This is a genomic window from Cupriavidus phytorum (assembly GCF_003254285.1).
In the GTDB taxonomy this organism is placed as follows: Bacteria; Pseudomonadota; Gammaproteobacteria; order Burkholderiales; family Burkholderiaceae; genus Cupriavidus; species Cupriavidus phytorum.
Genome location: NZ_QKZN01000004.1, coordinates 396279 through 507212, shown reverse-complemented (window position 1 = coordinate 507212; position 110934 = coordinate 396279). Strand labels below are relative to the sequence as shown.

Sequence of the window (110934 nt, the reverse complement as noted above, 5' to 3'; positions counted from 1 at the left end):
ATACCCCCCATCTGGTGGCGCCGCCCGGGTCTGCAGGATTGTCCACGAAACCTCCCTCATGCCCGAGCAGTGCATCGAATGCCTCGTCAAAGCTACTCATTGCGCTCCCTCCAAATCTTCCGCAGCGCCAGGAACAGTTGGGCCGCCGTATACAGAATCGACAGCACCAGCAGGATGCGCGGGAAATTGGCGTCGCCCCATGCAAAGGCGGTCACCACCCAAGGCGGCGCCGTCTTCGCCGCAGTCGCTGCAACGGCGCTGGCTGCGTTCTGGATTGGTTCGGACATGTGAGACCCCAGATGTGAAAATGCCCGCTCGGTGGCGGGCTAAAAAAAGCCCGCTAGATGCGGGCGTTGTGACGCAAACTTCTAGGCTCAGTGTCGAGGCTTTGTCATGTGCAAGCCTCTCACGCGGAAGTTCACAATGCCCGCGTACATGGCATAGAAGTCGTTAGCGAAATGCGACTGCGTGTGAGCCAACTGGTAGCGTGCCGGAACCTCCACGTTTGGGATGACCTCGAACTTCTTGGACGAAAAGGCCTGTGGAAATTCCTTGGATCTCCTGGCGATCCGCTCGTTCTGATGGTGCGCGTAGGGAAAATTCACGAAAAATCGCTTCGCGTTCGGCGCTACCCGCCACAGGTAGTGCCCGAAGTAGTCCCAGTATTGAACCGCCTGCTCCACCGGCAGAAAAGAGCGCTCGATCTCGAACTTCTCCTGTGCCGCGTCCTCGCCATTCGAGTTGAAGAAGACGGACAGCCCATCGTGCTCCTTGCTGAGCTGCAGCCGCGAGCATAGGTCAATGAAGTTGTCCGTAATGATCAGGTCGACTCCGTGCCTGATGGCCTCGAAGAAGCCCTCGCCATTTGGTAGTAAATGCTTGCCAAGCGTGGCCTGCTGATACTGATTCTTCACGTACATCATGTTGTCGCTCGATAAGTTGAGCGACTCCATGTAGGAGAGCGGAATCTCCTGGCGCAGCTTCTTGATGTAGGTATCAACGAAGCGATCGATCCGATTGTGGTAGCTGGAGCTGACGACCTCACCTCCAAACAAATCGACATAGCTCTCTGCGATATACCTGGACAGGCAAGAGCCGAACGTAAGTATCCTCACCGGGCGCTCCCCAAAAGTTCGCCAAAAATGCGCATTATAGGCCGAAGTGAGGATGGGGTAATCGACAAGACGACTAGAACATCAGGTTCGCACCAAGTATGAGCCAGAGAAAAAGAATGAGAGGTTGCTTGTGCTGCCCGCAACGTGGCGGAAGGTGAGCCGTTTGTTCGTTGAGTCCCCGTAAATTGCGCCCCCGTCTTTTATCGTGCTGGAATTGGACGAGTATGTCCCGGCAGCTTGACGCGTTGCGATGAGGTTACTTGCAACTGGTAGGCTCATACCAATTTCCGTCAGGCCAGTCGCTGTCGGGTCAATATTCACTTGGCCGCTGAAGGTTATGACATTGCCGACGCGCGAATACTGGCACTCAAATGCTGTAACAGCGTCTACATTAGTCAGTGCCGTCACTGTCGGCGTCCAGAGGCCTGAGTAGATGTTATCTAGGAATGTCGCACGACCACCAACTGACGAATCCGAGAACTTCACGCCAGACGGTGTGACGCCAGCCATCCACTCGACAGTACCGAGATTCAGCGTGCCTACCCCCGCATTCTCGACTATAGCCCCGGTTATGTTGCTGGATACAACACCGTCCACGGAAGTGCCGAGCCCCTCGTTCTTGATGACAACTGCGCCGCCAGAAAGGTGAGACACCCCGTTGATGACCGTCCCGCGCGCCGTGTCTTTCACAAAGACGGCTCGGGGTGCTCCCTTCACGTTGTTGGATTCAGAATAGAGACCGGTGATCGTCGTGTTGTCTGCATCGGCAATAACGACGACGCCGTCGGCGCCGCCAGATTGCTGGACGACAACGCCGCGGAAGCTATTACCACGGCTCACGCGTGTCGAGGTTGGGTGCGCCCCAACCTGTAGGGACTGCTCGGCGCATCCGGTCACATACAAGCCGCTGACGTTGTTTTGATTGGCGTCAACGGCGAAGATTGCGCCCCGCTTATTCCCTTCGTAGGAAGTGAAGTTCCGAATATCGTTGCACCAGCTATAGCACTCCAATGCCCATCCGTTACCAACGAAATCAACAGCTACATCGTGCAACGAGCAATCCTTGCTGGCATCGGTCCAAGCCGAGCCATTTTCGTTCACCGTGCTCAAGACAATGCCGCGCGTAGTCGCCGCGTTGCCAAAGAACGTCAGCCCCCGCATTCCAGCCTGCGGCGTCGCGCCATTCGACACAGTTGGATCGCCAAAATATGCCAGCGGCTTGTCGTTGGTGGTGTTCCTGATCATGCCGCGCAGCCGGCAGTTCGTGAACAGAATTTGCCCGGCGAACTTCGGGCCGATTTCGTCTGTGATCCGGTAGAAGGAATTTGGCTTAGGGAAATAAACGCTCTTTCCAGTGGCGATTGCCGCCCTGATGGCGGCGGTGTCGTCATTGCTTCCGTCGCCAACAGCGCCAAAATCCTGTGGCGTAACGGGGAGGTCAAATAGCTTAGCGAGGATAGTTCGCGCGATGGCGCCGACCCCTGTCTGCGTGAACGCGAGGAACGTACCGAGCACCCACGTTCCAATCGCCGTCAGCGTGGTCTTGAGCACGCCAGAGCCGCGGCTGACGGTGGCGTACTCCGCTCCGGTGAGGGGACCGGCATCGGGGTTGCTCGCATCTGCGATCTGCTGGACGCCATCACCCTTCCAAAACGGCAGCAACTGCGTCGGATACTTAGCCATGGGTGATGTCCTTGATCACGTTGATGTACTCGGTATTGCTTGAGAATGGGCGCCCGCTCAGGTCGATGATCTGAACGTCGAGCGATAGCCGGCCGGTCGGCCAGCCAGTCGTGCCGGCGCTCTCGATGCTGTAGAGCCCTTGCGTGGCATCAATCCACGTTGCCGCGAGTTGCTCCACCAGGCAGCCGCTTGAATTCCGCACTTGGGATGAGATGCTCCAGCCAGCGAAGCTCTGCACGCTCCCATCCGGGGCAAAGAACTGCCCCCCCCACTCGAAGTGGTCACCGCGTTTGATGGGGATCATTAGGAGAACTCGTCAAGAATCATGATGCCGGCGGCCCCATTGCCTCCGGTCGCCGTGCCGCCCGCCTGATTGACTACAGTGCCGCTGCCGCCAGCGCCATATCCGAACCCCGGGTTGCCATTGCTATTGATGCCCACGCTCCGGCCGCCTGGACCGAAAACAGAGTGACCGCCGGCGCCTCCAATGCCGATGTTTGCGCTGATCGCTTGGCTGAAGTTTTCGGCCAGCCCTTGAGAACTGAGAGCGGCGCCAGTAGCGGCGGCGGTCACATTGCCGTTGCCGACCACGGTCGGGGCGGCCGTGTTGTTGACCGGGGCGCCCCCACCTTTGCCTCCGGGAACGCTAAACAACGTACCCATCGAGGTCGCGCCGCCGTCCGCACCAGCCGCGTTGGACGCGCCAGCACCACCCGCGCCAATCGTGACTGGCTTGGACGCTCCAACCTGCGCAGCCGTGACAGTGCCCTCGGCATAGGCGCCATTTGTGCCCGGCGCACCCGCGCTCACATTGCCGGCGCCAGCGCCCCCGCAGCCGGCGCCGCCGCCACCACCGCCTTGAGCACGCCATTTGGCAACACTCATCCCTGGCGCGGGGACGTATGTGCCGCTTGCGAGGAAAGTCTGTGTTCCGAGATACCGGCCGGTCGTGGGGTACTCCGTATTGACCGCAACGTTGTCCCGATCCCAGATCAGCACGTCGTTGGCGTCCTTCAGCACCAGTCGATAGTTGCCGGTGCCGTAGACGGTGCACTCGCCGCGGGCGTCCAGCACGATGGGGTTCGTGTTCGCCGTCGAACCTCCGCGATCCTGATAGGTCGTCTTCGGCGTCGACGTGCCGGCGTCGTAGGTGTACAGTTTCCCGCCGACCAGCGGGCTGCCGGTGCTGTCGGTAAACGCCTGCTTGGCGGGCACCACGAGGTATTGGGTCATTCGGGCCTCAGAAATGAAAACGCCCGCTCAGTGGCGGGCGACGTGCTATGCTGATTTGATGGACTACATCGACTGGATGCTGATCAAGCTGGTGGTAGTGATGGCTGTTGCCTTCATCGCTGGCCTCCTTGGATACCTTGACTAGGTAGAATCGGGGCCGCCCTCCGCAGGCTTTCCGTCAGCAGGTTCGGCGCTGCGTTTTCCAACATGGCGTTTCCAGTCGGACGCAACAGGGCATTACGCACCGGCTCGGCGTTCAGAAGCATGTTCGTGGCACGCCCTGCAACAGCGGTGCCAGCCAATCCAGGCAACCCCAGCGTCCCACCCAGCCCCAGCGCTGCCACCCCGCGCTGCATCGCGCCATGCTGGCCCTCACGGGCCTTCACGAACTGCGCCGCGATGTCTGCCAATTCCTGAAGATCTCTGTTGTTGATGTTCTTCATGTTGGCGAGTCTGGCAATCGACACCCCGCCCTCCGCGCCGTTCTGCGCCAGGTTCTCCAGCGCGAGCATGTTTCCGTACTGCTGGCGCGTCGTGGCAAATGCCTTGGCGGCATCCGGCCCGAGCGAACGGTCTAGCGCCTCCATCAGCGCGCCCTTGATCTGGCGAGCCTGGTATGCCTCCGGCGTGGCGCGCTTCCCGATCCGATCTAGCGTGCGCTTGATGTTGTAGGCGGCCTGCCCGTCGATCTGGCCGCTTGCGCCTTTGTTCAACAGTTCATCAATCTGGTTCTCGATGATCCGAAGTCCATCGGAGCCAAGTTCCTTCTTTGCGGAGTCGACAATCTCTGCGAGCTTGGTCAGGAGCCCATCGTCCACCGCGACCGAGTTGTTCTTCAGCACGTCATCAAACTTCGCGCCCAGTTCATCGCTTGCCTTGCGCAGTGCCTGTGTAACATTGTCGGAATCCTGGCCGAATGTCCGCGACAACGCGCGGTTCATCTGGCTTTCCATGCCGGCCTCAGTAGCCGCGCGGCCGCTGAACGGGACGTAGTTCAAGCCGGATGCCAAGGCGTTGAGCGGCTTGCTGTTGACAATGCGATCGGCGGGGATGTTGATGCCGAGATCCGCAGCGCGCTTGGCAAGGGCAGCAACCTCAGACGAGGCGCCCTCACCCACCGCCAGTCTGCGCAAGGCGTTGCCACCCATGCCTGCTACCTTCGCGCCAGCGGGCAAGGCGGCGCCAATTACTGCGCCAGCACCTGCCGACTCCGGATCGGTCAAGCCAGCGGAAATCTCCCCGACCGCCGCGCCACCAGCTCCGCGGATGGCGAGTTGCGCCAGTGGATTGGATACCCCCGGGCCGATCCGGAATCCACCAGTCTCCAAGGACTTGGACAGCGCATTGACCGCAGGCGCAGCGCGAGTGCCCGCCACCGCAGGGGCCGCGGCACCAACCGCCTTACCCAGCACCCCGCCGACTGGCACCGTGCCGACGATGTTGCCGCCGACCTCGCCGACGGTATTGGTTATGGGATTTGCCTCCGCATACGGCCGGTTCTCGGCCGCCAGCTTGGCAATACCTTGATCTGCATCGCGAACCAGCCAGTCAGCAGCACGCGCGCCTGGCGTTCCTTCGCTGGAGATGGCGCCCAGCCCCTTGCCAAGGTATCGTTGAGCATTGAGGGCAACAGTCCCGAGCCCCTTACCGAGGCCAGCCCCAAGGCTTACCAATTTGCCGGGGCCGTCATTGGCTGGCATATCCGATGCCGGGGCAGCCAGCGACGCGGGCAAGTCGTCCGCAGGGACTGCCTTGCTGGCGGCGTTGGCGTTGCCAGAAACCGAGCTGAGGCCGGCATCCACGGCAGCCATCACGGGCGATTGTTTCCCCATGGCGCCCCGAACCTTTCCGACATACGCCGAAGTCTCAGGGTTGCCCCACTTGGACTGATCCCATCCGCCGTTGTACGCCATCAGCGCCTTAGATGGATCTTTGAACTTCGCCAGATTCTCGCGCATGACTTCGCGGTGGATGGCGACAGCATCTTCCGGGTTGTACGGGTCGAGTTCGCGGCCGAGGCGAGACGAAATGGCCTTCAGCGTGTCTGGCATGACTTGCGCCAGGCCCATCGCGCCAGCCTTTGACACGGCGCGCGGGTTCATGCCGGATTCCACCCTGATCTGCGCCGCAGACAGGCCGGAGGGAAGCCCAAGCGCTTTGTCAGTCTCCGCCAGCGCGGCGGTCAGGTCGAAGCCGGGAAGATCGTCTGCAGGTACGGCGCGCCCCATTATTGGTACTCCCACTGTCCATTACGGAACACAATCGGCTTGCCGCTCTTGGATTTGCTGGTGGCGCCATCCTTCGGGGCGCCAGATGCGGCCGGCGTCTGCGTGCCAGTCGGCGCCCCATAGTCCTTGCCAGTCAGGCGCTTGTAGCCGGCATTCATCACACCACGCAAATCATTCAGCGCCGTTAGGAATTCGGCGTCGCTCTGCGCAGTGTCGAGGCGTGCAATGGCGTCCGTGGCCTTCTTGCCCTCCACTTCCGTGATCTGGCCGCCGCCGCGCAGGTTTTGATACGCCTGCATGAAGGCTTGGCCCTTGATCTGGTCGAGCACAACGCGGAAGTTCTTGGCGTCAGTTCCCGGCACGTAGTTGCGCGGGTCAAGGGTGCCGCTCACGCCGGAGGCAGCCTCGCGGCCCGGGTGCTTGATCGCCTTGTCCACCACGCTGAGAGCATCCTCGGCGTTGGCAATAGCCGCCTTCTTGGCGTTGTCCTTCTCTTGCAGCTTCTCCTGCTTCTCCTGAAGCTGGAGTTGCTTCAGGTCGCCTTGCAGCGCATTTGCCTCGCGGGATCGTGCGTCAGTCAGATCCTGACCTCGGCGCGCGGTCGCGGCAGTCATCTCTTGGCCGCGGACCGTATTTGCCTCGGTTGCTAGGTTGTGCCGCTGCGTCTCGCCGAAGGTCAGGCGCTTGTATTCCTGCTCCATTCGGTCTTTCACCGTCATGGCCTGCATCACGTTGCGCTTGATCGCCTCGGGATCGTAGACGGCTGGGATCTTCGCCGCGGCCTCTGGGCCAAGAATGCCAGCGGCCTGCTGGCGCGCGAGGTCATAGCTTGCCTGATCGGTCACGCCGCCCATCAGTTGCCCCATCGCCTCAAACTGCTTCAGGCCAGCTTCGAGCTGCGCCTTGCGGGTTTCGATCTGGGCCTTGTCCTGTGCCGCAAACTGCGTCTGCATCGCAGGGATCCTCGAGCCGAGTCCAGCGCTCGCAGCGCCGGTCAACAGCTTGGCGCGGTCGATGGTGCCGTCAGCACCCACCGCACCGCGATAGAGGGAATCAAGGGCGTTGGCTTGCCCGATCTCGCGCTGCTTCTCCGAGAAAAGGAGATCCTGCAGGCGGTTCTGCCGAGCAGAGTCGAAAGCGTTTTGCGTAGCCTGAAAGCCCTTCTGAAAGGCAAGTGGATCAATTTCGGCCATGGGTTACCTTATTGCAGATAGGCAGTGGGCTGCGGGTTGCTCATGTCGACGGCGGAGCCCGTCGCAGAGTAGGTGCCATATGGGTTCGCATACGTCGGCCGACTGTAGTTCACCAGCGCGTTCGTCGCGGATCCAAGGCTGGCACCGATAGCGTTCGCGCCGGTGCCGTAGGCGCTCGCGCGAGCCGTGCCGGAGTACAGCGCGTTCTGGCTGGCCTGGTTCGCATAGTTCTGACCAGCTTGCTGCGTCGCATTCGTCGCCGTCTGGCCAACGCCAGCCAGGCTTGCCAGCCGGTTAAACGTGTTCGTCTGGTTCTGGTTGTACCGGTTGTAGGCGTTCTGGTACTCGTTCGACGCGAAATTCTGGTTGTACTGGCTCAGCGCCTTGGCCGCAGCACCGGAAAGAAGGCCCCCACGTGCGGCCGCCGATGCCTCTAGCGCCTTCTGGCCCTCGCCGAGCCGGAACTCATAGCCCGGGTCTTTCTGGAAATCCTCGGCGCTGAAATTCTTCGTCAGCGAGCCATACAGCGGATTGTTCTGCGCCGTGGCAAATTTCCGCCCCTCAGCCTTCCCGTATTGCAGGTAGTGCGTGAGGGGGTCCATACCTGACGCCGCTACATCCGGATTGGCGTCAAGGTAGCCTTGCGTGTCGAAGGTTCCCGCCGCGGCATTACGCTGCGCGTCAGCGTTGTAGGTGTACTGTCGCCCCTCATTCGCGCCATAGGTGGTGTAGTGCACCCATGGGTCAATGCCGGCCGCGGCGACGTCAGGGTTCGCAGCGAGATAGGTTTGCGGGTCAAAATTCTCCTGCGTCTGCGCCTGTGCGTCTTCCAGACTGACGCCGCTAGTGGGCGTGCTGATATAGCCAGGCACGCCCATGCGAAGCGCGAGTTGGTTCAGGGCGTTACCGCCAACGGTCCGCCATGGCGCTTGGTCTTCGCGCGTCTGGTCGTATTGCTCCCGCTGAAGCTGGGTAGCCTGATCCGACGCCTTTTCGGAGGCCTTGGCCGCCTTATTTGCCGCCGCATTGCTGGCAACACCGCCGATCACCGCAGCGCCGACGACTGCCGTTGCGATACCTGACATATCAATCCTTCTTGATTTGGAGACGCAGCGCGTCGCGGTAGTTGATCGTGATTTCCTCGCCGAACTGGCCGCCAGCACAGCCCTTGATCTGGCGCAACGCCACCAAGTCGATGTCTCCGCCTTCGCGCATGACCATGACGGCGTTTGGCGCGGCGGAATGGTTCGTATAGCGTCCGGCAGGCGTGCGCTTCCCGCCGATGCGGGCCGGCGCAATCACCTCGCCCGCATCGATCGCAGCCGTTGCGAACAGTCCTTTGCCCTCGATGGGGGACGGCGCCACGGCAACCTTGTAGGATCCCAGCGGAAACGGCGTCTGATCAGCCTCGTTCTCAGCCTGAGCGCGGGCAACCTCTTCCGTGAAGCCGAATTCCGTCAGGACGCTGGCGTAATCCGACCGGTCAGACTCGAACGGCAGCAGCGGGACCGCGTTTGCCGCGGCGTGCGCCTTCCATCCGTCGCTCTTGTCCAGAAACATCGCCTCCAGCTTGGCGACATCGGTTTCAGTCGTGGCGTAGACGTTCTGCCACACCATGTCCTCCACGACATAGCCAACTTTCCGCCCGGGTTTCCCGACGAAGGTCATCGGCGCCACCAGCTCTGAGCGCGAGCCGTCTTCGTTGATGACAATCACGCGCCCCTTCAGGAACACATTCAGGTGCTCGAAACGCTGGGCGTGGCCGATCGCATAGGCGCCGGCCGGCACCGTTACTTCCCGGATGTAGATCCCCGGGCCGAACCGGTGCACAACAGGGCAATCCACCTGCGGCAGCTTCAGGAACTCGCGCTCGAGCAAGTCAACCTTCTTGGCGCTCGCCAGGCTGAAAGTGACCTTCGGCGTCACCCGTTGGATTCCGCTCACGCGTGCTCCGCCCCGCTGATGGTCAGCGACACATCCAGACCCTTCGCGTAGATCTTTCCGCCGTTCGCCAGCTTGTGGTCGATCAGTTCCGGCACCGACGCGCTTGCGCCGGCCGCCACGTTCTTCTTGACCACCGTCGTTGGGTCGCCGGCACTGCCGCCGCTCGGCACGAGGTAAATGAACACGTCCACCGCCGCAGCAGTCTTGTTGTACAGCGACGCCTGCGTGATCGTGGCTGTCACATTCGAGCCGGTCGCCGTGTAGTACAGATCAGCCGTGGCCGTCAACAGCGTGCCCGCAACGAGGGGCTTCCAAATGATGCTCATCCGATCACCTGCATTTCGAGTTCATCCCGCAGTTCATCCAACATGGCGCGCGTCACCTGCTCTTTCGAGGTGCTCGTCGCGAGTTCAATGCGCAATTGGTCGACCTCGTTCGCAAGGTCGAGCGATAGGGCCGCAAGGGCGATGTTGATCGCCACAATGTCCGTCTCGGCCGCGTTGAGCCGTGCATTCACCGAGGAAAGGTCGACGCCAGACGCGCCCCCCATCGACACCGAGAGCGCGCTGAAGTAGTCCACCCATGGTTTGAGTAGATTCCCGTTCGCGTCGGTAATCTGCCGGGAGCGCTGAAGCGGTGCGGCGAGGTTCATGACGTCCCCGCCGCTGCTTCAGCAAATGCGCCCTGGAATGCGACCTTGGCCTTAGCCGCGGTGTAGACGCGCCAGACACGATCCCGAGCGGCGCCGAGCCGATTGGCCCTCGCCCGGGTCTGGTACGCGCCAACCCGGCCCAGCGACATCTGGATCGGATTCGACCAGCTATTGCCGCCGTCATCAGACCAGCTCAGCAGGATCTGCGGGTCTTCATCGTTGGGATTGCCGACTGCCACTTCGCAATCCAGCGTGAAGCGGCTGAAGAATTGCTTGCGGCCCTCGGTGACGATGTGCGGAAAATCCTTCTGGCGGGCAATCGGCGCGCCGTCGTCGGAATACACATCGAGGTCGAGGCGGTAAATGCGCCCGTCCTCGAAGTCGCCAACCAGATTCTCCCCGCCGAAGAACACAGCGCAGTTGCCGCGGTGCCGGATCAGGTCATTGCCTGCTGTGCGATATGCCCGTTCGTGCCATTGGCCCGTCAGAACGTCATACACCCACGTCTTGCTGGCAGACGGGAAGGTCAGCACGTAGAACGGATGGCCGTCCTGCTGGTAGGCCCAGGCGATCGCGTCGTCCACCCGGTCGTACTTGGCGAATTCCTCGGAGATGGCCGGCGTGGAGATCGCCTGCGGCTGGTAGTTCTGTGCGCGCAGCACCATCCGGCCGCCGTTCTTGTTCTTGCCGAGCCAGTAGATGGTGTTGTCGAGCGCGGCAATCGAATACTTGGCCTCGCACCCGTAGTGGTTGAAGCCGGCCGGGTAGCGCACGAACGGCAGTGTTGCATCGCCAGACGACGAATACACTTCCATCGTCTCTTCGCCAAGGAACCACAGTTCCCGGTGGTCGGCGATCATGCTGACAATCGGATCGGGCATCCCTTCGGCGCTGGCAAAGTCCAGCGGGTCGATGGCAAGCGACAGCAGGCCGGTCCAGAAGTACTTCTGCGTGCCAGGCTGGAAGAACACCAGGCGCTCGTCGACGAACCAGACAAAGGCTGAACCGAGCCAGCCGTCGCCCGACATGGCGCCCACAGCGTAGTTGCCGAGGTTCACGGTAGGCGCGGTCAGCGTGCCGTCCACGAACACTGCGCTGTTGCCATTGTCCGCGGCGTTCACCGGGCCGGTGGAGGTCGCCATACCGGCGAGATCGATCCACGACCCCAATCCATCGTAGCGATACAGGCGCATGCCCTGCACGGCGAACAGCACGCCATTGCTCGCGCGATACAGGCAGCGCACAGGACCGCTTCCCGGCAGCGTCGACCAGACTTCGGTACCGGGCGTGCCGTAGAACGTCACAGGCGCCGGCGCGTCGGCAGGGTTGGCCTCTGGGTACAGGTTGACGCAGCGCTGGGCCGACGCCTTCAGGCTGCGCGCGACGTAGGAGGCGGTCGTTAGGGGCAGGCGAGCCATTCGCAGGCCTCCACGTTCCAATAGTACCGGCGCGGAAGAACAGCACACGGCATCTTCAATTCGGGGATCGTCAGATAGAAGCGCTTTAGCTTCTTGAGCGTGGTAGCGGCGAGCGATCCAATGTCGGGGCGCAGCGGCGACGCGAACGCCGCGGCCAGATGGACGGCCAGGTTGTAGCGCATCGGCATTTCGAACTCTGCCGGCAACTGCAAATCGGCCGAGGCGGCGGCATAGGCGGGAAAGGTGAAGCCATCGAAGCCATCCAACTGCCACAGCGCCATCATCCCGTTCAACGTCTTCAGCGCCGTGTCTGTGGTGGCCGCATTGGGCGTCTCGCCCTCCGCGATTACCTGCGCGTCGGCGAGTGCCAACTTGATGATGTCGATCGCAGCGGTCATTGCTCAATCACCTTTGCGGGTCGGCCGCGCTTCTTTTCTGCTTGAGGCTCGCCGACCATGCGGAAGCCCTGCTTGCGCTTCTCTGCTTCCTGCTCGGCGTCGAACACGATGTACACCTCGCGCTCATGGTCGCCGTCAGGGTGCAGAGCCTTTGGGTACTCTTGGAACATTCGCAAGCCTCAAATAGAAAAGCCCCTCCGGAGAGGGGCGATGGATCAGTTGCTCAGGATTCGAGCGGCCAGTTGCGCGCGCAGCGTCTTGTAGCCGTACAGCACATCGAGACGGCAAGGGAACTTGTCGTTGTTGATGTCGTAGGCGCGGACGATACGCATCGAGATGCCGTCGTAGTTCTCGCGTGCCGAGAAGTCCACGCCCTGCGGCATGACCAGGTCAGCCGACACGAAGGCGAAGGCGTCCTTGTGGAACGCCAGCGACGGCTTGTAGACGGCCGATGCGCCGCCGACCTTGGTGATGCTGGCGCCGTTGGCCATGCCAGCCGCCACGACGTTCTGCGCGCCGCCCGAGGTGTAGATCGCCGGGGCGAACGACAGCGAGCCAGCGCCACCAGCGTAGTCCGCGGTCACCACGAACTGCTGCAGCGTGCCGGTATCGGCCTTGGTTTCGGGGTGCACTCGGTTGCAACCGGCCACGGTGAAGACGTCACCCTTCTTGAAGGTGGTCGCGCCGGTGGCGACGGTGACCGAGGACGAGCCGTTGGCAGTCACGGCGCCGTTGACCGTGTAGGTCGTGGCGGACAGCGCGGTACCGGTGGCTTGCGACGGCAGCAGCGTGTTTTCGTAGATGGTGCCGAAGCCTGCGGTGCGGCCGACCTTACCCTCGCGGTACTGCTTCGAGATCTCGGTCGAGTCTTGGAACAGGCCCTTCAGCGCGTCGACCAGGTCGAGGTTGTCCTGGGTGTTCAGGATCAGGGTGCGGGCATCGCCGGGCGCCAGGTTGTCGACAAGCTTCTTGCGGGCCTGCAGCGCCTTGTTCAGCGTGATGGCCGAGCCGATGTTGTCGACGGCGTTGTACACGTCCAGCGCCATGCTGAAGGCGTCGGCCTCGATGTTGGCGGCCAGCACCGACATAGCCGGCTCCAGGATGCGCGACTTGAAGTCGTCCAGCGACAGGGTCAGGTCGACCGAGGTGAAGTTCAGGTCGACGCCCTTCTGGGTCGCCATCTGCAGCGTGACGCTGTTCTCGTTGGTGTCTTGCGCCGACAGGGTCGCGCCGGTGCGTACGGTGTACTGGTTGGGCAGGCGGATCTTCAGCGAGTCGCCGATCTTCGCACCCGATTGGGCGAACGAATCGTCATACTGACGGTTGATCGAGCCGATGAAGTTCAGCTTCTGATGCAGGATCGCGAGCGCGGCGCGCGTGACGGCGGTCGGGGTAAGCAGTGCGTTTGCCATTTGTCAGGCTCCAGAAATGAAAAAACCCGCCGAAGCGGGTAATGGATTGGTGAAGCGCCGGGCTACTTGCGCTGGTTGTGGCGACGCATCCATTCATCGATGGGGAGGTCGTCGCTCAGGCCAGTGCTAGTCGCGCCCCCGGTGCCAACAGGCTTGATCGGGGCCGGTGCCTTAGAGACAGGTTTGACGGCGGGTTGGCTCAGCTTGAATTCAAGCCGGGTCAGTTCTCGCGCCATCTGGATCGGAGGCAGCACCATGATCCGAGCCGCTTCATCGAGATCCGTGCCAAGGTGGTGGAGGAGCTTGTGCCCCGCATCAGAGGTCGTAGCCAGTTCCAAGAAATCCCGGTTGGCGCCCACCATCTGAAGATTCGACACGGCCTGATCGAAGTCCTGAAACTCCGACTTGCCGGTCGCGTAGACCTTGTTGCACGCATCGTTGAATCGCTGCTCGGCGAGCTTCTGGTTCGCCTTCTTCTCCGCCAGTGCTTCGACGTCGAATTCCGGCTCCGTCCGCTCTCCCTGCTGACCTTGCGCAAGAGCCTGGCGATACCGCTCAGCCTCCGCCCGCGCCTCGTCAGCAGCGCGCTTTGCCTCGTACTTCTCGCGGGTCAACTCGCCGATTCGCTTCTGGAACCACGGCTCCTTCTTCTGCGCCTGTTCCTGCTGCTGATCGGTTTGCTGCTCCGCTTCCTGCTCTGCGGTCGCTTCAGAGCCTGCTTGGTTTTCGACCTCCGCGCCCGTTTCGGTCGGGATGACTTCCGTCGGCGTCACGTCCTGCAGTTCTTCGCTCATGGTTTCCCAAGTGATTTAGCCCGGTGATACGCGCCGGTACGGCCCTACAAAATCAAAAACCCCGCACTAGGCGGGGCTTCGGGTGATGCTTCTTGCGATACGGGAGGCGCCATCTGCGGTTGCATTGGCACGCCCGGGTAAATGTCTGGCGAATCCACCATCTGCCGCGCCGCGACAGCGGCAAGATACGAGGCGGACTCAGGCGGCAGGTACGGGGCAAGCTTGACCGCGCGATCGGTTTCGGCCTGGAACGCGGCGATCCGGTTCTTCTCGCGATCTGTTTCCTTGTCCTCGTGCAGCTTGTTGTACTCCTGCCCAAGCGTCTGTAGTTGCGCCTGCAATTCCTGCATCTGCTGCTTGAGGGCAGCGGCTTCCGGCGATTCCTTGTCATCCTTAACGCCAGGCGGCAGGAACTTCTCCAGTCGCTCGGCAAGCTCATCAGCCATCGGGAAGTCTGCGGCCTTCATGATCAGATCGCCGGCCTGCTGTAGTAGCTGCGGGTTGCCCTGCGCCATCTGCGTCATGGCGTCGAAGGCTTCCTGCCGGCGCGTGGTGTAGCTCGGCCCAACCCGCACAGTCACGTCATAGCGACCTACGCCCGGGTTGTAGATCGTCTGGATTTCGCCCGCGAGGTCCTTGCTCTCAACCACCGATTGCTTCTGCGTCGGATCGATCTGAACCGTGTCCTCGCTGCCGTCTTCGCCCAGGATGCGCACAACCCGCGGCGTGTCGTAAATCTTCGGGATCAGGTCCACCAGGATCATCCCGGTGTACTTGATGGCGCGCGCCACATTGTCCACAAAGTGGAACGTCGCGGTGTCGCCCTCGCGCTGGCGGGCCATGATCGCTCGGCCGCTCGTCTCGTTGGATTTGGCCCCCATCGAGGCGTCATACTGGCCGCTCGCCATCTTCAACTCTTCCGCGGCGGTCTGCATACCTTGGATGTAGGCCGCAGCCATCACAGGCGGCTGCTGCCGTTGCGGCGGCGGGATGACGCCACCAGTCTCATCCAGATGGTTGTACGGCAGGTACGAGTGATTCGCCGTGTTGGCGGTGTCCCAGTATCGTTCGTACCCCTCGCGTGCCTCGGCCGGCCCAACCCACGGCGTTTTGCCCTGCAGCGCGACGAACTCGACCGCCGAACTGGTCCAGTAGTTGTACATGCGCGCCGGGTCTTTCAGGTAGCGCGTATGCCCCTTGCGCTCCGTCTTGCCGTCGATGTCCACTTCCTCGCCCACGACGCGCACGATGGGGATGTAGCGGCCGGGCCAGTCGTTGTACTCGATCTCTTGGTCACCAGCGATCAGACACCACTTCACCGTGCGGCGCTTCACCTTGCGGGTGCGCTGCTTCGGCATGGCCTCGATCATCGCCTTGTCTTCGGGCCTCACCTCAGACATGCGAATCACGTTGCCCTGCTCGTCGGCAATCAGCGTGTCCTCGACGTCCACCACGTGGAAGTACTCGGCCAAGCGGATCTTGTCCTTGCTCAGCCAGTCGGAACCGCCTTCCATCGGCCAGCCGACAGCATCAAAGCCCGGATAGCGTGCCTCGAATTCTTCCTTCAGCAGGTCTTCAAAGACGAAGCCGAACTTGGCATCTGACCCATCCGCCTCTTGGATGTCAGGGTCCAGATACACGTTCATCGGGTTCTTGACCCGCTTGATGTAGATTTCCTGCTCGAAACTGTCGTCACTAGCGTAGTCCGTGATCACGCGCCAGTAGCCGATCCCGCCGTCCACAGCAAACTCTGCCGCGGTGTCATAGGCTGTGTCCGCGCTCGAATTGGCCTCGATATGCCGGATGATGCCGTTGATGATCTCGGCCGTCTTCTTGTCCGCGCCACCATCTACCGGCGACACGCGAACGCTCGGCTTGTTCTGCCGCGCATCGTTGGTGATCTGGCGGTTGTGCTGCTTGGTCTTGTTGACCGTCAGGCGTGGCCGGCGCTCAGCTTCGCGCGACTTCCACACCTCCTCGGGCCACTGCCAACCGTTGTCCGAGTCGCCATTCACAAAGCGCAGGTCGTCCAAGAACAGATTGCGAAACTCGCTCTCCGCCTCTTGGCAGCGCGCGAAACGCTTGTGCGCTTCCTTCACGCGCTTGTTGTCGTCCTTGCTCTCTGCCATGGTTAGCTCATCCAGGCGCCTGCGGTTGCAGCCGGCGTCGATTTCGGTTTCGGTTTCTCTTTGTTGCGTCGGTCGCTGACAATCCCCGGGAACAACTCTGTGAGCGCCCAGATTGCAGCGTCAGCCCGGTTTGGTGACCGCGGCCCGGTGTAGCCAATCGTGGAGAACGCAGCGAATTCGTCTTCCATCTCGCGGAAGTAGCCAACGTGGCGCACCTTCCCTTGCTCATACAGCGCAGAGAACGGCTCAGCCCGCACCGCCTTGCCGCGGGAGGCGGTCACCTGCTTGTACGGCGTGCGCGGCCGGGCGGTCTGAATTACATGCTTGACCATCGCGCCGCCATAGTTGATTTCGCCAACAATCACGTCAGCCTGGTGGCGGTCGTATGCGTCTGCGGCCACCTTGCCCCACGTCGCCGGCCCAGCCTGCACCGTGCAGTCTTCGAGGATGTAGCCGTTGCCGTCAGTGCCTAGCCCAGCCACCACAATGCCGATCGCGTCATTGTCCGCGTCCACCTCGTCGTCAGAGCCGGATGGGTCAACAGCCACCACGATGCGCACCATGTCTGGCACTACACCATCCAGCACGCGCCACTTCTCGATGTTCTCGTCGGGGAACAGCGCATTCGGGTTGGCGTCTGCAAACTCACCATCCAGAAAGCGCTTGCGCAGGCGCGCGCTCATGTTCTTCAGCGTGTCCAGATACCCGTCGGACAGGTTTTCCTTGTTCGCGTCTGGGTTGATCTGGAAATGCGCGTAGTCGTCTGGGCTCCGGACCTGCTCACCCGAGTCCGGGTCGCGCTTCTGCACAAACAGCTTGTACGACCAGTGCGCCTTGTTCGGCGGGTTGCAGTCGTAATACATGCGCGGCTTGAGCTGCACGGACTCACGGCCCCGAATCACCTGAAACGCCTTTTGCGCCAGGCGCGTGACCGCGATACCAACCGAGCCGTACGGAATCTGGCTCGCCTCGTTCAGGTAGATCGTGGCGAACTCCATACCGAGAATCTTCTCGGTTCGCTCCTTGTCATCCAAGCCGCCAAACCAGATCTGCGAGCCATTCGGCAGTTCCGCATACCAGTCCGTCTTGCTCAGGACGTACTCAACGCCCGGGAAGCAGATCTTCATCACCTTCGGGAAGGTGTCCAGCACCACGGAGTTCTTCACGTGGTTAAAGCGAAACCGCAGAATGCAATGCCGGCTGTTCGGCGCCTTCATGGCGCGCATCACCACATTGCGGGTCAACAGGAACGTCTTGCCGCTCCGGCTGCCACCAAACAGCATGATGTGCGTGGCATCGCCAGCCAGAATGACCTGCGCCTCGGCCTGCTTCGGGTTTAGCTTCACAGCTTCTCGTCAAGATCCGAGGCCGCGATGACGACCGGGCCGCCCTCCTTGCCGGTCAGTTCGACGCCCTGCATGGCTTTGCCGTACCCGCGGTCAAGCAGTTCCTTCGCCGCAGCAATCTTCGCCTGGTCGCTCTCAGCAGTCGTCAGGATCGTCGCCAGGATCGTGATAGCGGTCGCGCCATGCTCTTGAGCCAGCGCCTTGATGTCCGCCGTGATCTTGTTCGGCGTTCCCTTTTTGCGGCCCGCACCTTCAGGCCGTGGAGTGCCTTTAGGCCATGCCATGTGAACTTACTCCAACTTATTTTGCATTCAGCACAAAGAAATTGCGCCCCGCCGACCGAAGCCAGCGAGGCGCCAATGGTCCGAAGACCCGGGAGGAGAGACAGCGATGAAACAGGTTGAGGGGCCGGGCATTCTCCGGCTCGCGGTCCATTGGCCTGTCAGGCGGCAGTGTCTTGGGCTCATCCAAGCATCCCTCACGACTGCCTCCTGGGGAGGTCTTCCCGGCCGGCTAGCACGGCTCACAGGGGGCATGCGTGAAGGGGCTCCGTTTCGTGGAGCCCGTCGTCAACCGTCGTTGTTAGGCCACATCGTGCAGTTGCTGCTTGAGCGCGTAGCCCATCAGCGGCCAGATCTTGTTGACCGCATTCTGGCGCGCGATCTTGCGGCCGATCTCTGCGTCGAAGTTCTCCGGGCTGGCGCAGGCGGACTCGCCGGTCACGGTGAAGCCGTTGCCCAGAACCAGCACGCAGAAGGTCAGCAGGCGCAGCGGAGCCATACCGGTCTTGCCGAGATCAGGATCGTCCGACATAGGCGCCACTTCGAGAGGCGCGGTCGGCTCGCTCGCTCGCAGCACCGCAATGTTGTGGCCGTCCACGCCATCGGCCGCCGTGAAATAGTGCTCACTGGCGATGTTCGCCTCGATTTCAGCCGGCGTGACGCGCGGCGCGGTCTTGCCCTTGGCCTGGATCTCCTGCTCGATGGCGTTGTCGTCGGTGCGCGGCGACTGGATGTTGTGCATGCCCTTTTCCCTCTCGTGTTATGCGACCCTCTGGCCGCGAAAGTACGCCTTTCCGTCATCCCGCACAGCGCAGAACTCCGGATACAGCAATTCCCCATCCCGCCACGTCAGCACCGCGAAGCCGGATTGCCAGTTCGCGTTGCGGCCGGTCAGGTAGTGGAATTCGTCCTGCTCGGGGTCGGCCAGCATGCCGGTTTCGATCCCGTACCGCAGCTTTCCGAAGCCGCGGAACTGGACGGCCTGCAAGCGGTGCGTGTGGCCTGTCACCACATGGAAGCCAGAGCCCTTCACCACGTTGTTGTAGGCGGCGTGCATGCCGTTCGCCACCGCATGAATGATGACCGTGTCGGCGTTCACGTCGATGCGGTAGCTGTCCTTCCATGCCGGCAAATGGTCAGCCAGCGCGAAACCGGGGATGCCCTCGTACTCCGGGGCCATCGCAGCTAGCTTGGTATCGAAGCGCACACAATGATTGCCGGTAGTGCGCAGCAGCTTCATGCCCTTGGCGGCCTTCTCGATCTCGCCCATGCGCTCCTGCACCGCCTCCAGCTCATCCTTCACGCTGTGCGTCTTCTGCCAGCCAATGCGGCCATGCCGGCTGATCCTGCCACCATCGAGGATGTCGCCGTTCAGGATTACCGCCTTCAGGTCGCCGGCGTATTCCGCGATCACGTTGCAGAACGCCTTGTGCGCGGTCGTCACCAGCCCCGGCGAGTAGTGCGCGTCAGACCCGATCACCACCGAGCCATTGCGGATCGCCAGATTGTTGACCGTCTTGCGCTCGGACAGCGTCACCTGCACCGACTCACCGCGGCCCAGCCTCTCCCGTAGCGTCGTTTCTGCCAGCCCCATAGCCCGCGCCGCAGCACGTACAGAGCCGTACTGCTGGATCAGGTCGTCTCGGGTCATGTCAGGAGTTGAGGCGAGGCATGAAGAAGCCGCACCAGTCGGACGGCTCAACCATCGGGAACAGGCTCATATGCCCGCCGTCGGACAAATCCGTCACCATCGTGGGCGGGTTGGCGCGGCACTCGTTGTGCGATGCGCCGGGCTTGAAATAGCGGCAGTGCTCGCAGGTCAATGTCGGCGTTTCCGCCTCAGCCTTGCGCTTCCTTGTCGCCATCGCTCGCCCCTAAAAGCAAAAAGCCCCGCGAGTGGCGGAGCATCGAACGCATTAACCTCAGCGTTGCACAAAGTGTAGGATAAAGCCGGTTTTAGTGCGGGACTAAATTGCGCGGGAAAATCCGCACTAGTCCGCCTCCACCGGCTCGCGCTTCTCAACCGCCGTATGCGCAAGGTGAACCGCTTTAATCCTCGCTGCCATCTTGTGGGCGCGGCGACTAAAGCGGTCCATCCTGTCGTAGAACGTGCGGGTGCCGATGTTGAGCGCGGCAGCCATGGCCTTCACAGGGCGGAAGCCGTGGAAGTAGTACAGGCTGAAGCAGATCGCGCCTTCCTGGTCCTCTTCTGCCATACCATGAATTGCCATGTTAAAGAATGCCATATCAGCATCCAGCGGGCCGTCCGGCTCCTTGGGCGCCCGTGCCCGCGGCTGGAGCTGCGCCAGGATGTTCTGCGGCACCGGTGGCGCGAAGTAGCGCTTGGAGAAGCACCAGTAGCCCCATTGGTTGCAGTGCGCCTTAAGTTCTTGGTCAGTCATGCGATCCCCCTATCGCGTTACCCATCCGAACACCTTTTCGCATATCCCCTCGGTGACTTGATCGAGCAGATATGCCACAGCCCCAACCATCAGCACCGGCAGCAAGAACGGCAGCACCACCGCAAACTTCACATACTTCCGCAGGTCTTTCATCCCTCTTCCCTCCTTTCCTGTTTCCCACCACCCATTACGATGCGCAAGAACAGCGCCCAGCACATCCATGGGTTCCACCCGTTGCTTAGCATCAGATAAGCCCCTCCCTCGCCAGAATCCTGATCGACCGGATGTGCCCGGTCAGCCAGTCCAGATCAACCTCTTCCTTCGTCATCCCTGCCGGCCGCGGCCTCTGCCCGTCGTACACCGCATCACAGGCAGTGCAGGCATAGGCGCCGCAGATGTCGTCAGACTTGATCGCGCCACCCTTGCCGCCTGCCTCGCCGCGGTAGTGGCTCCAGATCGTCGTTGCGGGGTCGAATGTGCAGACGCCGGGGATGCGAACTTGGCAGTCCTTGTCGCGGGCGCTTTTGCGGATCTTGCTCATGCTGCACCCGCCTCAGTCGCCGCGAAGCCCATACTCCGAAGCGCCTCTGCATAGTTGCCACCACGGCGCATCGCCCGCGATCTGAGCGCGCCTCTACTTATCCCCAGCTCAGCACACAGGAAATGCACCTCACGGACGACGCCACCGAACACGACCTTGACGGTCCTAGATGTATTGAGCGCCTGTTGCAATCGCGTCGCCCACCTGCAATTGCCCGGCTCATAACCACCCTTGTTGTTCACCCTGTCGAGGCTCATCCCATCCGGTGGATTACCCATATCCTCGAAGAAATTCTCAAACTTGTGCCACCTCTCGCATACACGGATGCCCTTTGCGCCGTAGTCCGCAAAAGACCTAGCATTCCCGCCCCACTCGCAGCGGTCCATCATGTTTGCCCAGATTCGATATGCCCTTGTGCGCCGCTTAGGACCAGCCTGGCCATGTGTGACTGTCCTTGCAGCGCGACGGCGCAGGCCTTCGCAACCGCATGAAATAGTCATCCCGCGAATCAGTGACTGCCCCATTACCGTCTTGACGGTCCCACAGGCACAGCGGACTCTCCACTTCGAATAATCGCTATCGTCTGGCACGAACTCCAGGACCGTCAGCAGGCTAAACACCTTGCCCGTCAGGTCGTTCTTAAACGTTCTCGGCATAGCGAGCCTCCCCGGTCCAATTCACATCACGGTCAGCGCCCCACGCATACAGGTACTCGATGAACTCTGAAGCGTGCTTCTTGCTGAATCTGCGCGTCTGGATTCCGAGCTGCACAAAGCCGGAACCATCAAGGCTGGGTATGATTTGGCCTTGCCCCTTGATCGGATCGCCCTCTGCCGCCTTCACCCGCGCGAATGCATCGACCAGCAGGCGCTTCCACGTCTCAGCATCGCGCTTCTCGCCCATGAAAGTGCAGCATCTGGCGACATCCGCGAACATGGCGTGATACTTGGCCTCTTGGTCGCGGCTCTTGGTCGGCTCGGACACGGTCACGATGTAGCCGTCCGGTGCGTTCGTGATCGCTAGTTGCGCGCCGGCCCGCGCCTGCCGATGCACCAGCCGGTAGATCTGCTTACTCATGCCTTCACCCCGGTAAAGATGCGGATGAAGCGGCGATGCAGTGGCGGCTTGGGTTCCCACAGGGCCAGTCCACCCAACGTCTGGCATCTTCCGCCGAACTTCAGCTCCGTGTCGCAGTAGTAGCCAGTGCGCGCGCAACGCCTGAATTCCCCGCCAAGCAGGCTTCCCTTGCTGTGCCCGCAGGTTTTGCAATTGCGCTCGTCGCTCATTTCCACTCCTTCGTATGGCTCGGCACGCTGGACGCGAGACTGGTCATTGGCGGCTGATCCTTCGCTGCCTTGGCCTGCGCCAGCTTCGTTGCCAGATCCAGCTTCAGCGGCACGTAGGGTGCGCTCGGGCACACGGTTTTCTTGGGCTTCATGCTTGCTCCTTGCGTGCGATGGCGGCGCTCACAGACTCGTAGGCCGCGTTGTATTCCGGGAACCGATTGGACGCATGGGCCAGCGCCATCACTGCGTCTATGCAAGCCGCCCGCAGTGCATCTCTCTCTGCTTCCAGCGCCTCAACCTGAGCCGTCAGCATGGCGTTTGCGGCGCGCTGCGAGTTCAGTTCCTCGAAAGACGTGCTTGCGGCAATTCGGCCAGCCTCATCCAGTGCCTGCTTGCCAAGCCGGTACATTTCGGCACCAGCCTTCTTCGCGGCATCCATGCCCATCTGGGCCGATGCTGCCTGCTTGCGCAGCATCTCCTGAAATTCGGCGTCCAGTCGCTGCTCCGTCTGGCATACCGGGCAGAGTCCCGGGCCACCGCAACGTGCCTTCAACCCGTCCGGCCTCGGCACCACGTGCCCATGTCCTTTGTTATTGCTCATGCGATCCTCGCAATCCGCACCTTGAAGCGCGGGCAGTTGGACAGGGTGTGGTCAGTGCCGCCACATTTCGTGCATCCCATCATTCATCTCCCATAACAGCGCGCAGAGCTTCCTCCACGCTTTCCACTACATCCGCATGACCGCGCCATTCCGCGTGCCACTTGCGCTCGTCGTCGGTCAGTTGCCGGGCGCTGGGCGGCTTGGCCCCATCCTTGATTTCGAGCAGCAGGGTCATGCCGCGCCATCCAACGGCCAGATCTGGGAACCCGCCTCCTACCCCTGCCGTGGACGTGACCGTCGCGCCAATCTTGCGCAGCGCCTTGACGATCTCGGAATGGTTCGCGTCAACCCTTGCTGCTCGCCTCATACCCGCCCTTATTTCACGTTGATGAAAGGAACCGGAGTGCCGGCGCCGATGTACTGGGGCAGCTTGCCGTCCCACTTCTCGACGGCCATCTGCTGCAGCATCTGCTGGTTCTCGCGGAGCGCCTTGGCCTTGATCTCCAGCGCCTGGGCCTCGCCTTGCGCCTTGGCTACCTCCTTCTTTGCGTCAGCCTCTGCAGCGCGCAGTTCGTTCTCCTTCTGCTGTGCAACCTGCGTCGCGGCGATCTTGGCGTTGATCGACTGCAGCACTTGCGGCGGAAGGCGCATCTCGTTGACGAAGTAGATGTTCTCCACCGTCACGCCCACCGACGCTGCTTGGCGCTTCACCTCAGATTCGACTTTTTCCTGCAGCGCGGCCTTGCCCTTGCCGTAGACATCCTCAACCGCCATGCCAGCGCCGGCGAGGTTCAAGGCATCGCGCACCATGGCACGCAGGTAGGTACCGGTAATCTCGTCCACGCCCTTGCGGTACTTCTGGAAGACGCCCGCAACCTTGTCGGTCGGGATGAAGTAGCTGATGCCGATGTCAGTGTTGACAGACATCCCTTCCACGGTCTGGAAGGTGAACGACTCGTCGCCATCCTTCTTGTCCCAGACGTAGTTCTGCGTGAACGACGGGAACAGGAACATGTCGGTGTTCGGGCCATTGAAGTAGCGGCCCGGACCTTTCACCTCGATGTTGACGCCGCGGTCACCGCCGTACTTATCGACCTGTACGCCGACAAAGCCGGCCGGCACGTTATCGCAGCCGGTCAGCATGAGCACGAACGGCAGCACCAGAAGTGCGAAGAGTTTTTTCATTGCTTGCTTCCTTTGAAGTAGATGAACTTGATGACGCCGGCAAACGCCAGCCACAGGAACGGCACCGCAGCCATCGTCAGCGAGCTACGCTGGTTGATGAGCCACGGCGTTACAACAGACAACAGGAAAACGAAGGTCATGGCGAGTACCAGACCGATAAATGCGTGTTTCATACGATGCTCTCCTGAACCCACTTGATGCCCGCGATCACCTTCTTCAGCGCCCACGACAGCAGGGCCAGCGGAATGAGCACCAGCGTCGTCAGGCCGTAGAACATGAAGAAGCCGAGCGCGGTGAGTAGCGCGATTACGTTGACCATGATTACTCTCCGGTTGGCGCCATTCGTCGCCGCTCATCGGCACCAGCGGCATGCCGGTCAGCAGCCCCGACGCGTACCGGAACATCCTGCCGTCCCACTGCGCCATGAACTCGATGGTCTGGCTCTTGTCGCGGTAGCGCACAAGTCCGACTGTCTGCGGCGGGGTGGTGTAGGGGTGCCAGGTTTGCATCGTCAGATCCCCGGCGTGTACGGCAGCACATCGCTGCGCATCGTCTGAGCCATCCAGTGGCCCATGTAGTCGGGCTCAGGCACAGCGCAGAACAGCAGCGACAGCCAGCCGGCTATGATTTGGTTTATGGGGTACATCAGGCGGCCTCCAGTTCATCGCGAATCCAAATCTCATGCTTGTGCGAGAGGGGCAGCGGAATGTCTGCGACTTGCACGCCCCATACGTCCATCAGCGCCGTGAACTGGTGAGCAGGAACCTCCTTGCGCACGATCGGCTTGACCTGCTTCGGCACGTAAGCAGCAATCCCAGCCGGGTCAACGCACGTCCACGCAACCTGGCTGCCCCCCCTGCCCTCCGGCCGGATTCGCACGCCCTTGATCCAGCCGCGCTTGCTCAGCCGCTTGAGTGCATCGGTCACGCCCTGACGCGAAACACCCAGCGCCGCCGCAAAGTGGCTGGCGATTACCGTCTCGCCGCGCAGGAATGCGGCCTTCAGTGGCTCGCCTACCTTGTTCTCGTTGTGGATCTCGCTCATCTCGCTCTCCCCTTTGCTTCGTCCGCCGTGTCATACGGCCCGCTGTGCACCTTGTCGCCGTGCCAGAGTAGGTATCTGGCCTTGCCCATCACGTACGCCTTGCTTATCCGCCATGGACCGGATCTGATGGCGTATTCACTGATCCGCTCCCACTTCAATGCCGCCCCTCGAAGTAGCAATGGAGCGCGCGAATGATCGGTATCGTCGTGTCCTCTTCGTTGGCGTCCTCGCCGGTCTTCAGGCACTTCCAACCAGGGATGCGGATCACGCGCCAGCCCATCTCAAGCAATTCCGCGTCGCGCTTCGCATCCTTCCCGGCGTCGTGGTATTGCGCGCCGTCGCACTCGATGGCGATCTTGATTACCGGGTTGCCGAAGTCCACGAAGAATCGGCTATGGCATAAGGGTCGCCATGCATCCAACTTTCCTCGCCAGCCGCGACCATGCGCGCGTGGTAGGCATAGGCGTCACGGATTTTGTTGAACCGCTCGCTAAGGCGCTCAGCCCCGGTGATGTATGCGGGCTTCATAGGTCATCCCTGAAGGTCTTGCGGGGAAGCGCCTTGGGCTCTGGCGGCGTGTAGCCTCGAGCCAGGTCGCCGAACAGGGTGAATTCGCCCTGATACGACAGCGGCACCATGCCGGTCTCGCCTTGGCGCTGCTTCTCGATCAGCACCTCGCAGATGCCCTTGGCCTGCGAGTCCGGGTTGTAGACCTCATCCCGGTAGAGAAACATGATGATGTCGGCGTCCTGCTCGATTTCCCCCGAGTCGCGCAGATCGCCCATCGTCGGCCGCTTGTTCGGGCGGCTCTCGAGCCCGCGGTTAAGCTGGGCCAGCGCGATGATCGGAATGTCGAGCTCTTTGGCGAGCGCCTTCAGCCCGCGCGAGTAGCTGCCGACTTCCTGATTGCGGTTTTCGCTGGGACCGCCAGTCATCAGGCCCAGGTAATCGACCACCAGCAGGTTGAGTCCATGGCGACGCTTCACGATGCGGGCCTTGCTGCGCACCTCGAGCAGCGTCAGGGCCGGCTGGTCGTCCATGAACAGGTTGAGCTCGGCAATCTTGGCGGTCGCCGCCGTCAGGTTGTTCCAGTGTTCGTCGGCCATGCTGTCCGGCTGGCGCAGGCGGCCGAGCGGGATCCTCCCGAGCATGGCGACGTTGCGCTGGTGCAGTTGCGCCTTCGGCATTTCCATCGACAGCACCAGAGAGGCGTAGTCTCGAGCGACGTTGTTCGAGACATTCAGTGCGAAAGCGGTCTTCCCCATGGCGGGCCGGCCAGCAACAATCACGAGCTCGCCGCCCCGCAACCCACCGCCCAGCTTTTCGTCGAGGTCGCGGAAGCCGGTGGGGATCGCCCTCACAGTGCCTTCAGCCTCGGCCTGCAACTGGTCGAAGTAGTTGCCAAGGTCATCGGCGGCGCGCACCGGCTCCGACTTCACGCGCTCTTGCGCCATGAGCTCGAGGCGAGACTGGACGCGATCGACTAGCACTCGAGCCTCGTCGGCGCCCATCACCATCGTCGGCACATCAGACGACAGCGTCAGCAGTTGGCGCTTGATTGCGCGGTCACGAATGATCGACGCATAGCGGCTGATATTTGCCGAGCTCGGGGTGCGGACAGCAAGGTCAGTCAGGTAGCCCAACCCGCCGATGTGTTCGGCCTGCCCCTTTGCTGCGAGACGCTCATAAACCGTGATCGAGTCCGCGCCCGCACCAGAGGCCACCAGTTCGATTATTTGATCGAACACTACCCCATGGTCAGCCCGGTAGAAATGAGCGCGCTGTAGGCCGTCTAGGCGGTCCACAGCGTCATTGTCGAGAAGCAAGCCACCTAGCACCGCCTGCTCGGCCTCAATGCTATGAGGCACAGTGAATTCGTCGCGCGCAGTCACGCCCCCTCCTTGTGATAACGACCCTCACGGATCTTTGCGAAGTTCTCGGCCTTCACGATCCAGTCCAGGCTGGCAGTGAACGGCGGCTTCCCGTTGTTGCCCTGCACGCGGCCAGTCAGAAACCGGCTTTCAGCGATGTAGGCGAACAACTTGCGCCAGTACTCGACGCTCTGGCGGCTCTTGTCTTCAGCCCAGCGCGTGCGCAGAGCCTTCTGCCTTGCCGGCGTCCATTCGCGGATAGACGGGCAAGCAGGTAGCAGTTCGTGATAGGCCGCGATGATTTCTTGATGCGGGCACGGCGAAGCCGACGACTGGGCGAACGGGTCGGCAGCATCGCTGTCGACGAGTAACTCTTTAGAGTTACTAGATTCCTGCTCCTGTTCTTGCTCTTGTTCCTGCTCTTGGCTTCCAAGGGCCATCGAAGGGGCTTGCAAGGGGCTTCCGGAATCGCGCTTTTTCGTGAGGTTGAAATCGACCGAATATTTGTCGAAAAACGGCCCCAGGAAAGGGTTTTCAGGCAGCGCGTTGTACTCGTTTTGCACCCCTGCACAGCGCTTGTCTGCCGGGCTCAGCCGCTCTGCGATCTGGTAGTGCGCCATCTCGTACACCCAGACCACCTCCGAAGCCTCGTCGTAACCGCAAAACTGTGCTTCGATGGCCCTTCGAAGCCCCTTCGAAGCCCCTTCCATGCCCAATCCTGTTTCGTGAGCGATGAACATTTCCGGCACGTAGTACAGGCCCAGCATGTTTGCGTGCGGGCTGGTCATCAGATACAGCGAGACCAGCTGCGCCTCGGGGCCACGCTTGCGAAGCTCTTTGCCAGTCTTGCCCATCCAGAACTGCGGGCTGACCTTGCCGTAGTCGCGCATTACTGCTTGCCCCCCGCTTGCTCGAGATATGCCGCAATCTCGCGCCTGAGCTCGGCGCACAGTTGCATCCGCACTTCGCGCGCTTCCGCGACAGTCATGCGATGCAGCAATTCGTTGATCCAGGCGCGCTGCGCTACTTGGGATGGGATGGGGGCGTTCATGCCGGCACCCCCAGCAATTCCTGGCGCTTCCCGGTTGCGATGTCACGGACGCTGCCGACCACAGCAAGCCGCTTGGCATCCAAAAGTTCACGCGCACGGCCGCACACGCTGGACAGCTTCAGATTGGTGCGGCGCGAGATTTCCTCGCGGGTCAGCTTCGCGCCGGTGTCAAAGCAGTCCATCACCATCTGCTGCTTGGCAGACAGTTGCTTGACCGTCAGAGAGTGATAGCTGTCGAATTGGGTGCCGGACACGCGCCGGCCCGTCGTGCTGAATACCTGTTCCATCTGAATACCCCCGGATTTCCGGTTAAGACTTCGAACAACTCCGCGGCGCATACGCGCTCTACGGTCAAGCGGCCTTGCGAGCGATGACTTCTTCCATCACCGTCAACTTCGCTTGCTGCATCAGCCACTGCTGCACACCCCAGTTGCCCACCACCGACGCCCACGCATTCAGCTTCCCGGCCGGCAGATCGCGGCGGCTCGGCTTGTCGTCGGCCGCCAGGTAGTCGGAAACGTGCGACGGGTAACACTCCGCCAGCTCGGCCAAAGTCCGCTGCGTCATGCCCTTGATCCGGCGATGCGCCCACGATGCGCGCACTGCTTCGCGGTACGTAGAGCAAGCAGCGACAACGTCTGCCGGCAGGAACGCAGGCCCGTTGACCACACCTCCAAACAGCTTCAGTTCTTCCATCTCTCGCTCCCCTTCCCTTGGCTCTTAGGCACAATCAATCACGTACATGGTTGAATAACCGGTTGGACGTGACCTCAAATAAAGGCGTCACTACGGACGCCTCATAAAGCAATGACCCGCTTACTTCTTCTTGATCGATCGATTCTTTGCGCCGGGCATTTCCGGCCAGATCAGCCACCAGTCATTCGGCCGCAGGTCTTGACGGCGGATGCGACCGTCGGTCGCCTTCTCCAAGCCGACGCAGTTTTTTTCGCTGGGGGAGCGGAAACCTGTCCGCCATTGGCGGATCTGAGCGTTACTCTTAACTTCGTACCCGAGCGCACTCATGCGGAGTCGAAGCTCCGTTACGCTCAGTGCGCCAGGTGAAGAGAGGTATTGGTCGATGTCCATGAAACGCATTCTAGGAGCATCTGCTACTACTGTCAACCGGAATCTAGCAGCACAAGCTACGAGTAGCACGCGCTACGCTTCTGATATGGACAAACTAGAACTACAGAAATGGCGCTTAGAGCGCCTTGAGGCTGCCCTAACGAAGCTCACAGAGGGCAACGTTTCCGCCTTTGGACGGTTACTTGGTTACAAGGACGGCGCATTTGTGCGCCAACTCCGTGCACAGACAAGGAGCATCAGCGAGGACACCGTAAGGGCGATTGAGGCGCTTCCTGGGATGGAGGGTTGGTTCGATGCACCTAGCAGCGGGGAAGTCAAGAATCAGATTCATCAGGGACAACCCCTAATCAAGAATGCCGGAGCCCATTCAGCCGGTGCTTACAATGTCCCTCACGCGGGGGAAAACTTCGACCTTGGCCCAGACATAAAACCAAGGCGATACCCCGAGATTTCTTGGATACAAGCGGGGATGTGGTCTGATCTGTGCGAGAACTTCCAGCCGGATGAACATACGATCTGGCATACCTGCCACATTGATCTTGGGCCTTGCGGCTTCGTGGTCACTGTGCGCGGCCCATCAATGACGGCGCCTGCGGGGGCGCAGTATTCTTTTCCGGAGGGGATGAAGCTGTTTGTTAGCCCAGACACTGAGGCGCTACCAGGCAAGTTCGTGATCGTCGCCCGCGAAAACATGGCGACATTCAAGAAGCTGACTCAGGTTGATGGCGAGCTGTACCTGGAGGCGCTCAATCCTGACTGGCCGGAGCGTTACCAGCGCCTGCAGAAAGGGGATCGGTACATCGGGGTGGTGCGCCACGCCGGGTTCGACCTCTAAAGAACAATATAGGAGAGGGGTTCATATGCGGTTGCTTATCGGCGCTGCCGCTGCGCTTGTACTGGCAGGGTGCGCTACTTCATCCAAGACATACGGGCCGAATGGCGAGGTCGCTCACTCCATCGGCTGCTCCGGTACCGCGCTCAGTTGGGGCATGTGCTATGAGAAGGCGGGCGAAATTTGCGGCGAGAAGGGCTACAACGTTATTTCCACGTCTGGGGACACCGGATCTATCGCGGCCGGCAGCGCCACCAGGCAGAACGCCAGCTTCGTCGGCGGCTCCACGATTAGCCGGTCGATGGTAATTGCATGCAAGCCCTAGCGTAACTCCCTTACGCAAAGCTAAAGCCCACCCTCTCGGTGGGTTTTTTGTTGCCCTTCTGCTACGTGGTAGCAGCACCCCTCTAAAAAAATCTCTCAACTAGAAGCAATTGCTACTTGCTTTGTCTGGTAGCACTTGCTACTATGCTTCCAACGACGAACGCACAACGGTGCGGACAACAGACGGGAGCAGAGAGATGAGCGCACAACGCAAAGCAGAACTGGAAACCTTCCTTCGCCAAACGCAGGCCGATCAGGGCGGAGAGGCTTCGTTCGAGGACTTCGTGGACGCTGTGGCTGATGACGAAGGTGAGTTCGGCCACGAAGAGGCGAAGGAATTCCTGGCTCTTGCCGCCTAACCACCCCGGCCCGCACCGGGCTGGATAGAGGGAGCGATCAATGCAAACCATCGAGATCACCGGCCACATCTACGCCCAGCGCAACGCGTGGGACAACAGCCTCAACTACACGTTCTTCACGTTCGACGGCATGGAGGAGCACGGCTACTTGTACGTGTGCCCGCACAAGATCGTCGCAGAGGTGCCGGACTCGTTCAATCCGGTTGCCGCAGAAGTTGCCGCGCTGGAGAAAGAGCGCGAGAACGTTCGGGCCGAACTCAACGCTCGCATCAAGCAGATCAACGACCGCATCGCCAATCTGACTTGCATCGAACACACCCCGGTGCAGGAGGCAGCATGACCACCGACCAAGCCGTAGCGCGCCAGGCGGCGCACGAGAATCTGGTGCACGAGCTGGTGGGAGCGCTGGAGAGCATCTACCAATACGGCGCAGACACGCTTTCTGGCCGCGCTGACGGTGGTGTCGATGATCGTGCATGGCAACGCGCCGCAGTGCTTGAAATGACAAAGCGCGCTTCGGCCGCGCTCGCCCGCGCCAAGGAGCAGCAATCATGAAACTCACCCTCACTTTCGACGACCGAGCCTTGGTCGTGACCGGCGAACACCACCGCGGCTACAGCGCAACGTGGACTGACCCAGGCGAGCCGGAATCGTTCGAGGTCTACACGATCACCGAGGCTGGTGTCGACATTACCGACATCGTGAGCAACGCCGCATTTTGCGAGATCGAGGCTCTTGCGCTGGAGGCTGTCGAAGGCGAACAGGAATACGCCCGCGAGCAGGCGGCGGAGTGGAAGCGCGAAGAGCGCATGTTGGAGCAACGGGTATGAGCAATACGGGCTGGGTCGACATGTCGCTGGACACAGTGCCGCCAGAGGGTGAAGTCGTCATGACGCGTGACAGCGGCGGCCATGAGCAGCCACTGAAGCGCATGGGCAATCTGTTCTTCTTTCCCGACATGAGCATGTACGTCTACTACGTGCCCCGCGCATGGAGAGAACTTACGGACGCTGAATGCGACGCCGAGATTACCAAGCTGGAGGCAAAGGCGGCTGCGGATGCCGAATCGTCGCGCCGCTCAATCGAGGCAATGCGCGCCACCAAGGAGCAGCAATGACCAACCTTCCGCAAATCGACCCGCAATTCCTGCGCCATCTCTCCCCGGACACGCGCGAGGAGATCGCCAGGCAGTTGGATGAGGAGCCGGGGCCAGTGTTCTGGTTCAGCTTGGCGCTGGTGGTGCTGTTGGCTACCTTCGTCGTGGCCTACCCGATCGTGATGGTGCTGCGATGAGCCAAGAACTAACGCCGTGGTTTCCGGAGGATGTGACTCCGGTGCGCGAAGGTGTGTACGAGGTTGAAACGGTCAATGGCACGGACTACGTTTTCTACTGCCACTTTGATGGGCGGTGGGGAACGTGCGGACGTTCGGTAGATGAAGCATTCGATAGACGAGATTGGCGCGGCTTGACGCAAGACAGAGCATGGCGCGGCCTCGCAAACAACCCGAAGGAGCAAGCATGACACCGACCAAGATGCAGGACATCAAGGCATGGAACACCGGCCTGAGCGGCGACGAGATCAAGCTGGCAGTGCTCGAATCGCGCCGCATGCAGCAGATCCGCGAGCTGGGCGACGCCTACTTGCTGCATCCGAAGAATGCGCCGAAGCGTGCCAGCTACAACCCGCTGACTGGCGCCTTGCTGGCGGTGTGACATGAAAGACGCCGACAACGAAGATGCGGCGGATTGTTTACAAGCATACGAGAGGCAGCGAGATGAGCGACTCAAACAACAGCAAGACGCACTGGAAGACGCTGATCAATCCGGACTACATCGGGGCATACGCCCTGCCGGACGGCGAAGACCTGACGGTGACGATCGACTATGTCCAGTCTGAGGAAGTCACCGGCAGCGGCGGCAAGAAGGAAGTCTGCACCGTGGCGCACCTGAAGGGCCACAAGCCGATGATCCTGAACGTGACCAACTCCAAGAGCGTCCACAAGCTCTACGGCCCGTACATCGAGGATTGGGCCGGCAAGGACATCACGCTCTACGCCAGCACCACGAAGCTGGCCGGCGAGATGGTCGAGTGCCTGCGCATCCGTCCGAACGTCACGGCCCGCAAGAAGCCGAAGATCGAGGCCGCCAGGTTCGCCAAGGCAATCGAAGCAGTCAAGGGCGGCACGTACCCGGCGCGCAAGCTGTCGGATCAGTTTGACCTGACGCCGGAGCAGCGCAAGGAACTGAAAGAGGCAACCAAGCAGAAGGAGGAAGCATGATCAAGTTTCGCGCATCTTCCATCGCCGAAATCATGACTGAGCCAAAAGGCAAGGGCGAAATCCTGTCGGTCGGCGCAAAGACGTTCATCGAGGACATGGCGAAGGAATTCGTCTACGGCTTCAAGGAGCAAATCTCCAGCAAGTATATGGAGAAGGGAACCCTAGTCGAGCAGGCATCTATCGACCTGCGCAATGACGTGTTCTTCACGGACTACAGCAAGAACACGGAGCGCCGCGAAAACGATTGGGTCACCGGCGAGTGCGACATCTTCACCGGCTCAGGAATCATCGACATCAAATCGTCGTGGTCCCTCGCAACGTTCCCGGCTACCCGCATCAAGGCGCTGAAGGACGCAGAGAAGGCCGGCTATGACTGGCAACTCCGCGCCTACATGTGGCTGTGGAACGTAGACGTAGCGGAGGTGAACTACTGCCTGGTCAACACGCCCGACGAACTGATCGGATACGAAGACCCGAACCTGCACTACGTCGACCACATCGACCCTTCCCTGCGCGTGACTGGCGTCTTTTTCGAGCGAGACAAGGCGCTGGAAGACAAGATCAAGGAGAAGGTCGAGGCCGCCCGCCTCTACTTCGATCTGGTCACGGAAATGATCGCGGAAGACCACTCCGCAGAACTGCAAGCAGCTTAACCACCAACGGAACCTACGGAACCATGACTCAATACGACGACACCAATCGCGGCGCCCTGTTCAAGAACGACCGCAAGGAATCGGACAACCATCCGGACTACAAGGGCAAGATCAACATCGACGGCGTGGACTACTGGCTGTCAGCCTGGATCAAGACCGACAAGAACGGCGCCAAGTACATGAGCCTGTCGCCTCAGCGCAAGGACGGCCAGCAGCAGCAACAGAAGACGCAGCAGCGCCAACAACAACGAAGCGGCGGTGATCCGTTCGACGGAGGCGACGATATACCGTTCGCTCCGCGCAGCTCGAAGCTGCCGATCTAATACTGCGACTTTGCGACGCGCTACCACCCCGGCCGGTGCGTTCGCTTTTTTTCGGATGTCTGGAGTTATAAGTGCAAGAGATCACGCAGGAATATTTGAAAGAACTCCTGTCCTATGACAAGGACACCGGAGAATTCAGGTGGAAGCCTCGCGGGTTTTGTTTATTCAAAACAGAGCACGCAGCGAAGATTTGGAACACGAGGTTCCCAGGAACGGCCGCGGGTAATGTGGACGTGAAGGGTTACCGCAAGATCGTAATACACCAGCGCTCATACAAAGCGCACAGACTTGCATGGTTGTACGTATATGGAGAGTGGCCGGGAGCCGATCTCCAAATCGACCATATCAACGGAATCAGATCCGATAACCGAATCGCCAATCTTAGAGCCGTCCCGCCAGTCGAAAACTCAAGGAACCTTAGGCCGGGCCGTGTGGGCCGAAGTGGGCTTTTTGGCGTGCACTGGGATGCCAAGTGGAATAGATGGAGGGCGAAAATTCATGAGAAAGGCGCCACAGTTGAACTCGGATCGTTTAAGACAAGAGAAGAGGCGATAGCGGCCAGGAAGGCTGCGGAAGTCCGATTGGGCTACCACGAGAATCACGGGAAAACCGTTGAGCAGATCCAGGAGCAAGCAGCATGAACCGATTTGACCCGAGCAACAAGCACGAGGATGGCATGGCTCCAAACGTAGACGGCGAATGGGTGCGCTACTCCGACCACGTAGATGCAATGAAGCGTGTTGCCAACCATTCCGCTGCTGCCGCCGAAATGGTGGCCAGCCAGAGCGCCGAGCCGGTGGCGCTGGACGGACACATTTGCGAGCACTGCGGCGAAGGTCACACGGTGGTTACCCTCGCGCATGGCGTTTTCTCCAGCAACTGCGATATGTGCAGTGCTGACTGCGACTACTTCATGGTCGAACGACTGAATCAGTTGATCGCCGCTACCGGGGCGAAGGGGCTGACGAGCCAGCGCGTTGAGGAAATCGCCAAAGCGTATTTCCATCAAGACGGCACTGAACTTGGCGACATGAAGACAGCAATCCGCGTTGCGGTGCGGGAAGCCCTCGCCCAATCCGCCCCGGCGGCAACTGCGCCGAGCGCATCGCCTGATTCCGATGACATCAACCCGGTGGAGTTGATCGGCGCGGAATTCCAGAAGTGCCACGCAAAGGAGGCTCACCCGCGAGACGTGGACGTGTTGCTGGACGCGCTGAATTGCACGCTGGCCGAGCACGGCTTCAAGGTTGTTGATCTGGAAGATGACGACGAGCCGAGCGCATCGCCTGAGACGATGGTGCATTACGGCGGAGGCGAGACGCCGATTTCGTTCGAGGATGGCGCATCGCCTGCAGCGCTGACGGATGAGCAGATTTTTGCGCTGTGGGATGAAGTTCATTTCCAAACCAGCCGACTGCCCATCTGGGCGAATCGGTATCGCCAGCAGACTATTAACTTTGCCCGCGCCCTGCTCGCCGCATCGCCTGTCGCCCCTATCTCAAAAGGAGAAATGAAATGCCTGAAGCAATCCAACGTTACGTTGCTGCCGAGCGTCGCGCCTATTACCTCGGACAAACCGAACTCGGAAGACGCATCGCACTGCACGTTTACCGGGCATGCGAATTCTACGGCTGGACGCGGAATCCATACTGAAGAAGGCGAGTCACAAAGCTATCGCACAAGTGACGGAATGCCGAAGGAGCGCGCCGTTTTGGAGCGGGAATGGCGTCAGATGCGGGATAGTCTCGCCGCCCAGCCGCCCGCTGCTGCCGAGGCGGATAAGGAGCCGGACATGCTGTGGGCTTACGACGACCCTGAGTCTCCGCCGTCGTCCACCGCACAGGATTTCGCGGAGAGCTTTGCTAGTCAAGGGATGATGGCTGGTGACGAGTCCATTGTTCGAGTGCAATGCGCCAAGAGCCTGCCTGACCGGAAGATGCTGATTCGCGTGTCGAAAGACCCCGAAGCGAAAAACTGGCTGCACTGGGAGTGGATCGACGCCGCCATGGGCAAGGAGGGATCGTGATGCTCGCCGCTCTGACCAACACATTCAAGGCAGCCGTCGCCGTAGCAATCAGCCCGGCAGCAGTCATTGCCGATCTGGCTACGTTGCCCAGCACCGCCTACGATGGCAAGCCCGCATTCGGAAAGACCGCTGCTGTCTTGTCGAAAGCTGGCGACGCAATGAACGCAGCCCTGCGCCCCACCGCACCGAATGGAGAGACGCGATGAGTGAGAAACTGAAACCGTGCCCGTTCTGCGGGCACAGCGCTGCGTTGGAATCGGTTGGTGCAGATCACTTCGTGATGTGCGATGGATGCTGCGCTGAAACGGCGCGCTTCCAATCACCTACTGGTGATGACCGGCGCGCTATCGAACACGCCATCGCCGCCTGGAACAAGCGCGCCCAGCACGCCGGGGAGGCGCGAGAGACAGTTGATCTGATCGGAAAACTGCGCGCCGCCTACGAGAAGGTAAGTGTGTATCCAGAGGATCGGATGAGGCCGGATGCTGTTGTGGAACTCGGCCCGGGATTCACGGATCTGCTGGAATTGCGAAATCTTGTGCCGCAGGCTATTGCCGCACTAGCCGCCGCACCCCAGCCAGCAGCGCTGCCGGAGGGGTGGCAGCCGATCACCGCGCCTGGTCAGGTATCCATTGGCGACAAGCTGAAATTCACCATCGGTGACAAGCAGTACACCGAGACGGTGAAGGATGTTCTTGACCCCGGAACAGACAGGGAAGAAATCATCTACAACATGCGCCGCAACTACTACCTGATCACGTCAATGTGCATGCAGAACAAAGGCAGCCAGAAGAACGTCAGTTTCCGGCCCGCCGCGCCCCAGCCTCGGGAGTGACAGGCCATAGCCTGTTATCACGATTTACAAGTTATCGCCTGTATGCAGCAGCAAATTGAACACGTATTGGCCACGACTAGACGGGCGTGGCTGGGAGATAAGGATGACTGACCGCGAATTGTTGGCACTGGCGGCGAAGGCGGCCGGCATCGGTGGATGTTGGCGGCGTGGGTACCATCCCTATGGGGACGAGTGGTATGAGGGAATCGACACCGGAGGGCGCGTTCTGTGGAACCCTCTGACCGACGACGGCGACGCGCTGCGGCTGGCGGTGAAGTTGCGCATGCTGGTGGATGTCCCGTCTTTGACGCAGAGCGCACAACGGATCGAAGTGGTTGCCAGCAAGGTCGGCTCCATTTACGAGCCATATGGGGATAACCTCGGCGCAGCCACCCGCCGCGCCATTGTGCGGGCTGCCGCGGAGATCGGGAGGTCGATGTGAGCGGGACGTTCCTGAGTGACGACGAACTGGCCGCACTGACCGGCCGCAAGGTCAAGAGCAAGCAGATCGACCAGCTCAAGAAAATGGGCGTACCCTTCTACGTCAACGCATCGGGCCGCGCCGTCGTGGTGCGGTCCGTTGTCGAAGGGCAAAAGGCGAAGGCAGAGCCAGCGCAGCGCGGCTGGATGCCTCGGGTAATTCCGGCGTGAGGCGATAATGGGGCGCAAGCCGACAGTCCACACAAATCTGCCGCAGAACATGCGCGCCCGCAAGCAGCGCAGCGGCAAGGTGTACTACTACTACGACAAGGGCGGCAGACCGCGGAAGGAAATCCCGCTCGGGCCTGACTTCATCCTGGCGGTGAAGAAATACGCCGAGTTGCATATCAATGCGCCGGCGCTGCCGTCCACCTTGTTCGTTGATGTGGCCAAGCGCTATCAGGTCGAGGAAATCACGAACAAGGCCAAGAGCACGCAGTCCGTGCAAATGTCGGACATAAAGCATCTGCTGGCCTTCTTCGGAGACCCGCCCGCCCCGCTTGAGTCAATCGAGCCGACGCACCTACGCATGTTCCTAACCAAGATGAAGGACAAGCCAACGACCGCCAACCGGTGCAAAAGGTTGTTCTCGCACATTTGGAACATGGCGCGCGAGTGGGGCTATACCAAGTTGCCGAACCCGGCAGACGGCATCAAGGGGCATTCGCTGGACAAGCGCGAGGTATATGTGGGCGACGACCTATACCGGCTCGTCTATGAGCACGCATCCCAGCCGCTCCGGGACGCCATGGATCTGATCTACCTGACCGGCCAGCGCCCGGGGGATGCGCTACAGATGGCTGCGACCGACATTTGGGACGGGCATCTGGTCATCAAGCAGTCGAAGACGAAGGCACCGCTACGGATCGCCGTCATCGGGGAGTTCTCCGCCCTGCTCGAGCGGATCGCAGCCCGCAAGGAAGAAATCGGCAGCGCGTCGGATTACCTGCTCGTCGGAGATGGCGGCAGGAAGATGACGCAGGCCGCGCTGCGTTGGCACTTCCAGAAGGCCAAGGAAGCCGCGACGAAAGAGCATAAGGATCGCAAGGAAGCCATCGCCAACTTCTGGCTCTATGACCTGCGGGCGAAGGCAGCAGACGACACTTCGGACAAGAAGGGGGACGCAGCGGCCGCCGATCTTTTGGGCCATGCTGACGTGCGCACGACCAAGCGGCACTACCTCCGGCGAGGCAAGCGTGTGGCGCCGACAAAATAATGGATTGCGGAGCAGGCGCAGGATTGCGGAGCATTGCGGTGCCGCCAAACCGTGCTAGAATCCGCTCCCAGTATGCCTTAGCGGGCGTCGTATAATGGCCATTACCTTAGCTTCCCAAGCTAAAGACGTGGGTTCGATTCCCATCGCCCGCTCCACTTCCAGTCGAGACAAGCCGCCTTTGCCACCGTTACGGTGATCCGCCCGGCGGCTTTTTTGTTGCCATGCTTCCCCAAGACCCCAGCACCGGGCCGGCCGACGACGCCGAGCCGGCAGACCGCGCCGCCGTGCCTGCGTCCGCCCCCTCTCCTGCCGATCCTGAAGGCGTTGCGCACCCGCGCCGCATCCGTTCGTTCGTGCGCCGCGCGGGCCGGACGTCGACCGGGCAGCAACGCGCCATCGACGAGGTCGGGCCGCGCATGATCGTGCCCTACGCGCCGCAGCCGCTGGACTGGGAGGCGACTTTTGGCCGCCAGGCGCCGTCGATCCTGGAGATCGGCTTCGGCATGGGCGAGACCACCGCGCATATCGCCGGACTCCGGCCGCAGGACAACTTCCTGGGCTGCGAGGTGCATGAGCCGGGCGTGGGCGCGCTGCTCAAGCTGATCGACGAGCGCGGCCTTTCCAATGTGCGGATCCTGCAGCACGACGCGGTGGAAGTGATCGCGCATATGCTGACCGACAACTGCCTCGACGGCGTGCACATCTACTTTCCGGACCCGTGGCACAAGAAGCGCCACAACAAGCGCCGGCTGGTGCAGTCGCCGCTGGTCAAGCTGCTGGCCGCGCGCCTGAAGCCGGGCGGCTATATCCATTGCGCCACCGACTGGGAAGAGTACGCGCACCAGATGGTGGAAGTGCTGTCGGCCGAGCCGCTGCTGGAGAACACCTCGTCGGCGCCGGACGGTTTTGCCGAGCGGCCGGATTACCGGCCCGTGACCAAGTTCGAGCGGCGCGGCGTGCGGCTCGGGCATGGCGTGTGGGACGTGGTGTTCCGCAAGCGCGCCTGAGCGCGGCGGGTCCGCAAACAAGAAAGCGTGGCATCTGCCACGCTTTTTTTATTGCCTGCGGTATGGCGCCTGCTCAGGCGTGCCAGGACACCAGCCCGGTGTACGCGGTCAGCAGCACCACGATGCCGAAGGCGATGCGGTACCACGCGAACGGCTTGAAGTCGTGCGTGGCGACGAAACGCAGCAGCCAGCGCACGCACAAGAAAGCCGACAGGAAGGCAAAGACGAAGCCGACCGCGAAGATGCCGAGGTCGTCGCCGTTCAGCAGCGCGCGCGCCTTGTACAGTTCGTAGACCGTCGCGCCGAAGATCACCGGGATCGCCAGGAAGAACGAGAACTCGGTGGCCACCTGCCGCGACAGCCCGAACAGCATGCCGCCGATGATGGTGGCGCCCGAGCGCGAGGTGCCCGGCACCAGCGCGAAGCACTGCGCCAGCCCCACCTTGAGCGCGTCGCGCCAGTTCAGGTCGTCGACCGACTCGATGCGCGGCGCGCCGGCCTTGGCGGCTTCCAGCAGCGCATTGCCCTGCGGATGCGAGACCGTGCCGCGGCGCGCATCGCGCCATTCGGCCAGCAGGATCACCACGCCGCCGACGATAAAGGCCAGCGCCACCGAGATCGGATTGAACAGGTGGGCCTTGATCCATTTGCCGAAGATAAACGCCAGCACGATCGCCGGCACCGACGCGATCACCACGTTGGCGGCAAAGCGCTGCGACAGCGGGTCGTCGCGCAGCCCGCGCACCACCTTGCCGATGCGCGCACGGAATTCCCAGCACACCGCCAGGATCGCGCCGAACTGGATCACGATCTCGAAGATCTTGCCCTTCTCGTCGTTGAAGTCGAGCAGCTGCCCGGCCAGGATCAGGTGGCCGGTGCTGGAAATAGGAAGAAACTCGGTCAGGCCTTCGACGATGCCGAGGATCACGGCCTTCAGCGCTAGTGCGATTTCCATGCGGAACGAAAGAGACGTAGTCACGGGCGTTGTCCGGCCTGGTGCCGGACCGCCCGCATTGTTGTTCGATGCGCCCCCCGGTCAGGGGCGGTTGATCTTGACGTTGATGCCGTCGGGCAAAACGGTGATTGTACCGGGCTCGACGTGCGTGCCGGCAAGGCGCAGCTGGTCTTCGCGGAAGGTATAGAGCGGATAGCCCTGCAGCAGCTGCTCAGCCAGGATGCCGCCCAGCGCATTGAGCTGGCGCGAGAACTGCGCGGGCATGCCCTGCACGTCGAAGCGTTTCACTTCCGGATCCTGCAGCACCACCGAACGCGTGGGCTCGTCGTAGCGCAGCCCGCTGTCCAGCGCGAAGCGGCCGCTCAGGGCCTGGCTGAAGAACAGCTTGTTGTCGATGGTGGCGTCGAACTGCACGTTGACGCGGTTGCGCACGGAGTCCAGCGTCAGCTGCGGGTTGGTCAGCTGGATGTCGAACAGCTCCATGTAGCGCTTGTTGAACGGGAACTTGCGCTCCAGCGCCGCCTGCAGCTGGCTTTGCGAAAACGTGTACTCGCTGCGGAAGGCGCCGCAGGCGGCCAGCCCCACGGCCAGGGTGGCCGCGGTGGCAGCGGCGAGCCAGCGCCGTCGGGAAGTCCGGATCATATTGCCTCCGATTGCGGGATGTCAGGAATGAATGCCGGGCGCCATGCCGCGCCGGGCCTTTCAGGCGTGCGCTCGCGGCGCGGTCAGGATCTCTAGCCGGGCCAGCCACTGCAGCGCCGCTTCGCGCGAATCGCCGCACATCTCGGCCGACGGCTTCAGGCCGCCGCAGAACGCGGGCCGGTCCGGGCTGCCGAACACCGCGCAACGCATATCCGGCAGCAGCTGCGCGCACGGCACGCCCGCCGGCTTGCCGTCCGGCATGCCGGGCAGCGGCGATGCGATCGACGGCGCGATACAGCAGGCGCCGCAGCCCGCGCGGCAGGAAAGGTCTGACCGGCAACTCATGACGATGGTTCGGGATCGGCAGCCGTTGAGGCTGCCAGCACAAAGCCGACATTGTGCCCGAAGGGCCGCGGGCCTCCTGTAAGAAAAGGAAAACGCCGTAAGCGCGGCATTAGGCCGCAGGCAAATTCGTGCCCCATCAATCACATGACGCGAATGGGTTTTTGTTGGACCCCGCTTGGTACATGCCCGCCCTTGACCCCCTGTGGGGCCTCATCTACATTACTGACCCACAAGTTATTAACTTTCCAACGCTCCCTCGTGCCCCGCAGTCTTCGCAAGCCCGCCGTGACCAAGCCACCCGCCGATCCGCACAAGGACGCCGACAGCCCGCGCTGGAGCCGGCGCAAGGCGGCGCGGCCGCAGGAGCTGGTGGCGGCGGCGCTGGACCTGTTCGTCGAGCGCGGCTATGCCGCCACGCGCCTCGAAGACGTGGCCGCGGCGGCCGGCGTGTCCAAGGGCACGGTCTACCTGTACTTCGCCAACAAGGAAGAGCTGTTCAAGTCGGTGGTGCGCGAGAACCTGGTGCCGGCACTGGCGCGCGGCGCCGACCTGGTCGATGCCTACCAGGGCAGCACGCCCGAGTTGTTGCGCGAACTGCTGCGCGGCTGGTGGGGACTGATCGGCGCCACGCCGGTGGCCGGGCTGACCAAGCTGATCATGGCGGAGTCGGCCAACTTCCCGGACATCGCCCGCTTCTATAACCAGGAAGTGATGGTGCCGGGCGACGAGCTGTTCGCCAAGGTACTGGCGCGCGGCGTGGCGCGCGGCGAGTTCCGCCCGCTGCCGGCCAACCCCACCACCACGCTGATCTGCGCGCCGCTGGTGTTTCTGATGATGTGGCAGCGCGCGCTGCGCGCCACCGCCGAGAAGGACATCGACCCCGAGGCCTTCCTCGACGGCCTGCTTGACACGCTGCTGTTCGGGCTGACCGCCGGCGAGGCCCGCGACCGCCCGCTGCCGCCGCAGCACGGCCCCTATATCTGGGAAGTGATCCGCGACGAGATGCTGGCGCAACGCGCCGCCGCGATGGCCACCGATGGCGATCCCGCCCCTGCCGCGCCGCGACCCGGCACCCCGACATGAAGCGCAAGACCCTGCTGATCACCGCCGCCTGCCTGGCCCTGGCGCTCAGCGCCACGGTTGCCGTGCGCAAGGCCGGCAGCGCGCGCCAGCCCCAGGCGGCAGCCGCTGCGGCCGCCAATATCGTCGAGTTCCTGCACACCGACCTGGTGCGCGTGGCGCGCCAGGACCTGCAGCTGTCGCTGCCGCTGTCGGGAAGCCTGCGCGCGCTCAACCAGGCCTCGGTCAAGGCCAAGGTCTCGGGCGAAGTGAAGCAGGTGCTGGTGCGCGAAGGCGAGCCGGTGCGCGCAGGCCAGGTTATCGTGCGCATCGACCCGGCCGAATACGAGGCCCGCGTCGCGCAGGCGCGCGGGCAGATGCTGGCCGCGCGCGGCCAGTTCGAGAACTCGCGCCAGACCTGGGAGCGCAACCGCGAGCTGGTCGACAAGGGCTTTATCTCGCAGACCGCCTTCGACAAGTACCAGTCCGACCTGGCGGTGGCGCGCGCCAACCTCGACGCCGCCCAGGGCGGGCTCGCGGTGGCGCAGAAGGCGCTGGCCGATACCGTGGTCGAGGCACCGCTCGACGGCATGGTGGCCGCGCGCGCGGTGCAGCCGGGCGAAAAGGTGTCGCCGGATACGCGCCTGGTCGACGTGGTCGACCTGCGCGTGCTGGAACTGGAAGCGCCGATCCCGATGGCCGACGTGGCGCGGGCCGCGGTGGGCCAGCCGGTGGCGCTGGAAGTGGAAGGCGCCGGCCGCTTTGCCGGCAAGCTGGTGCGCATCAACCCCGCGGTCAGCGAGGGCACGCGCAGCATCATGGTCTATGTCCGCGTCGACAATGCCGAGCAGGTATTGCGCGCGGGCATGTTCGCGCGCGGCGCCCTGGTGCTGGGCCAGCGCGCCGCGGTGGTGGCGGTGCCGGTGTCGGCGGTGCGCACCGAGGGCGAGCGCGCCTTCGTCTATGCCATCGAGCGCGACACGCTGGCGGAACGCCCGGTGCAGCTGGGCCTGCGCGACGAAGCCGGCGGCATGGTGGAAATCGTCTCCGGCCTCGACGCCGGCGCCGAGATCGTGCGCAACAACCTCGGCACGCTGCGCAGCAGCAGCCAGGTCAGGCGCGTCAAGGCCTGACGGTGTAGGGGACGCGCGCCATGTGGTTCACCCGCCTGTCGATCCGCAACCCGGTGCTGGCCACCATGATGATGATGGCCTTCATCGTCGTCGGGCTGTTCTCGTACCAGCGGCTGCCGGTCGACCAGTTTCCCGACATCACTTTCCCGGTGGTGGTGGTGCAGACCGAATACCCGGGCGCCGCGCCGGAGTCGGTCGAGTCCGACGTCACGCGCAAGGTCGAGGAGATCGTCAATACCATCTCCGGCATCGACGAGATCTTTTCGCACTCGTACCAGGGCACTTCGGTCGTCGTCATCAAGTTCGACCTGAGCGTCGATGTCGGCCAGGCGGCGCAGGACGTGCGCGACAAGATCGCGCTGATCCGCCCGCAGTTCCGCGACGAGGTCAAGGAACCGCGCGTGCTGCGCTACGACCCCTCGGACGCGCCGATCTTCTACCTGTCCGTCTCCAACGCGCCGGGCGCCAGCCGCAGCCAGCGCGAGCTGACCACCATTGCCGACCAGATCGTGCGCAAGCGGCTGGAAACCGTGCGCGGCGTCGGCGCCATCAACCTCGTCGGCGGCACCAGGCGCGAGGTCGAGATCCGCATCCGGCCGGCGCAGCTGGAGGCGCTGGGAATCGGCGTCGACCAGGTGATGAACGCGATCCGCAACGAGAACCAGGAGCTGCCCGCGGGCGAGCTGCGTTCCGCGGCGACGGAGACCGTGGTGCAGATCAAGGGCCGGGTGCCCACGCCGGATGCGTTCCGCCAGATCATCGTGGCGCGCCGCGCCGGCCAGCCGGTAACGCTGCGCGAGATCGCCGACGTGCGCGACGGCCAGGAAGAGCAGGAAAGCCTGGCGCTGCTCGACGGCAAGCGCGCGCTGTTCCTGTCGGTGGTGAAGGCGCAGGGCCAGAACACCGTCGATACCGTCGACGGCCTGGTGCGCATGACCGACGAGGTGCGCAAGCTGGTGCCGGCCGGCGTGCAGCTCACCGTGGTCAACGACACCGCGCGCGGCATCCGCAGCAGCGTGAAGGAGGTGCGCTCGACATTGCTGGAAGGCGCCTTCCTGACCGTGGCGATCGTGTTCCTGTTTCTGGGCTCGTGGCGCAGCACGGTGATTACCGGGCTGACGCTGCCGATCGCGCTGATCGGCACCTTCGGCGTGATGTACCTGTGCGGCTTCACCCTCAACGTGATCACGCTGATGGCGCTGTCGCTATGCGTGGGGCTGCTGATCGACGATGCCATCGTGGTGCGCGAGAACATCGTGCGCCACAACCTGATGGGCAAGGACCACCGCAGCGCGGCGCTGGACGGCACCAACGAGATCGGGCTGGCGGTGCTGGCCACCACCTTTTCGATCGTCGCGGTGTTCCTGCCGGTGGGCTTCATGGGCGGCATCATCGGGCGCTTCTTCCACCAGTTCGGCATCACCGTGGTGGCGGCGGTGCTGATCTCGATGTTCGTCTCGTTCACGCTGGACCCGATGCTGTCCTCGGTCTGGCATGACCCCGACCTGCACGGCACCGGCAACAAGCGCAGCTGGTACGGGCGCACCGTGGGGCGGCTGCTGGACTGGTTCTCGGCCAGCATGGACCGGCTTGGCGACGGCTATGCCGGCATGCTGGGCTGGGCGCTGAAGCACCGGCTGGCCACCGCGATCATCGCCGCCGCGACCTTCTTCGGCAGCTTTGCGCTGGTGCCGCTGATCGGCACCGAGTTCGTGCCCAATGCCGACCTCGGCGAGACCCAGGTCGGCTTCACCACGCCGGTCGGCACCTCGCTCGACATCACCGAGGCCAAGGTGCGGCAGGTGGAAGCCGCGCTGAAGAGCTTCCCCGAAGTCGCCTACACCTACGCCACCATCAACTCGGGCAACGCCTCGGGCCGCAACAACGCGCTGGTGTCGGTGCGCCTGACCGAGCGGCGCGCGCGCACTCTGACCACCGCGCAGCTCAACCCGCTGATCCGCCAGCGCCTGGCCGGCATCGCCGGCATCACGCTGACCATGGTCGGCATGCCTGACGGCGCCGGCGGGCAAAAGGCGATCCAGGTGTCGATCCAGGGTGACGACCTGGACGAGCTGCGGCGCTTGTCGCGCGACGCCGGCGCGCGCATGGCGGCGATTCCCGGCCTGACCGACCTGGATTCGAGCATGAAGGACGACCGCCCCACCATCGAGGTCCGCATCCGGCGCGAACTGGCCTCGGACCTGGGCGTGGGCGTGGCGCAGATCGGCAACGCGCTGCGGCCGTTGCTGGCCGGCGACGCCATCAGCTCCTGGCGCGGGCCGGACGACGAGAACTATGACGTGCGCGTGCGCCTGCCGAAGGACGCGCGCACCGGCATGGCCGACCTGAGCGCGCTGATGATCGCCAGCAGCCACGCCAATGCCGACGGCTCGCCGAAGATGGTGCCGTTGCGCCAGATTGCCGAACTGGTGCCCACCACCGGCGCCAACCAGATCAGCCGGCGCGACCTGAACCGCGAGGTCGAGCTGACCGCCAACGTGGCCGGGCGCTCGGCCGGCGAAGTCGCGCGCGACATCAAGGCCGCGCTGGACGGGGTGAACTGGCCGGCCGGCTACAAGTATCGCTTCGGCGGCTCGACCAAGTCGATGAACGAGTCGTTCGGCTACGCCGTGTCGGCGCTGGCGCTGGCGGTGATCTTCATCTACATGATCCTGGCCTCGCAGTTCGCCAGCTTTTTCCAGCCGATCGCCATCATGACCTCGCTGCCGCTGACGCTGGCCGGCGTGTTCGCGGCGCTGCTGCTGTTCGGCTCGACCCTGAACATGTTCTCGATCATCGGTTTCATCATGCTGATGGGGCTGGTGACCAAGAATGCGATCCTGCTGGTGGACTTTGCTAACCAGGCGCGGCAAGGGGTCGACGGCCGCGAGCCGCTGTCGCGCGAGGCCGCGCTGGTCGAAGCCGCGCGCGTGCGGCTGCGCCCGATCCTGATGACGACGCTGGCGATGATCTTCGGCATGGTGCCGCTGGCCTTCAGCCTGGGCGAAGGCGCCGAGCAGCGCGCGCCGATGGGACAGACCGTGATCGGCGGGATCATCACCTCGTCGATCCTGACGCTGGTGGTGGTGCCGGTGATCTATACGTATCTTGATGATTTCGGCGCGTGGCTGCACCGGCTGTGGCAAGGCAAGCCGCGTACCGCGCCGGCAGCGCCGGTCCAGGCTGGGACCGGCCGGCCCGCGGCGGCCGAGCACCCGGCCCCTGGCGGAGCCAGCGCGGAATGAGCCCGGAGGCGCCCGCAAGGTTAAAATAACGGGTTTGATAAGACTGTCCGGCCGTGGCACCGCGCGGCCGGCGCACAGACCGACAGCGGTTGGCATTGGTAAGGAATGGCAAGATGGATCTCGAAAAAGCCCGATTCAATATGATCGAACAGCAAATCCGCCCGTGGGACGTGCTGGACCAGGAAATCCTGGACCTGCTGGCGGTGGTCAAGCGGGAGCAGTTCGTCCCGTCCGCGTACGCCTCGCTGGCGTTCGTCGACATGGAGATTCCGCTGCCCGCCGGGCAGAACATGCTGGCGCCGCGCGTCGAAGCCCGCATCCTGCAGGACCTGGCCGTGCGCAAGCATGAGACCGTGCTGGAAATCGGCGCCGGCTCCGGCTACATGGCCGCGCTGCTGGCCAACCGCGCCCGCCACGTGCTGACGGTCGACATCGTGCCCGAGCTGGTCGAGCTGGCCCGCACCAACCTGGCCAACGCCGGCGTGACCAACGTCGAGGTCGCCGAAGGCAATGCCGCCGACGGCTGGGCCGCCGCCGCGCCCTACGACGTGATCTGCATTTCCGGCTCGCTGCCGGCGATCCCGCCGTCGATCCTGGCGCAGGTGAAGGTGGGCGGGCGCATCGCCGCCTTCGTCGGCGAACTGCCGGTGATGGAAGCGCGTCTGGTCACGCGCGTATCCGAGACCGAGTACCAGGTCGTCAACCTGTTCGAGACCGCGGTCAAGCCCCTGCAGGGCGCGGCCCGGCCCTCGCAATTTCAGTTCTGAGGACGTACGCCATGCAGGTCATCCAAGCGACCGAACTGGCCCAGTGGCTGGCCGACGCCAGCCGCGCCAGGCCGGTCCTGCTCGACGTGCGTGAAGGCTGGGAGGTGCAGACCTGCGCCCTGCCCGGCATCACCCACATCCCGATGCGCGACATCCCGGCGCGCGCTGCCGAACTCGACGAAGACGCCGACATCGTCTGCATCTGCCATCACGGCGCACGCAGCATGCAGGTGGCGGCCTACCTGGAGCGCCAGGGCTACGGCAAGGTCTACAACCTGACCGGCGGCGTCGACGCCTGGGCCAGCCAGGTCGACCCCGCCATGCCGAAATACTGACGCGGCAGGTCAGCGCAACAACACGAAGAAGAAACGACTGTCGGCCACGGCACCCGCCGGGCCCACCTGGAGGTGTCATGACGTTTGCGCCCAACGCCCAGCCCGGAGCGATCCGGACGCGCCTGGCGATCGCGGCTTCCCTGCTTGCCCCGCTGCTGGCGATGATGCCCGCGGCGCCGGCCGGCGCGGCCGACCTGCTGCAGGTCTATCGCGATGCGCAAGCCAATGACGCCCAGTTCGCCAGCGCGCGCGCGCAACTGCTGGCCACGCGCGAGAAGCTGCCGCAGGGCCGCGCGGGGCTGCTGCCGCAGGTGGTGGGCACCGCCGGCGCCAACCGCACCAAGCTCGACCAGACCGCGTCGCTGCCGATCGGCGGCGCACCCAGCGCCTCCGGCACGCGTTTCTTCAACAACAACAACTGGCAGCTGCAACTGAGCCAGCCGCTGTTCCGCTGGGACCGCTGGGAAACCTACAAGCAGGGCGAGCTGGCCGCGCAGGCGGGCGAAGTCACCTTCCACCAGGCCGAGCTCGACCTGATCACGCGCAGCGCGCAGGCCTACTTCGACGTGCTGGCCGCGCAGGACAACCTCTACCTGGCGCGCGCGCAGAAAAAGGCCATCGCCGAGCAGCTGGAACAGGCCAAGCGCAATTTCGAGGTCGGCACCGCCACCATCGTCGACGCCAACGACGCCCAGGCCCGCTTCGACCTGGCCACCTCGACCGAGATCGCCGCGCAGAGCGACCTGGAAATCAAGCGCGCCACGCTGCAGCAGATCACCGGCAAGCCGGTCGACGAACTGATGGGCCTGCGCGCCGAAGCGCCGATTCCCGGCCCCCAGCCGCCCGATGTCAACGCGTGGGCGGCGCAGGCCGAGACCAGCAACCTGCAGGTCAACCTGGCCAGCTACAACCTCGAGACCGCGCAACGCGAGACCAACAAGGCCAAGGCCGGGCACCTGCCGTCGGTGGACCTGGTGGCCTCGTACGGCTTCAACAACCAGACCGGCAGCGCCACGCAGGCGATTTCGACGCACTACAACGCGTCGCAGATCGGCGTGCAGCTGACCCTGCCGATCTTCGCCGGCGGCCAGATCCAGTCGCGCGTGCGCGAAACCCTGGCGCTGGCCGACAAGGCCGCCAGCGACCTCGAGTTCGCCCGCCGCACCGCCGCCCAGACCGCGCGCCAGACCTACTCCGGCGTCTCCAACGGCCTGGCTCAGGTCAAGGCGCTGGAGGCGGCCGAACGCTCGGCCACCAGCGCGGTGGAATCCAACCAGCTCGGCTATGAAGTGGGCGTGCGCATCAATATCGACGTGCTCAACGCCGAAGCCCAGCTGTTCTCCACCCGCCGCGACCTGGCCAAGGCGCGCTACGACACCATCATGAACGGCCTGCGGCTGAAGGCCTCCACCGGCGTGCTGCAGGAAGCGGACGTGGTGCAGATCAATACGCTGCTGACGTCGGTGCCGGGGTCGCTGTACAAGCTGCCGGTGCCGGCGCAGGCGCAGGCGCAGGCGGGCGCGAAGGCGCCGGCAAACCCGCGCGCGTCGTCGGCCGAGCGCCGCGGCACGCGGCGCGAAGCCACGCCCGCGGGCACGCCGCGCTCCTGACCTACCGCTTGCACCTGTAAAGGGAAACGGGCCGCAATCGCGGCCCGTTTTGCATGGAGGCGTTGCGCCCTACTTCGCCCGCGTACGCGACTCCACGTTGAGCAACTGCCAGCGGATCGCCGACGCATCCGCCGGCGGGTTCGGCACCTGGTATTCGCGCACGCGCAGCCGGTACGACACGCCCGGCTCGAAATCCAGCCCTTCGATCGGCCCGTACCAGAGTTGCCACGGCGCATCTGGCGACTCGCGCCAGCGGTAGCAGATCATCTTGCCCACGCCCGTGCATTCCACGCGCTGCGAGTCGATATAGACGGTCTTCTCCACGCCCGCGGCCTCCACGCGCGCGCCGCGCTTGCCCACGCCCTCGCGCTCGACGAACTGCAGCAGGTCGCCGTCCACGGTCTTCCAGATGATCTGCCGGCCGGTACTGGCCGCCGACGGCTGCGTGCCCACGGTGGCGAACGGCGTCTGCATCGCCTTCAGCAGCGCCGACTCCAGCTCCATGCGCGGCGGCGGGCAGGCCATGCGCGTGCCGGCGATGCGGTCGAAGCGGATGCCGGTCTCGGTCTTGCCATAGCTGCCGCTGAAACGATTGCAGCCGCTGGTGCCGCTGACCGTGCCCTGCGCGGCATCGATACCCTCGTTGAACTCGAAATTGATCGGCTCGCCATTGTCGCCGTGCGGAATCTCGCGCAGCGAGCCATCAGGCTGCTGCCAGCGCACCAGTTCCCAGCGGCTCGGGCCGGACGGCTGCGTCTGGTTCAGGTTGGTGCCGGCCGACGGAAGGTTGGGCGCGGTCGCGGTGGTGCAGGCACCGAGCACTGCGGCGACCAGCACGGCGGCCGCGCCGCGCCCGGCGAGCGCGAAGGGAATCAGGCGGTTTCGGCTATGCATAAGAACTCCTGTTGCAGGGCTGCCCCGGGGCGCCCATAGCGATGTCATGATGCATGTGACAAGCAGCATGCCGGAAAGTGCACCCCGGCCATAGACCTTCAGTTTAGCAAGCCGACCCGGCAAGGCTTCCGAAGCGCCTGGCCCTCCACATACATCCTGTAACGGGTAGTCACGCTCGCCCGGCTAGGATGCGGAACTCCTGGAAATGCCACCGTGGCCATCCGATATAATCGCTTCGCCTCGAGCCGCAATGCCGGCGCAGGGCACCGCTCCTCAGGAGACGGCGACAATAATAAGACGGACGGAACGGCACGCATCTCCCATGCAATCACCTTCCTCCGGAAACCTTTCTCCATGCTCTTGATGACGAGATTGCAAGGGTCCCTACCGTTGGGGATCGACAAAGCTCTGTACCTGAGCGCCTGTGTTGTCCTGGCTGCGTTTCCCGCGCTGATGTTCGTCAAGCCGTCGCTCAGCAACACCTGCTACGGGCTGTTGCTGGGGTGGAGCGTCATCGCCCTGGCTGCCGGCGGCCGCGCCGCCCTGGCCGAATATGGCTGCATCCTGCGCCGGTACTGGCCCTTCATGCTGGCCATGGCGGCGCTGCCGCTGGCGGTGCTGGTCCAGCAGCTGCTGACCGGGGCCGAAGATCCGCATGTCCCCTATCTTTACCTGCGTTTTGCGCTGTTCATCGTTCTGGTCCCGGGCATGCTGCGCCTGGGCCGACGCGGCATGCAGAGCATCCAGTGGGGCTTCGTCGCCTGTGCGCTGATATCCGCCTTGTGGCTGCACGAAGTCGCCGCGGCGGGACGTCCCAGCCATGTCGGTTTCTCCAACGTCATCCCCTTCGGCAACCTCGCCCTGCTGACCGGCATGCTCGCCGTGATCTCGATCGGCTGGAACCGCCCAGGCGATCACTGGCTGGCCGGCCTGAAACTGCTGGGCGGCTTCGGGGGCCTGTACGCCTCATACATGAGCGGCACCCGCGGCGGCTGGCTGGGGATTCCGGTGCTGGCGCTGATCGCGCTGGCGGCCTCGCGCAGGTTGACGCGGCTGCACAAGGCCGGAGTGCTGGTGGGGCTGGCCGGGCTGATGGCGCTGGGGTGGTTCAGCAGCGCGATGGTGCAGCAGAGGACGGCTGCCGTTGTATCGGAAGTGTCTCAATTTGTTCAGCATGTAACGTCGGACACTTCGGTCGGAGTTCGCCTTCAGCTCTGGCGCGCGTCGCTTGAACTGTTCCAGGCCCACCCCTGGACCGGCGTTGGGCCGGAACACTTCGAAACGACCCTGCAGACCCTAGCCACCCAGCACGTGATTACGCCGCTGGCGGCGACCATGCCGCATTCTCACAATGAACTGCTGCATGCCGCAGCCACGCTTGGCATTCCTGGATTGCTCGCGATCCTTGCGCTGTACCTCGTGCCCGCCGTCTTCTTCCTGCGCCACCTGCGCGGGACCGACCGCGGCACCAGAGTCGCCAGCGCGATGGGCCTGGCGCTGTGCTGCGGCTTCATGGTGTTCGGGCTGACCGAGGTCATGTTCGCCACGACGCTGGTCAACGCTTTCTACAGCCTGGTCATGGCGTTTTGCTTTGCCTACGTCGTCGCGCGCCAAAGCAAACTGCCGGCACCCGCAACGCCTTGAACCCGGACGCGCGGCGCCATATCTGCTTCCTGACCGGCACCCTGAATGCGATGGCCGGCGCGGAGCGGATGACCGCCACCATCGCCAACGCGCTGGCGGCACTGGGACACCGCGTCACCATCCTAAGCCTCTGGGACACGTCCAGCCAGTTTCCATTGCACCCCGAGGTGCGCCATGAAGCGGTGTTCCCGCAACGCCCCTCGTTCAAGTGCGCCTATTTCGCCACCATTGCCGGCATCCGCCGGCACTGCATCGCGCATCGCGTCGATGTGCTGGTGCAGGTGGACCCCATGCTGGAACTGTTCGTGCTGCCTGCCACGCTCGGCCTTGGCCTGCACCATATCGCCTGGGAGCATTGTCACTTCGACGAGGACCTCGGCAAGCCCGCACGCAAGCTGGCACGCCGGCTGGCGGCGCGCTTCTGCCGCCAGGTGGTGGTATTGACGGAGCGCGACCGCAGCCGCTGGCTGGAAGCGCTGCGGCCGCGCAGCGAGGTGGTCTGCCTGCCGAACCCGCTGCCGTTTGCGTTACCCGATGCGCCGGCGCCACGCACGCAAAGGACGGTGCTGGCGATGGGCCGGCTGGTCCCGGCCAAGGGCTTCGATGTGCTGCTGCGCGCCTGGAAAATAGTGTCGGCACAGGCGCCGCAATGGCAATTGGTGATCCATGGCGAAGGCGAGGAGCGCCCCGCCCTGGCGGCTTTGATACGCGAACTGAAACTGGAAGACAACACCAGCCTGCCCGGGATCTGCAATGACCCCGTGCAAACCTATGGCAACGCCTCGGTGTTCTGCCTGAGTTCGCGCTACGAGGGTTTCGGGCTGGTGTTGATCGAAGCGATGGCCTTCGGGCTGCCGATCGTAGCGACCGATTGCGAGACCGGACCGCGCGAATTGCTGGAACCGGGCCAGGACGCGCTGGTGGTTGCCACCGACGACGCCGATGCCTTGGCCCAGGCGCTGCTGGCAGTGATCCGCCAACCGGAACTGGCCGCAACACTGGGCGCCCGCGGCCGCCAGAAGGCCAGCCAGTTCGCGGTGGAACACATCGCGCAACAGTGGGATGCCCTGGTCAGGGCGCCGAGCTAGTCTCCAGTCAGCCTTCCAACGCCGGGGCGACGGCAGCCAAGGTGCGCACCGTGGCGCCCCGATGCAGGCCCGCGAAGGTCTGTGCATGCGCGCGCATCTCAGCCAGGCGTGTCGGATCGGCCAGCACGCTGGCCGCGGTACGCATCAGCACGTCGGCATTGTCGACACGCAGGCACGCGCCCGCGGCAATTGCATCCTCGGTCGCCTGCGCAAAGTTGAAGGTGTGCGGCCCGATCAGTACCGGCGTGCCGACGGCGCAGGCTTCGATCAGGTTCTGCCCCCCAAGCGGTAACAGGCTGCCGCCGATAAATGCCAGGTCCGACGCGGCAAAGTACATGGCCATCTCGCCCATCGAATCGCCCAGCACGATGTCGGCCGTCAACGGTGACCGCATGCGATCGAGATCCAGATTGCTGCGGCGTTCGACCGAAAACCCGGTACGCGCCGCCATCGCGGCCACTTCATCGAAGCGCTGCGGATGGCGCGGAATCAGCAGCAGCGCCGGCCGGGGCACGCCTGGCGCCAGGGATTCCCAGCGCGAGAAGGCGTCGAGCAGCATCGCCTCTTCGCCCTCCCGCGTACTCGCCGCCGCCAGCACCGCGCGCGCGCCGAAGGCCTGGCGCAGCTGCCCGCCCAGCGCCACGCCGGCCGCCGCCGGCTGCATGTCGAACTTGAGGTTGCCGGTGATCTGCACCGCCGGCACACCCAGTGCGCGAAAGCGCTCAGCGTCGCCCGCCGTCTGTGCCAGCACGCCGGCAAAGTCGCGGTACATCGCCGCCGCGGCGCGGCCGAAGCGGGCCGTGCGCCGGTAGCTGCGCGGCGACAGGCGGGCGTTGACGAGATACAGCGGCACGCCTGCCTTGCGCGCGCCATGCACCAGGTTCGGCCAGACCTCGGTCTCCATCAGCATGCCCACCTGCGGCCGGAAATACCGCATGAACCGCCGCACCAGCCACGGCAGGTCGTACGGCAGGTAGCACTGGACCACGCGCGGCTCGTTGCCAAACAGCTGCGCGCCGGTCTGGCGGCCGGTTGGCGTCATGTGCGTCAGCAGCAGGCGGTGATGCGGATGCGCGGCCAGCAGCGCCTCGACCAGCGGTTGCGCGGCGCGGGTCTCGCCCACCGACACGGCGTGGACCCATAGCCACGGCCCCGGCTTTGGCAGGCCACCATAGGCACCGAGGCGTTCGCCGACATGCTGCAGGTAGCCCGGCTCCTTGCGCGCGCGCCAGGCCAGGCGCAGCAGCGCCAGCGGCAGCACCGCCACCCACAACAAGCTGTACAGGAGACGCAACATCAGGCAGCCTCTCCGCGCACGCGGCAGGCCGCCTCGTAGACTTCATCGACCGACGGCACCACGCCGTCGTCGCCGACATTGGCAATGCGTTCCGACCAATAGCCTTCGGTCTTCCAGCGCCAGGTGGCGGTATAGATTTCCACGGTGGGCCGGCACAGCGCCGCGGCGATATGGACCAGCCCGGTATCGACGCCAATAACGACTTCGGCGCGATTGATCAGGCCAAAGCCCTGCATCACCGAGAAGCGCGGCAACACCCTGGCGCCCGGCACACCGGCAGCGATAGCTTGGGCAGCCTGGCGCTCCTTGTCATTGCCCCATGGCAACAGCATCACCAGGCCATCTTCAACCAGTCGCTTGCCCAGCGCGTGCCAGTTCTGCACCGCCCACTTCTTGCGCGCTCCCGCGGTCGCATGGAAGCACACGGCATAGCGTGCCGGCAAATCCGCCCATAGCGGATCGTCGACGGACAGCGTCCGACCACCCTCCCCGAAAAACAACGGCGGCTCCGCCGGCGCGGCCCCGGTCAGCGCCGCGCCCAGCAAGCGCGAGCGCCGCACCGAATGGGTCTGGCGCGGCACGGCCACGGGATCGGTATAGAGCAGCCGCGCCGCCGGTTCATAGCCCGAGCCCTGCGTGGCGTTGCCAAGCCCGATGATGGGCGCGCCCGGCGCGCGCGCGGCGACGCGTGCCACCACCGCCGTCTTGAGCAAGCCCTGGCTTTCGATCACGGCGTCATAGCGCTGCTGGCGCAAGGCATCGCGCACCACGCCGATCTCGCGCCAGGTGCCGCCCTGCATCAGACGCTTGCGCCAGCGCCGCAGCGCGAACGGGATCACGCGGCGCACCTCGGGCAACAGGCGCACCAGCTCCACGTAGCCTTCTTCGACGACCCAGTCGATCTCGGCGCCCGGCCAGCGCGCGCGCAAGTCGTGCACCAGCGGCATGTTGTGCACCACATCGCCAAGGGACGAAACCTTGACCAGCAGGATGCGCGGCCGCTCCGGCAGCGCAAAAGGCACCGCGGCCGGCATGGGCTGTGCCACACCGGCCGCGTCAGACGATGCCGCAGGCACCGTCGCGCCCTCAGAACGGGAGCTGAGCATCCGGCTTCTCGGCGAGGATCACGCGCTTGAACTCTGCCTGGATGCGCGCCAGCGCGGCGTCGTTGTCCGCTTCGAAACGCATCACCACCACCGGCGTGGTATTGGACGGACGCGCCAGGCCAAAGCCGTCGGCATATTCCACCCGCACGCCGTCGATGGTGATCACTTCGCGCGCGCCGTCGAACCTGGCGTTGGCGCGGATCTTGTCGAGCAGCGTGAAGGGCTCGCCCTCGGCGCACTTCAGCTGCAGTTCAGGGGTGTTGTTGGCGTTCGGCAGCGCGTTCAGCACCGCGCTGGGATCGGCATGGCGCGACAGGATTTCCAGCAGCCGCGCGCCGGTGTACAGGCCATCGTCAAAACCGTACCAGCGGTCCTTGAAGAAGACATGGCCGCTCATTTCGCCGGCGATCGGCGCTCCGGTTTCCTTCAGCTTGGCCTTCACCAGCGAATGCCCGGTCTTCCACATCAGCGGCTCACCGCCGTGCTGGCGGATCCACGGCGCCAGCTTGCCGGTGCACTTGACGTCGTAGATCACCTGCGCACCGGGATTGCGCGACAGGATTTCCTCGGCGAACAGCATCAGCTGGCGGTCCGGGAAAATCACCTGCCCGTCCTTGGTCACCACGCCCAGGCGGTCGCCGTCGCCATCGAAGGCCAGGCCCAGCTCGCAGTCGGTCTCGCGCAGGGTCTTCATCAGGTCCTGCAGGTTTTCGATATGCGCGGGATCGGGATGGTGGTTGGGGAAGTTGCCGTCGACCTCGCAGAACAGCTCGACCACTTCACACCCCAGGCCGCGGAACAGGTCGCCGACAAAGGCACCGGCCACGCCATTGCCGGCATCGAGTGCAATCTTCATCGGCCGGGACAGCTTGACGTCTCCCAGGATCCGATCGAGATACTTCGCGCGCACATCGACTTCCTTGTACGCGCCTGCGCCCTGGGTGAAAGCGCCGGCCTCGATGCGCTTGCGCAGGTCCTGGATCTGCTCGCCGTAGATGGCCCGGCCCGCCAGCACCATCTTGAAGCCGTTGTAGTCGGGCGGGTTATGGCTGCCGGTGACCATGATGCCCGAGGTGGGGCGCACGCCGTCGATCTCGATATTGGTTGCGAAATAGACCATCGGCGTCGCCACCATGCCCAGGTCCAGCACGTCCAGCCCGGTGGCGCGCAGGCCCTCGACCAGGCCACCGATCAGGTCCGGGCCGGACAGCCGGCCGTCACGGCCGACGGCGATGGAAGTCTCGCCGAGCTCCACGGCGGCGGAGCCGAACGACAAGCCGATCTGGCGCGCGACGTCGCGGGTGAGCGTTTTGCCCACGATGCCGCGAATGTCATAGGCTTTGAAGATGGAAGGATCGATTTGCATGTAGGGTCCTGAGTTGCTTGTCGTCCGCGCCACACCTTGCCAGCAGGCCGATGCGGCGCCCCAAAGGCAGCTATTTTGCCGGATTGCGGCGGGTCCGGGCGGTATAATCGCCGCATTATCACGGATGGACACAATTTTCGGAGTCTGTCCTACATCCGGCGGTGCCCTGCCCAGCGCTCAGGGGTATTTTGTCCTGCCGCGGCACCCGCGGCGGACCCGATCCGTCACGAAACGTACACAGCCTTGAAGCCATCCGCGCAACCGTCGTCCCGACCTCGCATTGCCTACCTGATCACCAATGCGGAGATCGGCGGCGCGCAGTCGCATGTCGCCGACCTGCTGCGGTCGACGGCCGGCAAGGCGGATACCGTGCTGCTGGCGGGCGGCGAAGGCCCCCTCTTCGAGATCGCCGCACGCACCGGCGCGCAGACCATCCGGCTGACACGGCTGGACAATGCCCTGTCGCCCTGGCGCGCCATCCATGCCTTGCGTGAACTGGTCGGGGCATTGAAACACGCCGCGCCGGACCTGATCCATGCCCACAGCGCCAAGGCAGGCGCCCTGGGCCGCATCGCCGGACTGTTACTCGGCATACCCGTGGTATATACCGTTCACGGCTTTGCCTTCAAGGCCGAAGCCCCACCCCGCCAGCGCCTGGCCGCGCGCGTGGCGGAATGGCTGCTGGCACCGCTGGCCGCGCGCGTAATCTGCGTCGCGCAAGCGGAACGACAACTGGCCCGCTCGCTTCCGCTTGCCGCCGAACGCATCTCGGTCATTCCCAACGGCATCCCCGATACACCCCATCGCGCCGACCCGCAAGCCCCCCTGCGAAGGATTGTGATGGTGGCGCGCTTTGCCGCGCCCAAACGCCAGGACGCGGCGATCCGCGCGTTCGCGCGCGCAGGGCTGGAGTCGTGCGTGCTGACTTTGGTCGGAGACGGCCCGCAGCGGCATGCCATGCAGCAACTGGCGCAACAGCTTGCACCGGGGCGCGTGGAGTTTCCCGGCAACGTCACGGAAGTGCCGGCGCTGCTAGCTTCGGCCCAGGCCTTTGTACTGGCGTCGGATCACGAAGGCTTTCCGCTGTCCGTGCTAGAGGCGATGCGGGCCGGACTGCCAGTGGTCGCCTCAAACCTGCCTGGCATTCGCGAGCAGCTCGAAGACAACCGGCACGGACTGCTGGTCGATCACGATGACGAGCATGCGTTCGCCGCAGCGCTGCGCCGCCTTGCCGACGACAGCGTCCTGCGCGCTGCGCTCGGCCAAGGCGCGCGCCAGCGGTGGGAGCAATGCTATGGCCTGGAACGCATGACCGACGCCACCTGGTCCGTCTACCGCGACGCCCTCGCCCAAACGCCCCGCACCGCGCGGGTGCCGACATCATGACCATCAAGGCCGACAGCATGCGGCACCGCGCCCTGCGCATGCGCACCGGCGGCTCGGAGACCGTGCGCCGCGTCAGCCGGATGGTGGCGTGGGCGGTGCTCGGCCTGGCACTGTTCGCGCTCAGCGCGGTCGGCGCCGAAATGGCGCACCGCGCCGGCATCGTGACCTACGTGTTCACGCGCACGCTGCTATGGTCGGTAGTGCCGTACCTGGTCGCGTTCATGCTGCTGCATCGCTCGCTGCACCTGCCGGCGATGGAGGGCAACAGCCTGGCCGGACTTGCCGCGACGCTGCCGTTCTGCGGCCTGCTCTTCGTGTTTGCCGCCTTCCATATCGAATACTCGCGCGGCGCGCTGCTGCTGTCCTACCTGATCACGCTGGCGTGGCTCTGGACCGGCTATCGACGCTTCGTGCAGAACTACGTGCCGCTGTTCGGCTATACCGATCCGGGCACGCTGGCGCAGCTGGACGCCATCCTTGCCATGCCCGGCGCCGCGGCGCCGGCCCGCATCCGCTTCGAACCGGTGGGCTCGCTGGAGGACGCCAGGCATTTCGACGGCCTGATGGTAGAGCGCAGCGCCACCGGGGACCCCGAACGCACGCGGCTGCTCGCGCACTACAAGATGAGCCATGTCCGCATGTACTCGGTCGAGCGCGTCGGCGAAATGCTGACCGGCCGCGTCGGCCTGGCGCATATCGACGAGAACTTCCTGGACGACTACGCCGCGCACTACCTCTATGGCTACCTGAAGCGCGCGATCGATATCGTGGCCGTCGCCTGCCTGGCGCCTGTGGCCGTGCCGCTGGGGCTGGCCGTTGCGCTGGCTATCCGACTCGAAACGCCCGGGGGCGCCATCTTCCGGCAAGAACGCGTAGGCCTGTTCGGCAAGGCTTTCGTCATGCTCAAGTTCCGCAGCATGGGGGTCGACGCCAACGCGCCCGCCCTGTTCGCGGCACGCCGCGATCCGCGCGTGACGCGGGTCGGACGCATTATCCGCAAGTACCGCCTGGACGAGATCCCGCAGCTGTGGAACGTGCTGCTCGGGCATATGAGCCTGATCGGCCCGCGGCCGGAGCAGGCGCCCATGGTCGACCGGTTTTCCGAAACCATCCCCTATTACCCGTACCGCCACCTGGTGCGGCCCGGCCTGTCCGGCTGGGCCCAGGTGCAACAGGGTTACGCCGGCAGCCACGAGGAAACCGTGACCAAGCTCAGCTATGACCTCTATTACGTCAAGCATTGTTCGCTGGCACTGGACCTGCTGATCGGGGTGAAGACGCTCAGGACCCTCGCAACCGGCTACGGAGCCCGCTGATGGGCAGCGTCGACGACACTGCCGCGCCGGCGCCATTGCGCATCCTTGTCATCACCACAGGCCTCAAGCTCGGCGGCGCCGAGCAGCAGATCGCGGCGCTGGCGCGCGCCTTCCTGGCACTGGGCAACGAGGTCGCCGTCCTCAGCCTGACGCAGGGGCACGAAATCGACTTGCCTGCAGCCATCCCCGTCACCGAACTGGACATGCGCAAGACTCCGCTGTCGATGTTGGCGGCGCAGCGCAAGGCCCGCCTGCTGGTGCGGCAGTGGCGCCCGGATGTCATCCACGCCCATATGGTCCACGCCAACCTGTTCGCACGGGTGCTGGCCAGAACGGGACGCATGCCGCCAGTCATCTGCTCGGCGCACAGCGCGCGCGAAGGCGGCCGCCTGCGCGCCCTCGCCTACCGCGTCACGGACCGCTGGTGCGCCCTGACGACCCATGTCAGCGACGCCGGCCGTATGGCGATGGTAGCCAGCGGCGCCGTGCCGGACGAGCGCGTGATCGTGATGCCCAACGGCATCGATACCAGCCGCTTTCACCCGGACCAGGCTTCGCGCGAACAGGCCCGACGCGACCTCGGCCTGGGCCCCGACGACGTGCTGGTCCTCAATGTCGGCAGGCTGGTACCGGAGAAGGACCAGGCCATGCTGATCGAGGCCTTCGCCGAAGTTTGCCGCGATCTGCCCAAGACGCGGCTCATGATTGCCGGAGATGGTCCGTTGCGCGATGAACTGGCGCAACAGGTCGCCAGGCACGGGCTGAATCATGTCGTACTGCTGGCCGGCGCCCGGAGCGACATACCGGAGCTGCTGCGCGCCGCCGATGTCTTCGTGCTGTCGTCGCGTATCGAAGGCATGCCGCTGGTCGTGGGTGAAGCGCTGGCCAGCGGTCTGCCGGTCGTGGCGACTGCCGCGGCAGGCGTCTCCGAACTGGCGGGAGACACCGCCACGCTGACGCCCACGGGCAATCCGCAAGCCCTGGCGAGCGCCTTGCGCAACGCCATCGCAGCTCTGCCCGGCACCGAAACCGAACGCGACCGTCGCCGCCAGCGCATCGTCGGCCATTTCGACGTGAACGGTGTGGCGCGGCAATGGCTGGCGCATTACCGCAGCCTGAGGAAACAACCCTGATGCGCCGCAAAGTCGCAGGCAACCTGCTCTGGATGCTGGCCGACCGTGGCTTGCAGGTGGTCGTGGGCATCGGCGTGGTGGCCATGCTGGCGCGGGCGCTGGGCACCGAGGGGTTCGCGCATTTTCAGTATGCGCAGTCGCTGGTGTTTATTGCGGCGTCGATACCGTTGATCTGTTCGGCGGAGGTGGTGGTGCCGCGGTTGGTGGCGGCCGCGACCACCGAGGATCGGCATACCTTGGTCGCCCATGCTTTCGTGATCCGGCTTGTCGCCGGCATTTCCGGCTACGCGCTCATGTGTGCCTGGCTTGCACTCACCCGGCAAACGGCTGACACGTGGATTCCGGCCATCCTGCTTGGCACCGCCATCATGCTGCGCGAACCGTTCGGCATCGTGATCGCGTGGATGCAGGCGCGCACGCATAACCGGCCCAATGTCGTTTTCAATTTATTCGCGCTGGCGCTAAAAACCGGATTGATAGCAATGCTTTTCATTGGCGGCGTGAAAGCGGTTCCGGCCTACGCGACCGCCTTTGCCTTCGAGCCACTGGTTGCGGCGTTGCTTTTGGCCTGGTACTACTTATACCGCTCGCCGCGCGCCATTCCATCGTACCAGCCACCGGTGGCGCGCGAACTGGTCCGCGACGGCGCGCTGTTCTGGATCAGCTTCATGCTGATGGTCGCAGCTCGCCGCTCCGATCAACTAATCCTCAAGCCGGTCGTGCCGCTTTCCGAGCTTGGCGCCTATGCGGCCACGATGCAGGTACTGGACAACTTCACCACCATCGCGACCATTCTGGCGGCTGGAGTGGCGCCGATCTATGTGTTTGCGCAGAAATCGGGGGCGGCCGCACGTCGCAACGTGCTTCGCGTCGCCATGGGCATGGCGGCAGTTGGGCTTTGCGGTGCGGGCCTTATCGCTATCTGCGCCGAGTGGATCGTCGGCCTGCTCTATGGCCATGCCTTTGCGCAGGCGGTTGTGCTGCTGCAACTTGCCGCATTGGCATCGGCGCTGATTTTTGCGGATGTCGGACTAGGGCTGCTGCCGGTCTACTTGCGCAAGCCGCGCTGGGTGGCGGCGAAATGGGCTCTGGTGCTCATCACCACCGTGGCTGTCAACCTAATTGCCGTGCCAAGCCTTGGCACAAGGGGCGCTATCCTGGGATACGCTGTGGGCAACGCAGTCGCCGTCATATTCGGTCTCGCAATGATTCTTGTCTCCGGGCGGAAACCGGTAGTCGCGACCTCTTCCGCCTGAGTTATACCGATAAGCAAAATATGCTTCCATTTGCGCTGATTCGCAAATATCTGGTCTGGTGCGTGCTGCTTTCTCTCGGGGCGATTTATGTCGGGAATACCTGGTCCCCATCGTCGTACGGAGTCGTGCTCGAACGCATCGGCGCCAAGGGCGAGGGGCTGCACTTTGGCAAGCCGCGCGCGATTCGCAGCGATGAGTGGTCGGTCGTCACGCCGCTCACCCAGGCCACCGTACGCAATGGCCTGCAACGATTCAATGCCACCTCTTTGTACCAGGAGGATCTGCGCATCAATTATGGTCTGCCGATAGCGGACTGGGGCCTAATATTCAAGCCAACCATGTGGCTGTATCCGCTGGTCAATGCCGCGTACGCTTTTTCGTTTCACTGGTTCGCCATTTTTGCGGTCTTTATCGTCGGCTACAGCAAGCTCTTCCGCGTTGCCGGAACCACGCCCCCACAATCGTACCTGCTTGCCCTAACGCTCTATTTCACCGGATTTTCACAATTCTGGTGGAATGAAAAAGGGCCGATCATTGCCTTGTTTGCCGGCGCGCTGGCCGTACTTTTCATCGAGGCCCCCATCGTAGTGCGCTTAGCTCTTTTCTATTGGCTGGCAACAAGCTGGCTGATGACTGATTTCTATCCGCCGCTATTCATATCTCTGGCCTTCGCAGGGGCCGTTTTCCTACTGTGCTACGGCAGGGAGTGGTGGCGACCGGCACGCCTTGCCAGGCTAGCCGGCACGTCGCTGCTGGCTGCCGCGACTGTGGTCCTTTACCTGAAGAACTATTTGCTAGGGACCATGCAGACGCTCTATCCGGGCCAGCGAAACTTCTCGGGCGGCGCGCTGCCGGTGGAGCGCTGGCTCTCGCAGTTCTTTCCCGCCAGTACCTTTGACCGGTCATACAACTCGCTGATCGGGGCGAACATCTCCGAGATCGGCGTCGTAGGAACGTGGTTCGTGGTGCTGTGCCTGTGCTTCCTCGACTACCGCAACCTGCGCAATGCACTGGCCGCCCGACGTCAGTGGGTGCCGGTGGCTGTCCTGTTCGCCGCACTTGTGCTGATGACGAGCTGGATGCTGCTGCCGGTTCCAGCGATGCTTGGCAAACCATTATTGTGGAATCACGTGCAGCCCGAGCGCATGGTTTTCGCTGCAGGCCTGCTGCTCACTTTGATTGCGCTGGCCTTGGTGCGGGTAATGGGCCTGGCATGGTCAACCCAACGGGCGCTGGTTTTCATTGGCGTCGCCATTGCCTCGTGGCTCTTGTTCAAGGCATCGAGATATGGCTTTCACCCGCGCTACTGGAACGATCTGTACGTGGTTCCGGCCGTGCTGCTGTGCATCCTCATCCGGAAAGTGCGCAGTCTGCAGCCGCTGACTTGCATTTCAGGGCTCGCCGCATTTAGCGGAGCCATGATGTTCTTCCCGTTCAATCCAGTGCAATCGGCCTGGCCCATATTCAACGTGCCCGATACCGTGATACTGCATCAGCTCACAAGGCAGGCGCAGGCCAATGATGGCGTTCTCGCCGCATACGGTTTTTCCGGAGCCACGCTGAACGGACTCGGTTATCGCTCCGTGTCACATGTCACGCCTGTGCCCTCTCTAACCATGTGGCGACAATGCTTCGCCGCGATTCCCGTAAGCCGGGTCGACAGCATATTTAACAGGTATTCGCACATCACTTTGATAGAATCGGACATGCCAACCCTGCTGGGCCCGGACAATGTAGGCGTGCCCCGACATCTATTCAGTTTCATCGGCAGCGGACCCGCGAAGTTTCCCATGCCCGCCAGACCCCAAGGTAGCTGTGTCGGTCGGGTGTAAGCCAGCAACGCCAAACATGGCGTGGAACGCAGCCTGGCCCGCGCCACGCCGCGCTCCAGGGTTCTGAAGCACTAAAATGGGCATGCGCCCTTTTTCGTTCTTTGGGCAACCTGATAGTAGCCGGATTTCCTGCCGGCCGGCATGATCTGGCGGCTTCCACGCACGCATACGTCGCATTAACTTGCCGATGCGCGCTATCGCGACACCGCGTGATGACCAGCGCCGCGACCAACACCCGGCAAGCCTCAGCCTCGACGTTGTTTCGTCAAAGTTTCTTTTGTTTCAAAAGCGCACATATAGCCGCCGGGGACCGTTGCATCAGTACCATGGCGGGTTAAGCGTTTGCTCACCAGCCGAGCCGGCGCGTTGGCTTTCCCCTTGGGCGACACCACCGCGAATACCGCGCTCTGTCGTTTACCGGGAGGTTGCCGTTAACGTCAGGAGCCATCAGACAGTATGCGATACTTCGATGTCCCAACAATCTGCCAAATGGCGCCCTAACAGCTATGTCGATTGTGATCTTCGGGGCCGGCGGCCTTGGTCGCGAGGTGCTTGCGACGCTGCAGCTCACCGGACATAACGTATTAGCATTCGTCGTCGAGCCGGGCTATGCGGCGCAGCCGATCCGTGGCGTACCAGTCTTCGACAACATCGAACCGTGGCTCGCCCGCGCAGACGTCTCCTTTGTCATCGCCGTGGGAGACTGCAGGGCGCGCAAACGCATTGCCAGTAAGTTGCATACCCGCCACTTCACCACATTGATGCATCCCGCAGTAATCAAGGGGCACGACGTGGTAATCGGAAAAGGAGCAATATTTCTCGGGCCGGCCAGCATGACCACGGACGTCGAAATCGGCGAACATGCCTTGATCAATCCTGGTTGTGTGATTTCGCATGATTGCAAGATCGGGGCGTTCGCAAATCTGGGACCCGGTGTATCCCTGGCTGGCGGGGTCACTGTAGGGGAAGGCGCGGATCTTGGCGTTGGTGCCGTGGTGGCGCCTCGCTGCACGATTGGCGCCGGCGCCATCGTAGGCGCAGGTGCCGTCGTCATCCGTGACGTGGATCCCGGCGCTACCGTGGTGGGCGTCCCGGCACGTCCGCTTGTGCGGCGTGCCGCATCGGCGGCAGCTTCTTAAATTCCGACGTGAGCGTTGCTCGCGTCATTCCTGACATTGTTCAGCTCCTTGCTTCATTCCATGGCTAATCATCTTCCCGCGTCGCAGGCCCCAATCAAAGTACTGGTTCCCCACTTGCCTGAAGTCGCAGCATTGCTGCCCTATCTGCGACGTATCGATGAGAACCGCAGCTACAGCAACTACGGCCCACTGTATCGCGAATTTGTTGCTCGGCTAAGCGAGCTGACCGGTGCAAAAGGAGTAACGATCACGAGTAACGGCACGACCGCCATCGAGCTTGCTTTGCGCTCGCGATCAACGCCGGGCCGGCGCTATTGCCTGATGCCTTCCTACACGTTTATTGCAAGCGCCCATGCCGTTTGCAATGCCGGGCTTACGCCTTATCTGCTTGAAGTTGATGCACACAGTCTCGCCCTTACGCCGGAAATCGCAGAAGCAGCGCTTGCCACGGTGCCCGAGCCGCCGGCGGCCGTGCTGGTGGTGAGCGCCTTCGGTGCGCCGCCTGATTTCAAGGCCTGGGCCGCATTCGAGGCGCGACATGCCATACCGGTGGTATTCGATGCCGCCGCCGCGGTTACCGCGATTTCCGACGTAGGCGCACAACCCGCGTGCGTAAGCCTCCATGCCACCAAGGTTCTCGGTATCGGAGAGGGTGGCGCCATTCTGACAGCCGACACCGAGCTGACGGCCCGGACGACGGCGATGACCGGTTTCGGCTTTATGGGTGTCGAGCGGCTGTCGAGCATCCGCGGCGGCAACTACCGGATCTCGGAATACAGTGCCGCGGTGGGCCTGGCTGCACTGGACGCCCTGCCGGAACGTCTGCGCGCGCTGCGCGATCTCACTGAAGCCTATCAGCACCGGCTCGAGGGCAAGGCAGCCGTGCTGCAGCGCGGCGTTGGCGAGAAGTGGGTGACCATGACGCTGAATGTGACAATTCCCGAGCAAGACGTGGCTGGCACCATAGAGCGGCTCGATGCCGCAGGCATCGAATGGCGTCGATGGTGGGGATTGGGCTGCCACCGTCATCCGGCATTTGCCGACGTGCCGCGCGCAGATCTGTCCGCCACCGACAAGCTGGCCGCCCGCGTGATTGGCTTGCCCTTCCATGACAACCTTTCCGACGCCGACCTCGACCGGATCACAGCATGCCTGAAATGAACGGCCAGCCGCTGCTTTCCTATATCGTCCTGTCATATAACTACGAAGAGTACATCGGTACGACACTGCGCTCCATCCTGGAACAGACGGTCCAGGACTTTGAGATCGTGGTGGTGGATGATTGCTCGCGTGACCGGTCGGTCGAGGTGGTCCGCAGCTTCAATGACCCCCGCATCCGGCTCATAGTCAACGAACACAATCTCGGCGGCGCAGGCAGCTACAACCGCGCGGTGGAAGCGGCCCGCGGAACATGGCTGGTCAACCTGGATGCCGATGACTGGATTGCGCCCAACAAGGCAGAAATTCAGTTGCGCGCCGCCCAGAAAGATCCTCGCCTCGACATCATTGGCACCCACGTCAAAATCCTGGATCACGAGGGCAAACCGCACCCCGATGCGCCCTCCCTCGAAGGTGGCATCAATCAGCCTCACGACCTCAACCTGGTACAAAATTGGGTTGGCATGAACTGGCTGTGCCGCTCATCGAGCATGGTACGCCGCGAAGCGCACCTTCGTATCGGCCTGGATGACCCGGCCATGGTACGCGCCCCCGACTACGAGCTGTGGACGCGCGCCCTGAGAATGGGCTGCAAATTCGCCGTCGTGCCTCAGCAATTGACCTTCATGCGGCTGCACAAGCGCGGCGTCACCCACGCCGACCCGCTCGGACAGTTCCTTGAACTCAGTTACGCCATGATGCGCAACCTGGTCCCGCTGGCCGAAGCGCGCGCCCTTCACCCCACCGTCGAGAGCATCATCGCGTGGGTAGCGCGCCACGGGGAGCTGTGCAAGCTAGAACCCAGGCACGCCTATCGGCTGCTCGGTATTGTCCTGGCAACACCTGAATTTCCTGACTTTACGGCTTTTCGCAGCGAGGTGCTGTCCGACGAACCGGACAATGTCCTGGTGCGCGCTGGACGGCGTGCGCTCACCACCTACCGGGAAGGTTCGCCAGGGTTCGCCTATGCCACTAAACTGGAGCGGGATATTGGCGAGTTCATCCATGCGCGGAATTACTGGCAAGCACAGGCCGAGCATTGGGAACGGGTCTATCACATGCGGCGGACCCGATACACCCCGCGGAGAATCGCCGCAGCCTTGCTGCGGCGGGCCAAGATTGCGCCTGAGTTATTGCGGAAACTTGATGGGTACCGATGACACAAAGTATTGAAGGCCAGAGCGGCGCTTTCCAATGCAATGTATGCGCCGACCGGCACTATTCTCATACTGCAAGGCGTGGCGACGGTAGACGGGTCCTGTTCTGCGCAAGTTGCGGCATGGGAATGATCGAGAACCCGCCCGCGGATACCAGTGTCTTTTATCAGGACGGCTATTACGGCGGCGAAGCTCACCTGGAAGTCGGCTACGCAGATTATGCCTTTACCGCTGAGCATGCTCTGTTATGGGCCAGGCTGTTGGTGCAGGCACTGATCGACAGCGGTCGCGTACTGGATGTGGGCTGTGCCGATGGCTTCATGCTACGCGGCCTGGGGCCCGCCTACGAGACTTACGGCATCGAGGTCAATGCGCACGCTGCCGAACGCGCGCGCCAAGGCGGCGTGACGATCATTGGTAATGATGTGCTGGCGGACCTGAGACACGGTCACTTCAGGCGGCACTTCGACGTGATCACGTCGATTGCAACGTTTGAGCATGTGCTGGACCTGCGTGGCGCCTTCCATGCCTGTCTGGAAGCGCTGAAGCCGGAAGGCGTGCTGATCTTCGAAATTCCGTTGATGTCGCAAACGCGCGACAACAAGGATTGGCTGGAAGGATCGTATGAGCATATCTACTATCCGACCATTCGAGGTATCGAAACCCTGCTCGGCAGCTTTCCCGGCTATACCTTCACCGGCTTTGAATCAGACATCAAAGGCTATAGCTCAACCTACATCGGTGCCCTCGCAGGTGATCCGGGGACTTTTGCCAGGGTCGAACATCTGTTCCGCTGCATGAGACAGGAAGCCCCGGCTGGACTGACTGAGCAGGAGAGCAATGTGAACGTGGCCTACCACGTAGTCCACTCGTTCCGCCCTAGCCCTGAACGCATCCTCGCCCTGCCTCCGCTCATCGAGAAAACCGGCAGCCCCAGACTGCTTACGCACCTGATGCAGCTGTGGTATGCGGATTGCACAGCTGCAACCAACGCAGAGTGGTACAAGACGCAGGCAGCTAACTGGAAGGCTTCGTTTGACAACTTGCAGGACGTGCACTCGAAGCAAACTCGATACTTGCAAGCATTAGAAGAAAGCAAAAAGAAAGATGAGTAATCCGAGAATCCTGGCTCTTCTTCCGTTTCTGGTTAAAGGAGCACTGTCTCTTCAGGTGTTACGTGAGATGCGCCACCGCAATTTCGACGTAACGGTGGCGTTTTGCTCCGACGCTTCGTCCGTCTACACGCCGGACGATATGGAGGACTTTCGCGCCGACAAGCGATTGCTTGACCTGAGCGCCGTGCCGCACCACGACACCCTTGATGTTGTCTGGCGAGAGATGCAGCGTCGGGCTACCGGCCTGGTGCTGCAGATCGGTGCGCCGCTGCTCTACCATCACCTTCCTTACTGGAAGGAGCGTAATCCGTCGCTACGCATTGTCGATACGCTGTATAACGAGATCGGCCATACCCTGAACCACTTTCTGTATGAGCAATGTTTCGACGGGGTGATCGTCGAAACCGAGCACATGAAGCGGTTCGTGGAACGGAATTCGGCAAAGGCGGACGCAAGGGTACGGATCGTTCGGAATGGCATCGACACCGATTGGCTGACACCTGCGGCTAAGCCTTCCTCCGAAAACGGGCTGGTGGTGGGCTACGTGGGGCGGATGTCGCCGGAAAAGAACCCGCTCGGCTTTATTGACCTGATAGAACGGATATATCCGCAATTGCCGGACGCCCGCTTTGTGCTTGCGGGCGACGGCGCCCAAACGGATGAGGTCCGGCGTCGGGTTCGAAATAGTCCGGCAGCCAGCCAGCTACAGTTTCGCGGCTACGCGGCTGATGTAAGAGCCGTACTACAGACCCTCGATGTACTGGTGTTACCGTCCAAGCTGGATGGGCGGCCCAATATTGTGATGGAAGCCAATGCCTGCGGCGTCCCCGTTATCGGGGCCCCGGTGGGCGGTGTTCCTGAACTGATTGCCGAGGGAGTGAATGGCTTCCTGGCACACCCTGCGGAGGCAGAGCGAATCCTGGGCATTCTCTCCGCGTGGCGCGAAAATCCGGCTGAACTGACACGATTCAAGCAAGGCTCTCGTCAGTATGCGGAGCGGCACTTCAGCCGCCAGCTGATGATGGACACCTATGATGATGTCTTTCGAGAGCTGGGCGAGAGAGCACCCCACTGATTGCACGGCGATGCCTGTTTGACCGGCACAACCGCTGCGGCACTTCACCATGCTCACCGCGTTACTAGCTCGGTTTGCGACGACGGCATGGCTGCTCGTCCGCTAGCCTCCCGAGTATGCCGGCAGGCTCGCGAGATGCTCCCGGAATGCTTCCAGGGAATGGTTTTCTTCGATCATGCTCAATGCGCGAGCCCGTTCATGCAAGAGGGTAGCTGGCGCCCTCAGAAACTGGCGAATACGGGCAACATAACCTTCGACGTCGTCGAAATGCTCCAGCAGGAAACCGCTGTCGGCAGGAATGACTTCGCCGATACCGCCGATGTCGGGGGCCAGTACCGGCAGGCCCGAAGCTTGAGCCTCCAGCACCACGTTGGGAAGGCCATCCCACTGCGTCGTATAGAGGAGTAGCGCATAGTTTTCTGCCGGCACGCTGTCGAAGCCTTCGTAAGCGCCCAAGACGGAAACATTGCGCATGCGCTTCAACGCCGCCAGCACGGTAAGAATCTCCGGCGGCGTGGACAGCGTGGGAGAACCGTAGACGTCGAAATGGCACTCCGGCAAGCGTTGGGCAATCTGCAGCAACAGGTCTGGCCGCTTCTCCCTGTCGAACCTACCTGCCCACAGAATTCGCGGTTTTTGCCGGGTATCGAACTCGAAGCGCGGACGGCTGGGCTGTGGATAACGGAAACGCTCGAACAAGTCCGGTGGCAGGCCGTACATCGAGATCAGACGCGCGACGAAAGCCTGGTTATCGGTCATCACCTTGGTCAGGTAACGGTACGATGCCTCAAGGGCGCCACCATAGCCATATGGCTCAAGCTCTTCGGTGTAATCAAAACCGAACAGCGAGGCATAGAGGCCGCTGTCCTCCGACAAGGCATTGCCATGACGCACGTACAGGTCCCACGCCGTCGCGCTGTTGACGTTGTGAACCACGCGAGGGCGTAGCTTCAACAATAGTCGAGACAACAGCAGCCGCTGCTCAATTGGCTGCAGGTGCGGCGCATGGGTGGTGCCGAACGGCAGCACGCGAACCTCCGGCGGCAGGCGCGACATCCAGGGCGACTCTGTATTCTCGGTGGTGATAACCAGGACCTGCGCCGAAAAATCACGCGCCAGGGCATGGATGTGATGCAGGGCCACCAAGTCCGCGCCGCCGCGCTTGAGCCACGGCAGCATGAAGACGTGGGTGACCGGCCCTGGCCCTACCACCTCCAGCATATCGCGATAGGCGTTTCCCACAGCCATGCTGGCGCGGAAGGTGCGGCGCCGTGCTTCCCTGAAGAACTGGCGGGACGGGAACAGTTGCAACTCATACGCGGCGAGCGCGTGCATCTCGTTGCGGATCCAGGCCGGCACTTCCGGAGCCTTGAGATCGCGGCCTTCCCGGTCGCCGAAGCGCAGCCAGTGATGCAGTCCGGACGCGATTCTTCCCTGAGTTACCGATGCCCGCACATCCTCGTTGGCATCCAGGTAAGCTTCTTCCGACCACGCCTTGACTGTGACGCGCTGCGCCGGAGTCGGGAGCAGGCGACCTTCCGCACGGCCGAACAGCCGCCAGTGGTCCTTGCCGGACTTCATGCTTCGCGCCCGCACAGCGTCCCTGACGTCGGGATGGACCTGAAGATAGGCTTCCTCGTCCCATTCAGCGTCGACGACACCCACGGCAAGCTGGTCCGGCGCTGATGCCGATTTGCCTTCCAGCCCCAGCAAATCCGCATGGTCAAACAGGGTTGAATGCCGGATGACCCGCGAGCGCTCGATCGCCGCTGCGTTACGGCTGCCCGAGGCCTTCAGCCGGATGAAGTGCGCCGTATCGGCGGCAACGACATGCATGAGGCCTGCGGCAATCGTGTCGCAGTTCCAATGCCAGTCTTCGTAACCGAACCCGGAGTGCGCCGGCGTGTCGCGATAAGGAATCGCCAAAAGCGTCTCGCGGCGCACCACACATAATGCGGTCCAGGCATTCTCGACCAGCAACTGTGACGCGCGAAAGCCGGTATCGCGCTGGTCCGGATGCCGCAGAATCCAGCGCTCGGCGCCGAAGTAGACGTTGTAGTCGGGATGGACAATATAGGCGGGGTTCTCGCGGGCTTGTCGCAGTGCAATGGCCAGCCAGTTCTCCGAGCAGAGGTCGTCCCCGTCAAGGATTGCAATGTACTCGCCGCGGGCATGTCGAGCGCCGTGGTTACGCGCAAGGCCCGGGTCGCCGAAGTCGGTCGACAGAATCCGCGCATCCGATGGGAGGTGCGGACTACGCTGCAGATAGCGCAGCGTTTCGCCGTCGGCTTGGTCCGCTACCAGTAGCAGTTCCGTACGCGCTCCGTTGGCAGCCGCAAAACGCATCGCACGCGCGATGCTGGCCAGGGTCTTGTGAGCAAGAATGCCTTCGTGGTGCAGCGTAACGATGCAAGAGATATCAACCGTCATACAGACATCTTGATCAATTTGATTCGGCCATGGCCCGGAGCGAGGCTAATGGTTGGCTTCGTAGACGGGCAAAACCTCCTCTACCGATCCGGCCATGCGGATCTTTCCGTGTTCCAGCCAGATTACCTTGTTGCACATCCTGCGAATGACTTCGTTCGAATGGATGGCCAGCACCACGATCTGGGCGCGATTATGCAGATCATGCAGGCGCGCGTTGGCCTTATCCTGGAACGATGCATCGCCAACGCCGATCACCTCATCAAGCAGCAGGATATCCGCGTCGACAGCTGTAGACACCGCAAAAGCCAGCCGCATGCGCATGCCGCTGGAGTAAGTGCGTAGCGGCAGGTCGAGCGAATCGCCGAGGTCGGTGAATTCGGCGATGTCTTTTTCCTTGGCGCGCAGTTCGGCGTCGCTCATGCCGAGCAGCAAGCCGCGCAAGCGGATGTTCTGGTAGCCCGTCGAGTTCTCGTCCATCCCGAGGCTGATGTCGAGCAGCGGCACCGCCTTGCCCTGACGGTCATAGCTTCCCGAGGTGGGCGCGTAGATACCCGCCAGCAGCCTGAGCAGAGTCGACTTGCCGGCACCATTGTGGCCGATCAGGCCAACGCGATCGCCTGGCTCGAGCCGGAGATCGATACCGTCAAGTGCCTTGACGACGACCACACCGGTAGCTTCTTCCGCGATCTGGTTACGCCGTCCGAGTCGCAGTACGCGCTTCTTCAGCGAACGGCCCTGGACGTCGTAAATCGGAAGCTCGAGGCGGACATTGCGAAGTTCTATATATGCCATGTTACTGAATTCGTTCACACCCAGTACGGAATGCGCTTGAGATAACGCCCGGTCAGCCACAGTGCGGCGGTCCAGCCCACCACAGCCATGCCCAGCGAAACCCCCCAGGTAAGCATTGACGGAAACTCGCCCACCAGCGGCGCGCGCACCAGATGCAGCAAATAAGAGAGCGGATTGTAGTCAACGATCCAGGAAAACCGGACCAGCGCATCTGGCCGGTACATGATCGGCGTGACATAGAAAGCCACCTGGAACAGCGACGAAATGATCTGCGGCAGATCGCGGAAGCGCGCAGACAACAAGCCCGAAATCATCGCCATCCACATTGCATTCAGCACATACAGCAGGAGCGCCGGAATAAACAATGGCAGCGTCGCCCAATTTTTCACGCCAAATATGATCAGCAGCGCCACCACAATAATGAAGTTATGGCCCAGGATAATCACGTTGCGCCACATCACCTGCAGCACGTATAGCAGTTTCGGAGTGGCGGCCTGCCGGATGAAGTGGGCATTATGGATATAGACGACCGCTCCCTCGTTCACGATCGTCGCGAGCAGGAACCACATCACCAGCCCGATGCTGAGGAATGGCAGGTACTCACGCAGTTCCTGGCCGAACAAGGTGCCGTACACGGCACCGATCGAAGCGATCATGATCGCCATGCTGATGGTCAGCCAGAACGGTCCAACCGCCGAGCGCGCGTAACGCTGGCGAATTTCTATCCAGCCAAGTAACGACCAAAGGCGCCAGGAGGCGACGCTCTCCCGGAGGTCATCGATTGCAGTCAAAAGCATAGGGAATACCAAGAAAGTACGATGCCGCGCCGGTTTCCCGGAGCGGTGAAGCGGAATCAACCAACGCGGCGACGAATTCGCCGGCGAGTTCTGTCTCGCCGCGAAAGGCGCCACGATACCATAAAGATTTTGACGTCAAGCCACCAAGGCAGCCCATGGGGCGACGGGCGCGGCGGCCCAGTGCGAGCCGCTCGACGCAGGTTCGGCACGCCCTCATGGCGCCGGCAGCCGCGGCTTGCGGCCCTTCAACATCCGGCGCCCAATCCGGATAAACCGCCATGCATTGCGGGTTACCATCAGATGCGCGCCCGTCACTGCAAGAAAGGCCAGGAACAAGGCCTGTTCCGAGACCCCCATTTTCCAACCGAGCACACCGACGAAACCCATCAGAGCGTTGCTCAGCACGATCAGCCACACGATAGTGCCGTGGCCAATATCCAGCCGCAGCAAAATATGGTGCAGATGGGTGCGGTCCGCCGCGAGCGGATTCTTGCCCTTCATCGCACGCCGCACTACCACTGCCAGCAAATCGATCAGCAGAAAACCGAGAATCCACAGCATCACCACGGGGGGAATCCGGGCCCCGCTGTTATAGACAGGCTGTGAAAGCTCCACTGCAAACCATACGATGCCGAAACCGAGCATCAGGCTGCCGGCGTCTCCCAAAAAGACCCGTCGCTTGCCGCGCAGCGGATTGCGAATGTTGAAAACCAGGAAACCCAGAATGGCGCCGCAGAAAATTACACAGATACGCTGAGCAGCGTTATTGCCCAACTCGCCCGCTACCACCGCGAGCCAGACAAAGATAAAAAACGCCAGGCCGCCTGCAAGGCCATCGAGCCCGTCGCTCATATTCATCGCGTTTACCACCGAGACCACCGCGAACAACGTCAGTGGGATGCCCCAGTTGAGCAACTCGATCTCGCGGCGCCCAAACAGATCGCCCAGCGAGGACAGGTAGACGCCGCCCCACGAAGTCATCAGGATCGCGGCAAACAACTGGACCACCAGCTTGGCTGCAGGCGACATGCCTTTCAGATCGTCGACCATGCCCACCAGCGCAAGAACTGACAAACCGGCGAGCAGTGCCACATAGTAGCCCTGCGTGCGCATGAACATCAGCGCGCCGATCCAGACGGCCAGCGTGATAGCGATGCCGCCCACTAGGGGCACTTCGCCCTGATGCCGCTTGCGCATATCGGGACGGTCCATCAACCCCATGATCGGGGCCAGCGGGCGCAGCGCCATGATGGCAAAGGCGCATACCAGGAATACAAAGCATGGCACCCAGAAGAAATCAAACATGCATGGCCCTCTTGTCGTGACCTGAAGCAAAGAACCGGAAGCGCCAGTAAGTGCCGGAAGCGAACAGCCGCAACAAGCTCCCTACATGCCAGCGCAAATATTGCCAGTTGCGCCTGCTAGCGCGCTGTGCATCGTGGATGATGACGGCATTCGGCACCCACGACACATAAGCGCCAGACAAATGGATCTTCAAGCAGATGTCGACGTCTTCGCAGTAAAGATGAAAGCGCTCGTCAAATCCGCCAACGCTGCGGTAGATATCTGCATGGAACACCATGCACATTCCCGCGAGCCAGTCGACCTGCTGGATCTTCTGCGAAACCGCATAGTCGGCTTCGCAACGCTTCTTCAGGGTCCTGCGCAAAAGTCGGATAACGGAAGGGACACGCCGGGCACTGTCTTCGACGCGTCCATCAGGCGCCAGCACGCGCGGGCCAGCCACCCCCGGCCATTGCGCAGCACAGTCGAGCAGCGGCAACAGGCTTTGCGGCTCCAGCCTCACATCGGGATTCATCACGCAGAAAAACGGCGCACGGCAATACGTGAATGCAGCATTGTGATTCTCGGCAAAGCCGATCGGCCCCGTATTGACGATCCACGTCAGCCGAAAATCCTCGGATTCCTCGACCGGAATAACCGGTTCCGGCAGATTCTGCGTGACAATGACCTGCATCCGCACCTGTCGCGAAGCATCACGCAACTGGTGCAGCAACGGCGCGAGCAGGCGACCCTGACCATGGCTCACGACCGACACGGTCAGCCGCGGCGTCCATGTGGTGGATGGATGCATGGCCGCGTCCTCAGAGATGAATGACATCTCGTACCATGCCGGCAAAGCCGTCGGCAAATCGGTGATAGCCCCGCGCCTTGTATTCGTGCAGGATGCTGGTCAGCCGCGACACCGGGCCGCGTCCGAAGCCGATACGCCGGACATAGTGGGCGATCGCCTCGTCGACCAGCGCAAGTTTGTCGGCCGCCCCAGGATTCGTTGCGACTAACCTCCCGCGCAGCGCCTGCAAGCGGCGCAATTTGTAGTGCAAGTGTTCGTTGCGAGGCGTTCGTGCCACCCGCATCGCATATGACGTAAGACGCGAGACGGTGCCGACGGGAATGCCGATCACGTTAGACCGATGCTGGCGGTACTGCGTAAGTTTGTCCGCGAGCATGGCTACCTTACCTTCGGATGCCGCGCACGCCGCCAGCCATTCGTCGTGGATCCAGTCCTCGGCGAACGGCAGGGCCACGTCCAGTAGTTGCCTGCGGAACCCGGCGGTCGTGCCCGTCACCAAGTTCCGCCGGCAATACACTTCGAAGAACTTGCCCTGCATCACCAGCGCCTGTTCCCGTTCCGACAGTCTCAGCGCGGCAAAAAGCGACTTGCCCAGATCGTTTCCCTGCTCATCGATCAGCTCCGCGTCTGAGTGCACCAGCAAGAGTTCCGGATCCGCCCCGAAACATGCGAGCAGCGTCCCGACCTTCCCAGGCGTCCAGACATCATCTTGGTCAGCGAGAAAGATGATGTCGGTATCCAGCGCCCGGATCGCCTGTTCAAAGTTCCGGGTCACGCCGAGGCGCGGATCGTTGCGCAGCAGCGTAACGCTGATACCGCGCTGTGCCTGGGTCGCTGCTGCCCAGGACTGCAGTACCGTCCAGGTGTCGTCGTCCGACCGATCATCGCTGATAACGATCTGATCCGGCACCACGGTCTGATTGACAATGGATTCGAGCTGCTGATGGATAAAGGCTCCTGCATTGCAGGTGCACATGGCAACCCCAGTGCTAAGGCTGCGGGCCGAATCGCGCTCGGCGTCAGTGGTTTGCGCGCTGGGGGAGCAGGGATACATGCAGGAACTTCGATTGAGGACCAAGGCGCTTACGCGGTAGTTCTGGCCGCCAGCGCAGGCGTGCCGGTCTGGCCGGGCGCAGGACGGTCGAGAAGCAGATCCAGTTCTTCGAAGCACGCGGCAAAGGCCGACTGCCAGTCCAGCGGCAGAATGCTGCGCTTGACGTTGGCCAACCGCTCCGATTCACTCATCTGCGACGCCTTCACCACGGCCTCGATCATCGCTTCCAAATCGGCCGGCACGCAAAGGATGTTCTCCGAATAGCTGCCAAGGCTATGTTTGGGTCCGTAGCGCGACGTCACAACGGCAGCACCGGCCAACGCCAGCTCAAGCGGCGGATAGCTGGGATGCGGCGCCATCATCAGCGACAACGCCACGTCGGTCTTCATCTTCAGCGCGTCGTATTCATCGAGCGTCAGCTTGCCCAGATTACGGATCACCACCCCGGACTCGAGCTGGATATTTGGCGCCGAACCTTCACCGGCCATTACCACGTCCCACTCTTCAGCGCGCAACAGGTTGCGCGAGAACACCTCGTTCAGGATGCGCAGGCCAAAATAGAACAGATTGCGCTCCACGCTCGGACGCCCATAGAAGAACAGCGTGCGCTTTGCGCGAGCCGTGCCCTGCGGCTGCGTCCTCGGCAGCCTGGCCACCATGGGCTCAAAATGTAGCACCGGCGTGTCCTTCGCCAGCTTTCCGCTTTCACTAATGCACTGCGCCATCAATACCGTATTGCAGACCGCGACAAAATTGCCGCTGGCGTAGCTCTGCTCAGCCAGCAATTTCTGATCGCTGTTGGCGTAAAAAATCGGCTCGTAGTCCTGCACCAGATAGATGAACTTGCGACGCAGCGGGAAGGCTGCGACCAGTGCGGCATCCCACCACGCGCTGACCACCAGTTGATCCTCGGGATGCAGGTCCAGGTAGCCATAGAAGTTATGGCGGCGCTCCGCCACGCTCAGGACTTCCACCGTTGCGGCGTTGACCGGGATGCCATATTTGTCGAACAACCCTTGCAGGCGGCTGGCTTCGCCGTTGACAACAGTCTGCACCACGCGCAGCGGCATGCCGCGCCGTTGGCTCAGCAATGCGGCAAATATCAGCGCCGTGGCAGCCCCGCCGAACAGCGATGAATTCGACAAGGTTGGCAGCAGCAGCACCACGGCCGGCTCGCGGCCCGCCCTGGGAAGCGCCGGCATGACCGGCGTGACAGCGGCGTTGGCGCCGTAATAGACCTCGGCAAATTGCCTTGCCTTCGCCACCATCCCGTCCCCTGCAACCACGGGTCGCGACTCGATCATGGCGCTCAGGCGATGCTCAGTATCCGAGGTCAGCTGATACAGGCGGTTGGTAGCCTTGCGACCAATAAAGACCAGGCGTCGGATGACACGTAGCAGGAAAATTCGTTGACTCATGTATGAGCGGCCTTGTATTTCGTCGGGACGAAGCGGTCCCCCCGTTTCGGGTCGTAACTTTCCAGATAAGACAGATACGAGCGGTAGAAGTCGTTGAACGGGATCGGCTTGTGCGCCCGTGACTGGCTTTCCTTGTGCAGGATGAAGCCGGAGTCGGCTCCTGCCAACACGGTCTGATAACCAAGCTTCTCGAGGCGGATGCACATGTCGACGTCACCACCGCAGATGATGAAGCCCTCGTCGAACCCCCCGATCTCGGCAAACTTTGATCGCTGCACCACGGTGACAGCGCCAGTTACGGCGCTAAGCCGTACGTCGCCACGAATATCCGGTTCGACGCGGCCGGCCTTGCAGTCTTCCAGTACGTCGGCCAATCGACGCCCGACATACAAATGATCGGCAAGCCCGCCGGATACCAGGAACACCCCGCCGTGCTGGATGGTCTTGGCATCGCCGTAAAGCAAAACGCACCCTACCGCGCCGACCTCGGGCGCGTGCGCACGCTCCACCATCGATTCCAGCAACCCGCGCGACTGCTCGACCAGTTCGGTATCGTTGTTCAGGAAGAGCAGGTCGCTTCCCTGCGACTGCGCTACGGCCCAGTTATTCAGCTTCTGGTAGTTGAAGGGCTGGTCGTAGATCAACACGCGCGCGTTGTCATACTTCGCCAAGCCTTGCTCGACCGCCTTCAACTCCGCTGCCGATGAATTGTTGCTGATCAGCAGGATTTCGCGGCACGCAGGGCCGAACCGGTACAAGGAGTCGACGCATTGCAAAGTCATCTCCGCCTTGTCTTTGAATGGAATAAGTACGGATAAGTCACTGTGCATGGGCACTCCTTCCTTCTGCCATACCGAACCGTCGCGCCTGCGTTCGCTCAGTCAAACAATTCAGCCTGGTTCAACAGACTGCCAGCCTCGTCCTTTTTCGCCAGCACGGGCGTTCCTGCGATCGGCCATTCGATGCCGATATCGGGATCGTTCCAGCGGATACTGCGTTCAAACTCCGGCGCGTAGTAATCCGTGGTCTTGTAGAGAAACTCTGCAGACTCCGACATCACAAGAAAGCCGTGGGCAAAACCCTCCGGAATCCATATCTGGCGCTTGTTCTCGGCAGACAGGCTAACCCCGACCCATTTGCCAAAATTAGGCGAGCTGCGCCGGATGTCGACCGCAACATCAAACACTTCGCCCGAGACGACTCGCACCAGCTTGCCCTGCGGGCGCTGGATCTGGTAATGCAGGCCCCTCAGCACACCTTGCGCGGAACGCGAATGGTTGTCCTGGACGAACTGCCGTTGCAGGCCCGTAACCTGCTCGAATTCTCTGGCATTGAAGCTTTCGAAGAAAAAACCGCGCTCGTCCCCAAATACCTTGGGCTCGATAATCAGTACTTCCGGCAGAGAAGTAGGAACAACTGTCACACTCATTTAATCGGCTCCGAAATAATTTGCTGGAGATACTTGCCATAGCCGTTCTTCAACAATGGCGTCGCCAGTTCGGCAACCTGCTCTGCAGAAATCCATTTGTTGCGGAAGGCGATCTCCTCGGGGCACGCCACCATCAGACCCTGCCTGCTTTGCAAGGTCGCGATAAAGCTTGCCGCCTCGAGCAGCGAATCGTGCGTACCGGTGTCGAGCCAGGCGTAGCCGCGCCCCATGATCTCCACGTCAAGCTTCGCCAGCTCGAGGTAGCGCTTGTTCACATCGGTGATCTCCAGCTCCCCGCGCGCCGAAGGCCGGATATCCGCGGCAATATCGCAGACCTGGCTATCGTAGAAATACAGGCCCGTCACCGCGTAGTTGGAGCGCGGCTTCACCGGTTTCTCTTCGAGCGACAGGGCGCGGAAATTCTCGTCGAACTCCACCACGCCGTAGCGTTCCGGATCGTGTACGTGATAGGCGAATACGGTAGCCCCGGTCTGCTGGGCCGAAGCGCGCTGCAACTGCGCCACCAGATCGTGACCGTGGAAAATGTTATCCCCCAGGATCAGCGTGCTCGGATCGCCGCCGACAAAGTCACGGCCGATAATGAACGCCTGGGCCAGTCCGTCCGGTGAGGGCTGCACAGCATATTGGAGATTGATACCCCACTTGCTGCCATCACCCAACATTTCGCTGAAACGCGGGGTATCCTCGGGCGTGGAAATAATCAAAATATCGCGAATGCCAGCCAGCATCAGCGTAGACAGCGGATAGTAAATCATCGGCTTGTCATATACCGGCAGCAACTGCTTGGACACCGATCTCGTGATCGGGTAGAGCCGGGTGCCGGAACCCCCAGCCAGGATAATGCCTTTACGCATGGTGTCTAGCTCAGGAGAAAATCTGGTCCAACAGGTAGTGCACGCCCTGCTGCCAGTCTGGAAGATGGATGCCGAAGGTCTGACGCAGCTTGCTCGTATCCAGGCGTGAGTTGGCCGGACGCGGTGCAGGCAACGGATACGCCGTCGCAGGGATCGCTTCGATGCGGGCCGGGTCTACCTTCAGTTCGATGCCTTTTGCGGCGGCGTAGCGCAGCACTTCGCTGGCGTACGCGTGCCAGGTAGTTTCGCCAGCCGCGGCAAGGTGGTAAATGCCGGAGGCGAACGATGTCCGGTCAGCCGACAGCCAATGTCGCGCCACCACCTGCGCGGTCACGTCGGCAATCAGCGCGGCTGTAGTCGGGGCCCCGAACTGGTCGGCAATCACGCGCAGGCTGTCGCGCTCGCGGCTCAGCTTCAGCATGGTCTTGGCAAAGTTGCTGCCATGCGCGCCGGCAACCCAGCAGGTGCGGAATACGAGATGGGCTGCGCCGGCCGCGGCAATGGCCTGCTCGCCCGCGAGTTTGCTTTTGCCGTACACCGATTGCGGGTTCACCGCATCGATTTCGACATAGGCGCCTGCCTTGGTGCCGTCAAAGACGTAGTCGGTGGAGTAGTGAACCAGCAGGCTTCCGAGCGCCTTTGCCTCTTCCGCCAGCACGCCCACAGCCGTGCCGTTGATGGCGTAAGCCAGCTCCGGCTCCGACTCCGCCTTGTCGACCGCCGTATAGGCGGCCGGATTGACGATGACATCGGGCTGGTTTTCGCGCACCGCGCGACGGATGTCGTCGGGCCGGCTCAAGTCACAGCTCGAACGATCGAGCGCTACGACCTTTCCCAGTGGCGCCAGGCTGCGGCGCAGTTCAAATCCGACCTGGCCGTTGCTGCCGGTTACAAGAAAAGTGGGAATGGCGGCGTTACGCTGCATATTGCTTCGCCACCCAGTTCCGATACTCCCCCGACATCACGTCCTGCACCCAAGCCTGGTTATCCAGGTACCACTGGACCGTCTTGCGCAGCCCGCTTTCAAAGGTCTCGGCTGGCTTCCAGCCCAGTTCGCGTTCCAGCTTGCGCGCATCAATCGCATAGCGGCGATCATGCCCCGGGCGATCCTTGACGAAGGTGATCTGGTCGCGGTACGAGCCGGTGGCCTTGGGCGACAGTTCGTCGAGCAGGTCGCACAGCGTGTGGACGACGTCGAGATTCGTCTTCTCGTTCCAGCCGCCCACGTTGTAGGTTTCGCCCAGGCGGCCGCGTGCCAGTACCTCGCGGATGGCCGAGCAGTGGTCGCGCACGTACAGCCAGTCCCGCACATTCAGGCCGTCGCCGTAAATCGGCAGCGGCTTGCCTGCCAGTGCATTGGCGATGATCAGCGGGATCAGCTTCTCGGGGAAATGGTAGGGACCGTAGTTGTTCGAGCAGTTCGTCGTCAGAACCGGCAAGCCATAGGTATGGTGATACGCGCGCACCAGGTGGTCCGATGCGGCCTTGGATGCCGAATACGGGCTGTTGGGCGCGTAGGCGGTCGTTTCCGAAAACTGCGGGTCGGTTTCGCTCAGCGAGCCGAACACCTCGTCGGTCGACACATGCAGGAAGCGGAATTCGGACCTGGCCGGTTCTTCCAGGCCGCTCCAATAGGCGCGCGCGGCTTCGAGCAGCGTAAAGGTGCCAACGATATTGGTCTGGATGAACTCGCCGGGCCCGTGGATGGAGCGGTCAACGTGGCTCTCGGCGGCAAAGTGCACCACGGCACGCGGCTTGTAGGTGGCGAAGAGCTGGTCCAGTCCGGCACGGTCGCAGATATCGGTTTGCGAAAACACGTGGCGGGGGTCGTCCTCGACCGATGCCAGGGTCTTTCGATTCCCCGCATAGGTGAGCTTGTCGACGTTCACCACACCGTCCGCGGACTTGTCGCTCAACCACGCGAGAACGAAATTGGCACCGATGAATCCGGCGCCCCCAGTGACCAGAATATGGGACAAAACTTGCTCCTTGCCTCGATATGTTTCGATGACCCGGCAAAAGCCGAGCGCCCACCTTGTCCTCTTTTTGGACGGCGGGGCCGTAAGTGCCTGCAGAAGTGGCGGTATTCTATCCGACGGAATGCCCCAGCCTACGTGGCGGCGGCGCCTTTTTGTAGCCTCATGTAACCGTGCCACGGTATATCGGTCACAAAACTACAAATAGAAGCGAATTTGTTCTCCCTGGACCAGATGCCCAACAATAAAGTTACACATTCAGCACTTTATGCCATCGGTGACCTGCAAGGTTGCGGACCTTCGCTGGACGCCCTGCTGGCCCGCATGCCGGCGCAGCCGGCCGTGCGCCTGGTTGGCGATCTCGTCAACCGTGGCCCCGCTTCTCTCCAAACCCTGCGCACCATCCGCGCCATGAGCGACCGTGCCGAAACCGTCCTCGGCAACCATGACATCCACCTGATGGCCGTAGCATCCGGTGTCCGCAAGAAGGGCCGCCACGACACCCTCGACGACATCCTCGCCGCCTCCGACCGTGAGGACCTGCTCACCTGGCTGCGCCACCGCCCCCTGGCCCTTCGGGAAAATAACTTCCTGCTGGTCCACGCCGGCGTCCTACCCCAATGGACCGCAGCCCAGGTCATCGACCTCGCCCGTGAAGTCGAAGAACAACTGCAAGGCCCCAACTGGCAGGGCTTCCTCGCCGACATCTTCGGCAACACCCCCGACCGCTGGCACGACGGCCTGCGCGGCATCGACCGCCTCCGCGTGGTGGTGAATGCCCTCACGCGCCTGCGCTACTGCACGACCGACGGGGTGATGGACTTCAAGACCAAGGATGGCCCGGGCAAGGCGCCGGAAGGGTTCATGCCATGGTTCGACGTACCGGGGCGGCGCACCGAGGCGGTGACGGTGGTCTGCGGGCACTGGTCGACGCTCGGCCTGGTCATGCGCCCGAACCTGATGGCGCTGGATACGGGTTGCGTCTGGGGTGGCAAGCTGACGGCGGCGCGCCTGGCGCAGGACCCGGCCGAGCGGACCGTGATCCAGGTGGATTGCCCGCAATATTGCGATCCGCTGGCGTGACCCGCTATCCCGCGTTGGCGGGGACGACAGGGCGGCTAGCCGATGGCAGCGGATGCCGGCTGTGCCGCCCCGCCCGGTTCTGAGGGCCGATTCAGCCGTTGCGCGGCCGTGGCGGCGTGTTCTGCGGCACCTTGGCTGAGATGGGCGACGACTTCCCTGGCGGAAGCCGCCAGTTCGCGGCGGTCGCCCGAGGCCGGCACCAGCGCCGGCCCCAGCACCAGCCGCGCCTTGATCCGCGGCGCGCGCAGGACCGCCTCCAGCGATTGCAGCAGCGTGGTGTCGCCGATATAGGCGGCGGCCAGCGTCGGCTGGCCGGTGGCGGCATCGAGGTAGTTCAGGCCCAATGGCTGCACCGGCAACCCGCCCGAAATCGGCGCCTGCATCAAATTGGCATGGAACGGCAGCACGCTGGTCCCGTCCGTGGTCGTCCCTTCCGGAAACACCCCGACCAGATCGCCCTGCAGCATCACATCCGTAATGTCATGCAGCACGCGATGCGCGTCCCGCTTGCGTGCCCGTTCGATGAAGATGGTGCCGGTCTTGTCGCACAGCCAGCCGATCAGCGGCCAGCTGCGGATTTCGGACTTGGCGACGAAGCGCATCGGCTGCCAGCTGTGGATGACGTAGATGTCCAGCCACGAGATGTGGTTGGACACCACCATCGCCCCCCGCCGCGCCGCGCCGGTATGCGCGGCGCCGGTCGCGTCGACCACCTCCACTTCCACCCCGCAGATCCGCAGCAGGCGCCGCGACCAGCGCCGGATATGCCATGCGCGCGAGCGTGCGCCCAGCCAGGGGAACAGCAAGGCGCAGGTCAGCAAGCCGCGCAGCAGGTGCAGGACCAGTGCGGTCTTGCGCAGCCAGATCATGCCTGGGCGTGGTTGCCGTAGACGACTTGCCCGCCGACCAGGGTCATGCGGACCTTGCCTTCCATTTCGTAGCCGAGCCACGGCGAGTTCTTGCCCTGGCTCTTGAGCGAGCGGCGCTCGACTTTCCACACCTGCTTCGGATCGAACACGCACACGTCGGCGGCGCTGCCGACAGCGAGCGTGCCGGCCTTGAGGCCGATGACGCGGGCGGGCTCGGCGGTGATGCGGGCCAGCGCCTGCGCCAGCGGGACCTTGTGCTCGCTGGCCCAGCGCAGCGTCAGCGGCAGCAGCAGCTCCAGGCCGGTTGCGCCCGGGGAAGCTTCGGCGAAGGGCAGCAGTTTCTCGTCGTCGTCGACCGGCGTGTGATCCGAGCACAGCGCGTCGATGGTGCCGTCGGCCAGCGCGGCGACGATGGCGTCGCGGTCGCGCGGGCTGCGCAGCGGCGGCGAGAAGCGCATCTGCGAATTGAAGTAGCCGATATCCATGTCGGTCAGCGAGACGTGGTGGATATTGACGTCGCAGGTCACCTTCAGGCCTTCGCGCTTGGCCTGGCGCACCAGTTCCAGCCCGGCGGCGGACGACAGCCGGCACAGGTGCACGCGCGCGCCGGTGCTGCGCATCAGCTCGAAGATGGTATGCAGGCGCACGGTCTCGGCAATGACCGACACGCCCGACAGGCCCAGGCGCGATGCCACCGCGCCGCTGGCGGCGACGCCGCCGCCCAGGAACGGGTCTTCCGGGCGCAGCCACACGGTAAAGCCGAAGGTCTGCGCGTATTGCAGCGCGCGCAGCAGCACCTGGGTGTTGCGCACCGGCGCCTCGGCCTGGCTGAAGCCGACGCAGCCGGCCTCGGTCAGCTGGCCCATCTCGGTCAGGGTCTCGCCCTTCAGGCCCAGCGTCAGCGCGCCCAGCGGGTAGACGTGGGTCTGGTTCAGGGTGCGCGCGCGGAACTTCAGCATTTCGACCAGGCCGGGCTCGTCCAGCACCGGGTCGGTGTCTGGCGGGCAGACCAGGCTGGTCACGCCGCCGGCGGTGGCGGCGGCGACCTCGGATTCGAGCGTGGCCTTGTATTCGTAGCCGGGCTCGCGCAGGCGCGCGGACAGGTCGACCAGGCCGGGGCACACGATCAGGCCCCTGGCGTCGATGACCTTGTTGGCGGTGAAGTCCGCCGGGGCGCTGCCGACGCCGACGATCTTGCCGGCGGCGATATAGAGGTCCTGCGCGGCGTCGGTGTTGCTGGCCGGATCGATCAGGCGGCCGCCCTGGATGTGAATCTTCATAGCTTGGCTTGTCGTGTCGCTGGGCTGGTTCGGTGTGTTCTGGCTGGCGTGCGAGGTGGGGCTGGCCGGCATCAGTCGTTGTTCCCGGCGACGATGCCCATCACCGCCATGCGCACGGCGATGCCGAAGGTCACCTGGTTCAGGATCACCGACTGGGAGCCATCGGCCACGGCGGAGTCGATCTCGACGCCGCGGTTCATCGGCCCCGGGTGCATCACGATGGCGTCGGGCCTGGCCAGCGCCAGGCGCTCCGGCGTGAGGCCGTAGGCCTTGAAGTATTCCTGCGCCGAGGGTAGCAGCGCGCCGCTCATGCGCTCGTTCTGCAGCCGCAGCATGATCACCACGTCGACGCCCTTGAGGCCCTCTTCCATGCTGTGGAACACGCGCACCCCCATCTGCTCCAGCCCGGACGGCAGCAGCGTGCGCGGGCCGATGGCGCGCACCTCGGGAACGCCCAGCGTGGTCAGCGCATGGATGTCGGAACGCGCCACGCGCGAGTGCAGGATGTCGCCGACGATGGCCACCGTCAGGTTGGTGAAGTCCTTCTTGAAATGCCGGATGGTGTACATGTCCAGCAGGCCCTGCGTCGGGTGCGCATGGCGGCCGTCGCCGGCGTTGATCACGTGCACGTGCGGGGCGACGTGCTCGGCGATCAGGTAAGGCGCGCCCGAGCTGGCATGGCGCACCACGAACATGTCGGCGGACATCGCCGACAGGTTGTTGATGGTGTCCAGCAGCGACTCGCCCTTGCTGGTCGACGAGGCGTTGATGTTCAGGTTCAGCACGTCCGCCGACAGCCGCTTGGCAGCAATCTCGAAGGTGGTGCGGGTGCGGGTGGAGTTCTCGAAGAACAGGTTGAACACGCTCTTGCCGCGCAGCAGCGGCACCTTCTTGACATCGCGGTCAGAGTCGGACAGCGAGACAAACTGGCTGGCGGTGTCGAGGATGTGCGTGATCATGTCACGCGACAACCCCTCGATCGACAGCAGGTGCTTCAGTTCGCCGTTCTTGGTGAGCTGCGGGTTGCGGAACGTCTTGGTCATGGCTGGTCGGGCGCGGGCAAAAAACGGGAGGTGGTCTGGTCTCGGGGCAGGCTTTCGGGCTTTCCGGCGTTCGGGCGCGCCGGGCGCGCCCCTCGGTGCCGGTTCAGCCGGTGGCGGAATCGGTGGGTTCGGTGGCGAAGGTGAATTGCGCGGCGGCGCCTTCGCCCTGGCGCGACAGCACCAGGGTCGTGCCGGGCGGCAGCGCCATCTCGGCCGCGCACAGGTCGGCGGCGATCGGCAGCTGGCGTCCGCCGCGGTCGACCAGCACGCCCAGCGCCACGCGCGCGGGGCGGCCGTAGTCGAACAGCTCGTTGACGGCGGCGCGGATGGTGCGGCCCGTGGCCAGCACGTCGTCGATCAGCAGGATGTTGCGCTCGTCCACGGCAAACGGCAGCGTGGTCGGCTGGGCCTGGCTGTGCAGGCCCTTCTTGGCATAGTCGTCGCGATGGAAGGCGACGTTGATCACGCCGTGCTCGGGCAACTGCAGGTCCGCCGCCAGCCGCGCGGCAATCCAGGCCCCGCCGGAATGGATGCCGGCCACCGACCAGCGCGCGCGCTCGGCCTGGGGGATCAGCGCCTGCGCCTGGTCCAGCAGCTTGCGGTACAGCGACTCGGCGTCGGGAACGGGAATCTGCGTCATAGCGGGAATTGGTCGAAGTACTGTTGCAGGATGATGCGCGCGGCCTCGGCATCGAGTTCGCCGCGGCGGGCGCCGGCCATCGACGCGGCGCGCGAGGTATAGCGCTCGTCCACCCATTCCACCGGCAGGCCGAAGCGGCCGTTGAGCTGGTTGCCGAAGCGCCGCGCCAGCTTCATCGACGGTTGCTCGCCGCCTTCGGGGTTGACCGGCATGCCGACGATCAGCTGCACCGGGTTCCACTCCTGGATCAGCGCGGCCACGGCCTCGAAGCGGCCTTCGACGGTGATATTGGGAACGATGGTCAGGGCACGCGCCTCGCGCGTGATGAAGTTGCCCAGCGCGACGCCGATCTTTTTCTCGCCGTAGTCGAATGCCAGGACCGTGCCGTCGCGGGGCAGTTCACGCCCCACGGCATCAGGCATGCCCGGCCTCGCCGGACAGCATGGTGAAGTCGATGCCCAGCAGCCGGATGGCGGCGGCAAAGCGCTCGTCGGGCGGCACGCTGAAGATGATCTCGGGATCGGCCTGGACCGTGAGCCAGCCGTTGCGGCTGAGTTCTTCCTCGAGCTGGCCGGCGCCCCAGCCGGAATATCCCAGCGTCAGCAGGAAACGGTGCGGGCCGCTGCCATTGGCCACGGCTTCCAGCACGTCCTTGGAGGTGGTCATCTCCAGCCCGCCGGGCACGGCCAGCGACGAGACATAGACGCCGACCGGGTCGTGCAGCACGAAACCGCGCTCGGTCTGCACCGGGCCGCCGAAGTAGACGGGCTGATGCGCCACGGGCTGGATCTCGAGCTTGAGGTCGATCTTGTCGAACAGCGTGGCCATGTCGATGTCGATGGGCCGGTTGATCACCAGCCCGAGCGCGCCACGCTCGTTGTGTTCGCAGATGTAGACGACGGAACCCGAAAAGGTCGGATCTGCCATGCCGGGCATGGCAATCAGGAACTGATTGGTCAGATTGATGGGTGCTTCGGGCTTCGCCATGCCTTGCATTTTATCAAATCGCCGGGGGTCTTCCGGAAAAGATTGGCGGACGTTCCAGTGCAGCAATGGGCGCTCCGCGAGGCGCCGCGAGCGCTGGCCGGCTTACGCCTTGCCGGTCAGCGCGGCCAGTTCCCCGGCCGTCAGCCAGCGCCATTCGCCTTCGGCCAGCGCCAGATCCAGCTGCAGGCCACCGATGGCGCTGCGATGCAGCGCGTCGACGTGGTTGCCCGCGGCCGCGACCATGCGCTTGACCTGATGGTACTTGCCTTGCACCAGCGTCAGCCGCAGGCTGCGTTCGCCGGTGATCTCGCAGGCTTCCGCCGCGATCGGCGCCGGTTCGTCCAGCAGCTGCACGCCGTTGCGCAGCGCCTCGGCCTGCTCCGGCGTGACCGGCTCGGCGGTGGTCACTTCATAGACCTTGGGCACCTTGCGCTTGGGCGAGGTTTGGGCGTGGATGAACTGGCCATCGTCGGTCAGCAGCAGCAGGCCGGTGGTGTCGTGGTCGAGCCGCCCCACCGCCTGCACCTCGCGCTGGCGCAGCGGCACCGGCAGCAGGTTGTAGACGCTGGGGTGATGGCGCGGGCGCTGCGAGCATTCGTAGCCGGCGGGCTTGTTCAGCATCAGGTAGGCCTTGGTGCAGGCCAGCCATTCCTCGCCGTCGACGGTCAGGCGCAGGCCGTCCACTTCGAACTGCGCGCGCGGGTCTTCGCACAGTTCGCCGTTGACCTCGACCAGCCCGGCGGCGATCAGGTCGCCGCAGTACCGGCGCGTGCCAAAGCCCTGGGATTGAAGAATACGGTCGAGAGTCATGAGCTTCTGTAGAGAATAGGGATGGCGGCCGGCGTGCCGGCTCTTGTACCGCTATGTTAGGGTATCGGCGCGATCGACCCGGCGTTCCGCAACAGTCCAGGCCCGGCAAACCCGTCAGACAGGCAAGCGAACATGCAGGCAACAGCCAACCCGGCTACGTCCCGGCCACCATACCGGATCGGCAAGACCTTTGCGCGCGGGCTGGTCTGGTTCCGGCGCGACCTGCGCGCCACCGACCACGCGGCGCTGCATTATGCCTTGCGGCACTGCGCGCAGGTGTGGTGCGTGTTCGTGTTCGACCGCGACATCCTCGACCCGCTGCTTGCGCGCGGGCTGCGGGCGGACCGGCGGGTCGAATTCATCCGTGAATCACTGATGGAACTCGCCGGGACACTGGCCGCGGCCGGCGGCGGCCTGATCGTGCTGCACGACCGCGCGCGGACCGCCATCCCCGCGCTGGCGCACACCCTGGAAGCCGAGGCGGTCTTCGCCAACCACGACTACGAGCCCGCCGCCAACGCCCGCGACGAAGCGGTGCGCCAGGCGCTGTCGGAACAGTCCTGCGCGCTCTTTACCTTCAAGGACCAGGCGGTGTTCGAGCGCGACGAGATCCTGAACGGCCAGGGCAAGCCGTTCTCGGTGTTCACGCCGTACAAGAACGCCTGGCTCAGGAGCGTGGAGCCGTTCGACTTGCGCCCCTATCCCGTCGACCCGTACTTGCAGGCGCTGGCCCCGGTGCCCGCCGCGTACCGCCAGCCGGTGCCGACGCTCGCGCAGCTCGGATTCGACGCCAGCAACCTCGCCGAGATCGCAATGCCCACCGGCGCATCCGGTGCGCAGGCCTTGTTCGAGGAATTCACCGAGCGCATGGGCGACTACGGCCGCCGCCGCGACTACCCTGCCCTGCGCGGCCCCAGCTACCTGTCGGTGCACCTGCGCTTCGGCACCATCTCGATCCGCACGCTGGCGCGCACGGCGCACGCAGCCGTGCTGCGCGGCGGCGCCGACAGCGCGGGCGCCGCGGTTTGGCTGTCGGAGCTGATCTGGCGCGATTTCTACTTCATGATCCTGCATCACCATCCGCGCGTCGCTGCCGGCGCGGCCTTCCACCCGGCCTATGACGCGATCCGCTGGCAGGATGGCGACACCGGCGAGCGCTATTTCCGCGCCTGGTGCGACGCCGCCACCGGCTATCCGCTGATCGACGCGGCGATGCTGCAGATCCGGCAAAGCGGCTATATGCACAACCGCCTGCGCATGGTCACAGCCAGCTTCCTGGTGAAGGACCTGGGCGTCGACTGGCGCCGCGGCGAGCAGTACTTTGCCGACCAGCTCAATGACTTCGACTTGGCCGCCAACAACGGCGGCTGGCAATGGGCCGCGTCCACCGGCTGCGACGCGCAGCCGTGGTTCCGCATCTTCAATCCGGTGACGCAATCGCAGAAGTTTGATCCGCAGGGCCGCTTTATCCGCAAATACCTGCCGCAACTGGCGGCGTTGCCGGACAAGTACCTGCATGCGCCGTGGACCGCGCCGGAAGCCGTGCTGGCCGAGGCCGGCGTGCGGCTGGGCGGCAACTACCCGCGCCCGCTGGTGCAGCACGACGTGGCGCGCCAGCAAACGCTGCGGCGCTATGAAGTGGTGAAGCAGGTGGAGAAGCAGAAGGTGACGGGGGCCGGCGCGGAGGACTGAACGCGCCGGCCCCCGTGCCGCTCAGGCGGCCAGCATCGCGCTTTCGCGATAGTGGCGCTGCGCGTCTTCGAAGCGCTCGGTTTCCTCGAACAGCCGCGCCAGCGCCAGGTGCGTACGCACGCGCAGGCGGCGCTGCTGGTCGGGGTCGGCATATTTGAGCGCGCGCTCGAAGCTGGACTGGGCCTTGCCCCACAGCTTCTCGCCCAGGCACAGCACCCCCAGCGTGTAATACAGGTCGGCGTCAGCGGGATGCGCGGCCAGCCATTTCTCGGCCTGCTGGATCTGCGGCAGCGCATGGCCGGGCACGGCGCAATCGGCATAGCGCAGCACCAGGCGGCTGTCCCAGTTGACCTTGAGCGCGTCTTCGATGATGCGGCGGGCTTCGTTCTGGCGGCCCAGTGCGGCAAAGTAGCGCGCGGCCGGTTCGGCGATGCGGGTGGCGCGGCGCTCGTCGGCGGACAGCGAGCGCCAGAACTCCGACAGCGCTTCGGCATCGTGGCGGCGCTCTTCCAGCATGGCTTCGACCGCCATCTGCTTGAGCCGCAGCGCCAGCACCGGATGCAGCGCGTTGCGCTTCTCCAGCGAGCGCGCCAGGCGCAGCACCTCGGACCAGTTCTTCAGGTGCTGGTGCGCGCGCAGCGCGATGCGCTGCACGTGGATCTGGCGCGCGCCCTGCGACTGCAGCTGGGCGATGGTTTCCAGCGCGCCGTCGGCGTCGCGGGCATCGACCAGCAGCTCGGCCATCGACACCAGCCGGGCCTGCTCGCGCTCGGGGTCGGTCACCTGCGCCATCCAGGCGTCGCGCCGCTCGGTTTCCTGCATGCGGTGGGCGGCGCGCGCGCCGATCAGCGCGGCGGTCTGGGCCTGGTCGTGCCACGACTGGGCTTCGCGCGCGCAGCGCTCGGCGCGGGCGAAACGGCCGGCGAACAGGTTCTCGATCGACTCGCGCAGCGCCGCCTGGGCCTTGCTCATGCGGCTGCGCTCGCGGTAGGCGGCGGCGCGGCGCGGCATCTCGGCCAGATGGCGGATGGTGGACATCACCGTCCAGACCACGAAGAAGATCAGCAGCAGCAGCGCCAGCGCCAGGTTCAGCGACAGCTCGACGCGGTACGGCGGATAGAACAGCACCACATTGCTGTGGTTAAACTGCGTGAACAGGGCCAGCCCGACGGCGCCGCCAAACAGGACCGCAACCCAGAACAGAAGGCGCATGGGCTTACTCCTTCTTCAGGGCCTGCAGCGCGCCCAGGCTCTCGGCCATGGTCGGCAGCTGCACCGAGACCGCGCCGGCCTGCGCCTGCCGCAGCAGCGTCAGCACGCCCTGCACACGGCGCGACTTGGTATCGAAATAGCGGCCGATCATCGCCTGCGCCGCGGCCAGGTCGTTGCGGAACACGGGCTCGTTGCGCGACAGCAGCGCCAGGCGCGCATTGAGCAGGCGCAGCTTGACGTTCTCGCGCAGGAACCAGCCCTGGTCGCCCGACAGCAGCAGCGCCTCGGCATCGTCGACCTTGCGGATGCGGATCACCTGCGCCAGCTCTTCGCGCAGGTAGTCCCAGAAGCGGGTGAACCAGCCTGGGCCGGTGCCGCTGGCGGCGGCTGGCGCGCTGGCGCCCTGGGGACCATTGCCACCATTGGCGGCGGCGCCCTTGCGGGCATCGGCCTCGCTGCGCTCGAGCATGCGTTCGCTGGACAACAGCGGCAGCGCGTCGACCTGGTTGATGGCTTCGTCCAGCTTTATCGCGGCGCCGGTCAGGTCGGTGTCGGGCACCGCCTTCATGCGCGCCACGTCGCGTGCGATGGCCCGGCGCAGCAGGTTGTATTGCGGCTTGTCGGTGCGCGCCAGGCGGGCGTCGGCGCTCTGCAGCGCGGCCAGCGCGACCTGCACGTTGCCGGTCAGCTGCAACTGCTGGCCGGCGCTGGTCAGCAACTGCTGGATTTCGGCGATTTCCCAGTCGTCGCGGTTGCGCATCAGGTCCTGGTAGACCTGCTCCAGCGCCACCTGCTTGTCGCGGGTCTCGCCGACCTGGTTCTCGAGCGCGCCGACCTTGGCCTGCAGTTCCTTGACTGTGTCCTGCGCGTTGCGCGTCAGCACGCGCGACTCCTGCACCAGCGCGTCATTGCTTTGCTGGCGGCGCGCCAGCTCGCCGGTCAGGTGGTCGACCCGCTGCTGCAGCCACCAGAAGCCGCCGGCGGTCGCCACCACCAGCACGGCGACCAGCGCCCATAGCGCGGCGGAGCGGCGCGCGGCGGGACGGGCAGCGCCGGAGCCGGCGCCTTGCGGCGGCACCGCTTGCGCGGACTGCGCCGTGTGGACAGACGCGGCGCCGGGCGGCGGCGTAGCGGAGGAGGACGTGGTTTCTTGCGTCACGCGTTCGACCTTCGTTGACATTGCAGGGACTGCGGCAGGCGCGCTGGCGGCCGGCGGGGCCGCGACTTCGGCCGGCTTCGCGGCCGCCGGTGCGGACGGCGTCGGCAGGCTCGATGGCGCAGGACCGGCAGGTGCAGGACCAGCATAAGCATCGGCCCACTGCAGGCACGCCGCCAGCAGGCCGGCATCGCCCGGCGCGGCGCGCTGTATATGGGCAAAGCCCAGCGCCAGCGCCTGTTCGGCGATTCTCGCATGGGGCGCGATGCACTGCACCTGCCGCAGGGAAGCGTCTTCCTGGGGCGACAGATGCTGCCGTGCCAGCACATCGAGGTTGCGCACCGCCTCGGAACTGGTTAGCAGCCACGCGTGCGGGGCGGCGCCGGGACGCAGGTGGTCGCGCACGGCCTGCCATTGCATCGCGGTCGGCTCAGGCAGCGTGCGCTGGTAGGCCTCGACGGCTTCGACCTGGGCGCCGGCCTCGCGCAGGCGGTCGCCGAGCCAGTCGCGCCCGCCGTTGCCGCGGATGATCAGCACCGGCTTGCCGGCCAGCGCGGCGGGATCGAGCTGCGCCCACAGCGCCTCGGAATCGAAGCGCAACGCCTCGGCATCGGGCACCGTATCGTCATGGCCCGCCCCGTTGCCGCTGGCGCCGGCGGGCGCGATCACGCGATACGCCGGTGCGGCGATGCCGCGCTCGGCCAGAGCGGCGACGCTGGCCGGACCCACCACCGCCACCGCGACCTGAGCCGGCCAGCGCGCCACGGCCGAGGCCTGCACGCCGGCGAGCGCGTCCAGCGCAAAGGCAATGGCATTGGGACTGACGAACACCACCAGCGCAAACGTGTCCAGCCGCGCCAGCGCCGCGCGCAGCGGCGCGTCGTCAGCGGCCGGGCTGATCGCCAGCAGCGGAAAGCTGAGTACATCCAGACCGGCGCCCTGCAGGGCCTCGGTCAGTTGCCGGGACTGCCCGGCGGGTCGTGTCACAACGACGGTCGGGCGGGGCATCGGGCAGCCTCAGGCGGGAGATGGCGCAGCGGCGTCGCCTGAATCGGCCAGCGCGGCGAGGATCGACTCGGCGCCCTGCGCCAGCAGGTCGCTCGCGCAGGCCTGTCCGAGCGCTTCGGCGGCAGCCAGGTCGGCGGCCGGGCCCGTCGCCGCGGCGCGGATGGCGCGGCTGCCGTCGGGCAAGGCGACGAAGGTCTCCAGCCGCAGCTGGTCGCCGTCCCAGCGCGCGTGCGCCGCCAGCGGGACCTGGCAGGAGCCGCCCAGCCGGCGCGACACGGCGCGCTCGGCGGTCACGGCCAGCGCGGTCGGCTGGTGGTTCAGCGGCGCCAGCCATTCGGCCAGTTCGGGGCGGGTGGAAAGGGTCTCGATCCCCAGCGCGCCCTGCCCCGCGGCCGGCAGCGAAGCCTCGACCGGGATCAGTGCGCGGATGCGTTGGCCCAGTCCAAGCCGCTTCAGGCCCGCGGCGGCCAGGATGATGGCGCCATATTCGCCGCGATCGAGCTTGCCCAGGCGCGTGTCGAGGTTGCCGCGTAGCGGCTTGACCACCAGGTGCGGGTAGCGGCTGCGCAAAGCGGCCTCCCGGCGCAGGCTGGAAGTGCCGACCACGGTGCCGGCCGGCATCTCGTCCAGCGACGCATACGTGGACGACACCAGCGCGTCGCGCGGGTCCTCGCGCTCCATCACCGCGGCCAGGGTGAAGCCCGGCGGCAGCTCCATCGGCACATCCTTGAGCGAATGCACCGCGAGGTCGGCCCGGCCTTCGTCCATCGCGAACTCCAGTTCTTTGACAAACAGACCCTTGCCGCCGACTTTCGACAGCGTACGGTCTAGAATCTGGTCTCCGCGCGTGGTCATGCCAAGAATGGACACGTCGCACGCGGGATAGTATTGTTGCAATGCAGCACGCACATGTTCTGCCTGCCACAGCGCCAGACGGCTCTCTCGGGAGGCAATGACGAGCTTTTGCGGAAGGTTGCGAGACACGACAGCGGTAGCGGAAGACGGGGTGGCGGACGACATGCGTCAATGGTAGCACGCGCCCCAATCGCCCCTCCGCACCATTAGATAAGCTTAGAGAAGCAAGAGGAGATTGCATGACGCAGCATGCTGCGCGGCCCAACGGTCGGAAGACCGCTGCGGCCGCCAAGGATTCGGCCGCCGCAAAAGGTGACGCAAGCGGCGCAACCAGCGTAACCAGCGCCAAAGCGCCCCGCCCCGCCCCCCGCGCAGCCAAGCGCTCCCCCCAGCCAAGGCTTTCGATCGTGTCGAGCAACGGAACCACCATCGCCGCCGCCCCTGCCCGCCGCACCGCCCGCACCACCGATAAGGACGTGCCGCTGCGCGACGACATCCGCTTCCTGGGCCGCCTGCTGGGCGACTGCCTGCGCGAGCAGGAAGGCGATGCCGCCTTCGAGGTGGTCGAAACTATCCGCCAGACCGCGGTGCGCTTCCGCCGCGAGAACGACCGCGCCGCCGGCGCGGAACTGGACCGCCTGCTCAAGCGCCTGTCGCGCGACCAGACCAACCAGGTGGTGCGCGCCTTCAGCTATTTCTCGCACCTGGCCAATATCGCCGAGGACCAGCACCACAACCGCCGCCGCCGCGTGCACGCGCTGGCCGGCTCGCCGCCGCAGGACGGCAGCCTGCAGCACGCGCTGGAAAAGATCGACGCCGCCGGCGTCACCGGCAAGCAGCTGCGCAAGTTCCTCGACGAGGCGCTGATCGTGCCGGTTCTGACCGCGCACCCGACCGAAGTCCAGCGCAAGAGCATCCTCGACGCCGAGCGCGAGATCGCCCGCCTGCTGGCCGAGCGCGACTTGCCGATGACCGCGCGCGAGCGCGAGCACAACACCGCGCAGCTGCGCGCCAAGGTCACCACGCTGTGGCAGACCCGCATGCTGCGCGACGCGCGCCTGACGGTGGCCGACGAGATCGAGAACGCGCTGTCGTACTACCGCACCACCTTCCTGCGCGGCATCCCGCAGCTGATGAGCGAGCTGGAAGAAGACATCGCCGCGGTGTTCCCCGCGACGCGCAAGCGCAAGGGCGCCTCCGGCGCCCCGGGCACGCAGGCCGCGCCGCTGGCGCCGTTCCTGCAGATGGGTTCCTGGATCGGCGGCGACCGCGACGGCAACCCCAACGTGACCGCCGAGACCCTGGAGCATGCCGCCAGCCAGCAGGCGCAGCTGATCCTGGACTGGTACCTGGAGGAAGTGCACGCGCTGGGTGCCGAGCTGTCGATGTCGATGCTGATGGTCGATGCCAGCCCGGAGCTGCTGGCGCTGGCCGAGCGCTCGCCCGACCATTCCGAGCACCGCGCCGACGAGCCCTACCGGCGCGCGCTGATCGGCATCTATGCGCGCCTGGCCGCCACCTGCAAGGCGCTGAGTGGACATACCGCGACCCGCCGCCCGGTGGCGCCGGCCGAGCCCTATGACAGCGCCGAGGCCTTCGGCGCCGACATCCAGGTGGTGATCGATTCGCTGCGCGCGCACCACGGCCAGGCCCTGGCCAGCCACCGCATCGACGCGCTGGCCCGCGCCATCGCCGTGTTCGGCTTCCACCTGGCCTCGGTCGACATGCGCCAGGTCTCCGACGTGCACGAGGCGGTCATCGCCGAACTGTTCGCCGCCGCCGGCATCGCCCCCGACTACGCCGCGCTGCCCGAGCAGCGCAAGCTGGAACTGCTGCTGGCCGAACTGCGCCAGCCGCGCCTGCTGACGCTGCCGTGGCACCAGTACTCCGAGCAGACCCGCAAGGAACTGGCCATCTTCGCCGCCGCGCGCGAGCTGCGTGCGCGCTATGGCAAGCGCGTCGCGCGCAACTACATCATCTCGCACACCGAGACGCTGTCGGACCTGGTCGAAGTGATGCTGCTGCAGAAGGAATCCGGCATGCTGCAGGGCACGCTCGGCAGCAAGACCGACCCGGCGCGCATGGAGCTGATGGTGATCCCGCTGTTCGAGACCATCGAAGACTTGCGCAACGCCGCCGGCATCATGCAGTCGCTGCTGGACCTGCCGGGCTTCGATGCGGTGCTCGCGCACCATGGGGTCGAGCAGGAGGTGATGCTCGGCTACTCGGACTCGAACAAGGACGGCGGCTTCCTGACCTCCACCTGGGAGCTGTACAAGGCCGAGCTGGAGCTGGTGCAGCTGTTCGAGCAGCGCAACGTCAAGCTGCGCCTGTTCCACGGCCGCGGCGGCACCGTCGGCCGCGGCGGCGGCCCGACCTACCAGGCCATCCTGTCGCAGCCGCCGGGCACGGTCAACGGCCAGATCCGCCTGACCGAACAGGGCGAGATCATCAACAGCAAGTTCGCCAATGCCGAGATCGGCCGGCGCAACCTGGAAACGGTGGTCGCCGCGACGCTGGAGGCTTCGCTGCTGCCGCAGCAGAACGCGCCCAAGGATCTGGATACCTTCGAGGCCGTGATGCAGCAGCTGTCGGATCGCGCCTACACCGCTTATCGCGACCTGGTCTACGAAACCCCCGGCTTCAAGGACTACTTCTTCGCCACCACGCCGATCACCGAGATCGCCGACCTGAACCTGGGTTCGCGACCGGCCTCGCGCAAGCTGATGGACAAGAAGAACCGCCGCATCGAAGACCTGCGCGCGATCCCTTGGGGCTTCTCGTGGGGCCAGTGCCGCCTGCTGCTGCCGGGCTGGTACGGCTTCGGCAGCGCGGTGCGCTCGCTGCTCGACAGCGCGCCGGACGACAAGGCGCGCAAGCAGGCGGTCACCACGCTGCGGCGCATGGTCAAGACCTGGCCGTTTTTCTCGACGCTGCTGTCCAACATGGACATGGTGCTGGCCAAGACCGACCTGGCGGTGGCCTCGCGCTACGCCCAGCTGTGCGACGACGCCGCGCTGCGCCGCAACGTGTTCAACCGCATCAGCAAGGAATGGCACCTGACCTGCGACATGCTGGCGCTGATCACCGGCCACCAGGAACGGCTGGCGGACAACCCGCTGCTGGCGCGCTCGATCAAGAACCGCTTTGCGTATCTCGACCCGCTCAACCACTTGCAGGTGGAGCTGCTCAAGCGCTTCCGCTCGGGCAAGGACGGCGATGACATCCGCGTACGGCGCGGGATTCACCTGACCATCAATGGGGTGGCGGCGGGGTTGCGCAATACGGGTTGAGCGTCCTTGTGCGCTTGACAGGGCTGCCGGTTGGCTCCCCTCTCCCATTTATGGGAGAGGGGTCGGGGGAGAGGGCAGGCGCTTGCCAGCATGACGCCGCCCGGATCGCCACTACCGGCTGCTGCGGAGATTTGAAACCCTGCAGTTCTGCCACCGCCTGCCCTCTCCCCCGCCCCTCTCCCGCAAGCGGGAGAGGGGAGCAAACCCTCGGCGAGATTCGACCGCCGCCTCACCCCACAAACGCTCCCGGCACCGGATCTTCACCCAGCGCGTGCAGCAGCACCGCCCAGTGCATCGCCTCGTCGCCAAGGATGCTGCCGGCGGCGCGCGTCAGCTCGCGGTTGTAGAAGTTCGGCAGCACGCCCAGGTAGCCGGCGGTCGCGCCCTTCTCCAGCCCCGCAGCAAAGCGCAGCACATCGGCCTGCGTCTTCAGCTTGTCAGTCGGAAACTCATACGCCGACGTCTTCTTCGCCACCACCGGCGTGCCGCCGAGCTTCGACACGGTCCCCGCCAGCACCTGCGCATGCGCCTTGTGGTGGTCCTGGAACTTGACCGCGGTGGCCAGCACCGGTTTCTGCAGCAGCCCGCTCTCGGCGCCGACCTGGTAGGCGGCAATCGCCTGGTATTCAAGCCCCAGCGCGGTATTGAGGATATTGATGTCGTCCTTGGTGCTGCCCGATTGCGTCTGCGCCCACGCCGGCATCGATTCGCCGAGCGTGATGACGGCCAGCGAGCCGAGCGCGAACAGGCCGGGCGCCTTGAGCAGCCCGCGCCGGCGCGCGTCCGGCGGCGTGACGATGGAGCCGGGCTCGCGCGCCGGCGTCTGGTAGATGCGGTCCATGGTGTGCTCCTGTGAGGGATGACAACGTGGTGCCCCTGGTACGGGGTGCCTGGCTTGCGCCTGTCGACATCTACGCAGCTGCCGGGCGTTTGGATGCGGCCCTACCTATAATCCGGCAAAGCCTCCTTGCAAGGATCCGTCCCGGTGCCGCCCTCCCCGCAGCCGTCCTATGCCGCGCCCGCCAGCCCCGACCGGCTGGAGGGACTGCTGCAGGCCGTCGCCGTCGGCGAGCGCCAGGCACTGCGCGCACTCTACGACCTCACCGCAACGAAACTGTTTGGCCTTGCGCTGCGTATTACCGGCAGGCGCGATTGGGCGGAGGACGTCGTGCAGGAAAGCTTTGTCAGCATCTGGCACCACGCCGGCGACTACCGGCCGCAGCTGGCCGCGCCGATGACGTGGATGACCGCGATCGTGCGCAACCGCGCGCTCGACTGCCTGCGCCGCGCGGCGGCGGCGCGCGTGCCGCAGACTGCCGAGCCGGAGCAGGACCTGGCCGAATGGCTGGCCGACGACGCCGCCGGGCCCGCCGAACTGGCCGAGGCCAGCCAGCAGGCGCGCGCGCTCAACCGCTGCCTGCAGCGGCTGGAGCAGTCCCAGCGCCAGGCCATCATGCTGGCCTACCTGCAGGACCTCAGCCACGCCGAGCTGGCCGAGCGCCTGCGCGCGCCGTTGGGCACGGTCAAGTCATGGATCCGGCGCGGGCTGGAGCGGCTGCGCAGCTGCATGGAGGGCGCGGCATGAAGCTGGCCAGCCATCCCGACCTGCTCGACCGGATCGCGGCCCAGTACGCGCTGGGCGTACTGCGCGGCGGCGCGCGCCGGCGCCTGGAGCGGCTGGCGCATGAAGAGCCGGCGGTGCGCGCGGCGATCCACCGCTGGCAGGCGCGCCTTGCCGGCGTGGCCGAATTGCAGGCGGCGGCCGAGCCGGTCGACAAGGTCTGGTGCGGGATCGAGGAACGGCTTGGCTGGAAGGCGGCCGAGGAGCGCCGTTCGCTGGCCGCACCCCGCGCCGCTGGCCCCGCCGCCGGCGGCTGGTGGCAGCGCCTGTGGTCGGCGCCGGTGTTCTGGCGCGGCACCGCGGCGGCGATGGCGGTGGTGGCGGTGCTGGCCATCGGCATCGGCATGTACTTGGCGCACCAGCGCGAGGCGGCGCCCGCCGACGTCATCGCCGTACTCAACGACGACCGCGCGCAGCCGGCCATGCTGGTGTCATGGAATGCAGCCAGCGGCGAGCTTGTGGTGCGCCGGCTGGATCACCTGAAGCTGAACGATCGGCAGGTATTGCAGCTGTGGGCGCTGCCGGCAGGCGGCAAGCCACAGTCCCTGGGCCTGATCGGCCGTGTGCCGCAAGCGCGGCTGGCGCTGGCGCAGCCGCCAACGGCGGTGCCAGCGCTGGCCGCCAGCATCGAACCGGCCGGCGGCTCGCCCAGTGCCGACGGGCCCAGCGGCCCGGTGGTGTTCAAGGGACCCGTGATCCACAGCCGGCCCTGAGCACCGCCCCGCCATCGCGACCCGCACCGCCAGCGTGCCGCCGGGCGATATAATCGCCGTTTCCCAATTTTCGCGCCCGCCGCCGTCCGCACGCCGGCCGCCTGCCGCGCGAGCCACTGCAGCCGACGTCCATGTCCACCTCCCAACTTGCCAAGAAAGGCGAAGCCTGGTCCGCCCGCTTCTCCGAACCGATGTCCGACCTGGTGAAGCGCTACACCGCCTCGGTGTTCTTCGACAAGCGCCTGGCCCTGTTCGACATCCAGGGCTCGCTGGCCCACGCGGCCATGCTGGCGAAGCAGGGCATCATCGCCGACGCCGACCGCGCCGAGATCGAGCGCGGCATGGCGCAGATCCGCGGCGAGATCGAGGCCGGCAGCTTCGAATGGAAGCTGGACCTGGAAGACGTCCACCTGAACATCGAGGCGCGCCTGACCGCGCTGGTGGGCGATGCCGGCAAGCGCCTGCACACCGGCCGCTCGCGCAACGACCAGGTCGCCACCGACATCCGCCTGTGGCTGCGCAGCGAGATCGACAACATCATCGTGCTGCTGGGCGCGTTGCGCACCTCGCTGCTGGACCTGGCCGAGCAGCACGCCAACACCATCCTGCCGGGCTTCACCCACCTGCAGGTGGCGCAGCCGGTCACCTTCGGCCACCACCTGCTGGCGTACAACGAGATGTTCACGCGCGATGCCGAGCGCATGGCCGACTGCCGCAAGCGCGTCAACCGCCTGCCGCTGGGCGCCGCCGCGCTGGCCGGCACCAGCTACCCGATCGACCGCGAGTTCGTCGCGCAGCAGCTGGGCTTCGACGGCGTTTGCCGCAACTCGCTGGACGCCGTCTCGGACCGCGACTTCGCCATCGAATTCTGCGCCGCCGCGGCGCTGGTGATGACCCACGTGTCGCGCTTCTCGGAAGAGCTGGTGCTGTGGATGAGCCCGCGCGTGGGCCTTATCGACATCGCCGACCGCTTCTGCACCGGCAGCTCGATCATGCCGCAGAAGAAGAACCCGGACGTGCCCGAGCTGGCGCGCGGCAAGACCGGGCGCGTCAACGGCCACCTGATCGGCCTGCTGACCCTGATGAAGGGCCAGCCACTGGCGTACAACAAGGACAACCAGGAAGACAAGGAGCCGCTGTTCGACACGGTCGATACCGTGGTCGACACGCTGCGCATCTTCGCCGACATGGTGCCGGGCATCAGCGTCAAGCCCGAAGCGATGCGCGCCGCCGCGCTGCAGGGCTATGCCACCGCCACCGACCTGGCCGACTACCTGGTGAAGAAGGGCCTGCCCTTCCGCGACGCGCATGAAGCCGTGGCCCACGCCGTGCGCGCCTGCGACGGCCGCCAGTGTGACCTGGCCGACCTGACCGTGGCCGAGCTGCGCGAGGTCTCCGGCCTGGGCGACCAGGCCGCGCTGATCGGCGACGACGTGCACGCGGTGCTGACGCTGGAGGGCTCGGTTGCGGCGCGCAACCATATCGGCGGCACCGCACCGGACCAGGTGCGCGCGGCCATCGCCGCGGCCCGCACCGCGCTGAACGGCTGACCCTCGCTCCCGGGGTAATCCGGCAAGCCGCAACGGGAGCGCGAGCTCCCGTTTTTCTTTTCTGTCCGCCGGCGCACCGACGACTGTTGCGTATTGCATGAAGCGGACACGGCCGCGCGTCGATTTCCGCGTCGATTTCACATCGGGAATATCGAATCGGCATGGCATGGCCGACGAATCTGCACATAACTGGTGCAAATTCACCGAAAAATGTGATGCACTGGGGATTCACCCTAAAGATGCAGGGCCGCCGACGCCGTAGACTAACGCGCCACCCCTGTATCCCCCATCCCTAGGACGATCACATGTCTTCCCTCATGAGGATCTCGCGGCTTATCGACGCCGTGAATGCTTTCATCGGGCAGTGGGCGAAATGGCTGGTCCTGCTGGCCGTGCTGGTCTGCGCAGGCAACGCCATCATTCGCTACACCTTCAGCATCAGCTCCAACGCCTGGCTCGAACTGCAGTGGTATATGTTCGCCGGCGTGTTCCTGCTGGGCGCCCCGTACACCCTGCGCCGCGACGAGCATGTGCGCATCGACGTGATCGCCGGCCGCTTCTCCGAGCGCACCCAGGTCTGGATCGATATCTTCGGCATCCTGTTCTTCCTGCTGCCGATCTCGCTCATCATTCTGTGGCTGTCGATCCCCTACTTCTGGCTGTCCTACGCCGGCCATGAAATGTCCGGCAATGCCGGCGGCCTGATCCGCTGGCCGGCCAAGTTCCTGATCGTGGCGGGCTTTGCGCTGATGATCCTGCAGGGCCTGTCGGAGCTGATCAAGCGCTTCGCCTACCTGAAGGGGGATCTGCCGTTCTCGGCCTTCCGCAAGCACGCGGTCGACCCGGCGCTGGAGATCGCCGCGATCGCGCAGGCCAACCAGACCGCCGCGTCTGAAAAACGATAAGAGGCGCGCACGATGACGCAATTCCTGATTGCGAACATGGCACCGATCATGTTCGCCTCGCTGGTGGTATTCCTGCTGTCGGGCTTCCCGATCGCCTTTGCGCTGGCGGCCAACGGGCTGCTGTTCGCCTTCATCGGCATCGAGCTGGGGATGCTGCCGCCCGAGCTGCTGCAGGCGCTGCCGAGCCGGCTGTTCGGCATCATCGAGAACGACACGCTGCTGGCGATCCCGTTCTTCACCTTCATGGGCCTGATCCTGGAACGCTCGGGCATGGCCGAAGACCTGCTCGACACCATCGGGCAGCTGTTCGGCCCGATCCGCGGCGGCCTGGCCTACGCGGTGATCTTCGTCGGCGCGCTGCTGGCGGCGACCACCGGCGTGGTGGCGGCCTCGGTGATCTCGATGGGCCTGATCTCGCTGCCGCTGATGCTCAAGTACAAGTACGACAAGCGGCTGGCCTCGGGCGTGATCGCGGCGTCGGGCACGCTGGCGCAGATCATCCCGCCGTCGCTGGTGCTGATCGTGCTGGCCGACCAGCTCGGCCGCTCGGTGGGCGACATGTACAAGGGGGCGTTCGTGCCGGGCCTGGTGCTGACCGGGCTGTACATGCTCTATGTGCTGATGGTCACCATCATCAAGCCGTCAGCCGCGCCGGCGCTGCCGCTCGAGGCGCGCACCTTCCGCGAGCCCAGCGGCAAGAGCGGCGCCACCTCGGTACTGGTGCTGACCGCGCTGGCGGTGGCGGTGGGCGTGCTGGTGGACATGTTCTACAAGCCCGAGGCGCCGCTGGACGAGCGCCTGGTGGTCTCCGTGGGTGCGGCGATCCTGTTCGCCTTCGTGCTGGCGGTGATCAACAAGACGCTGAAGCTTGGCCTGCTGTCGCAGATGGCGGAGAAGGTCACCTTCGTGCTGATCCCGCCGCTGGCGCTGATCTTCCTGGTGCTCGGCACCATCTTCATCGGCGTGGCGACGCCGACCGAAGGCGGCGGCATGGGCGCGCTGGGCGCGCTGATCCTGGCCATGGTCAAGCGCCGCCTCGACCTGGGCCTGACCAGGCAGGCCATGGAAGCCACGCTCAAGCTGTCGGCCTTCGTGATCTTCATCCTGATCGGCGCGCGCGTGTTCTCGCTGACGTTCTACGGCGTCGACGGCCATATCTGGGTCGAGCACCTGCTGACCGCGCTGCCCGGCGGCCAGACCGGCTTCCTGGTGGCGGTGAACGTGCTGTTCTTCCTGCTGGCGTTCTTCCTCGACTTCTTCGAGCTGGCCTTTATCCTGGTGCCGCTGGTGGGACCGGTGGCAGACAAGCTCGGCATCGACCTGATCTGGTTCGGCGTGCTGCTGGCGGTGAACATGCAGACCTCGTTCATGCACCCGCCGTTCGGCTTCTCGCTGTTCTACCTGCGCTCGGTGGCGCCGCGCGAAGTCAAGACCTCGGAAATCTACTGGGGTTCGGTACCGTTCGTGGTGATCCAGCTGGTGATGGTGGCGTTGATCATCGTGTTCCCCGGCCTGGTCAGCACCGGCACGCAGAAGGCGCAGGACCGCAGCATCACGCGCGACCTGAACATCGACCTGGAAGGCAGCAGCCCCAAACCCGCCACGCCGGGCTTGTCGATTCCGGGCCCGGGTTCCGCGCCGGCCGAGTCCGGCTCGCTCGAATTGCCGACGCAGCCGCCGGCGGAAAGCGAATCGGCCGCGCCGCAGTTCGAGTTCGAGAAGAAGAAATAAGCCTGCCCCAGCGGCAGTCTCAGGCAACGCCAGGCCCCGCAGCGATGCGGGGCTTTTTCATTGCGGCATGGCAGTGCCGGCGCCGCCGGGCGCCAGGCATTGCGCCAGGAAGTCGACGGTGGCCCGCACCGCGGGCAACTGCCCGCGCCGTGCCGGCAGCAGCAGCGTGGTGGTCACGCTGCCGGCGGTCCACTGCGGCAGCACGCGCGCCAGTTGCCCGGCCGCCAGCGCCGCGCGGCACAGCTCGTGCGGCAGCGGCACGATGCCCAGTCCCGCGATGGCCGCGCCGAGCAGCACGGTGGATTCGTTCACGGTCATGCGGGGCACCGGACTGGCTTCCGCGCGCGCCCCCTGCGGCCCCCACAGGCGCCACGTGCCCGCGGCCGCCCCGGTGAGCAGCCCGTCGTGGCCGGCCAGCTGAGCGGGCGCTTCGGGCGTGCCGCGCCCGTCCAGGTAGCCGGGCGACGCCACCAGCACGATGTCCTCGACGGCAAGCTGGCGTTGCACCAGGCCGGAGTCCGGCAGCGGCGCGAAATGGCTGCGCACGGCGATATCGAAACCTTCCTGCACCAGGTCGACCATGCGGTCGGACACCTCCAGCTGCACGTGCAGGCGCGGATAGGCGCGCGCCAGCGCCGGCAGGTGTGGCGCCAGGTAGCGCTGCGCGGTGGGCACCGCGGCGGTGATCCGCACCGTGCCGCTGGGCTCGGCCACGCGCCGCTGCACCGCCTCTTGCGCGGCCTCGGCTTCGATCAGCGCGGCATGCGCGTGATCGTAGAAGTCCCGGCCGGCATCGGTCAGCGTGAAGCTGCGCGAACTGCGGTACAGCAGCCGCGCCTGCAGCGCCTGCTCCAGCTCGGCCACGCGCTTGCTGACCGTGGACTTGGGCACCCCCAGCGCCCGCGCCGCGGCGGCAAAACCGCCATGGGTCACGGCGACGACGAAGAAGCGCAGGTCATTGAGGTTGATCATCGCAGGCAAAGTCTATGGGTGTGGACGATAGGTCGAATTTTTGCGTACTACTCACGCAAAGTCCATGCATCTACAGTTCACCTGTGCCCGATCGGCGGGCCCCAACCGAATCCAGGAGAACTACCCATGACTACCCCCACCCTCTTCTACGGCGTTCCCTCCGGCTGCTCGTTCGGCTCGATCGTGGCGCTGGAATGGCTTGGCCAGCCCTATCGCCTGAGCCGCATCGAAATGCCCGAAGTCGTGACCAGCGAGGCCTACCGCCAGATCAACCCGGTCGGCGAAACGCCGACGCTGATGGACGCGCAAGGCAATTTCCTCAGCGAAAGCATGGCGATCCTGAACCACATCGGCGCGCGCGGCATCGAGCGCAAGCTTGGCTTTGCCCAGGGCACGCGCGATTTCGACCGGCTCAACCAGCAGCTGGCCTACCTCAACACCAGCTACTTCGGCGCCTTTGCCCCGCTCTGGCATGCCCTGGAGGGCGTGGACGCGACCGACCGGCCGGCGCTGGTGCGCTACGGCACGGAGCAGGTCCGCCACGTGCATCAGGAACTCGAAGCCATGCTGGGCGAGCGGCCCTGGCTGCTGGGCGAGCACCGTACCGTGGCCGACGCCTACTTCAGCGGCATCGCGCGCTGGTCGAAGTACCACAAGGTGCTGAACGTCGAGGACTTCCCGAACCTGCAGCGCCTCTACAACCAGCTCGAAGCCGATCCGGCGGTGCGCTTCGCCCATGCCATCGAGCGCCAGGCGCCGGCGCAAAGCGCGGGCGGCTTCCAGGGTCACGTGACGCTGGAGGAAGTGCTGGCGCAGCGCTGATGCGACAGGCATCGGCGTCGCGGCGAGGCAACCCGCGCAATTGCGAATCGGCTCATCGACCGGCGGGCCGGCACGGCCCAGACTGGTTCCTGCGTTCAGCCCATGACCCAGGAGAACACCATGCCGAGCACCAAATGCGCGGGGCACTTCGCCGCGACCCCGATCTATTGCCTGCCATCGATACGTGACCGCCGTAATGATAACAATGCTATCATCACGCCATCCAACGGTGAGGAGTTCACGATGGCAACCCTACTGGTTCGTGGCGTCGATGAAGCGCTGGTCCGGCGCCTGCGCGAGCAGGCCGTCGCCAATGGCCGCAGCGCCGAGGCCGAACACCGCGCCATCCTGGCGCAGGCGCTGGGCGGCACGGCCCGGCGCAGCTTTGCCGAGGTGCTCTCCGGCATGCCCGACGTCGGGCACGACGCCGACTTCGAGCGCATCCAGGATACGGGCGAGGCGCCGCGTGTATTTGATTGATACCAACGTCATCAGCGAGACCCGCAAGCGGGAGCGCGCCAACCCCGGCGTCCGTGCCTTCTTCCGCCAGGCCGCGCGCGATGGGGCCGCGCTCTACCTGTCGGCGCTGACCGTGGGCGAACTCCAGCGCGGCGTGGCACTGATCCGCCATCGCGGCGACGCGGTGCAGGCGGCGCTGCTGGAGCGCTGGCTGGCCCATGTGCTGGAGGACTTCGGCCGGCAGGTGCTGCCGGTCGATGCCGAGGTGGCGCAGGTCTGGGGCCAGTTGCGCGCGGCACGGCCCGAGCACGCGCTGGACAAGTTCATCGCCGCCACCGCGCTGATCCACCGCCTCACCATCGTGACGCGCAATGTCGCGGACTTCCGCGGCACCGGCACGATGGTGATCAATCCGTTCAGCCAGGACAAATAGAAAGGGCCCCGCCTTGGCGGGGCCCTTTCTGCATCCACGGAAGCCGGCTGGCGCTCAGGCGCCCTGCTTCACGCAGTCGACGAAGTACGCCTTCTTGCCGTCGACCTCGTCCTCCACCAGGCCGTGGATGTCGGTCTCGAAGCCGGGGAACAGCTTGTTGAACTCGCGCGCAAACTTCAGGTACTGCACGATGGTGCGGTTGAAGCGCTCGCCCGGGATCAGCAGCGGAATGCCCGGCGGGTACGGCGTCAGCAGGATGGCAGTGACACGACCCTCCAGGTCGTCGACCGGCACCCGCTCGATCTCGCGGTGGGCCATCATGGCCCACGCGTCCGACGGCTTCATCGCCGGCTCCATGTCCGACAGGTACATCTCGGTGGTCACGCGCGCGACGTCGTTGGCCTTGTACACGCTGTGGATCGCATCGCACAGGTCACGCAGGCCCATGCGCTCGTATTGCGGATACTTGGCGACGAATTCCGGCAGCACGCGCCACAGCGGCTGGTTCTGGTCGTAGTCGTCCTTGAACTGCTGCAGCTCGGTCACCAGCGAGTTCCAGCGGCCCTTGGTGATGCCGATGGTGAACATGATGAAGAACGAGTACAGCCCGGTCTTCTCGATGATGATGCCGTGTTCGGCCAGGTACTTGGTGACGATCGCCGCCGGGATGCCGCGCTCGCTGAACTCGCCGTCGACGTCCAGGCCCGGGGTGATGATGGTGGCCTTGATCGGGTCGAGCAGGTTGAAGCCGTCGGCGAGGTCGCCAAAACCGTGCCAGCGCTCGTTGGCCTTCAGCATCCATTCCTCGCGGTCGCCGATGCCGTCTTCGATCAGCGCGTCCGGGCCCCACACCTTGAACCACCAGTCGCCGTTGTTGCCGGCATCGTAGTCGCCCTCGACCTTGCGCATGGCGCGGCGGAAGTCCATCGCTTCCTGGATGCTCTCCTCCACCAGCGCGGTGCCGCCCGGCGCTTCCATCATCGCCGCGGCCACGTCGCACGAGGCGATGATCGAGTACTGCGGGCTGGTCGAAGTGTGCATCAGGTACGCTTCATTGAAGCGGTAGCGGTCCAGCTTGCGCGTCTCCGAATCCTGCACCAGGATCTGCGAGGCCTGCGACAGGCCGGCCAGGAGCTTGTGCGTGGATTGCGTCGCGAACACCAGCGCATCCTTGCTGCGCGGGCGGTCCTTGCCGATCGCGTGCATGTTGCGATAGAAGTCGTGGAACGCCGCGTGCGGCAGCCAGGCTTCATCGAAGTGCAGGGTGTCGATCTCGGCCGCCAGCATTTCCTTGATCTGCTCGGCGTTGTACAGCACGCCGTCGTAGGTGCCCTGGGTGATGGTCAGGATGCGCGGCTTCTGGTTCTTCGCCTTGCTGGCGAATGGGTGGTTGGCAATCTTTTTCCTGATGGTCTGCGGATCGAACTCGCTCTTCGGGATCGGGCCGATGATGCCGTAGTGGTTGCGCGTCGGCATCAGGAACACCGGGATCGCGCCGGTCATCATGATCGCGTGCAGGATCGACTTGTGGCAGTTGCGGTCCACCACCACGATGTCGCCCGGCGCCACGTTGGCATGCCACACCATCTTGTTCGAGGTGGAGGTGCCGTTGGTGACGAAATACATGTGGTCGGAGTTGAAGATGCGAGCGGCGTTGCGCTCCGACGCGGCCACCGGGCCGGTGTGGTCCAGCAGCTGTCCCAGCTCGTCGACGGCGTTGCAGACGTCGGCGCGCAGCATGTTTTCGCCGAAGAACTGGTGGAACACCTGGCCCACCGGGCTCTTCAGGAACGCCACGCCGCCCGAGTGGCCCGGGCAGTGCCACGAATACGAGCTGTCCTGCGCGTAGTCGATCAGCGCCTTGAAGAACGGCGGCGCGAGCGTGTCCAGGTAGACCTTGGCCTCGCGGATGATGTGGCGCGCCACGAACTCGGGCGTGTCCTCGAACATGTGGATGAAGCCGTGCAGCTCGCGCAGGATATCGTTGGGGATATGGCGCGAGGTGCGGGTCTCGCCGTACAGGAAGATCGGCAGGTCGGAGTTGCGGCGGCGCACTTCGGCGACGAAGGCGCGCAGCTTCTCGATCGCGGCGGCCTCGAGTTCCTCGCTGTCGCTGGCGAACTCGTCGTCGTCGATCGACACGATGAAGGTCGATGCCCGGCTGGCCTGCTGGGCGAACGAGGTCAGGTCGCCGTAGCTGGTCAGCCCCATGACTTCCATGCCCTCTTTCTCGATCGCCTCGGCCAGCGCGCGGATGCCGGAGCCGGAGATGTTCTCGGAGCGGAAGTCTTCGTCAATGATGATGACGGGGAAGCGGAATTTCATCGGGCATCCTTGATGGGAAAGCAGGACATAAAGGACTTGAGCCACATGGCCGGCAGGGGTTCCCTGCGACGGCGGCATGTGGCTCTCACGTCAGGTTTGGCGGCCCTGGCGGGCTCGCCGTGCCGGCAGACGCCGGATTGTAATGCGCTCAGGTCTTCGGCAGTGTGACACCGTGCTGGCCCTGGTATTTGCCGCCCCGGTCGGCATACGAGGTCTCGCAGATCTCGTCGCTCTCGAAGAACAATACCTGGGCGCAGCCCTCGCCGGCGTAGATCTTGGCCGGCAGCGGCGTGGTGTTCGAAAACTCCAGCGTCACATAGCCTTCCCATTCCGGCTCGAACGGCGTCACGTTGACGATGATGCCGCAGCGGGCGTAGGTGCTCTTGCCCAGGCAGATGGTCAGCACGCTGCGCGGGATGCGGAAGTATTCCATCGTGCGCGCCAGCGCGAACGAGTTGGGCGGGATGATGCAGACCTCGCCCTTGAAATCAACGAACGACTTCTCGTCGAAGTTCTTGGGATCAACGATGGTGCTGTTGATATTGGTGAAGATCTTGAATTCGTCGGCGCAGCGGATGTCGTAGCCGTAGCTCGAGGTGCCGTAAGACACGATCTTGCGGCCGTCGGCCTCCCGGACCTGGCCTGGCTCGAACGGCTCGATCATGCCGTGCTGCTCCGCCATGCGGCGGATCCATTTGTCGGATTTGATGCTCATAAGGTTGGGAGGATAGACGGCTCGGAGTGCGCCGCATTGTACAACCAATCGAGGCGCACCCCTCAAGCCCGCAGCAGGCCGTGCAAGTGGCCGCTACGCCACCACATCTTCGGGCTGGCGGTGGCGGAAGCGCTCGCGCCCGGTATAGAGCAGGAAGTGCTTGCCGGTGCAGCGCGCGAACAGCGTCAGGTTGACGCGCCGGGCCATCTGGTAGCCCATCTGCGTCACGCCCGAGCGCGACAGCAGGAACGGGATGCCCATCTGCGCGCCCTTGATCACCATTTCGGAAGTGAGGCGCCCGGTGGTGTAGAAGATCTTGTCGCCGCCAGTCATGCCTTCGAGCCACATGCGTCCGGCAATGGCATCGACGGCATTGTGGCGGCCGACGTCCTCGACGAACATCAGCAGCTCGGTGCCCTGGAACAACGCGCAGCCATGCACCGAGCCGGCCTGCTTGTACACCGACTGCTGCAGCCGGATGGTGTCGATGATGCCGTACAGGGTGTCCTGGTCCAGCGTCGCGCCAACCGGCAGCCGGATGCTGTCGACCTCGTCCAGCAGCGAGCCGAACACGGTGCCCTGGCCGCAGCCGGTGGTCACCACGCGGCGGGCG

At 64.1% G+C, this 110934-nt stretch carries 125 protein-coding genes and 1 tRNA gene (2 of these 126 running past the window's edge); 49 read left to right on the top strand and 77 right to left on the bottom strand.

Going from position 1 to position 110934, the window contains the following annotated elements; genetic code table 11:
• The 43 genes from C7416_RS13710 to C7416_RS13550 form a co-directional block, all read right to left on the bottom strand.
• Positions 1-100: the 5' portion of a glycoside hydrolase family 108 protein gene (locus tag C7416_RS13710; RefSeq protein WP_111519433.1), read on the bottom strand. The gene continues 383 nt to the left of window position 1, outside the view; only the first 100 of its 483 coding nucleotides appear in the window; it begins with the start codon at positions 98-100; its stop codon lies off the left edge, out of view.
• Entirely contained in the window at positions 93-287 is a 195-nt protein-coding gene (locus tag C7416_RS28945) for a hypothetical protein (protein WP_146604277.1), read from the bottom strand. Before C7416_RS28945 ends, C7416_RS13710 begins: the two co-directional genes overlap by 8 nt.
• Before the next feature lie 87 nt (positions 288-374).
• Complete coding sequence (locus C7416_RS13705) at positions 375-1115, bottom strand: hypothetical protein (protein ID WP_111519432.1); 741 nt, start codon at positions 1113-1115, stop codon at positions 375-377.
• Between the two features lie 81 nt (positions 1116-1196).
• Positions 1197-2798, bottom strand: a complete 1602-nt coding sequence (locus C7416_RS13700; protein WP_111519431.1) for a glycosyl hydrolase family 28-related protein — start codon at positions 2796-2798, stop codon at positions 1197-1199.
• A complete protein-coding gene (locus C7416_RS13695; RefSeq protein ID WP_111519430.1) occupies positions 2791-3102 on the bottom strand; it encodes a hypothetical protein in 312 nt (103 codons plus the stop codon). Before C7416_RS13695 ends, C7416_RS13700 begins: the two co-directional genes overlap by 8 nt.
• Positions 3102-4031 carry a hypothetical protein gene (locus tag C7416_RS13690; RefSeq protein ID WP_111519429.1) on the bottom strand — a complete coding sequence of 310 codons (930 nt, stop codon included), beginning with the start codon at positions 4029-4031 and terminating at the stop codon, positions 3102-3104. Before C7416_RS13690 ends, C7416_RS13695 begins: the two co-directional genes overlap by 1 nt.
• A gap of 113 nt (positions 4032-4144) precedes the next feature.
• Entirely contained in the window at positions 4145-6259 is a 2115-nt protein-coding gene (locus C7416_RS13685) for a transglycosylase SLT domain-containing protein (protein ID WP_111519428.1), read from the bottom strand.
• Positions 6259-7452 carry a hypothetical protein gene (locus C7416_RS13680; protein WP_111519427.1) on the bottom strand — a complete coding sequence of 398 codons (1194 nt, stop codon included), beginning with the start codon at positions 7450-7452 and terminating at the stop codon, positions 6259-6261. Before C7416_RS13680 ends, C7416_RS13685 begins: the two co-directional genes overlap by 1 nt.
• Before the next feature lie 8 nt (positions 7453-7460).
• The gene (locus C7416_RS13675; RefSeq protein ID WP_111519426.1) at positions 7461-8537 is read right to left on the bottom strand and encodes a hypothetical protein; all 1077 of its coding nucleotides are present in this window, start codon (positions 8535-8537) and stop codon (positions 7461-7463) included.
• Between the two features lies 1 nt (position 8538).
• On the bottom strand, positions 8539-9396 hold the full coding sequence (locus C7416_RS13670) for a hypothetical protein (RefSeq protein ID WP_146604276.1): 858 nt from the start codon (positions 9394-9396) through the stop codon (positions 8539-8541).
• Positions 9393-9722 carry a hypothetical protein gene (locus C7416_RS13665; RefSeq protein ID WP_111519424.1) on the bottom strand — a complete coding sequence of 110 codons (330 nt, stop codon included), beginning with the start codon at positions 9720-9722 and terminating at the stop codon, positions 9393-9395. The genes C7416_RS13670 and C7416_RS13665 overlap by 4 nt, the downstream gene beginning before the upstream one ends.
• Positions 9719-10048 (bottom strand): hypothetical protein, encoded by a 330-nt coding sequence (locus C7416_RS13660; RefSeq protein WP_111519423.1) that lies wholly within the window; start codon positions 10046-10048, stop codon positions 9719-9721. Before C7416_RS13660 ends, C7416_RS13665 begins: the two co-directional genes overlap by 4 nt.
• Entirely contained in the window at positions 10045-11466 is a 1422-nt protein-coding gene (locus C7416_RS13655) for a hypothetical protein (protein WP_111519422.1), read from the bottom strand. The genes C7416_RS13660 and C7416_RS13655 overlap by 4 nt, the downstream gene beginning before the upstream one ends.
• Entirely contained in the window at positions 11448-11864 is a 417-nt protein-coding gene (locus tag C7416_RS13650; RefSeq protein WP_111519421.1) for a hypothetical protein, read from the bottom strand. Before C7416_RS13650 ends, C7416_RS13655 begins: the two co-directional genes overlap by 19 nt.
• Complete coding sequence (locus C7416_RS29155; RefSeq protein WP_181461236.1) at positions 11861-12034, bottom strand: hypothetical protein; 174 nt, start codon at positions 12032-12034, stop codon at positions 11861-11863. Before C7416_RS29155 ends, C7416_RS13650 begins: the two co-directional genes overlap by 4 nt.
• Positions 12035-12079: 45 nt before the next feature.
• Entirely contained in the window at positions 12080-13276 is a 1197-nt protein-coding gene (locus C7416_RS13645; protein ID WP_111519420.1) for a P22 phage major capsid protein family protein, read from the bottom strand.
• Positions 13277-13338: 62 nt separating this feature from the next.
• Positions 13339-14070: a hypothetical protein gene (locus tag C7416_RS13640; RefSeq protein ID WP_111519419.1), complete on the bottom strand. Its 732-nt coding sequence runs from the start codon at positions 14068-14070 to the stop codon at positions 13339-13341.
• A gap of 44 nt (positions 14071-14114) precedes the next feature.
• Positions 14115-16199, bottom strand: coding sequence for a portal protein (locus C7416_RS13635; RefSeq protein ID WP_111519418.1), 2085 nt, complete (start codon positions 16197-16199; stop codon positions 14115-14117).
• 2 nt (positions 16200-16201) lie between these two features.
• Entirely contained in the window at positions 16202-17545 is a 1344-nt protein-coding gene (locus tag C7416_RS13630; RefSeq protein ID WP_220085018.1) for a phage terminase large subunit, read from the bottom strand.
• Positions 17542-17829 carry a hypothetical protein gene (locus C7416_RS13625; RefSeq protein WP_111519417.1) on the bottom strand — a complete coding sequence of 96 codons (288 nt, stop codon included), beginning with the start codon at positions 17827-17829 and terminating at the stop codon, positions 17542-17544. The genes C7416_RS13630 and C7416_RS13625 overlap by 4 nt, the downstream gene beginning before the upstream one ends.
• Before the next feature lie 298 nt (positions 17830-18127).
• On the bottom strand, positions 18128-18568 hold the full coding sequence (locus C7416_RS13620) for a Gp49 family protein (RefSeq protein WP_111519416.1): 441 nt from the start codon (positions 18566-18568) through the stop codon (positions 18128-18130).
• 18 nt (positions 18569-18586) lie between these two features.
• Positions 18587-19477, bottom strand: a complete 891-nt coding sequence (locus C7416_RS13615) for a hypothetical protein (protein WP_146604275.1) — start codon at positions 19475-19477, stop codon at positions 18587-18589.
• 1 nt (position 19478) lies between these two features.
• Positions 19479-19691 (bottom strand): hypothetical protein, encoded by a 213-nt coding sequence (locus C7416_RS28940; RefSeq protein ID WP_146604274.1) that lies wholly within the window; start codon positions 19689-19691, stop codon positions 19479-19481.
• A 126-nt stretch (positions 19692-19817) separates the two neighbouring features.
• Positions 19818-20228, bottom strand: coding sequence for a hypothetical protein (locus C7416_RS13610; protein ID WP_111519414.1), 411 nt, complete (start codon positions 20226-20228; stop codon positions 19818-19820).
• Between the two features lie 9 nt (positions 20229-20237).
• Positions 20238-20450: a hypothetical protein gene (locus tag C7416_RS28935; protein WP_146604273.1), complete on the bottom strand. Its 213-nt coding sequence runs from the start codon at positions 20448-20450 to the stop codon at positions 20238-20240.
• A gap of 22 nt (positions 20451-20472) precedes the next feature.
• Positions 20473-20769, bottom strand: coding sequence for a nuclease domain-containing protein (locus C7416_RS13605; RefSeq protein WP_111519413.1), 297 nt, complete (start codon positions 20767-20769; stop codon positions 20473-20475).
• Between the two features lie 639 nt (positions 20770-21408).
• The gene (locus tag C7416_RS13600) at positions 21409-21846 is read right to left on the bottom strand and encodes a recombination protein NinB (RefSeq protein ID WP_181461235.1); all 438 of its coding nucleotides are present in this window, start codon (positions 21844-21846) and stop codon (positions 21409-21411) included.
• On the bottom strand, positions 21843-22055 hold the full coding sequence (locus C7416_RS29150) for a hypothetical protein (RefSeq protein WP_181461234.1): 213 nt from the start codon (positions 22053-22055) through the stop codon (positions 21843-21845). Before C7416_RS29150 ends, C7416_RS13600 begins: the two co-directional genes overlap by 4 nt.
• The gene (locus C7416_RS29145) at positions 22052-22207 is read right to left on the bottom strand and encodes a hypothetical protein (protein WP_181461233.1); all 156 of its coding nucleotides are present in this window, start codon (positions 22205-22207) and stop codon (positions 22052-22054) included. Before C7416_RS29145 ends, C7416_RS29150 begins: the two co-directional genes overlap by 4 nt.
• A complete protein-coding gene (locus tag C7416_RS13595; protein ID WP_146604272.1) occupies positions 22204-22656 on the bottom strand; it encodes a hypothetical protein in 453 nt (150 codons plus the stop codon). Before C7416_RS13595 ends, C7416_RS29145 begins: the two co-directional genes overlap by 4 nt.
• Positions 22657-22735: 79 nt before the next feature.
• A complete protein-coding gene (locus C7416_RS29245) occupies positions 22736-22891 on the bottom strand; it encodes a hypothetical protein (protein WP_220085017.1) in 156 nt (51 codons plus the stop codon).
• A gap of 140 nt (positions 22892-23031) precedes the next feature.
• Positions 23032-23841: an SPFH domain-containing protein gene (locus C7416_RS13585; protein ID WP_111519409.1), complete on the bottom strand. Its 810-nt coding sequence runs from the start codon at positions 23839-23841 to the stop codon at positions 23032-23034.
• Positions 23838-24014, bottom strand: a complete 177-nt coding sequence (locus C7416_RS29140) for a hypothetical protein (protein WP_181461242.1) — start codon at positions 24012-24014, stop codon at positions 23838-23840. Before C7416_RS29140 ends, C7416_RS13585 begins: the two co-directional genes overlap by 4 nt.
• Positions 24011-24160 (bottom strand): hypothetical protein, encoded by a 150-nt coding sequence (locus C7416_RS29135; RefSeq protein ID WP_181461232.1) that lies wholly within the window; start codon positions 24158-24160, stop codon positions 24011-24013. Before C7416_RS29135 ends, C7416_RS29140 begins: the two co-directional genes overlap by 4 nt.
• 192 nt (positions 24161-24352) lie before the next feature.
• Positions 24353-24487 (bottom strand): hypothetical protein, encoded by a 135-nt coding sequence (locus C7416_RS29320; protein WP_258401112.1) that lies wholly within the window; start codon positions 24485-24487, stop codon positions 24353-24355.
• Positions 24487-24885, bottom strand: a complete 399-nt coding sequence (locus tag C7416_RS13580) for a MarR family transcriptional regulator (protein WP_111519408.1) — start codon at positions 24883-24885, stop codon at positions 24487-24489. The genes C7416_RS29320 and C7416_RS13580 overlap by 1 nt, the downstream gene beginning before the upstream one ends.
• Positions 24886-25039: 154 nt before the next feature.
• On the bottom strand, positions 25040-25267 hold the full coding sequence (locus tag C7416_RS13575; protein ID WP_181461231.1) for a DUF559 domain-containing protein: 228 nt from the start codon (positions 25265-25267) through the stop codon (positions 25040-25042).
• 142 nt (positions 25268-25409) lie between these two features.
• Positions 25410-26777, bottom strand: coding sequence for a replicative DNA helicase (dnaB, locus tag C7416_RS13570; protein WP_111519406.1), 1368 nt, complete (start codon positions 26775-26777; stop codon positions 25410-25412).
• The gene (locus C7416_RS13565) at positions 26774-27646 is read right to left on the bottom strand and encodes a hypothetical protein (RefSeq protein WP_111519405.1); all 873 of its coding nucleotides are present in this window, start codon (positions 27644-27646) and stop codon (positions 26774-26776) included. Before C7416_RS13565 ends, dnaB begins: the two co-directional genes overlap by 4 nt.
• The gene (locus tag C7416_RS29130) at positions 27646-27807 is read right to left on the bottom strand and encodes a hypothetical protein (RefSeq protein WP_181461230.1); all 162 of its coding nucleotides are present in this window, start codon (positions 27805-27807) and stop codon (positions 27646-27648) included. The genes C7416_RS13565 and C7416_RS29130 overlap by 1 nt, the downstream gene beginning before the upstream one ends.
• Positions 27804-28094, bottom strand: a complete 291-nt coding sequence (locus C7416_RS13560; RefSeq protein ID WP_111519404.1) for a hypothetical protein — start codon at positions 28092-28094, stop codon at positions 27804-27806. Before C7416_RS13560 ends, C7416_RS29130 begins: the two co-directional genes overlap by 4 nt.
• 64 nt (positions 28095-28158) lie before the next feature.
• Entirely contained in the window at positions 28159-28503 is a 345-nt protein-coding gene (locus C7416_RS13555) for a helix-turn-helix domain-containing protein (protein ID WP_111519403.1), read from the bottom strand.
• A 120-nt stretch (positions 28504-28623) separates the two neighbouring features.
• The gene (locus C7416_RS13550; protein WP_181461229.1) at positions 28624-28893 is read right to left on the bottom strand and encodes a transcriptional regulator; all 270 of its coding nucleotides are present in this window, start codon (positions 28891-28893) and stop codon (positions 28624-28626) included.
• 85 nt (positions 28894-28978) lie between these two features.
• Here C7416_RS13550 and C7416_RS13545 point away from each other — a divergent pair, with 85 nt between their 5' ends.
• The 20 genes from C7416_RS13545 to trmB all read left to right on the top strand — a co-directional run bounded on the left by C7416_RS13545 (position 28979) and on the right by trmB (position 39228).
• The gene (locus tag C7416_RS13545) at positions 28979-29728 is read left to right on the top strand and encodes a LexA family protein (protein ID WP_258401111.1); all 750 of its coding nucleotides are present in this window, start codon (positions 28979-28981) and stop codon (positions 29726-29728) included.
• Between the two features lie 518 nt (positions 29729-30246).
• The gene (locus C7416_RS29125; RefSeq protein ID WP_181461228.1) at positions 30247-30408 is read left to right on the top strand and encodes a hypothetical protein; all 162 of its coding nucleotides are present in this window, start codon (positions 30247-30249) and stop codon (positions 30406-30408) included.
• Between the two features lie 40 nt (positions 30409-30448).
• A complete protein-coding gene (locus C7416_RS13535; RefSeq protein ID WP_111519401.1) occupies positions 30449-30748 on the top strand; it encodes a hypothetical protein in 300 nt (99 codons plus the stop codon).
• A complete protein-coding gene (locus C7416_RS13530) occupies positions 30745-30963 on the top strand; it encodes a hypothetical protein (protein ID WP_111519400.1) in 219 nt (72 codons plus the stop codon). The genes C7416_RS13535 and C7416_RS13530 overlap by 4 nt, the downstream gene beginning before the upstream one ends.
• The gene (locus C7416_RS13525; protein ID WP_111519399.1) at positions 30960-31238 is read left to right on the top strand and encodes a hypothetical protein; all 279 of its coding nucleotides are present in this window, start codon (positions 30960-30962) and stop codon (positions 31236-31238) included. Before C7416_RS13530 ends, C7416_RS13525 begins: the two co-directional genes overlap by 4 nt.
• Complete coding sequence (locus tag C7416_RS13520; protein ID WP_111519398.1) at positions 31235-31525, top strand: hypothetical protein; 291 nt, start codon at positions 31235-31237, stop codon at positions 31523-31525. Before C7416_RS13525 ends, C7416_RS13520 begins: the two co-directional genes overlap by 4 nt.
• A complete protein-coding gene (locus C7416_RS13515) occupies positions 31522-31701 on the top strand; it encodes a hypothetical protein (RefSeq protein WP_111519397.1) in 180 nt (59 codons plus the stop codon). The genes C7416_RS13520 and C7416_RS13515 overlap by 4 nt, the downstream gene beginning before the upstream one ends.
• 226 nt (positions 31702-31927) lie before the next feature.
• The gene (locus tag C7416_RS13510; protein ID WP_111519396.1) at positions 31928-32122 is read left to right on the top strand and encodes a hypothetical protein; all 195 of its coding nucleotides are present in this window, start codon (positions 31928-31930) and stop codon (positions 32120-32122) included.
• A 62-nt stretch (positions 32123-32184) separates the two neighbouring features.
• Positions 32185-32688 (top strand): hypothetical protein, encoded by a 504-nt coding sequence (locus tag C7416_RS13505; RefSeq protein ID WP_111519395.1) that lies wholly within the window; start codon positions 32185-32187, stop codon positions 32686-32688.
• Positions 32685-33341: a hypothetical protein gene (locus C7416_RS13500; RefSeq protein ID WP_111519394.1), complete on the top strand. Its 657-nt coding sequence runs from the start codon at positions 32685-32687 to the stop codon at positions 33339-33341. The genes C7416_RS13505 and C7416_RS13500 overlap by 4 nt, the downstream gene beginning before the upstream one ends.
• Positions 33342-33364: 23 nt before the next feature.
• The gene (locus C7416_RS13495) at positions 33365-33664 is read left to right on the top strand and encodes a hypothetical protein (RefSeq protein WP_111519393.1); all 300 of its coding nucleotides are present in this window, start codon (positions 33365-33367) and stop codon (positions 33662-33664) included.
• A gap of 71 nt (positions 33665-33735) precedes the next feature.
• On the top strand, positions 33736-34305 hold the full coding sequence (locus C7416_RS13490) for an HNH endonuclease signature motif containing protein (RefSeq protein ID WP_111519392.1): 570 nt from the start codon (positions 33736-33738) through the stop codon (positions 34303-34305).
• Positions 34302-35690 carry a hypothetical protein gene (locus tag C7416_RS13485; protein WP_111519391.1) on the top strand — a complete coding sequence of 463 codons (1389 nt, stop codon included), beginning with the start codon at positions 34302-34304 and terminating at the stop codon, positions 35688-35690. The genes C7416_RS13490 and C7416_RS13485 overlap by 4 nt, the downstream gene beginning before the upstream one ends.
• Positions 35687-35896, top strand: coding sequence for a hypothetical protein (locus C7416_RS28930; RefSeq protein WP_181461227.1), 210 nt, complete (start codon positions 35687-35689; stop codon positions 35894-35896). Before C7416_RS13485 ends, C7416_RS28930 begins: the two co-directional genes overlap by 4 nt.
• Positions 35893-36525 carry a Lar family restriction alleviation protein gene (locus tag C7416_RS13480; RefSeq protein WP_111519390.1) on the top strand — a complete coding sequence of 211 codons (633 nt, stop codon included), beginning with the start codon at positions 35893-35895 and terminating at the stop codon, positions 36523-36525. Before C7416_RS28930 ends, C7416_RS13480 begins: the two co-directional genes overlap by 4 nt.
• 103 nt (positions 36526-36628) lie before the next feature.
• A complete protein-coding gene (locus C7416_RS13475; RefSeq protein WP_111519389.1) occupies positions 36629-36967 on the top strand; it encodes a hypothetical protein in 339 nt (112 codons plus the stop codon).
• Positions 36964-37176, top strand: a complete 213-nt coding sequence (locus C7416_RS13470; RefSeq protein ID WP_111519388.1) for a DUF4224 domain-containing protein — start codon at positions 36964-36966, stop codon at positions 37174-37176. The genes C7416_RS13475 and C7416_RS13470 overlap by 4 nt, the downstream gene beginning before the upstream one ends.
• A 49-nt stretch (positions 37177-37225) precedes the next feature.
• Positions 37226-38221 (top strand): tyrosine-type recombinase/integrase, encoded by a 996-nt coding sequence (locus C7416_RS13465; protein ID WP_404851323.1) that lies wholly within the window; start codon positions 37226-37228, stop codon positions 38219-38221.
• An 80-nt stretch (positions 38222-38301) separates the two neighbouring features.
• A tRNA-Gly gene (locus C7416_RS13460) sits at positions 38302-38376 on the top strand.
• A 66-nt stretch (positions 38377-38442) separates the two neighbouring features.
• Positions 38443-39228 (top strand): tRNA (guanosine(46)-N7)-methyltransferase TrmB, encoded by a 786-nt coding sequence (gene trmB, locus C7416_RS13455; protein ID WP_111519386.1) that lies wholly within the window; start codon positions 38443-38445, stop codon positions 39226-39228.
• A 73-nt stretch (positions 39229-39301) separates the two neighbouring features.
• Here trmB and C7416_RS13450 read toward each other — a convergent pair whose 3' ends face one another.
• The 3 genes from C7416_RS13450 to C7416_RS13440 form a co-directional block, all read right to left on the bottom strand.
• On the bottom strand, positions 39302-40183 hold the full coding sequence (locus tag C7416_RS13450; RefSeq protein ID WP_062801473.1) for an undecaprenyl-diphosphate phosphatase: 882 nt from the start codon (positions 40181-40183) through the stop codon (positions 39302-39304).
• A gap of 81 nt (positions 40184-40264) precedes the next feature.
• Positions 40265-40825, bottom strand: a complete 561-nt coding sequence (locus C7416_RS13445) for a DUF1439 domain-containing protein (protein ID WP_111519385.1) — start codon at positions 40823-40825, stop codon at positions 40265-40267.
• A 60-nt stretch (positions 40826-40885) separates the two neighbouring features.
• Entirely contained in the window at positions 40886-41170 is a 285-nt protein-coding gene (locus C7416_RS13440) for a YkgJ family cysteine cluster protein (protein ID WP_111519384.1), read from the bottom strand.
• A gap of 258 nt (positions 41171-41428) precedes the next feature.
• Between C7416_RS13440 and C7416_RS13435 the strand changes: the two genes are divergently transcribed.
• The 6 genes from C7416_RS13435 (at position 41429) to C7416_RS13410 (ending at position 49319) form a co-directional block, all read left to right on the top strand.
• Complete coding sequence (locus C7416_RS13435; RefSeq protein ID WP_111519383.1) at positions 41429-42253, top strand: TetR/AcrR family transcriptional regulator; 825 nt, start codon at positions 41429-41431, stop codon at positions 42251-42253.
• Entirely contained in the window at positions 42250-43362 is a 1113-nt protein-coding gene (locus C7416_RS13430) for an efflux RND transporter periplasmic adaptor subunit (protein WP_111519382.1), read from the top strand. Before C7416_RS13435 ends, C7416_RS13430 begins: the two co-directional genes overlap by 4 nt.
• A gap of 20 nt (positions 43363-43382) precedes the next feature.
• Entirely contained in the window at positions 43383-46607 is a 3225-nt protein-coding gene (locus C7416_RS13425) for an efflux RND transporter permease subunit (RefSeq protein WP_111519381.1), read from the top strand.
• A 113-nt stretch (positions 46608-46720) separates the two neighbouring features.
• Positions 46721-47374, top strand: a complete 654-nt coding sequence (locus C7416_RS13420) for a protein-L-isoaspartate O-methyltransferase family protein (protein WP_111519380.1) — start codon at positions 46721-46723, stop codon at positions 47372-47374.
• Positions 47375-47385: 11 nt separating this feature from the next.
• Entirely contained in the window at positions 47386-47709 is a 324-nt protein-coding gene (locus C7416_RS13415) for a rhodanese-like domain-containing protein (RefSeq protein WP_012353593.1), read from the top strand.
• A gap of 77 nt (positions 47710-47786) precedes the next feature.
• Positions 47787-49319, top strand: a complete 1533-nt coding sequence (locus C7416_RS13410) for a TolC family outer membrane protein (protein WP_111519379.1) — start codon at positions 47787-47789, stop codon at positions 49317-49319.
• Between the two features lie 69 nt (positions 49320-49388).
• On the opposite strand, the gene C7416_RS13405 is transcribed toward C7416_RS13410, so the two are convergent.
• Positions 49389-50213 carry an META and DUF4377 domain-containing protein gene (locus tag C7416_RS13405; protein ID WP_111519378.1) on the bottom strand — a complete coding sequence of 275 codons (825 nt, stop codon included), beginning with the start codon at positions 50211-50213 and terminating at the stop codon, positions 49389-49391.
• Positions 50214-50426: 213 nt separating this feature from the next.
• Between C7416_RS13405 and C7416_RS13400 the strand changes: the two genes are divergently transcribed.
• Both C7416_RS13400 and C7416_RS13395 read left to right on the top strand, forming a co-directional pair.
• Positions 50427-51857, top strand: a complete 1431-nt coding sequence (locus tag C7416_RS13400; RefSeq protein ID WP_240988185.1) for an O-antigen ligase family protein — start codon at positions 50427-50429, stop codon at positions 51855-51857.
• Entirely contained in the window at positions 51854-52945 is a 1092-nt protein-coding gene (locus tag C7416_RS13395; protein ID WP_111519376.1) for a glycosyltransferase family 4 protein, read from the top strand. Before C7416_RS13400 ends, C7416_RS13395 begins: the two co-directional genes overlap by 4 nt.
• Before the next feature lie 7 nt (positions 52946-52952).
• Here C7416_RS13395 and waaA read toward each other — a convergent pair whose 3' ends face one another.
• From waaA to C7416_RS13380, 3 genes are read right to left on the bottom strand one after another with little or no spacing between them, the layout of a single operon-like run.
• A complete protein-coding gene (waaA, locus tag C7416_RS13390) occupies positions 52953-54242 on the bottom strand; it encodes a lipid IV(A) 3-deoxy-D-manno-octulosonic acid transferase (protein WP_111519375.1) in 1290 nt (429 codons plus the stop codon).
• The gene (gene waaC, locus C7416_RS13385; RefSeq protein WP_111519374.1) at positions 54242-55348 is read right to left on the bottom strand and encodes a lipopolysaccharide heptosyltransferase I; all 1107 of its coding nucleotides are present in this window, start codon (positions 55346-55348) and stop codon (positions 54242-54244) included. Before waaC ends, waaA begins: the two co-directional genes overlap by 1 nt.
• The gene (locus C7416_RS13380; protein ID WP_111519373.1) at positions 55329-56714 is read right to left on the bottom strand and encodes a phosphomannomutase/phosphoglucomutase; all 1386 of its coding nucleotides are present in this window, start codon (positions 56712-56714) and stop codon (positions 55329-55331) included. The genes waaC and C7416_RS13380 overlap by 20 nt, the downstream gene beginning before the upstream one ends.
• A 243-nt stretch (positions 56715-56957) precedes the next feature.
• On the opposite strand from C7416_RS13380, the gene C7416_RS13375 reads away from it, so the two are divergent.
• The 10 genes from C7416_RS13375 (at position 56958) to C7416_RS13330 (ending at position 69281) form a co-directional block, all read left to right on the top strand.
• Positions 56958-58100 carry a glycosyltransferase family 4 protein gene (locus C7416_RS13375; RefSeq protein WP_111519372.1) on the top strand — a complete coding sequence of 381 codons (1143 nt, stop codon included), beginning with the start codon at positions 56958-56960 and terminating at the stop codon, positions 58098-58100.
• Positions 58097-59416, top strand: coding sequence for a sugar transferase (locus tag C7416_RS13370; RefSeq protein WP_111519371.1), 1320 nt, complete (start codon positions 58097-58099; stop codon positions 59414-59416). Before C7416_RS13375 ends, C7416_RS13370 begins: the two co-directional genes overlap by 4 nt.
• Positions 59416-60549, top strand: a complete 1134-nt coding sequence (locus C7416_RS13365; RefSeq protein WP_111519370.1) for a glycosyltransferase — start codon at positions 59416-59418, stop codon at positions 60547-60549. Before C7416_RS13370 ends, C7416_RS13365 begins: the two co-directional genes overlap by 1 nt.
• Positions 60549-61805: a lipopolysaccharide biosynthesis protein gene (locus tag C7416_RS13360; protein ID WP_111519369.1), complete on the top strand. Its 1257-nt coding sequence runs from the start codon at positions 60549-60551 to the stop codon at positions 61803-61805. The genes C7416_RS13365 and C7416_RS13360 overlap by 1 nt, the downstream gene beginning before the upstream one ends.
• 20 nt (positions 61806-61825) lie before the next feature.
• On the top strand, positions 61826-63637 hold the full coding sequence (locus C7416_RS13355; protein WP_111519368.1) for a DUF7657 domain-containing protein: 1812 nt from the start codon (positions 61826-61828) through the stop codon (positions 63635-63637).
• Between the two features lie 506 nt (positions 63638-64143).
• Positions 64144-64776 carry a NeuD/PglB/VioB family sugar acetyltransferase gene (locus C7416_RS13350; RefSeq protein ID WP_111519367.1) on the top strand — a complete coding sequence of 211 codons (633 nt, stop codon included), beginning with the start codon at positions 64144-64146 and terminating at the stop codon, positions 64774-64776.
• Positions 64777-64890: 114 nt separating this feature from the next.
• The gene (locus C7416_RS13345) at positions 64891-65937 is read left to right on the top strand and encodes a DegT/DnrJ/EryC1/StrS family aminotransferase (RefSeq protein WP_240988186.1); all 1047 of its coding nucleotides are present in this window, start codon (positions 64891-64893) and stop codon (positions 65935-65937) included.
• Complete coding sequence (locus tag C7416_RS13340; RefSeq protein ID WP_240988187.1) at positions 65925-67094, top strand: glycosyltransferase family 2 protein; 1170 nt, start codon at positions 65925-65927, stop codon at positions 67092-67094. Before C7416_RS13345 ends, C7416_RS13340 begins: the two co-directional genes overlap by 13 nt.
• Positions 67095-67219: 125 nt before the next feature.
• A complete protein-coding gene (locus tag C7416_RS13335) occupies positions 67220-68206 on the top strand; it encodes a class I SAM-dependent methyltransferase (RefSeq protein WP_258401110.1) in 987 nt (328 codons plus the stop codon).
• Positions 68199-69281: a glycosyltransferase family 4 protein gene (locus C7416_RS13330; RefSeq protein WP_111519363.1), complete on the top strand. Its 1083-nt coding sequence runs from the start codon at positions 68199-68201 to the stop codon at positions 69279-69281. Before C7416_RS13335 ends, C7416_RS13330 begins: the two co-directional genes overlap by 8 nt.
• 102 nt (positions 69282-69383) lie before the next feature.
• On the opposite strand, the gene C7416_RS13325 is transcribed toward C7416_RS13330, so the two are convergent.
• The 12 genes from C7416_RS13325 to rfbB all read right to left on the bottom strand — a co-directional run bounded on the left by C7416_RS13325 (position 69384) and on the right by rfbB (position 82150).
• Positions 69384-71711, bottom strand: a complete 2328-nt coding sequence (locus C7416_RS13325) for a glycosyltransferase (RefSeq protein ID WP_111519362.1) — start codon at positions 71709-71711, stop codon at positions 69384-69386.
• A gap of 45 nt (positions 71712-71756) precedes the next feature.
• A complete protein-coding gene (locus C7416_RS13320) occupies positions 71757-72503 on the bottom strand; it encodes an ABC transporter ATP-binding protein (RefSeq protein WP_111519361.1) in 747 nt (248 codons plus the stop codon).
• Positions 72504-72517: 14 nt separating this feature from the next.
• On the bottom strand, positions 72518-73300 hold the full coding sequence (locus C7416_RS13315; protein ID WP_018008105.1) for an ABC transporter permease: 783 nt from the start codon (positions 73298-73300) through the stop codon (positions 72518-72520).
• 213 nt (positions 73301-73513) lie between these two features.
• Positions 73514-74605, bottom strand: a complete 1092-nt coding sequence (locus tag C7416_RS13310; RefSeq protein ID WP_111519360.1) for an MraY family glycosyltransferase — start codon at positions 74603-74605, stop codon at positions 73514-73516.
• Complete coding sequence (locus C7416_RS13305; protein ID WP_111519520.1) at positions 74598-75395, bottom strand: glycosyltransferase family 2 protein; 798 nt, start codon at positions 75393-75395, stop codon at positions 74598-74600. Before C7416_RS13305 ends, C7416_RS13310 begins: the two co-directional genes overlap by 8 nt.
• Positions 75396-75405: 10 nt before the next feature.
• Positions 75406-76449 (bottom strand): glycosyltransferase family 2 protein, encoded by a 1044-nt coding sequence (locus C7416_RS13300; protein WP_240988188.1) that lies wholly within the window; start codon positions 76447-76449, stop codon positions 75406-75408.
• Between the two features lie 29 nt (positions 76450-76478).
• The gene (locus C7416_RS13295; RefSeq protein WP_146604270.1) at positions 76479-77867 is read right to left on the bottom strand and encodes a rhamnosyltransferase WsaF family glycosyltransferase; all 1389 of its coding nucleotides are present in this window, start codon (positions 77865-77867) and stop codon (positions 76479-76481) included.
• Positions 77864-78697: a glycosyltransferase gene (locus C7416_RS13290; protein WP_111519357.1), complete on the bottom strand. Its 834-nt coding sequence runs from the start codon at positions 78695-78697 to the stop codon at positions 77864-77866. The genes C7416_RS13295 and C7416_RS13290 overlap by 4 nt, the downstream gene beginning before the upstream one ends.
• Before the next feature lie 47 nt (positions 78698-78744).
• Positions 78745-79296: a dTDP-4-dehydrorhamnose 3,5-epimerase gene (rfbC, locus tag C7416_RS13285; protein ID WP_111519356.1), complete on the bottom strand. Its 552-nt coding sequence runs from the start codon at positions 79294-79296 to the stop codon at positions 78745-78747.
• On the bottom strand, positions 79293-80171 hold the full coding sequence (gene rfbA, locus C7416_RS13280; RefSeq protein WP_111519355.1) for a glucose-1-phosphate thymidylyltransferase RfbA: 879 nt from the start codon (positions 80169-80171) through the stop codon (positions 79293-79295). Before rfbA ends, rfbC begins: the two co-directional genes overlap by 4 nt.
• Before the next feature lie 10 nt (positions 80172-80181).
• Positions 80182-81096 carry a dTDP-4-dehydrorhamnose reductase gene (gene rfbD, locus C7416_RS13275; RefSeq protein WP_111519354.1) on the bottom strand — a complete coding sequence of 305 codons (915 nt, stop codon included), beginning with the start codon at positions 81094-81096 and terminating at the stop codon, positions 80182-80184.
• Positions 81086-82150, bottom strand: a complete 1065-nt coding sequence (rfbB, locus tag C7416_RS13270; RefSeq protein ID WP_111519353.1) for a dTDP-glucose 4,6-dehydratase — start codon at positions 82148-82150, stop codon at positions 81086-81088. Before rfbB ends, rfbD begins: the two co-directional genes overlap by 11 nt.
• Before the next feature lie 231 nt (positions 82151-82381).
• Here rfbB and C7416_RS13265 point away from each other — a divergent pair, with 231 nt between their 5' ends.
• On the top strand, positions 82382-83230 hold the full coding sequence (locus C7416_RS13265) for a symmetrical bis(5'-nucleosyl)-tetraphosphatase (protein WP_111519519.1): 849 nt from the start codon (positions 82382-82384) through the stop codon (positions 83228-83230).
• A gap of 35 nt (positions 83231-83265) precedes the next feature.
• Here the strand turns inward: C7416_RS13265 and C7416_RS13260 are convergent, their stop codons facing one another.
• The 7 genes from C7416_RS13260 to C7416_RS13230 all read right to left on the bottom strand — a co-directional run bounded on the left by C7416_RS13260 (position 83266) and on the right by C7416_RS13230 (position 88859).
• On the bottom strand, positions 83266-84099 hold the full coding sequence (locus C7416_RS13260) for a lysophospholipid acyltransferase family protein (RefSeq protein WP_111519352.1): 834 nt from the start codon (positions 84097-84099) through the stop codon (positions 83266-83268).
• The gene (locus C7416_RS13255; protein ID WP_012353627.1) at positions 84096-85379 is read right to left on the bottom strand and encodes a dihydroorotase; all 1284 of its coding nucleotides are present in this window, start codon (positions 85377-85379) and stop codon (positions 84096-84098) included. Before C7416_RS13255 ends, C7416_RS13260 begins: the two co-directional genes overlap by 4 nt.
• 71 nt (positions 85380-85450) lie before the next feature.
• Entirely contained in the window at positions 85451-86422 is a 972-nt protein-coding gene (locus C7416_RS13250; RefSeq protein WP_018008094.1) for an aspartate carbamoyltransferase catalytic subunit, read from the bottom strand.
• A gap of 103 nt (positions 86423-86525) precedes the next feature.
• Positions 86526-87062 carry a bifunctional pyr operon transcriptional regulator/uracil phosphoribosyltransferase PyrR gene (gene pyrR, locus C7416_RS13245; protein WP_111519351.1) on the bottom strand — a complete coding sequence of 179 codons (537 nt, stop codon included), beginning with the start codon at positions 87060-87062 and terminating at the stop codon, positions 86526-86528.
• Complete coding sequence (gene ruvX / locus C7416_RS13240) at positions 87059-87484, bottom strand: Holliday junction resolvase RuvX (protein ID WP_111519350.1); 426 nt, start codon at positions 87482-87484, stop codon at positions 87059-87061. Before ruvX ends, pyrR begins: the two co-directional genes overlap by 4 nt.
• Positions 87477-88049: a YqgE/AlgH family protein gene (locus C7416_RS13235; RefSeq protein WP_025583981.1), complete on the bottom strand. Its 573-nt coding sequence runs from the start codon at positions 88047-88049 to the stop codon at positions 87477-87479. Before C7416_RS13235 ends, ruvX begins: the two co-directional genes overlap by 8 nt.
• Positions 88050-88151: 102 nt before the next feature.
• Complete coding sequence (locus C7416_RS13230; protein ID WP_111519349.1) at positions 88152-88859, bottom strand: pseudouridine synthase; 708 nt, start codon at positions 88857-88859, stop codon at positions 88152-88154.
• Between the two features lie 132 nt (positions 88860-88991).
• Here C7416_RS13230 and C7416_RS13225 point away from each other — a divergent pair, with 132 nt between their 5' ends.
• Positions 88992-90551, top strand: a complete 1560-nt coding sequence (locus C7416_RS13225) for a cryptochrome/photolyase family protein (RefSeq protein WP_111519348.1) — start codon at positions 88992-88994, stop codon at positions 90549-90551.
• Between the two features lie 21 nt (positions 90552-90572).
• Here C7416_RS13225 and C7416_RS13220 read toward each other — a convergent pair whose 3' ends face one another.
• Genes C7416_RS13220 through hemC form a run of 3 tightly spaced genes read right to left on the bottom strand, consistent with a single transcriptional unit; the run spans position 90573 to position 94947 of the window.
• Complete coding sequence (locus C7416_RS13220) at positions 90573-91763, bottom strand: heme biosynthesis protein HemY (protein WP_111519347.1); 1191 nt, start codon at positions 91761-91763, stop codon at positions 90573-90575.
• Positions 91764-91767: 4 nt separating this feature from the next.
• Positions 91768-93927, bottom strand: a complete 2160-nt coding sequence (hemDX, locus tag C7416_RS13215) for a fused uroporphyrinogen-III synthase HemD/membrane protein HemX (RefSeq protein WP_111519346.1) — start codon at positions 93925-93927, stop codon at positions 91768-91770.
• 9 nt (positions 93928-93936) lie between these two features.
• Positions 93937-94947, bottom strand: coding sequence for a hydroxymethylbilane synthase (gene hemC, locus C7416_RS13210; protein WP_111519345.1), 1011 nt, complete (start codon positions 94945-94947; stop codon positions 93937-93939).
• A 74-nt stretch (positions 94948-95021) separates the two neighbouring features.
• On the opposite strand from hemC, the gene ppc reads away from it, so the two are divergent.
• A complete protein-coding gene (gene ppc, locus C7416_RS13205; protein ID WP_111519344.1) occupies positions 95022-98075 on the top strand; it encodes a phosphoenolpyruvate carboxylase in 3054 nt (1017 codons plus the stop codon).
• Positions 98076-98304: 229 nt separating this feature from the next.
• Here the strand turns inward: ppc and C7416_RS13200 are convergent, their stop codons facing one another.
• A complete protein-coding gene (locus tag C7416_RS13200) occupies positions 98305-98916 on the bottom strand; it encodes a ferritin-like domain-containing protein (RefSeq protein ID WP_111519343.1) in 612 nt (203 codons plus the stop codon).
• A 144-nt stretch (positions 98917-99060) separates the two neighbouring features.
• On the opposite strand from C7416_RS13200, the gene C7416_RS13195 reads away from it, so the two are divergent.
• The 5 genes from C7416_RS13195 (at position 99061) to C7416_RS13175 (ending at position 104595) form a co-directional block, all read left to right on the top strand.
• Entirely contained in the window at positions 99061-99660 is a 600-nt protein-coding gene (locus C7416_RS13195) for an RNA polymerase sigma factor (protein WP_111519342.1), read from the top strand.
• On the top strand, positions 99657-100409 hold the full coding sequence (locus C7416_RS13190; RefSeq protein ID WP_111519341.1) for an anti-sigma factor: 753 nt from the start codon (positions 99657-99659) through the stop codon (positions 100407-100409). The genes C7416_RS13195 and C7416_RS13190 overlap by 4 nt, the downstream gene beginning before the upstream one ends.
• A 131-nt stretch (positions 100410-100540) precedes the next feature.
• Positions 100541-101959, top strand: a complete 1419-nt coding sequence (argH, locus tag C7416_RS13185; protein WP_111519340.1) for an argininosuccinate lyase — start codon at positions 100541-100543, stop codon at positions 101957-101959.
• A gap of 305 nt (positions 101960-102264) precedes the next feature.
• Positions 102265-102864, top strand: coding sequence for a TRAP transporter small permease subunit (locus C7416_RS13180; RefSeq protein ID WP_062801508.1), 600 nt, complete (start codon positions 102265-102267; stop codon positions 102862-102864).
• 12 nt (positions 102865-102876) lie between these two features.
• Positions 102877-104595, top strand: a complete 1719-nt coding sequence (locus tag C7416_RS13175) for a TRAP transporter large permease (protein WP_111519339.1) — start codon at positions 102877-102879, stop codon at positions 104593-104595.
• Positions 104596-104652: 57 nt separating this feature from the next.
• On the opposite strand, the gene C7416_RS13170 is transcribed toward C7416_RS13175, so the two are convergent.
• Entirely contained in the window at positions 104653-105567 is a 915-nt protein-coding gene (locus tag C7416_RS13170; RefSeq protein WP_111519518.1) for a LysR substrate-binding domain-containing protein, read from the bottom strand.
• Positions 105568-105693: 126 nt separating this feature from the next.
• Here C7416_RS13170 and C7416_RS13165 point away from each other — a divergent pair, with 126 nt between their 5' ends.
• The 3 genes from C7416_RS13165 (at position 105694) to C7416_RS13155 (ending at position 107281) form a co-directional block, all read left to right on the top strand.
• Complete coding sequence (locus C7416_RS13165) at positions 105694-106389, top strand: glutathione S-transferase family protein (protein WP_111519338.1); 696 nt, start codon at positions 105694-105696, stop codon at positions 106387-106389.
• A gap of 243 nt (positions 106390-106632) precedes the next feature.
• A complete protein-coding gene (locus C7416_RS13160; protein WP_111519337.1) occupies positions 106633-106869 on the top strand; it encodes a FitA-like ribbon-helix-helix domain-containing protein in 237 nt (78 codons plus the stop codon).
• Entirely contained in the window at positions 106856-107281 is a 426-nt protein-coding gene (locus tag C7416_RS13155; RefSeq protein ID WP_111519336.1) for a type II toxin-antitoxin system VapC family toxin, read from the top strand. The genes C7416_RS13160 and C7416_RS13155 overlap by 14 nt, the downstream gene beginning before the upstream one ends.
• A 54-nt stretch (positions 107282-107335) precedes the next feature.
• On the opposite strand, the gene C7416_RS13150 is transcribed toward C7416_RS13155, so the two are convergent.
• The 3 genes from C7416_RS13150 to C7416_RS13140 all read right to left on the bottom strand — a co-directional run.
• Positions 107336-109606: an arginine/lysine/ornithine decarboxylase gene (locus C7416_RS13150; protein WP_111519335.1), complete on the bottom strand. Its 2271-nt coding sequence runs from the start codon at positions 109604-109606 to the stop codon at positions 107336-107338.
• A gap of 148 nt (positions 109607-109754) precedes the next feature.
• On the bottom strand, positions 109755-110321 hold the full coding sequence (gene dcd / locus C7416_RS13145) for a dCTP deaminase (protein ID WP_018008077.1): 567 nt from the start codon (positions 110319-110321) through the stop codon (positions 109755-109757).
• 93 nt (positions 110322-110414) lie between these two features.
• Positions 110415-110934, bottom strand: the 3' portion of a protein-coding gene (locus tag C7416_RS13140) for a formate dehydrogenase accessory sulfurtransferase FdhD (RefSeq protein ID WP_111519334.1). Its footprint extends 311 nt past the window's final position; only the last 520 of its 831 coding nucleotides appear in the window; its start codon lies beyond the right edge, outside the window — the gene reads right to left on this strand; the stop codon is at positions 110415-110417.

Coding starts and splice junctions, on each gene's coding strand:
- C7416_RS28945 (WP_146604277.1), bottom strand. CDS start 287: ATGTCCGAACCAATCCAGAACGCAGCCAGCGCCGTTGCAGCGACTGCG.
- C7416_RS13700 (WP_111519431.1), bottom strand. CDS start 2,798: ATGGCTAAGTATCCGACGCAGTTGCTGCCGTTTTGGAAGGGTGATGGC.
- C7416_RS13695 (WP_111519430.1), bottom strand. CDS start 3,102: ATGATCCCCATCAAACGCGGTGACCACTTCGAGTGGGGGGGGCAGTTC.
- C7416_RS13690 (WP_111519429.1), bottom strand. CDS start 4,031: ATGACCCAATACCTCGTGGTGCCCGCCAAGCAGGCGTTTACCGACAGC.
- C7416_RS13685 (WP_111519428.1), bottom strand. CDS start 6,259: ATGGGGCGCGCCGTACCTGCAGACGATCTTCCCGGCTTCGACCTGACC.
- C7416_RS13680 (WP_111519427.1), bottom strand. CDS start 7,452: ATGGCCGAAATTGATCCACTTGCCTTTCAGAAGGGCTTTCAGGCTACG.
- C7416_RS13675 (WP_111519426.1), bottom strand. CDS start 8,537: ATGTCAGGTATCGCAACGGCAGTCGTCGGCGCTGCGGTGATCGGCGGT.
- C7416_RS13665 (WP_111519424.1), bottom strand. CDS start 9,722: ATGAGCATCATTTGGAAGCCCCTCGTTGCGGGCACGCTGTTGACGGCC.
- C7416_RS13660 (WP_111519423.1), bottom strand. CDS start 10,048: ATGAACCTCGCCGCACCGCTTCAGCGCTCCCGGCAGATTACCGACGCG.
- C7416_RS13655 (WP_111519422.1), bottom strand. CDS start 11,466: ATGGCTCGCCTGCCCCTAACGACCGCCTCCTACGTCGCGCGCAGCCTG.
- C7416_RS13650 (WP_111519421.1), bottom strand. CDS start 11,864: ATGACCGCTGCGATCGACATCATCAAGTTGGCACTCGCCGACGCGCAG.
- C7416_RS29155 (WP_181461236.1), bottom strand. CDS start 12,034: ATGTTCCAAGAGTACCCAAAGGCTCTGCACCCTGACGGCGACCATGAG.
- C7416_RS13645 (WP_111519420.1), bottom strand. CDS start 13,276: ATGGCAAACGCACTGCTTACCCCGACCGCCGTCACGCGCGCCGCGCTC.
- C7416_RS13640 (WP_111519419.1), bottom strand. CDS start 14,070: ATGAGCGAAGAACTGCAGGACGTGACGCCGACGGAAGTCATCCCGACC.
- C7416_RS13635 (WP_111519418.1), bottom strand. CDS start 16,199: ATGGCAGAGAGCAAGGACGACAACAAGCGCGTGAAGGAAGCGCACAAG.
- C7416_RS13625 (WP_111519417.1), bottom strand. CDS start 17,829: ATGGCATGGCCTAAAGGCACTCCACGGCCTGAAGGTGCGGGCCGCAAA.
- C7416_RS13620 (WP_111519416.1), bottom strand. CDS start 18,568: ATGCACAACATCCAGTCGCCGCGCACCGACGACAACGCCATCGAGCAG.
- C7416_RS13615 (WP_146604275.1), bottom strand. CDS start 19,477: ATGACCCGAGACGACCTGATCCAGCAGTACGGCTCTGTACGTGCTGCG.
- C7416_RS28940 (WP_146604274.1), bottom strand. CDS start 19,691: ATGGCGACAAGGAAGCGCAAGGCTGAGGCGGAAACGCCGACATTGACC.
- C7416_RS13610 (WP_111519414.1), bottom strand. CDS start 20,228: ATGACTGACCAAGAACTTAAGGCGCACTGCAACCAATGGGGCTACTGG.
- C7416_RS28935 (WP_146604273.1), bottom strand. CDS start 20,450: ATGGATGTGCTGGGCGCTGTTCTTGCGCATCGTAATGGGTGGTGGGAA.
- C7416_RS13605 (WP_111519413.1), bottom strand. CDS start 20,769: ATGAGCAAGATCCGCAAAAGCGCCCGCGACAAGGACTGCCAAGTTCGC.
- C7416_RS13600 (WP_181461235.1), bottom strand. CDS start 21,846: ATGAGTAAGCAGATCTACCGGCTGGTGCATCGGCAGGCGCGGGCCGGC.
- C7416_RS29150 (WP_181461234.1), bottom strand. CDS start 22,055: ATGAGCGACGAGCGCAATTGCAAAACCTGCGGGCACAGCAAGGGAAGC.
- C7416_RS29145 (WP_181461233.1), bottom strand. CDS start 22,207: ATGAAGCCCAAGAAAACCGTGTGCCCGAGCGCACCCTACGTGCCGCTG.
- C7416_RS13595 (WP_146604272.1), bottom strand. CDS start 22,656: ATGAGCAATAACAAAGGACATGGGCACGTGGTGCCGAGGCCGGACGGG.
- C7416_RS29245 (WP_220085017.1), bottom strand. CDS start 22,891: ATGACCCTGCTGCTCGAAATCAAGGATGGGGCCAAGCCGCCCAGCGCC.
- C7416_RS13585 (WP_111519409.1), bottom strand. CDS start 23,841: ATGAAAAAACTCTTCGCACTTCTGGTGCTGCCGTTCGTGCTCATGCTG.
- C7416_RS29140 (WP_181461242.1), bottom strand. CDS start 24,014: ATGAAACACGCATTTATCGGTCTGGTACTCGCCATGACCTTCGTTTTC.
- C7416_RS29135 (WP_181461232.1), bottom strand. CDS start 24,160: ATGGTCAACGTAATCGCGCTACTCACCGCGCTCGGCTTCTTCATGTTC.
- C7416_RS29320 (WP_258401112.1), bottom strand. CDS start 24,487: ATGTACCCCATAAACCAAATCATAGCCGGCTGGCTGTCGCTGCTGTTC.
- C7416_RS13580 (WP_111519408.1), bottom strand. CDS start 24,885: ATGAGCGAGATCCACAACGAGAACAAGGTAGGCGAGCCACTGAAGGCC.
- C7416_RS13565 (WP_111519405.1), bottom strand. CDS start 27,646: ATGCGCGACTACGGCAAGGTCAGCCCGCAGTTCTGGATGGGCAAGACT.
- C7416_RS29130 (WP_181461230.1), bottom strand. CDS start 27,807: ATGAACGCCCCCATCCCATCCCAAGTAGCGCAGCGCGCCTGGATCAAC.
- C7416_RS13560 (WP_111519404.1), bottom strand. CDS start 28,094: ATGGAACAGGTATTCAGCACGACGGGCCGGCGCGTGTCCGGCACCCAA.
- C7416_RS13555 (WP_111519403.1), bottom strand. CDS start 28,503: ATGGAAGAACTGAAGCTGTTTGGAGGTGTGGTCAACGGGCCTGCGTTC.
- C7416_RS13550 (WP_181461229.1), bottom strand. CDS start 28,893: ATGGACATCGACCAATACCTCTCTTCACCTGGCGCACTGAGCGTAACG.
- C7416_RS13545 (WP_258401111.1), top strand. CDS start 28,979: ATGGACAAACTAGAACTACAGAAATGGCGCTTAGAGCGCCTTGAGGCT.
- C7416_RS29125 (WP_181461228.1), top strand. CDS start 30,247: ATGAGCGCACAACGCAAAGCAGAACTGGAAACCTTCCTTCGCCAAACG.
- C7416_RS13535 (WP_111519401.1), top strand. CDS start 30,449: ATGCAAACCATCGAGATCACCGGCCACATCTACGCCCAGCGCAACGCG.
- C7416_RS13530 (WP_111519400.1), top strand. CDS start 30,745: ATGACCACCGACCAAGCCGTAGCGCGCCAGGCGGCGCACGAGAATCTG.
- C7416_RS13525 (WP_111519399.1), top strand. CDS start 30,960: ATGAAACTCACCCTCACTTTCGACGACCGAGCCTTGGTCGTGACCGGC.
- C7416_RS13520 (WP_111519398.1), top strand. CDS start 31,235: ATGAGCAATACGGGCTGGGTCGACATGTCGCTGGACACAGTGCCGCCA.
- C7416_RS13515 (WP_111519397.1), top strand. CDS start 31,522: ATGACCAACCTTCCGCAAATCGACCCGCAATTCCTGCGCCATCTCTCC.
- C7416_RS13510 (WP_111519396.1), top strand. CDS start 31,928: ATGACACCGACCAAGATGCAGGACATCAAGGCATGGAACACCGGCCTG.
- C7416_RS13505 (WP_111519395.1), top strand. CDS start 32,185: ATGAGCGACTCAAACAACAGCAAGACGCACTGGAAGACGCTGATCAAT.
- C7416_RS13500 (WP_111519394.1), top strand. CDS start 32,685: ATGATCAAGTTTCGCGCATCTTCCATCGCCGAAATCATGACTGAGCCA.
- C7416_RS13495 (WP_111519393.1), top strand. CDS start 33,365: ATGACTCAATACGACGACACCAATCGCGGCGCCCTGTTCAAGAACGAC.
- C7416_RS13485 (WP_111519391.1), top strand. CDS start 34,302: ATGAACCGATTTGACCCGAGCAACAAGCACGAGGATGGCATGGCTCCA.
- C7416_RS13480 (WP_111519390.1), top strand. CDS start 35,893: ATGAGTGAGAAACTGAAACCGTGCCCGTTCTGCGGGCACAGCGCTGCG.
- C7416_RS13475 (WP_111519389.1), top strand. CDS start 36,629: ATGACTGACCGCGAATTGTTGGCACTGGCGGCGAAGGCGGCCGGCATC.
- C7416_RS13465 (WP_404851323.1), top strand. CDS start 37,226: ATGCGCGCCCGCAAGCAGCGCAGCGGCAAGGTGTACTACTACTACGAC.
- trmB (WP_111519386.1), top strand. CDS start 38,443: ATGCTTCCCCAAGACCCCAGCACCGGGCCGGCCGACGACGCCGAGCCG.
- C7416_RS13450 (WP_062801473.1), bottom strand. CDS start 40,183: ATGGAAATCGCACTAGCGCTGAAGGCCGTGATCCTCGGCATCGTCGAA.
- C7416_RS13445 (WP_111519385.1), bottom strand. CDS start 40,825: ATGATCCGGACTTCCCGACGGCGCTGGCTCGCCGCTGCCACCGCGGCC.
- C7416_RS13440 (WP_111519384.1), bottom strand. CDS start 41,170: ATGAGTTGCCGGTCAGACCTTTCCTGCCGCGCGGGCTGCGGCGCCTGC.
- C7416_RS13430 (WP_111519382.1), top strand. CDS start 42,250: ATGAAGCGCAAGACCCTGCTGATCACCGCCGCCTGCCTGGCCCTGGCG.
- C7416_RS13425 (WP_111519381.1), top strand. CDS start 43,383: ATGTGGTTCACCCGCCTGTCGATCCGCAACCCGGTGCTGGCCACCATG.
- C7416_RS13420 (WP_111519380.1), top strand. CDS start 46,721: ATGGATCTCGAAAAAGCCCGATTCAATATGATCGAACAGCAAATCCGC.
- C7416_RS13415 (WP_012353593.1), top strand. CDS start 47,386: ATGCAGGTCATCCAAGCGACCGAACTGGCCCAGTGGCTGGCCGACGCC.
- C7416_RS13410 (WP_111519379.1), top strand. CDS start 47,787: ATGACGTTTGCGCCCAACGCCCAGCCCGGAGCGATCCGGACGCGCCTG.
- C7416_RS13405 (WP_111519378.1), bottom strand. CDS start 50,213: ATGCATAGCCGAAACCGCCTGATTCCCTTCGCGCTCGCCGGGCGCGGC.
- waaA (WP_111519375.1), bottom strand. CDS start 54,242: ATGTTGCGTCTCCTGTACAGCTTGTTGTGGGTGGCGGTGCTGCCGCTG.
- waaC (WP_111519374.1), bottom strand. CDS start 55,348: ATGCTCAGCTCCCGTTCTGAGGGCGCGACGGTGCCTGCGGCATCGTCT.
- C7416_RS13380 (WP_111519373.1), bottom strand. CDS start 56,714: ATGCAAATCGATCCTTCCATCTTCAAAGCCTATGACATTCGCGGCATC.
- C7416_RS13370 (WP_111519371.1), top strand. CDS start 58,097: ATGACCATCAAGGCCGACAGCATGCGGCACCGCGCCCTGCGCATGCGC.
- C7416_RS13365 (WP_111519370.1), top strand. CDS start 59,416: ATGGGCAGCGTCGACGACACTGCCGCGCCGGCGCCATTGCGCATCCTT.
- C7416_RS13360 (WP_111519369.1), top strand. CDS start 60,549: ATGCGCCGCAAAGTCGCAGGCAACCTGCTCTGGATGCTGGCCGACCGT.
- C7416_RS13355 (WP_111519368.1), top strand. CDS start 61,826: ATGCTTCCATTTGCGCTGATTCGCAAATATCTGGTCTGGTGCGTGCTG.
- C7416_RS13350 (WP_111519367.1), top strand. CDS start 64,144: ATGTCGATTGTGATCTTCGGGGCCGGCGGCCTTGGTCGCGAGGTGCTT.
- C7416_RS13340 (WP_240988187.1), top strand. CDS start 65,925: ATGCCTGAAATGAACGGCCAGCCGCTGCTTTCCTATATCGTCCTGTCA.
- C7416_RS13335 (WP_258401110.1), top strand. CDS start 67,220: ATGATCGAGAACCCGCCCGCGGATACCAGTGTCTTTTATCAGGACGGC.
- C7416_RS13330 (WP_111519363.1), top strand. CDS start 68,199: ATGAGTAATCCGAGAATCCTGGCTCTTCTTCCGTTTCTGGTTAAAGGA.
- C7416_RS13325 (WP_111519362.1), bottom strand. CDS start 71,711: ATGACGGTTGATATCTCTTGCATCGTTACGCTGCACCACGAAGGCATT.
- C7416_RS13320 (WP_111519361.1), bottom strand. CDS start 72,503: ATGGCATATATAGAACTTCGCAATGTCCGCCTCGAGCTTCCGATTTAC.
- C7416_RS13315 (WP_018008105.1), bottom strand. CDS start 73,300: ATGCTTTTGACTGCAATCGATGACCTCCGGGAGAGCGTCGCCTCCTGG.
- C7416_RS13310 (WP_111519360.1), bottom strand. CDS start 74,605: ATGTTTGATTTCTTCTGGGTGCCATGCTTTGTATTCCTGGTATGCGCC.
- C7416_RS13305 (WP_111519520.1), bottom strand. CDS start 75,395: ATGCATCCATCCACCACATGGACGCCGCGGCTGACCGTGTCGGTCGTG.
- C7416_RS13300 (WP_240988188.1), bottom strand. CDS start 76,449: ATGTATCCCTGCTCCCCCAGCGCGCAAACCACTGACGCCGAGCGCGAT.
- C7416_RS13295 (WP_146604270.1), bottom strand. CDS start 77,867: ATGAGTCAACGAATTTTCCTGCTACGTGTCATCCGACGCCTGGTCTTT.
- C7416_RS13290 (WP_111519357.1), bottom strand. CDS start 78,697: ATGCACAGTGACTTATCCGTACTTATTCCATTCAAAGACAAGGCGGAG.
- rfbC (WP_111519356.1), bottom strand. CDS start 79,296: ATGAGTGTGACAGTTGTTCCTACTTCTCTGCCGGAAGTACTGATTATC.
- rfbA (WP_111519355.1), bottom strand. CDS start 80,171: ATGCGTAAAGGCATTATCCTGGCTGGGGGTTCCGGCACCCGGCTCTAC.
- rfbD (WP_111519354.1), bottom strand. CDS start 81,096: ATGCAGCGTAACGCCGCCATTCCCACTTTTCTTGTAACCGGCAGCAAC.
- C7416_RS13265 (WP_111519519.1), top strand. CDS start 82,382: ATGCCCAACAATAAAGTTACACATTCAGCACTTTATGCCATCGGTGAC.
- C7416_RS13260 (WP_111519352.1), bottom strand. CDS start 84,099: ATGATCTGGCTGCGCAAGACCGCACTGGTCCTGCACCTGCTGCGCGGC.
- C7416_RS13255 (WP_012353627.1), bottom strand. CDS start 85,379: ATGAAGATTCACATCCAGGGCGGCCGCCTGATCGATCCGGCCAGCAAC.
- C7416_RS13250 (WP_018008094.1), bottom strand. CDS start 86,422: ATGACCAAGACGTTCCGCAACCCGCAGCTCACCAAGAACGGCGAACTG.
- pyrR (WP_111519351.1), bottom strand. CDS start 87,062: ATGACGCAGATTCCCGTTCCCGACGCCGAGTCGCTGTACCGCAAGCTG.
- ruvX (WP_111519350.1), bottom strand. CDS start 87,484: ATGCCTGATGCCGTGGGGCGTGAACTGCCCCGCGACGGCACGGTCCTG.
- C7416_RS13235 (WP_025583981.1), bottom strand. CDS start 88,049: ATGGCGAAGCCCGAAGCACCCATCAATCTGACCAATCAGTTCCTGATT.
- C7416_RS13230 (WP_111519349.1), bottom strand. CDS start 88,859: ATGACTCTCGACCGTATTCTTCAATCCCAGGGCTTTGGCACGCGCCGG.
- C7416_RS13225 (WP_111519348.1), top strand. CDS start 88,992: ATGCAGGCAACAGCCAACCCGGCTACGTCCCGGCCACCATACCGGATC.
- C7416_RS13220 (WP_111519347.1), bottom strand. CDS start 91,763: ATGCGCCTTCTGTTCTGGGTTGCGGTCCTGTTTGGCGGCGCCGTCGGG.
- hemDX (WP_111519346.1), bottom strand. CDS start 93,927: ATGCCCCGCCCGACCGTCGTTGTGACACGACCCGCCGGGCAGTCCCGG.
- hemC (WP_111519345.1), bottom strand. CDS start 94,947: ATGTCGTCCGCCACCCCGTCTTCCGCTACCGCTGTCGTGTCTCGCAAC.
- ppc (WP_111519344.1), top strand. CDS start 95,022: ATGACGCAGCATGCTGCGCGGCCCAACGGTCGGAAGACCGCTGCGGCC.
- C7416_RS13200 (WP_111519343.1), bottom strand. CDS start 98,916: ATGGACCGCATCTACCAGACGCCGGCGCGCGAGCCCGGCTCCATCGTC.
- C7416_RS13190 (WP_111519341.1), top strand. CDS start 99,657: ATGAAGCTGGCCAGCCATCCCGACCTGCTCGACCGGATCGCGGCCCAG.
- argH (WP_111519340.1), top strand. CDS start 100,541: ATGTCCACCTCCCAACTTGCCAAGAAAGGCGAAGCCTGGTCCGCCCGC.
- C7416_RS13180 (WP_062801508.1), top strand. CDS start 102,265: ATGTCTTCCCTCATGAGGATCTCGCGGCTTATCGACGCCGTGAATGCT.
- C7416_RS13175 (WP_111519339.1), top strand. CDS start 102,877: ATGACGCAATTCCTGATTGCGAACATGGCACCGATCATGTTCGCCTCG.
- C7416_RS13170 (WP_111519518.1), bottom strand. CDS start 105,567: ATGATCAACCTCAATGACCTGCGCTTCTTCGTCGTCGCCGTGACCCAT.
- C7416_RS13165 (WP_111519338.1), top strand. CDS start 105,694: ATGACTACCCCCACCCTCTTCTACGGCGTTCCCTCCGGCTGCTCGTTC.
- C7416_RS13160 (WP_111519337.1), top strand. CDS start 106,633: ATGGCAACCCTACTGGTTCGTGGCGTCGATGAAGCGCTGGTCCGGCGC.
- C7416_RS13150 (WP_111519335.1), bottom strand. CDS start 109,606: ATGAAATTCCGCTTCCCCGTCATCATCATTGACGAAGACTTCCGCTCC.
- dcd (WP_018008077.1), bottom strand. CDS start 110,321: ATGAGCATCAAATCCGACAAATGGATCCGCCGCATGGCGGAGCAGCAC.